Here is a 113,563-nt window from a genome sequence, read left to right on the forward strand (position 1 = left end):
CCCCCCCCCCCCCCCCCCCCCCCCCCCCCCCCCCCCCCCCCCCCCCCCCCCCCCCCCCCCCCCCCCCCCCCCCCCCCCCCCCCCCCCCACCGTCGGCTACGGGGAGGGCGTCACGGCCTCAGGCCGTGCTCCCGGGTCGTGTCCTCGTCGACCGCCGAGTCGAGGCGGCTGTCGAAGCGGGCGAGGGGCTGGGCGGCCGCGACGGCGGGCGCCGGGACACCGGCCCAGGCGAGGATGCGGGCGGTGGCGTTCTCGCGCTCGGCGTCGACGAGCCCGGCGACGTTCGCGCCGTGGTTCCCGCCCGGCGCGACGTACACGTAGCTGTCGCGGGCGCCCTTGCCGAGGCGGAACTGCTCGGCGCCCCACGGGTCGTTCTGGCCGTACACGAACAGCATCTGGTTCGCGTTCTTGCGGACCCAGTCGTCGACGTCCCGCATGACCTGCGGCTTGAACTTCATGGGGATCGAGCGGGGCACGAAGCTGCTGGCCGGCTGGTAGCCGTAGCGGCTCAGGCCGTTCAGGTGCGGCTGCTTGATGGTGGGCGAGCCCAGCTCGGTGGCGGCCTGGTAGTAGTACGGCGTGTAGTACTCGAGGCCCTGGTCGGTGTACGCGGACCAGCCGGAGTACGCGTCGATCGTCTCGTACACGGTGTCGTCGGAGGCGGTGGCCGCGTCGGGGATCTGGTCGCAGACGTCCTGGCCGTAGTACTGCCAGAAGCCCCAGACGAAGTCGAGGACGACGGCCTCGTAGGCCTTGTCGAGCGAGCCGACCGTGTTGAAGGTGGCGCCCTCGGACTCGGCCCAGGCCTGGTACTTCTTCTCCAGCGGCGCGCGCCGGACGAGCGCCTCGCGCTGCATGTTGTTGAGGCGGTCGCGGCAGTCCTTGGTGCCGACGTTCTCGAAGAACCGGTCGTAGGCCGAGTCCTCCTTGTTGACGACGTCGTTGGGGGCGACGTACGCGACGACGCCGTCCATGTCACGCGGGTAGAAGCGCTCGTAGTAGGTGGCGGTCATGCCGCCCTTGGAGCCGCCGGTGGAGAGCCAGTTCTTGCCGTAGATCTTCTTCAGCGCCGTGTAGATCCGGTGCTGGTCGCTGGCCGCCTGCCAGATGTCGAGCTTGGACCAGTCCGCGGGCTGCGGGCGGGACGGCGTGAAGAAGCGGTACTCCATGGAGACCTGGTTGCCGTCGATGATGCGGGTCGGCTCGGTCCTGCTGGGGGTGGTGCTGAGGCCGTATCCGCTGGTGCGGAAGACGGTGGGGCGGCTCGTGTCCTTGTGCAGGAGCGAGAGCCGCTGCTTGAAGGTGCCCGCCCACGGGCGGTGGTGATCGATCGGCTGGACGTACTCGAGAACGAAGTAGCGGTAGCCGGCGTACGGCTTCTCCTCGATGAGGCTCATCCCGGGGATAGCCAGGATGCGGTCCTTGATGTCCGTGCTCTGCGAGTCGGCGACGGCCGTGGTGTCGGTCTCCGTGTCCGCGGCGGTAGCCACGCCCGTCGAACCGACGGTGCCTATGAGCACCGACAGCGACACCAGCCATCCAAGCGACTTGCGCATTCGTCCTCCCCTTGGTTCACAACGGTGTCGCGAACCTAGCGGGGGCAACGTGTGGACCGCCAGACCCAGTTGGTCCTTACCCTTGGACTTTCCTGCGCATCAGCACAGGATCCAGCTCGTCGCCGTGCCCCGCCCGGCCACCGAAGCGGTCGCGCGGACGCAGCGGTTGAGGGCGTGGACCGTCAGCGGGCCCGTCGTCCGCTCGAACCGGCCCGAGCGCGCCACGGTCCGGCCGCCGCGCGGCTGGAGCGACACCGTCATCGGCCGGCGCGGGCCCGGCCGCTTCGCCACGGTCACCGCGCAGACGTACTGCCGGGTGCGGTAGAGCCGCAGCTCCCCGGTGGCGAAGGCGATCGTCTTGGTGGGCCGCCCGTGGCAGACGGAAGCGGCGTCGGCGGTCCCGCCGCCGGGGCCGGGTCCGGGCAGCAGGAGCAGCGCGAGGGCGGCCAGGAGGGGGGTGAGCACGCGGGCGAGCAGCCGGCGGCCGCCTCTGCGGCGCGCGGTCGTCGGGTCCGTGGCCATGGGTTCCCCTCCCGAGTGAATCGCCGTACGGGCATACGGCCGTACGACGCACCCGAGGCCGGAATGGTTGCCTCCGGTAGTGCGGGCGGGGGACGCGGGCCCCCGCCCGTACGTACCTCTCAGCCTCCGGGGACCCTCAGACCCGCTCCGGCTCCGCCTCCCCGATGAAGGTGCTCCACAGCGTGGCGTAACGGCCGCCGCGGGCGAGGAGCTCGTCGTGGGTGCCGTCCTCGGCGACGCGGCCGTGGTCCATGACGATGACCCGGTCGGCGCGGGCCGCGGTGGTCAGGCGGTGGGCGACGACCAGGGTCGTGCGGCGCCCGGCGAGGCGGTCGGTGGCCTGGTTGACCTGGGCCTCGGTGGCCAGGTCGAGGGCGGCGGTGGCCTCGTCGAGGAGCAGGATGTCGGGGTCGACGAGCTCGGCGCGGGCCAGGGCGATGAGCTGGCGCTGGCCCGCGGAGAGGTTGCGGCCGCGTTCGGCGACGGCGTGGAGGTAGCCGCCGTCGAGCGTGGCGATCATGTCGTGGGCGCCGACCGCGCGGGCGGCGGCCTCCACCTCGGCGTCGGTGGCGTCGGGGCGGCCGTAGGCGATGGCGTCCCGTACGGTCCCGGCGAAGAGGTAGGACTCCTGCGGCACGACGCCGAGCCGGTGGCGGTACGCGGTGAGGTCCAGGTCCCGCAGGTCGGTGCCGTCGGCGGTGACCCGGCCGGCCGTCGGGTCGTAGAACCGGGCGACCAGCTTCACCAGGGTGGACTTTCCGGCGCCGGTCTCGCCGACGAAGGCGACGGTCTGTCCGGCCGGGATGCGCAGGTCGATGCCGGTGAGGGCCGTCTCGTCGCCGCTGCCGGCCTCGCCGCCGTACCCGAAGGAGACGTTCTCGAAGGCGATCTCGCCGCGCAGCGAGCGCACGTCGAGCGGCGTCGCCGCGGGGGCGGTGGAGGTGGGCTCCTGGAGCAGGTCCTGCATGCGCTTCAGCGAGACGGAGGCCTGCTGGTAGCCGTCGAAGACCTGGGAGAGCTGCTGGACGGGGGCGAAGAAGAGGTCGATGTAGAGGAGGTAGGCGACGAGGGCGCCGGTGGTGAGGGTGCCCGCCTCGATGCGGTTCGCGCCGACGATCATGACGGCGGCGGCCGCGGCCGAGGAGAGCAGCGTGACGAACGGGAAGTAGATCGAGATCAGCCACTGGCCGCGGACGCGCGCCGAGCGGTACTCCTCGCTGCGGGCGCCGAACCGGTCGGCGACGGACTGCTCGCGGCGGAAGGCCTGCACGATCCGGAGGCCGGAGACGGACTCCTGGAGGTCGGCGTTGACGACGCTGATGCGGTCGCGGGCCAGCTCGTACGCCCGCACGCTCGACCGGCGGAAGAAGTACGTGGCGACGGCGAGGACCGGCAGGGTCGCGAAGACGACCAGGGCGAGCTGGAGGTCGAGCACGAGCAGCGCGACCATGATCCCGAAGAAGGTCACGACCGACACGAAGGCGGTGACCAGGCCCGTCTGGAGGAACGAGGACAGGGCGTCCACGTCGGTGGTCATCCGGGTCATGATCCGGCCGGTGAGCTCGCGCTCGTAGTAGTCGAGGCCGAGCCGCTGGAGCTGGGCGAAGATCTTGAGGCGCAGCGCGTAGAGGACCCGCTCGCCGGTGCGGCCGGTCATGCGGGTCTCGGCGGTCTGCGCGACCCACTGCACGAGCACGGTGACCAGGGCGAGCGCGGAGGCGGCCCAGACGGCGCCGATCGCGAGCCGGTTCACGCCCTCGTCGATGCCGTGCCGGATCAGGACCGGCAGCAGCAGGCCGGCGCCGGCGTCGAGGGCGACCAGGCCGAGGCTGATGAGCAGCGGGAGGCCGAAGCCGCGGAGCAGCCGGCGAAGGCCGTACGCGTCCTCGGGCGAGACGGCCCGCTCCTCGTCGATGCCGGGGGTGTCGGAGGCGGGCGGCAGGGCGGCGACGGCGGCGAGCAGCTCGGGGGTGGCCCCGGGCGCCGGGCTCTCCCGGTCGGCGGCCCCGTCCCGTACCCACAGGGTGGGGGTGATGCCCCGCTCGGCGTCGAACTCGGCGTCCAGCTCGGCCCGCAGCGTGCGGTCCTCGGGCAGTTCGGCCCGCGGGGCCGCGTGGCCGGGCGAGACGGCGCCCAGTTCGTCGGGATCGGTGAGGAGGCGCCGGTAGAGCTCCGAGCGCTCCTCCAGTTCCTCGTGGGTGCCGATGTCGGAGAGCCGGCCGCCGTCGAGGACGGCGATCCGGTCGGCGAGGCCGAGGGTGGAGCGGCGGTGGGCGATGAGCAGGGTCGTACGGCCCGCCATGACCGACTTCAGTGCCTCGTGGATCTCGTGCTCGACCTTGGCGTCGACGGCGGAGGTGGCGTCGTCGAGGAGGAGCAGCCGGGGGTCGGTGAGGATCGCGCGGGCCAGCGCGAGGCGCTGGCGCTGGCCTCCGGAGAGGGTGAGGCCGTGCTCGCCGACCTTGGTGTCGTAGCCGTCGGGCAGCTCGGCGATGAACCGGTCGGCCTGGGCGGCGCGGGCGGCCGTCTCGATCTGTTCCCGCGTGGCGTCGGGGGTGCCGTACGCGATGTTGGCGCGGACCGTGTCCGAGAAGAGGAACGAGTCCTCGGGGACGAGCCCGATCGCGGCCCGCAGCGAGTCGAGGGTGAGCTCGCGGACGTCGTGGCCGCCGACGAGGACGGCGCCGTGGGTGACGTCGTAGAAGCGGGGCAGCAGCAGCGAGACGGTCGACTTGCCGGAGCCGGAGGCGCCGACGACGGCGACGGTCTCACCGGGCCGGATCTCCAGGGAGAAGCCGTCCAGGACCGGGCGGCCGTCCTCGTAGGCGAAGGACACGTCGTCGAACTCGACGGTGGCGGGAGCGCCGGCCGGGAGTTCCTTCGTGCCGTCCTCGATGTACGGCTCGGTGTCGATGAGCTCGGCGACCCGCTCGACGCCGGCGCGGGCCTGCTGGGCGACGGTGAGGACCATGGCGAGCATCCGGACCGGGCCGACGAGCGAGGCGAGGTAGGAGGAGAAGGCGACGAAGGTGCCGAGGGTGATCTGGCCCTTGTAGGCGAGCCAGCCGCCGAGCGCGAGGACGGCGACCTGGCCGAGGGCGGGGACGGCCTGGAGCGCGGGGGTGTACCGGGCGTTCAGCCGGATCGTCCGCAGCCGGCCGGCGAACAGCTTCCGCCCGGCCTCCCGGATCTTCCCGGTCTCCTGCTCCTCCTGCCCGAAGCCCTTCACGACCCGGACGCCCGTCACGGCCCCGTCGACGACCCCGGCGACCGCCGCGGCCTGCTGCTGCGCGTGCCAGGTGGCCGGGTGCAGGCGGGTACGGCTCCGCTTGGAGATGAACCACAGGGCGGGGGCGACGGCGAGCGCGACCAGCGTGAGCGGGAACGACAGCCAGGCCATCACGGCCAGCGAGATGAAGAACAGCAGGAAGTTCCCGATGGTCATCGGGAGCATGAACAGCAGGCCCTGGATCAGCTGGAGGTCGCTGGTGGCCCGTCCCACGACCTGCCCGGTGGACAGCTCGTCCTGCCGCCGCCCGTCGAGCCGTGTGATCGTCCGGTACATGTCCGTACGCAGGTCGTGCTGGATGTCGAGGGCGAGCCGCCCTCCGTAGTACCGGCGGATGTACGTCAGCGCGTACACGAGCAGCGCGGCGCCTATCAGCAGCCCGGTCCAGGTGCCGAGGTCCCGGGTCTTCGTCCCGATGACGTCGTCGATGATCACCTTGGTCACGAGCGGGACGAGCGCGAGCACGGCCATACCGGCCAGCGACGACCCCAACGCGAGCAGCGTGTTCGCCTTGTACCGCCACGCGTACCCGGCCAGCCTCCGCGCCCACCCCTGCTGTTTCCGCCCGACCGCCGCCACCAGTGGCCTCCCGTTCGTCCTGCTCTACCGGAAGGCCCAACACGCCCGACGTGCCATTTCATCCCGCGTTCACAAATCTCGGACCGTGGTCCTAGGACCACGGTCCGCCGCTCAGACCGACCCGGGCGGCGCCACCCACCGCGTGGGCTGGCCGGTGACGCCGGCGATGGTCTCGATGGGAGGCTCGGAACGGCTCCGCAAACGCCGTTCGCTCACAGGTGGGTCGGCTCGAACATCCTCAGGAGGGCGGGGAGGACGACCACCGACGGGCCGGGGGTGGCGAGGGCCTTCGCCAGGTCCGTGGACAGCGTCTCCGGGGTCGTGCGGACGGCGGGGACGGCGAAGGAGTCGGCGAGGGCGACGAAGTCGGGGCGGGTGAGTTCGGTGCCGGTGGTGGCGCCGAAGGCGTCGGTCATGTACTCGCGGAGGATGCCGTAGCCGCCGTCGTCGACGATCAGCCAGGTGACGTCGAGGCCGTACTGCTTCGCGGTCGCGAGCTCGGCGATCGAGTACATCGCGCCGCCGTCGCCGGAGACCGCGAGGACCGGCTGGGAGGGGTCGGCGACGGCCGCGCCGAGGGCGGCGGGGAAGGCGTAGCCGAGGCCGCCGGCGCCCTGGGCCGAGTGCATGGTGTTGGGGTGCCGGGCGTCGAAGGCGGACCAGGCCCAGTACGACAGGATCGTCATGTCCCAGAAGCTCGGCGCCCGCGCCGGCAGCGCCTCGCGGACGGCGGCGACGACCCGCTGCTCCAGGTCGAGGCCCTGGGCGGCGATCCGGTCCCTGACCTTGCCGAGGACGGCCGCGACCCGCTCGGGGGCGGTCGGGTCCTCGCGAGTCCCCACGGTCTCCAGGAGCGCCTGGAGGGCGAGGCGGGCGTCGGCGTGGATGCCGAGCGCCGGGTAGTTGGACTCCAGCTTCCCCGGGTCCGCCTCGATCTGGATCACCCGGCCGCGCGGCGCGAACGTCCGGTAGTTCGAGGACAGCTCCCCGAGGCCGGAGCCGATGACGAGGAGGACGTCGGCGTCCTCCAGGAAGTCGGTGGTGTGCCGGTCCTCAAGCCACGACTGGAGGGACAGCGGGTGCTTCCAGGGGAACGCGCCCTTGCCGCCGAAGGTCGTGACGACCGGGATGTCCAGCCGCTCGGCGAGCTGCCGCAGCTTGCCGGAAGCGTCGGAGCGTACGACTCCGCCGCCCGCGATGATCGCGGGCCGCTCGGCGTTCGCCAGCAGGTGCGCCGCGAGCGCCGTCAGCTCCGGCCGCGGCGCGGTCTCCTCGGGCGTCGCGTCCATCGCCGTGACCACCGGCAGGATCGTCTCCGCGAGCAGCACGTCCTGCGGGATCTCCACCCACACCGGCCCGTGCGGGGCGGTCAGCGCCGACTCCCACGCCGCCGCGATCGCGGACGGGATCTGGGAGGCCGTCCGCACGAGGTGCACGGACTTCACGACGTCCCGGAAGGACGCCTGCTGGTCCCGCAGCTCGTGCAGGTACCCGTGCCGCCCGCCCCCGAGCCCGGCCTCCGGGATCTGGCTGCCGATCGCGAGGACCGGAGCCGAGGCCGCCGCCGCCTCCTGCAGCGCGGCGAGCGACATCAGCGCGCCGGGCCCGGTGGAGAGCAGCAGCGGGGCGGCCTCGCCGGTGATCCGGCCGTACGCGTCGGCGGCGAAGCCCGCGTTGTTCTCGACCCTGAGCCCCACGTACCGCAGGGAGGAGCGGCGGAGGGCGTCGAACATGCCCAGGGCGTGCTGACCCGGCAGACCGAAGACGGTGGTGGCGCCGAGCCCGGCGAGAGTCTCGACGACGAGGTCACCGCCGATGCGGCCGGACGGCGGGTTCAGGGCCGCCTCGGTCTGCGCGGCGGTGGGCCGGAGCACCAGGTCGTGGTCGTGGGTCATGAGGTCCCTCGGGGCGTGGCTCGGCAGGCGGGCGAACCGGACGAACGGGCGGGCCGGGGTCCCTGTGCGGTGGCCCCCGGCCCTCCCGAGGCTACTTCGCGTCGGCCGCGCGGCTCGCGGCGATCTGACGGCTCATGATCGTCGTCAGCTCGTACGCGGTGTGCGAGGCGGCGACGGCGGTGATCTCGGCGTGGTCGTAGGCCGGGGCGACCTCGACGACGTCGGCGGAGACCAGGTTGCAGGACGAGAGGCCGCGGAGGATCTCCAGGAGCTCGCGGGAGGTCATGCCGCCGGCCTCGGGGGTGCCGGTGCCGGGCGCGTGGGCCGGGTCGAGGCAGTCGATGTCGATGGAGATGTACAGCGGGCGGTCGCCGATGCGCTGGCGCAGCTGGTCGGCGACCTCGTCGGCGCCGCGACGGTAGATGTCGGCGGAGGTGACGATGCCGAAGCCCATCTTCTCGTCGTCGGTCAGGTCCTGCTTGCCGTACAGCGGGCCGCGCGTACCGACGTGGGAGAGCGCCTCGGTGTCGAGGATGCCCTCCTCGACGGCCCGGCGGAACGGGGTGCCGTGGGTGTACTCGGCACCGAAGTACGTGTCCCAGGTGTCGAGGTGCGCGTCGAAGTGGAGCAGCGCGACCGGGCCGTGCTTCTTGGCGACCGAGCGGAGCAGCGGCAGCGCGATGGTGTGGTCGCCGCCGAGGGTCATCATGCGGGCGCCGGTGCCGAGGATCTCGTCGGCGGCGGCCTCGACCGTCTCGACGGCCTCGTTGATGTTGAACGGGTTGGCGGCGATGTCACCGGCGTCCGCGACCTGGGCGAGGGCGAACGGGGAGGCGTCCTGCGCCGGGTTGTACGGGCGGAGCAGGCGGGAGGCCTCGCGGATGGCGTTGCCGCCGAAGCGGGCGCCGGGGCGGTAGGAGACGCCGCTGTCGAAGGGGACGCCGACCACGGCGATGTCGGCGGTGCCGACCTCGTCGAGTCGCGGCAGCCGGGCGAACGTCGCGGGACCGGCGTACCGCGGGATGCGGGACGAGTCGATCGGGCCGCGCGGGGTGTTCTGGTCGCTGCTGCTCATGGCCGAGGCCTCCTGGGGGGTGTCGGTGTGCCAACGGGTCGGTGGGTCGCGCTCGACAGTAAGTGCCACGAAAGGGGCAGTGAAGTGGACACTTCCTCCACTGTACGGGCGGAGGGTGTACGAATTGACCCATGCCACCGTCTGCCCTCCCCGACGCCGCCCCCACTCCCCCGGCGCCGCCCGTCCCGCTCTCCGCGCTGCTCGCCCGCCCCGACCTGGGCCTCCGGCTGCTCGCCGGGCCCGGGGACGTCCCGCTGCACTGGGTGCACACCTCGGAGATGGCCGACCCGTACCCGTACCTCCTCGGCGGCGAGCTCCTCCTGACCGCCGGCGTGCAGCTGACGGATCCGGCGCGGTTCGTGGAGCGGGTGGTGGAGGCGGGGGCGGCGGCGCTCGGCTTCGGCGTCACACCGGTCTACGACACCGTCCCGGCGGAGCTGGTCGAGGCATGCGCCCGGCACGGCCTGCCGCTCGTCGAGGTGCCGCCCCGCACCCCGTTCACGGCGGTGGCCCGCGCGCTGTGGCGCCTGATGGCCGAGGCCCGGCTGCACGAACTCCGCCGGGTGACCGAGGCCCAGCAGTCCCTCGCGACCGCCGCCGCCCGCCCCGCCCCCGTCCCCGCCGTCCTCGGCGCCCTCGCCTCCCGCCTCGGCGGCCGCGCGGTCCTCTTCGCCCCGGACGGCACCGAATCCCTCACGTCCGGCCGCGACATCCCCGCCGAGGCCGCCGGGGCCCTGCGCGAGCTCGCGACCGTCGTCCGTCCGCGCCCGGCGCGTGACCTCGCCGGCCGGTCGGGCCCGGCGGGCCGCGAGGCCGGCAAGGCGGGTTCGGGGGGCCGCGAGGCCGGTCCGGTCGGGGAGGCGGCGGTGCGGGGGCCCGCGTCGGCGAGCGGCGACAGTGGGGGGCTGCGGCTGGCGGCGTACGCGCTGGGCGGCGGCGACGGGCTGACGCTCGGGGTCGCGACGGAGCGGCGCGGCCCGGGCGACCACACGATCGCGGGCGTCGCCGTGGTGCTGCTGTCCCTGCTGACCGCCCCCCACCGGGCCACGGACGCGACCGTCCGCGACGGCGCCCTGGTGCGGCTCCTGCTCGGCGCCGCCCCGGCGGAGGTCGCCGGCTCGCTGGGCGCGGGCGCCTGGACGGTGGTCCACGCGCGGGGCGGAGACGGCACCCCGTTCGCGGCGGCGGCGCTCGCGGCGGCGCTGGGGACCGCCCTGGTGGATGCCGGGACGGACCCGGCCGACGACGCTCCCGGCGCGCGCCCCGACCCGGACCGCCGCCCCGAGCCGGCCGGCGGCCGGCCCCACCTCGTACGGCTGCTCCTGCCCGCCTCCGCCGAGGTGACCGCCCAGCCGGGCTGGAGCCTCGGGGCGAGCGCCCCCGTGCCGGCGGCGGAGCTGCCCGCCGCCGACGCGCAGGCGGCGCGGGCGCTGCGCCGGGCGGAGGCCACCCGGGCGCCCCTGGTCCGGCACCGCCCGGGCGGCCTCGGCGCCCTGGTGGACCCCGACGAGGCCACCGCCTACGCCCACGCCCTCCTCGCTCCGCTCGCCGCGCCCCTCACCGAGACCCTCCGGGTCTGGCTCTCCCTGCACGGCAGCTGGGACCGGACGGCCGTGGCGACGGGCCTGCACCGCAACACGATCCGCCAGCGGATCGCCCGCTGCGCCACGCTCCTCGACCGGGACCTGGACGATCCGGACGTGCGGATGGAGCTGTGGTTCGCGCTGAGCGCTCCCCGTCAGTAGAGCTTGTTGACCGCGGTCTTCGTCGTGGTGCGGAAGGCGGTCAGCGGGGCGTCCTTCAGGTCGCCCATCTGGCCCCAGCGGACGAAGGTGACGGTCTTGCCGTCGCGGCCGACGGAGAAGAGGTGGATGTCGGTGTTGCCGACCTGCGGGTCGGCGGTGTCCAGGCTGTAGACCCAGGCGCCCTCCTCGACGGCGAGCTTGCCGTGGTAGGCGCTGACGGCGTGCAGGCCGGGGTTCTGCCGCTCCAGGAGGGGGCCGCAGCCGGCGAGGGACGTGCGGAGGGTGTCGACCAGCTTCACCGCGTCGGCCTCGGTGCGGGCGACGGTGGTGATCTGGACGGCGTTGGTGTCGAGCTCGGTGCTGAACTCTCGGTAGCGGGTGTTCTGCGCCGGGATCTTGTACGGGGCACAGAGGGCGCCGCCGTTCTCGGGGACGCCGTTGAAGATCTGGGTGGCGGTCCACGGCGTCGCCGACGGCGGCAGCTGGGAGGCGGCGAGGAAGGCGGGCAGGGCGGCGGCCTGCGCCGGGGCCGCGGCGAGGGCCGCGAGGCCCAGGGCGGCCGCGGCGGCGGTGGCGAGTGCGGTGCGGAGCTTGTTCATCGTGGTGGATCCCCCGTCGGGTGGTTCGGTCAGTGCTCGACCAGCGTCGGGCCGGCGCCCGCCGCCCGCAACGGTGACGCGCCGACCCTCCGTCCCGGAACCATTCCACCCCTGCTGACGTGCAAGGACGTGAAGGGTGGGACGCAGGGTCGAGGGGGATGGAATGCCGAAGGACGCCGCCGTCGAGGAGTTCGCGCGGCTCGTGCGCACGCTGAAGGCGCGGGACGGGAGGAGTTACGAGGCACTCGGCCGGCGCCTGAGCGTCAGCGCCTCCACTCTCCACCGCTACTGCTCCGGCGCGACCGTCCCCGAGGACTTCGCCGTGGTCGACCGCCTCGCCCTGCTGTGCGGGGCCGACGAGGAGCAGCGGCAGGCCCTCAAGGAGGCCTGGACCCGCGCGGACGGCGCCCGCCGTCCCCCTGCACCGGTAGGGGCACTGGTGCCCACCACGAAGCCCGCGCCCGAGCCCGGGCCGGAACTCGCGCCCGAGCCCGCGCCGGAACCCGTGCACCAGCCCCGGCCGGGACCCGTGCACGCGCGCGTGCCGGGCCTCCCGTCCGGGGGGCGGGGGCGGCGGTGGGGGTGGGTGGGCCTGGTGGGTGGGGCGCTGGCGGTGGTGGGGGCGGTGACGCTCGGAGCCGTACCTCTGCCGGGGAAGGCTAGGGAGGGGGCCGCCGAGCCACCGCTGCCGCTGACGTGGACGGTCGCCTCGCACCTGTGGAAGAACGGGTGCGGGCACACCTACCTCGTGGAGCGGACGCCGCCGCCCCCGCCGGAGCCGGCAGACGCGCGGAGTTGGGCGGTGGCGCAGGGGGCCGTGGACGGCGGGGAGACGCTGGTGCGGGTGTCGGTGCAGGGGAAGAGCGCGGCGGCGGTGGTACTCCAGGCGCTGCACGTGCGGGTGGTGGAGCGGAACGCGCCGCTGCCGTGGGCGGCGTACCGGACGGACGACGGGTGCGGCGGGGCGGTGACGCCGCGCCGCTTCGAGGTGGACCTGGACCGGCCGCGGCCGGTGCCGCGAGCCCTTGACGGGTACGACGCCACCGGGCAGGAGGGCCGGACGCTCCCGGCGGTCTCCTTCCCGTACAAGGTGAGCGCCGCCGACCCGGAGGAGCTGCTGGTCTTCGCGGGGGCGGCGGGGTGCGACTGCCGCTGGTACCTGGAGCTGGAGTGGAGCTCGGAGGGGCGCCGGGGGACGGTCCGGATCGGGGACGAGGACGGCGCACCCTTTCGGACGAGCGGGGCGAAGGGGCGGCCCGTGCACGGGTACGACTCCGTGGGGCGGGCCTGGATCACAGGCGAGGAGTCTGGACAGAGGGGTTGACCGGTCGGTAACTTCGTATCCACAACCCTGAGCAAGCGCTTAGACAATGGGCCCGCCCCGCACACCGGAGGAGTCGTACCGTGCGCCGTACCGTATTCAACGAGGACCACGAGGCGTTCCGGGAGACCATCCGCGCCTTCATCGAGGCCGAGGTCGTCCCCGTCTACGACGAGTGGTTCGCGGCGGGCCAGGCGCCCCGCGAGTTCTACGACAAGCTCGGCGAGCTGGGCATCTTCGGCATCAACGTGCCCGAGGAGTTCGGCGGCGCGGGCCTGGACACCCACAAGTTCGAGGCCGTCCTCTACGAGGAGACCTCGCGCGCGGGCGTCCAGTTCGGCGGCTCCGGCGTGCACGTGCTGCTCGCCCTCCCGTACATCAAGATGCTCGCCACCGACGAGCAGAAGAAGCGCTTCCTGCCGAAGTTCGTCACCGGCGAGGAGATGTGGGCCCTCGCGATGACCGAGCCGGGCACCGGCTCCGACGTCGCGGGCATGAAGACCACCGCCAAGCTCTCCGAGGACGGCACGCACTACGTCCTCAACGGCGCCAAGACCTTCATCACCGGTGGCGTCCACGCCGACCGCGTGATCGTCTGCGCCCGCACCTCCGCCCCGTCCGAGGACGACCGCCGCTTCGGCATCTCCCTCTTCGCGGTCGACACCAAGTCCGAGGGCTACTCCATCGGCCGCAAGCTCGACAAGCTCGGCCTGCGCACCTCCGACACGGCCGAGCTGGCCTTCGTCGACGTCAAGGTGCCCGCCGAGGACCTGCTCGGCGAGGAGGGCAAGGGCTTCTACTACCTGGGCCACAACCTCGCCTCCGAGCGCTGGGGCATCGCCTTCGGCGCCTACGCCCAGGCCAAGGCCGCCGTCCGCTTCGCCCAGCAGTACGTCACGGACCGCACGGTCTTCGGCAAGCCGGTCGCCTCCTTCCAGAACACCAAGTTCGAGCTGGCCGCCTGCCAGGCCGAGGTCGACGCCGCCGAGGCCGTCGCCGACCGCGCCCTGGAGGCCCTGGACGCCGGCGAGCTGTCCCCGGCCGAGGCCGCGAGCGCCAAGCTCTTCTGCACCGAGGTCGCGCACCGCGTCATCGACCGCTGCCTCCAGCTGCACGGCGGCTACGGCTACATGAACGAGTACCCGATCGCCCGCCTGTACGCCGACAACCGCGTCAACCGCATCTACGGCGGCACCAGCGAGATCATGAAGTCGATCATCGCGAAGAGCATGGGCCTGTAAGTGCCCGAAGCACCTTCCGCACTGGATGACCTGCTCGCCCTGCTCGACCTGGAGCGGATCGAGCAGGACATCTTCCGGGGGCATTCCCGCCCCTCGATCGTCCCCCGCGTCTTCGGCGGCCAGGTGGCCGCCCAGGCGCTGGTGGCGGCGGGGCGGACGGTCCCCGGGGACCGGCTCGCGCACTCGCTCCACGCGTACTTCCTGCGGGCCGGCGACCCGGGCGCGCCGATCGTCTACACGGTCGACCGCATCCGCGACGGCCGCTCCTTCACCACCCGCCGGGTCGTCGCCGTCCAGCACGGCCACCCGATCTTCCACCTCTCCGCCTCCTTCCAGGCGTACGAGGAGGGGCTCGACCACCAGGCGGAGATGCCGGCCGCGCCGGACCCGGAGACGCTGCCGACGGCCGCCGAGATGCTCCCCCGGCACTTGCCGAAGGAGGTCGCCGACCGGCTCGTCGAGTCCCGGTCCGCCGTCGACCTGCGGTACGCCGACACCCCGCCCTGGGGCTCGGTCGGCGAGCGGCGCGATCCCCGGTCGCAGGTGTGGTTCCGCACCAACGGCAAACTCGCCGACGACCCTCTGCTGCACGTCTGCCTGGCGACGTACGTCTCCGACATGACGCTGCTCGACTCCGTCCTGCTCGCGCACGGGCGGGGCGGCTGGGCCGTCGGGGACGTGGTCGGGGCCTCCCTCGACCACGCCATGTGGTTCCACCGGCCCTTCAGGGCCGACGAGTGGCTCCTCTACGACCAGGAGTCGCCGACCTCTGCCGCCGGGCGCGGCCTCGGCCAGGCCCGGATCTGGACCCGGGACGGCAAGCTGGCGATCTCCGTCATCCAGGAGGGTGTCGTTCGCGTGCCGCGCTGATGATCGGACATACCGTCCGGTCATGGCGGAGAACGACGGAAACAACGGCGAAAGCACCACCACGGTGATCGTGGCGGCGGCGGCGAACCTCGGGATCGCCGTCGCCAAGGCCGTCGCCGGTGTCATCAGCGGATCCAGCGCGATGCTCTCCGAGGCCGCGCACTCGGTCGCCGACACCGTCACCGAGGTCATGCTGCTCACCGCGCTCAAGCGGAGCGAGAAGCCCGCCGACGAGGACCACCCCGTCGGATACGCGGGCGAGCGGTACGTGTGGGCGATGCTCGCGGCCGTCGCCACCTTCGTCGGCGGCGCGGTCTTCTCGGTCTACGACGGCATCCACACCCTCGTCCACGGCGAGGAGCCCGGCGACCCGCTGATCTCCTACATCGTCCTCGGCGTCTCGTTCCTCCTGGAGGGGTACTCCCTCCGGACCGGCATCAAGCAGGTCAAGGCCGAGGCGGAGCGGATGAAGGCCCCCTTCGCCGCCTATCTGCGCCTCACCCCCGACACCACCGTCAAGGCGGTCGTCATGGAGGACTCCGCCGCACTCGCAGGCCTCATGCTCGCCGCGGGCGGCCTCCTCGGCGGCCAGCTCACCGGCTCCGGCGTCTGGGACGGCGTCGCCTCCATCCTCATCGGCGTCCTGCTCGTCTACGTCGCCTGGGTGCTCGGCCGCTCCAACGCCGAACTCCTCATCGGCCGCCCGCTCCCCCGCCCCATGCGCGAGGCCGTCCGCGAGGAGCTGCTCTCCGTCCCCCACGTCATCGGCGTCCTCGACCTCATCACCCTCATCCAGGGCCCCGGCGAGGTCCTCGTCGCCGCCAAGATCGACTTCCGTGACGTCGCCTCCGCCGACCAGGTCGAATGGGCCTGCGAGGACGCCGAAGCCCAGCTCCGCGAACGCTTCCCCGCCATCCGCCGCGTCTACCTGGACCCGACGCCGGGCGTGGAGCAGCGCCGGGCCCGGCCGCCCGAGCGGCCCTGAGGACTTCCCGAGCGGCCCTGAGGTCTTCCCGAGCGGCCCCGAGGACTTCCCGAGCGGCCCTGAGGTCTTACAGCAGGCCCGCCGCGTCCAGGGTGTACGCCGTCATCGGCTCGTAGTAGCGCGGGTCGACGACGTGGTCGTCCAGCGGGATCGTGACCTGCATCGTGCCCTCCGCCTCGCCGATGAACAGCGCCGGGTCGTTGCAGTCCGCGTACCCGACCGAGTCGATCCCGCGCTGACCCGCGCGCCCCGCCCAGCCGTGGTCCGCGATGACGAGGTCCGGCCGGCCGTCCTCGCCCAGCGCGTCGAGGATCGCGTTCATCGGCTCCGGCGAGTGCGTGTGCCACAGGCTCGCCCCCCGCTCGAACACGGCGACGTCCGCGAACTGCACGACGTACCCCTCGTCGGCGATCAGCCCGCCGGGGATGCGCACGATGTCGCAGCCCTGCGCCCGCAGCGCCGCCGCCACCCTGCTGTGCACGTCGATCAGCGCCCCGGGATGCCCGGTCGCGAAGAGCACCCGCTCCCGCCCCGCCGCCGCCTTCCGCAGCCGCGCCGCCATCCGGTCCAGGCCGTCCACCGTCAGCTCGGGATCGATCGTGTCCTGCCCCGCCCGGTGCGCCGGATCGTCGATCACCCCGCACCGCTCCGCCATCACGGCCAGCACGTCCTGCTCGTCCACCCACCGCTCACCGAGCTCGAGCCCGAACCAGTAGTGCCGGTCGCCATTGGCCAGCTTCCGGTAGTGCGACAGGTTGTTCTCCCGCGGCGTCGCCACCTCCCCCGCGATCCGGCTACGCACGAGGTGCTCGACAAGGGCTGCACGGCTGAGTATCGGCATGCCGCCCATTCTCTCCGAGCCCGCCCCCGGCGAGACAACCGGTTCCGACCCGTGGACCTCCTCGGGGGTGTTGTGCCGGTCAGGCCGGACACCCTCTCGGCCCCTCCGGGGAAATCCTGGCTGCCCCCGTTCCTGCCCTTCGGTTCCTGGTGCCGCCCGCCGCCGCCCCCGTATCCAGGGGAAGCCTGTATCCCTGTGCCGAAAGAGGCTCCCCTTGCGCAGCGACGAGAACCCCGTGCCGGTCAGGACCGCCCCCGACCGCACCCCGGACCACGCCCCCGCCGACGAGCCCGACGCCCGGCTCCAGGGCCTCCTCGCGCTCCAGCGGACCGCCGGCAACGCCGCCGTCGCCGGGCTCCTCCGAAGTGCCGGGCACTCCTGGGCCGCGCAGACGCCCGTCCAACGCCTCTGGAACGGCCAGGGCAGTCTCGACGACGACGGCGACCTCCACATGGGGACCCAGCAGTCCGACTTCGGCACCCAGTCGAGCCAGGCCAGCCAGTCGTCCCAGCAGAGCGCGTCCTTTCCGTCCCTCGACCTGTACAACCTGGGCTGGACGCAGCACCAGTTGGGGCGGCCGCGGGCCGACAGGGACGTACGCGAGGCGCAGGCGCGGGCGATGGAGGAACTCGACACCCTGGTCATCCCCGCCCAGTGCGAGGGCGCCCACCCGACCCGGCCCGAGGGCGCGGCCCACCCGGGAGCCGTCCCCGCCGGCACCGAGACGATCACCGTCTACCGGGACTCGGGCTGGCGGCCCCCGAACACGTCCACGCGCGGCGGCGCCCTGCAGACCAGCTTCGTCGCCGACTTCCACTCCGTCTACTTCAACTACAAAATCGAGCTCGCCAACGACTCGTCGGCCCCGACCCACGTCAACCCGCTCCGGACCTTCCGGGTCCTCAGCCAGACCCCCCGGTCGAACGGCCGCGGTTCACAGGGACGGACGTACCTGTTCGAGCACCGGTGGGCCCCCAACCCGATGTTCGACTGGGAACCCGGCGAGGACATCGAGGAGACCGCCCGGCACTTCGGCCTTGACCCGGCGGAGCAACTCGACGCGCGGGACACCGGTTTCGTCGAGCTGCCCACGGACCCCGGGCAGCGCTTCGTCTTCTTCGTCGAGGAGGACCGGGAGGACAACCGGTTCCTCCACGACGACCGGCGGTTCAGCACCGAGGGCGCCTTCGACGGCGCGTACCTCCTGGCCCACTTGACCGGGAACGCGCGGGAACAGACGGACCTGTCGAGTCCGCCGCTCCTCGACCGGCGCACGGCGGGGCGGAGCACCTCCCAGGCGATGGCGGGGACCCAGGCCCACCAGTGGATGGACGCCGCGGGCAGGGCGGGCGGGTCTCCGGGTGTCCTGGCCAAGTACGAGTGGTGCCATCTGATCGGCGACGGCGACGGCGGGCAGAGCGTCCCGGAGAACCTCGTGATCGGCACCAACGCCGTGAACACCGAGCAGCTGGCGATGGAGATCGGCCTGCGCCGCTATGTGCGCCAGCTGTTCACGAGGGGCTACCGGATCCAGCTGCGGGTGCGGGCGACCATGCGAAACGCTCCCGAGCAGGCGAACCCCGCCGCGCCGGTGATCATGGGTGGCGCACCGCTGATGGCGGACTGGATCAGCTACGAGATCAGCATCCTCGGTCCGGGCACGGACCATCTCGTCCACCGGCAGATCATGGACGCGCAGCGCGGCACGATCACCGAGTCCGAGTTCGTCTTCCTCCAGAACACCGTCGAGAACGAGATCCGGGCCTTCATCGAGGAGGAGCTCAACGCGACCCCCGTCGGTGTCGACGAGGCCGACGTCGCCGACGACGTCGACCTCTGACCCGCTACTCCCCCAGCGCCCCGAAGGCCCCGTGCGCCAGGCGGCGGAGGAGGTCCTCCATGGGGACGCGGCCGAGGGCGGCGAGGTGGGGGGTGGAGTTGAGGAGGCCGAAGACGGCGTGGACGGCGGTGCGGGACTCGGATTCGGCGGCGGAGGGGTGGAGCTCGCGGACGGCCGTGACCCAGAGCTCGACGTACTGGCGCTGGAGCTGGCGGACGCGCTTGCGGTCCTCGTCCTTGAGGCGGTCGAGCTCGCGGTCGTGGAGGGTGATGAGGGGGCGGTCGTCGAGGGCGAAGTCGATGTGGCCGTCGATGAGGGAGCCGAGGAGGACGCGGGGGTCGCCGCCGGATTCGGCGACGCGGAGGCGTCCGCCGGCGAGGAGCCGCTCGCTGATGCCGACGAGGAGCTCGGCGAGCATCGCGTCCTTGCCGGGGAAGTGGCGGTAGAGGCCGGGGCCGCTGATGCCGACGGCGGCTCCTATCTCGTCCACGCCCACGCCGTGGAAGCCACGGGCCGCGAAGAGGCGGGCGGCCTCTTTGAGGATCTGCTCGCGCCGCGTCGGGGCATCGGTCCTGCCGGTGACGGTCGAGGTCGAGGCGGGGGTCGTGGTCATGGATTCGATTCTAGACAACCCCGTTAGCGGTCGTTAACCTGAGCGCATACGTTAACGCTCATTAACCGAGCAAGGGAGCTCGAGGGATGCAGCAGGCACCTGTGCTGACGAGCGCGGCGGACCCCGCGTCCGCGGCCTGGCAGGCCAATGAGGCGGCCCATCACGAGCTGGCGGCGACCCTGCGCGCCAAGCTCGCGGCGGTCGCCCTGGGCGGCGGTGAGAAGTCCCGGGCCCGGCACACCGCGCGCGGGAAGCTGCTGCCGCGGGACCGGGTGGACACCCTCCTCGACCCGGGCTCGCCGTTCCTGGAGCTGGCGCCGCTCGCGGCGGACGGCATGTACGGCGGCCAGGCCCCGGCGGCCGGTGTCATCGCGGGCATCGGCCGGGTGTCGGGCCGGGAGTGCGTGATCGTCGCGAACGACGCGACCGTCAAGGGCGGCACGTACTACCCGATGACGGTGAAGAAGCACCTCAGGGCGCAGGAGGTGGCGCTGGAGAATCGTCTCCCCTGCCTCTACCTGGTCGACTCGGGCGGCGCCTTCCTGCCGATGCAGGACGAGGTGTTCCCCGACCGGGAGCACTTCGGCCGGATCTTCTTCAACCAGGCCCGGATGTCGGGCGCGGGCATCCCGCAGATCGCGGCGGTCATGGGCTCCTGCACGGCCGGCGGCGCGTACGTGCCGGCGATGAGCGACGAGGCCGTGATCGTACGGAACCAGGGCACGATCTTCCTGGGCGGTCCGCCGCTGGTGAAGGCGGCGACCGGTGAGGTCGTGACGGCGGAGGAGCTCGGCGGCGGCGAGGTCCACTCGCGGATCTCCGGCGTGACCGACCACCTCGCCGAGGACGACGCGCACGCGCTGCGGATCGTCCGGAACATCGTGGCCACCCTCCCCGAGCGCGGCCCGCTCCCGTGGCGGGTCGAGCCGGCCGAGGAGCCGAAGGTCGACCCGTACGGCCTGTACGGCGCGGTGCCGGTGGACTCCCGCACCCCGTACGACGTGCGCGAGGTCATCGCCCGGGTGGTGGACGGCTCGCGTTTCCAGGAGTTCAAGTCGGAGTACGGGCAGACGCTGATCACCGGCTTCGCCCGCATCCACGGCCACCCGGTCGGCATCGTCGCCAACAACGGCATCCTGTTCGCCGAGTCCGCCCAGAAGGGCGCGCACTTCATCGAGCTGTGCGACCAGCGCGGTATCCCGCTGGTGTTCCTGCAGAACATCACCGGCTTCATGGTCGGCAAGGCGTACGAGCACGGCGGCATCGCCAAGCACGGCGCCAAGATGGTCACGGCCGTGGCGACCACGCGGGTGCCGAAGCTGACGGTGGTCGTCGGCGGTTCGTACGGCGCGGGCAACTACTCGATGTGCGGCCGGGCGTACTCCCCCCGCTTCCTGTGGATGTGGCCCAACGCCAAGATCTCGGTCATGGGCGGCGAGCAGGCCGCCTCCGTCCTCGCGACCGTCAAGCGCGACCAGCTCGGCGACGACTGGAGCGCGGAGGACGAGGAGGCCTTCAAGGCCCCGATCCGCGAGCAGTACGAGAGCCAGGGCAACGCCTACTACGCGAGCGCCCGGCTGTGGGACGACGGGGTCATCGACCCGCTGGAGACCCGGCAGGTCCTCGGCCTCGCCCTGACCGCCTGTGCCAACGCGCCCCTGGGTGACCCCCAGTTCGGCGTCTTCCGGATGTGAAGGGCCCCCAGGAGATGCAGAACATGTTCGACACCGTCCTCGTGGCCAACCGGGGCGAGATCGCCGTCCGCGTCATCCGCACCCTGCGGGAGATGGGCGTGCGCTCGGTGGCCGTCTACAGCGACGCAGACGCCGACGCCCGGCACGTCCGGGAGGCGGACACGGCGGTGCGGATCGGCCCGCCGTCCGCCGCCGAGTCGTATCTGTCCGTTCCGGCGCTGCTCGACGCGGCCCGCCGCACGGGCGCGCAGGCCGTCCATCCCGGCTACGGCTTCCTCGCCGAGAACGCCGGCTTCGCGCAGGCCTGCGCCGACGCCGGCCTGGTCTTCATCGGCCCCCCGGCCGCCGCGATCTCCCTCATGGGCGACAAGATCCGCGCCAAGGAGACCGTGAAGGCGGCGGGCGTCCCGGTCGTGCCGGGCGCCGCCGACCCCGAGCTCGAGGCGGCGGCCCGCGAGCTGGGCGCGCCGGTGCTGCTCAAGCCGAGCGCGGGCGGCGGCGGCAAGGGCATGCGGCTGGTGCGGGACCTGGCGGTCCTGGGCGAGGAGATCGCGGCGGCCCGCCGCGAGGCCCGGGCGTCCTTCGGCGACGACACGCTGCTCGTGGAGCGGTGGATCGACCGGCCCCGGCACATCGAGATCCAGGTCCTCGCCGACGCCCACGGGAACGTGGTGCACCTGGGCGAGCGCGAGTGCTCCCTGCAGCGCCGCCACCAGAAGATCATCGAGGAGGCGCCGAGCGTCCTCCTCGACGAGAAGACCCGGGCGGCGATGGGCGCGGCGGCCGTGGAGGCCGCCCGGTCCTGCGGCTATGTCGGCGCGGGCACGGTCGAGTTCATCGTCCCGGGCGGTGACCCGTCCGCGTACTACTTCATGGAGATGAACACCCGTCTCCAGGTCGAGCACCCCGTGACCGAGCTGATCACCGGGCTCGACCTGGTGGAGTGGCAGCTGCGGGTCGCCGCCGGCGAGCCGCTCGGCTTCGGCCAGGACGACGTCCGGCTGGACGGCTGGGCGGTCGAGGCCCGTATCTGCGCCGAGACTGTGTCTTTTAAAGCGGGCTCGCGCGGCTTCCTGCCCTCGGGCGGCACGGTCCTCGCCCTGAACGAGCCGCGCGGGAACGGCGTGCGGACGGACTCCGGTCTGGTCGAGGGCAGCGAGGTGTCCTCCCTCTACGACCCGATGCTGTCGAAGGTCATCGTCCACGCGGCCGACCGGCCGACGGCCCTGCGGAAGCTCCGCGCGGCCCTCGCCGACCTGGTCACCCTGGGCGTCCCCACCAACGCCGGCTTCCTCCGCCGCCTCCTCGCCCACCCGGACGTCGTGTCCGGGGCCATGGACACGGGTCTGGTGGAGCGGGACGCGGAGAGCCTGATCCCGGAGGGCGTGCCGGACGAGGTGTACGCGGCGGCGGCCGCCGTGCGGCTCGCGGAGCTGGCGCCGGCGCCCCGGGAGGGCTGGACGGACCCGTTCGACGTGCCGAACGGCTTCCGTCTCGGCGGCACCCCGAAGCCGCTCGCCTTCCCGTTCCGGGTGGCGGGCCTGGAACCCGTCTCGGCCGGCGCCCCCGCGGGCGCGCGGGTCACGGACACCGGGGTGACCGTCGTCGTGGACGGCGTCACCCACGCCTTCCACCGGGCCGGCGCCTGGCTCGGCCGGGACGGCGACTCCTGGCACGTGCTGGACCACGACCCCGTCGAGGCCGCGCTCTCCGGCGCCCGGCACGGCGGCGCGGACACGCTCGCCGCGCCCATGCCGGGCACGGTCACCGTCGTGAAGGTGGCCGTCGGCGACGAGGTGGAGGCCGGGCAGAGCCTGCTGGTCGTGGAGGCGATGAAGATGGAGCACGTCATCTCCGCCCCGCACGCCGGGACCGTGACCGAGCTGGACGTCACGCCCGGGACCACCGTCGCCATGGACCAGATCCTGGCCGTGGTGGCGCCCCGCGAGACCGCCGGGGAGGAAGCGTGACCACCGGCCTGCCCATGACCGTGCGGGATCCCGCGCTGCCCGCCCGGGTGCGGATCCACGAGGTCGGCGCCCGTGACGGGCTGCAGAACGAGAAGACGGCCGTCCCGACCGGGGTGAAGGCCGAGTTCGTGCGGCGGCTGGCCGCGGCGGGTCTGACGACCATCGAGGCGACGAGCTTCGTGCACCCGAAGTGGGTGCCGCAGCTGGCGGACGCCGAGGAGCTGTTCCCGCTCGTCCGCGACCTGCCCGTCCGTCTCCCGGTGCTGGTGCCGAACGAGCGCGGCCTCGACCGCGCGCTCGCGCTCGGCGCCCGTGAGGTGGCCGTCTTCGCCTCGGCGACCGAGGCCTTCGCGAAGGCCAACCTGAACAGGACCGTGGACGAGGCGCTCGCGATGTTCGCGCCGACCGTCACGCGGGCCATAGAGGCCGGGCTGAAGGTCCGCGGCTACCTCTCGATGTGCTTCGGCGACCCCTGGGAGGGGGCCGTCCCGGTCGAGCAGGTCGTCCGGGTCACCAAGGCCCTGGCCGACATGGGCTGTGACGAGCTGAGCCTCGGCGACACCATCGGCGTCGCGACCCCGGGCCACGTCCAGGCCCTGCTCGCCGGTCTGAACGAGGCCGGCGTCCCCACCTCCCGTATCGCCGTGCACTTCCACGACACCTACGGGCAGGCCCTGTCCAACACCCTGGCCGCGCTGCGGCACGGGGTCACCACGGTCGACGCCTCCGCGGGCGGCCTCGGCGGCTGCCCGTACGCGAAGAGCGCGACCGGCAATCTCGCCACCGAGGACCTCGTGTGGATGCTCGACGGTCTCGGCATCGAGACCGGTGTCGATCTGGCCGCCCTCACCGCCACGAGCGCGTGGATGGCCGAGCAACTGGGCCGACCGAGCCCGTCCCGTACCGTCCGCGCCCTCTCCCACAAGGAGTGACGAAACCCATGTCCCTCGACCACCGGCTCACCGAAGAGCACGAGGAACTCCGCCGTACCGTCGAGGCCTTCGCGCACGACGTCGTCGCCCCGAAGATCGGCGACTACTACGAGCGGCACGAGTTCCCGTACGAGATCGTCCGCGAGATGGGCCGGATGGGCCTGTTCGGGCTCCCGTTCCCCGAGGAGTACGGCGGCATGGGCGGCGACTACCTCGCCCTCGGCATCGCCCTTGAGGAGCTGGCCCGGGTCGACTCCTCGGTGGCCATCACCCTGGAGGCGGGCGTCTCGCTCGGCGCGATGCCGGTCTACCGCTTCGGCACCGAGGAGCAGAAGCGGGAGTGGCTGCCGAAGCTGTGCTCCGGCGAGGTCCTCGGCGCCTTCGGCCTCACCGAGCCGGGCGCGGGCTCGGACGCGGGCGGCACCCGCACCACCGCCGTGCGGGACGGTGACCAGTGGGTCATCAACGGCTCGAAGTGCTTCATCACCAACTCCGGTACGGACATCACGGGTCTGGTCACGGTCACCGCGGTCACCGGCCGCAAGCCCGACGGCCGCCCGCTGATCTCCTCGATCATCGTCCCGTCCGGCACTCCCGGTTTCACCGTGGCCGCCCCCTACTCCAAGGTCGGCTGGAACGCCTCCGACACCCGCGAGCTGTCCTTCGACGACGTCCGCGTCCCGGTGGAGAACCTGCTGGGCGAGGAGGGCCGCGGCTACGCGCAGTTCCTGCGGATCCTGGACGAGGGCCGGGTCGCCATCGCCGCGCTCGCCACGGGCCTGGCCCAGGGCTGTGTCGACGAGTCGGTGAAGTACGCGCACGAGCGGCACGCGTTCGGCCGTCCGATCGCCGACAACCAGGCGATCCAGTTCAAGATCGCCGACATGGAGACCAAGGCGCACATGGCCCGGATCGGCTGGCGTGACGCGGCCTCCCGCCTGGTCCTGGGCGAGTCCTTCAAGAAGGAGGCCGCCATCGCCAAGCTCTACTCCTCCACGGTCGCCGTCGACAACGCCCGGGACGCCACCCAGATCCACGGCGGCTACGGCTTCATGAACGAGTACCCGGTGGCCCGCATGTGGCGCGACTCCAAGATCCTGGAGATCGGCGAGGGCACCAGCGAGGTCCAGCGGATGCTCATCGCCCGCGAGTTGGGCCTTCCGGCCTGACGTACCGGCATCCGAGCCCGTCGTCCCCACCAGGGGGCGGCGGGCTTCGACGTGACAGGGTCGGGCCCCGCCCCTACTGGCCGAAAGAAGGTTAGGCTAACCTACCTTTCATCCCGTCCGGAGCGATCCTGCCCGAACCGAGAAGGTGCCCTGCCCTCATGACGAACACCGAGACCGCCCCCTTCCAGTTCTTCGCCCTCCAGGTCGACCGGACGCGACGGCTCGGCCCGTCCCTGGTCCGCGTCACCTTCACCGGGGACGACCTGAAGGGCTTCGCGGCCGGCGGCCGCGACCAGTCGCTCTCCCTGTTCCTGCCGCACCCCGGCCAGGAGGCGCCCGTCCTCCCGCCGCTGGACGACCCGGACATGTACGCGATCCTCGGCGCGTGGCGGGCCATGCCCGACGACGAGCGGGCCGTGATGCGCTCGTACACCGTCCGGGAGCAGCGCACCGAGCCGGTGCACGAGGTCGACATCGACTTCGCGATCCACGAGGACGGCGGACCCGCCTGCCGCTGGGCGGGGCGCGCCAAGCCCGGTGACCGGGTGGTCGTGCTCGGCCCCGCGGTCGCCGACAACACGGGCGTCCGCTTCCGGCTGCCGGAGGACGCCGACTCCGTACTGATCTGGGCGGACGAGACGGCGCTGCCCGCCGCCTCCGCGATCCTGGAGTGGCTGCCGGCCGAGACCCGCGCCCAGGTGTTCCTCGAAGTGCCGTTCTCCGGAGACCGGATGGAGCTCGCCACCCAGGCGGACGCGACCGTCACCTGGCTCGTACGGGAGGAGGGGGCGCCCTCCGCCGTGGACGCGGTGCGCGGGGTGGAGCTGCCGGGCGAGTCGCCGTACGTGTGGATCGCGGGCGAGTCCGGTTCCGTGAAGGCGCTGCGCCGTCACTTCGTGCGCGAGCGCGAACTCGACCGCCGTCGCGTGACGTTCGTCGGCTACTGGCGCAAGGGCCTGTCCGAGGACGCCCTGCGCGAGGTCCCGGACGAGACGCAGGAAGAGGCGTAGGCGGGTCCGCGGCCTCCCGCGCCACCGACCACCCCCGCAGCCGCAGCCGCAGCCGCACATCACCGACCACCCCCCACACCCGCGCGTCCGGCCCGTCCCGTCGGCGCGCGACCGGCCTCCCCGCCGGGTCAATGGCCCCCCAGCCTTTCGAGGTTGGGGGGCCATTGCGTCGGTAAATTAGGTTAGGCTAACCTAAGTCCTGTTGGTCGCCCGTCGATCCAGGCCGTCCCGGCGTTCCCTCCCGAAAGGGCCCCCACATGCGCTCCCACCTGCTCAACGACGCCACAGCGGAGAGCTACCGGCGCTCCGTCACCGAAGGAGTCGAGCGCGTGGCGGGCAAACTCGCCTCGACGCGCGGCCCGTTCACCGGCGTGACGCCGGCCGAACTCGCGCCCGTCGTCGACGCCGTCGACCTCGACCGGCCGCTCGGCGACGCCTCGGCCGCGCTCGACGAGCTGGAGGACGTCTACCTGCGGGACGCCGTCTACTTCCACCACCCGCGCTACCTGGGCCACCTCAACTGCCCGGTCGTCATCCCCGCCGTCCTCGGCGAGGCCGTCCTCTCGGCCGTCAACTCCTCGATGGACACCTGGGACCAGAGCGCCGGCGGCACGCTCATCGAGCGGAAACTGATCGACTGGACCACCGGCCGGATCGGCCTCGGCCCCGCCGCCGACGGCGTGTTCACCAGCGGCGGCACGCAGTCCAACCTCCAGGCCCTGCTGCTCGCCCGCGAGGAGGCCAAGACCAAGGACCTCGCCAGGCTCAGGATCTTCTCGTCCGAGTGCAGCCACTTCAGCGTCCAGAAGTCGGCCCAGCTCCTCGGCCTCGGCCGGGACGCCGTCATCGCCATCCCGGTCGACCGCGAGAAGCGCATGCAGTCCGTCGTCCTCGCCGCCGAGCTGGAGGCCTGCCGCGCCGAGGGCCTCGTCCCGATGGCGATCGTCGCCACCGCCGGCACCACCGACTTCGGCTCCATCGACCCGCTGCCCGAGATCGCCGCCCTCGCCGAGGAGTACGGCGCCTGGATGCACGTCGACGCGGCCTACGGCTGCGGCCTGCTCGCCTCCCGCACCCGCCGCCACCTGCTCGACGGCATCGAGCACGCCGACTCGGTCACCGTCGACTTCCACAAGTCCTTCTTCCAGCCGGTGAGTTCCTCAGCGATCCTGGTCCGCGACGGCGCCACGCTGCGCCACGCCACGTACCACGCGGACTACCTGAACCCCCGGCGGACGGTCGCCGAGAGGATTCCGAACCAGGTCGACAAGTCCCTCCAGACCACCCGCCGCTTCGACGCGCTCAAGCTGTGGATGACGCTGCGCGTGATGGGCGCCGACGGCATCGGCGAACTCTTCGACGAGGTGTGCGACCTGGCACAGGAGGGCTTCGCCCTGCTCGCCGCCGACCCGCGCTACGACGTGGTCGTCGAGCCGCAGCTCTCCACCCTCGTCTACCGCTACATCCCGGCCGAGGTCACCTCGCCGGAGGCCGTCGACCGGGCCAACCTGCACGCCCGCAAGGCCCTGTTCGCCTCGGGCGAGGCCGTCGTCGCCGGCACGAAGGTGGACGGCCGCCAGTACCTCAAGTTCACCCTGCTCAACCCCGAGACCACCGCGGCCGACATCGCCGCCGTCCTCGATCTGATCGCCGGCCACGCCGAGCAGTACCTGGGAGAGAACCTTGTCCACGCCTGAGACGGCTGAGATCCACGACTTCATCGGCATCGGGCTCGGTCCGTTCAACCTCGGACTCGCCTGCCTGACCGAGCCGATCGACGAGCTGAACGGCGTCTTCCTGGAGTCCAAGCCGGACTTCGAGTGGCACTCGGGGATGTTCCTCGAAGGCGCCCACCTCCAGACGCCGTTCATGTCGGACCTGGTCACGATGGCCGACCCCACCTCGCCGTACTCCTTCCTCAACTACCTGAAGGAGAAGGGCCGGCTGTACTCGTTCTACATCCGCGAGAACTTCTACCCGCTGCGGACCGAGTACAACGACTACTGCCGCTGGGCCGCCGGGAAGCTCTCCTCCATCCGCTTCTCCACCACCGTCGCGACCGTCGTCTTCGACGAGACCGACGAGGTGTACGTGGTCACCACCGAGTCCGGCGAAACGTTCCGCTCACCCCGGCTCGTCCTCGGCACCGGCACCCCCGCGTACGTCCCCGAGACCTGCCGGGACCTCGGCGGCGACCTCATCCACAACTCGCGCTACCTCCCGCACAAGGAGGAGCTCCAGAAGAAGAAGTCGATCACCCTGGTCGGCAGCGGCCAGAGCGCCGCCGAGATCTACTACGACCTCCTCAGCGAGATCGACGTCCACGGCTACCAGCTCAACTGGGTGACCCGCTCCCCCCGCTTCTTCCCCCTCGAATACACCAAGCTCACCCTGGAGATGACCTCCCCGGAGTACGTGGACTACTTCCACGCGCTCCCCGAGCAGACCCGCTACCGCCTGGAGACCCAGCAGAAGGGCCTCTTCAAGGGCATCGACGGCGAGCTCATCGACGCCATCTTCGACCTGCTCTACCAGAAGAACCTGAACGGCCCCGTCCCCACCCGGCTGCTCACCAACTCCGCGCTGCACACCGCCTCGTACGACGAGACCGCCGGCACGTACACGCTGGGCTTCCGCCAGGAGGAGCAGGAGAAGGACTTCCGCGTCGAGACCGAGGGCCTGATCCTCGCCACCGGCTACAGGTACGCCGTCCCCGCCTTCCTCGATCCGGTCCGCGACCGGCTCCGGTGGGACGGCCAGGGCCGCTTCGACGTGGCCCGCAACTACGCGATCGACACCACGGGCCGCGGCGTCTTCCTCCAGAACGCCGGCGTGCACACCCACTCGATCACCTCGCCCGACCTCGGCATGGGGGCGTACCGCAACGCGTACATCATCGGCGCGATGCTGGGATACGAGCACTACCCCGTCGAGAAGACCATCGCTTTCCAGGAGTTCGCGGCATGACCGTATCGATACGTCCCTTCGACCCGTCGAAGGACGCCTCGCTGATCCACCCGTGGGTCACCGACCCCAAAGCCGCCTTCTGGATGATGCAGGGAGCCACGCTCCAGGATGTCGAACGGGAGTACGCGGCGATCACCGCCCACCCGCACCACGACGCCTTCATCGGCCTGGTCGACGGCGAGCCCGCCTTCCTCATGGAGCGGTACGACCCCTCGAAGCTGGAGCTGGTCGGCCTGTACGAGCCGCTGCCCGGCGACGTCGGCATGCACTTCCTCGTCGCGCCCACCGACACCCCCGTGCACGGCTTCACCCGCCGGGTGATCACCGCCGTGATGACGGAGCTGTTCGCCGACCCGGCGACCGCGCGGGTCGTCGTCGAGCCCGACGTCGGCAACAAGGCCGTGCACGCGCTCAACGAGGCCGTCGGCTTCGTGCCCGAGCGCGAGATCCAGAAGCCGGAGAAGAAGGCCCTGCTGAGCTTCTGCACCCGCGCCCAGTTCGAGGCGGCCCTGGCGGTGGCGGCATGACCCTCACCGCGCCCGTCCCCGGCCCCCTCGCCGGCCTCGTCACCGCGCCCGTCGCCGCCGACCCGGTCGCCCACCTCACCCCCGAGCGCTGGGCCGACGCCAACCGCGCCCTGATCCGCAAGGGCCTCGCCGAGTTCGCCCACGAGCGGCTGCTGAACCCGCAGGAGCTGGGCGACAGCCGCTACCAGGTGCTCAGCGACGACGGCACGACCGAGTACCGCTTCACCGCCGACCGGTTCGCCCTGGACCACTGGCAGGTCTACCCCGAGTCGATCAGCCGCCACCGCGGCGACGAGCAGCTGCCGCTGGACGCGCTGCTGTTCATCACCGAACTCCGCGGCGCCCTCGGCCTCAGCGACGAGATCCTCCCGGTCTACCTGGAGGAGATCTCCTCCACCCTCGCCGGCACCGCCTTCAAGGCCGGCAAGCCGCCCGTCACCTCCGCCGAACTGGCCCGCGCCGGCTTCCAGGCGATCGAGACCGGCATGACCGAGGGCCACCCCTGCTTCGTCGCCAACAACGGCCGGCTCGGCTTCGGCGTCGACGAGTTCCGGGCGTACGCCCCCGAGGCCGCGAGCCCCCTCCACCTGATCTGGCTCGCCGCCCGCCGCGACCGCGCCACCTTCACCGCCGGCGCCGACATCGAGTACGAGGCCTTCATCCGCGCCGAGCTGGGCGAGGCGGCGGTGGACGGCTTCGCCGCGACCCTGGCCGCCCGCGGCCTGGACCTCGCCGACTACCTCCTCATGCCGGCCCACCCGTGGCAGTGGTGGAACAAGCTCTCCGTCACCTTCGCCGCCGAGGTCGCGCAGCAGCGCCTGGTCTACCTGGGCGAGGGCGACGACAGCTATCTGGCCCAGCAGTCCATCCGTACCTTCTTCAACACCACGGACCCGGCCAAGCACTACGTGAAGACGGCACTGTCCGTCCTCAACATGGGCTTCATGCGCGGCCTCTCCGCCGCCTACATGGAGGCCACCCCGGCCATCAACGACTGGCTCCACCAGCTCATCGAGTCGGACTCCGTCTTCGCCGCCGCCCGCTTCTCGATCATCCGCGAGCGCGCCGCCGTCGGCTACCGGCACCTGGAGTACGAGGCCGCCACCGACCGCTACTCGCCCTACCGCAAGATGCTGGCGGCCCTCTGGCGCGAGTCCCCCGTCCCCACCCTCGCCGAGGGCGAGCGCCTGGCGACGATGGCCTCCCTGCTCCACGTCGACCACACCGGCGCGTCCTTCACCGGCGCCCTGATCAAGGAATCGGGTCTGGAGCCCGCGGTCTGGCTGCGCCGCTACCTCGACGCCTACCTGCTGCCGGTCCTCCACAGCTTCTACGCCTACGACCTGGCCTTCATGCCGCACGGCGAGAACGTCATCCTGGTCCTCGACGAGCGGGGCGCGGTCTCCCGGGCGATCTTCAAGGACATCGCCGAGGAGATCGTCGTCATGGACCCGGCCGCGGTCCTGCCGCCGGCCGTCGAGCGCGTCCGCGCCGAGGTCCCCGAGGACATGAAGCTGCTGTCCGTCTTCACCGACGTCTTCGACTGCTTCTTCCGCTTCCTCGCCGCCACCCTCGCCGCCGAGGGCGTCCTCGACGAGGACACCTTCTGGCGCACCGTCGCCGACTGCGGCCGCGCCTACCAGGCCTCGAAGCCCGAGCTCTCCGACCGCTTCGCCCAGTACGACCTCTTCGCCCCCACCTTCGCCCTCTCCGCCCTCAACCGCCTCCAGCTGCGCAACAACAAGCAGATGGTCGACCTGGCGGACCCGTCGGCGGCCCTCCAGCTGGTCGGCGACCTGTCCAACCCGCTGGCCCGTTTCGCTTAGCGGGCCGGCCCCGAACCGATGCGAGCCCCACCGGAGTACGGTCCTCCGGCGGGGCTCGCGTCTTCGCTCCACCCCCCGGGTCCCGTCCCTCAGGCGTCCAGCAGCTCGGTGACCAGCCGTACGGCCTCCGGCACCTCGACGTGGTCGTCCGGGGTCGCGCCGAAGTGGGCGCCGGTCGGCGTGACGACGGCCGTCGCGCCGAGGCCCTGGACCAGCAGGCGGACGTGCGCGGTGGGGTCGGGCTGGTTGACCGGGTCGTCCATGGCCTGGAGGACCCGGAAGTTCCGGGCGGCCCGGCGGATGCGCTCCCAGTCGAACCCGCCCTCGAAGAACTCGGCGAGTGCGTCGTAACCGACTTCGTGCGCCGAGGCGGCCACCAGGAGGACGCCCGCGAACACCCCGTCGGCGGCGGGGTCGTGGCTCTCCAGGAAGCGCAGCACGTTGACCGCGCCGATGCTGTGTCCGACGAGCACGGTGGACTCGGCCGATCCGGCCGCCCTGACCGCCTCGCCGTACGCCGTGCGCCACGGCTCCCGTCGCGGCGCGGCGGTGTCCGGCAGCCGGGGCACGGTGACCCGGTGCCCGGCCGCCCCCAGCTCCTTGGCCAGGTACGGGAACCAGACGCTGTCGTCGCTCGCGCCGTAACCGTGTGACACCACGATCTCGCTCATGATCGATCCACTCCCCTAAATCAAAACGATCCGTTGCGTTTCGATTGAAGGTAGCACACTGCTAGCGTGAGTTCGTGCCCACCGGAGAAACCCCCACCCGCCGCACCGGCGGACGGACCCGCAGCGAGGACGCCCACCACGCCGTCCTCGCCGCCGCCATCGAGCTCGTCGAGGAACTCGGCTACCAGGCCGTCACCATCGAGCGCATCGCCGCCCGCGCCGACGTCGCCAAGAGCACCGTCTACCGCTGGTGGAAGTCGAAGCCCGTCCTCGTCATGGACGCCTACCGCGCGACCGTCGAGCAGCGGATGCCCGAACCCGACACCGGCTCCCTCGCGGACGACCTGACCGCCTTCACCGCCGCCCTCTACGGCGTGTCCGAGCACGAGCTGCGGATGCGGGCCCTGCGCGGCCTCATGGCCGAGGCTCAGCTCGACCCCGCCTTCGCCGTGCCTTTCCGGGAGTGGGTCGAGAGCCGGCGCGCCGCCGTCCTCGCCCTGCTGGCCCGCGGGGTGGACCGCGGGGAACTCCCGCCCACCGCCGACCTGGAGGCGGCCACCGACCGGATCTTCGGCCTCTTCTGGTACCGCCTGCTCGTCGGCCACCAGCCCCTCGACCCCGGCCAGGCCGCCGCCCATGTCGACCAGCTGCTGGACGGACTCCGCGGAATCGGCACCGCCTGACCAGGCCCACCCGGCACCGGCGAAGGTGGGCGAGGTGTCGTTCGTACAATCTTTCGGCGGGTCGGCGGACCGACCCGCCGGAAAGGGAACACGTGCGCACCATGATCAAGCGCGGCCTGGCGTCACTGCTGAGCCTCGCGACCTTGGGCGGCCTCGCCGTCGCGACGGCCTCGCCCGCCCAGGCGGCCGTCTCCGACTGCCCGGCGGGCTACTTCTGCGCCTGGACGCAGGAGAACGCGCAGGGGTCGATGCTCAAGACGAAGACGAACCTGGCCACGATGGGTTCGTCGGGCACCCAGGTCCGTTCGTACATCAACCGGACGTCGGTGTACGCGTGCCTGTACGAGTCCCCTGAGTACAAGTGGTACGACGGCTACTACCCGGTGGCCCCGTCGGTCAACGGCTCCTGGACCTCCGGAACCGACGACAAGGTCTCCTCGGTGAAGTTCGTCCGGACCCAGCGCGAATGCTCCCGGGGCGCCTACCCCTCGTGGCGCGCGACGGCATCGCCCACGGCGGCCGGCTTCGGCGACCTGAACCGTGACGGCAGGGCCGACGTGCTGGTACGGGACCTGGTGGGGCGGCTGTGGTTCCTGCCCGGCGACGGTTCGGGCCGGCTGGTCGGCACCGGCGGTTGGAACGCCATGAACGCCTTCGTGCGCCACGGTGACCTCACCGGCGACGGCCGCGAGGACGTCATCGCCCGCGAGGGCGCGACCGGCAGGCTGTGGCTGTACACCGGCGCGGGGACGGGCGGGCTCGGCGCGCGCAAGCTCATCGGCTCGGGCGGCTGGAACGCCATGGGCCTGATCGCGGGCGTCGGCGACCTGAACCGGGACGGCCGGCCCGACCTGCTGACCGTCGAGAAGGCCACGGGCAGGCTGTGGCTCTACCCCGGCACCGCCTCCGGCGCCCTCGGGTCCCGCAAGCTCCTCGGGGCCGGCGGCTGGAACGCCATGAACGCCCTGGTCGGCCCCGGCGACACGAACGGCGACGGCCGGGTCGACGTGATCGCCCGGGAGAGGTCCACGGGCCGGCTCTGGTCCTACCCGGGGACCGCTTCTGGCGGCCTCGGCGCCCGGAAGCTGATCGGGACCGGCGGCTGGAACGCGATGGACGGCTTCCTCGCGGTCGGCGACACCACCGGCGACGGCCGCGCCGACCTCGCGACCGTCACCAACAGCTCCTACGTCCTGCGCGGTTTCCCGGGGAACCCGGGATGGCTGGTCTCCTACCGCGGCCTGGGCACCGGCGCCTTCGCTGCCGGCGAGGCGACCGACGGCGAGTGGTGGGGGCTCAACGGCGCCTTCTGACCCGCGGGCGCGAACCCCTCTCTACCGCTCCCCCCAGGGCACCTGCGGGGAGCGGTAGTAGGGGATGCCGAGGGCGTCGAGACGGGGGGCCTGTTCGGCGAGGCGCACCTTGTAGGTGTCCCAGTCGTGGGTGGCGGCCGGTGACCAGGCGAGTTCGGCGATGCCGGGCAGCCGCGGGAAGGCCATGACGTCGAGGTCGGCGGGGGTGGCGAGGGTCTCGGTCCAGAGGGGCGCCTCGATGCCGCGGACGGCGGCATCGGGGACGCCGGGGAGGTAACCGGCGGGGTCCCAGTCGTACGAGCGCCGGACCTCCACCGTCCCGGCCCAGGTGAGGCCGAGCGGGGTGTCCTTCGTGTACTTCATGTCGAGGTAGGTGCGGTCGGCCGGGGACAGGACGAGGCCGGTGCCGGCCCGGGCGGCCGCGGCGACGCGCTCCTTCTCGGCGGCGGGGGTGCGGTCGATGCCCCAGTACTGGACGAGGGCGCCGGGCGCGGGGCTCGCGCCGGTGAGCTGGTGCCAGCCGATGACGGTCTTGCCGTACTTGGCGACGACGGGCTGGACCCGGTCCATGAAGGCGACGTAGTCCTCGTGGCTGGTGGAGCGGGCCTCGTCGCCGCCGATGTGGAGGTAGCGGCCGGGGGTGAGGGCGGCGAGCTCGCGGATCACGTCGTCGACGAAGTCGTACGTGACGGGCTTGGGCGCGCAGAGGGAGCTGAAGCCGACCTTGGTGCCGGTGTAGAGGGGCGGGGCGACGCCATCGCAGTTGAGCTCGGCGTAGGAGGAGAGGGCGGCGTTGGTGTGCCCCGGCATGTCGATCTCGGGGACGACCTCCTGGTAGCGGGAGGCGGCGTACCGGACGATCTCCCTGTACTGGTCCTTGGTGTAGAAGCCGCCGGGGCCGCCGCCGACCTGGGTGGAGCCGCCGTGGGCGGTCAGGTGGGGCCAGGAGTCGACGGCGATGCGCCAGCCCTGGTCGTCGGAGAGGTGCAGGTGCAGGGTGTTGATCTTGTAGAGGGCGAGCTGGTCGATGAACCGCTTGACCTCGTCGACGGTGAAGAAGTGGCGGGACACGTCGAGCATCGCGCCCCGGTAGGCGTAGCGCGGGGTGTCGGTGACGGTGCCGCCGGCGATCCTCCAGGGCCCGGCCTGGACGGTGCGGTGCTCGACGGCGGAGGGCAGCTGCTGGCGCACGGTCTGGACGCCGCGGAAGAGGCCGGCGGGCGCGTGGGCGGTGAGGGTGAGGCCGTCGGGTGCCGAGTCGAGCCGGTAGCCCTCCTCGCCGAGCGCGGTGTCCTCGGGGTCGATCCGGAGCCGGATGCCGCCCCGGGCGGCCGACTCGTCGACGACGGGGAGCGGGAAGCCGGTGGCGGGGCGGAGCAGGCCGGCGAGGTAGCGGCCGACGGCCCGGGACTCGCGTGAGGCGCCGTCGACGCCGATGCGGGTGGCGCGGGTCAGGGTGTACGGCTCTCCGCCGGGCGTGACGGAGGCGGGCACGGGCACGATCCGGCCGAGCGGGCGTACCTCGGGTTCGGCGGCGGCGGTCCGGGTGCCCGCGGAGGCCTCGCCGCAGGCGACGCCGGCGGTGGCGAAGAGGAGCAGGGACCCGATGAGTCGGGGGATCCTTCGGCGCTGTGTCACGGGCTGCTCCCCTTCGGGCGTTGGACGCGTCTTCCGGTTCTATATCCGCGTCGTGACCATGCGTACCGCCCTGACTCCGATGGGTCAAGGTCTGGACCAATCACCCCCCTCAAGCCCCGGATCATGGCCCGCCTGCCCGATTTCGGGCAGGATTCTTGCGGAAACGAGGCGGGGCCCTCAGTATTCATGGGTGCTCGAACGCCGAACGTCGCACGACGACCTCATCGACCACCTGGTCCGCAGCACCGCGCTCCAGCGCGGTGAGGCCGCCCGGGTGGTGCTCGACGTCCTGGCGTACTTCGACGAGACGACCGAGGAGTTCGTCCGCCGCCGGCACCGCGAACTGCAGTCCGGCGGGGCGGTGAACGCCGAGATCTTCGAACGGATCTCCGGCGAACTGCCCCACCGGGCCGTCGCGCCGCAGGAGCTCTCGCTCCGGCAGCTGCGCCGCATCGTCTACGGCTGAGACCGGCCGGGACACACGGCCGGGCACACTCACCAACCTGGAGGGGTAACACCTATATGTGCGGAATTGTCGGTTACATCGGTAAGCGTGACGTCGCCCCGCTGCTGCTGGAAGGCCTCCAGCGGCTCGAGTACCGGGGTTACGACTCCGCCGGCATGGTCATCACCAGCCCGAAGGCCTCCGGCCTGAAGATGGTGAAGGCCAAGGGCCGGGTCCGTGACCTCGAAGCCCGCGTCCCCAAGCGCTTCACCGGCACCACCGGCATCGCCCACACCCGCTGGGCCACCCACGGCGCGCCGAGCGACATCAACTCGCACCCGCACCTGGACCCCGAGAACAAGGTCGCCGTCGTCCACAACGGCATCGTCGACAACGCCCAGGAGCTCCGCGCCAAGCTGGAGGCCGACGGCGTCGTCTTCGCCTCCGAGACGGACACCGAGGTCATCACCCACCTCATCGCCCGCTCCCAGGCCGAGACCCTCGAGGACAAGGTCCGCGAGGCGCTCAAGGTCATCGAGGGCACCTACGGCATCGCCGTCATGCACGCCGACTTCAACGACCGCATCGTGGTGGCCCGCAACGGCTCCCCGGTCATCCTCGGCATCGGCGAGAAGGAGATGCTCGTCGCCTCCGACGTCGCCGCACTGATCGCCCACACCCGCCAGGTCGTCACCCTCGACGACGGCGAGATGGCCACCCTCAAGGCCGACGACTTCCGCACCTACACCGTCGCGGGCGCCTCCACCACCGCGACCCCGGAGACCGTCGAGTGGGAGGCCGCCTCCTACGACATGGGCGGCCACGACACGTACATGCACAAGGAGATCTCCGAGCAGCCCGACGCGGTCGACCGCGTGCTGCGCGGCCGGATCGACGACCGCTTCTCCACCGTGCACCTCGGCGGCCTGAACCTGGACGCCCGCGAGGCCCGCTCCATCCGCCGCATCAAGATCCTCGGCTGCGGCACCTCGTACCACGCCGGCCTCATCGGCGCCGGGCTCATCGAGTCGCTGGCCCGCATCCCCGCCGACGCCGAGCCGGCCTCGGAGTTCCGCTACCGCAACCCGGTCGTGGACCCCGACACCCTGTACATCGCCGTCTCCCAGTCCGGTGAGACCTACGACGTCCTCGCCGCCGTCCAGGAGCTCAAGCGGAAGGGCGCCCGCGTCCTCGGCGTCGTCAACGTCGTCGGCTCCGCCATCGCCCGCGAGGCCGACGGCGGCGTGTACGTCCACGCCGGCCCCGAGGTCTGCGTCGTCTCCACCAAGTGCTTCACCAACACGGTGACCGCCTTCGCGCTGCTCGCCCTCCACCTGGGCCGCATCCGCGACCTGTCCGTCACCGACGGCAAGCGGATCATCGAGGGCCTGCGCAAGCTGCCCGCGCAGATCCAGGAGATCCTCGAGACCGAGGACGAGATCAAGAAGATCGCCGCGGAGTACGCGGGCGCCCAGTCGATGATGTTCATCGGCCGCGTCCGGGGCTACCCCGTCGCCCTCGAGGCCTCCCTCAAGCTGAAGGAGATCTCCTACATCCACGCCGAGGCCTACCCGGCCTCCGAGCTGAAGCACGGCCCGCTCGCCCTCATCGAGCCGGCCCTGCCGACGGTCGCGATCGTCCCCGACGACGACCTGCTCGAGAAGAACCGCGCCGCCCTGGAGGAGATCAAGGCCCGCTCCGGCCGCATCCTCGCGGTCGCGCACCAGCCGCAGGCGAAGGCCGACCACACCATCGTCGTGCCGAAGAACGAGGACGAGCTGGACCCGATCCTCATGGGCATCCCGCTCCAGCTCCTCGCCTACCACACGGCGCTCGCCATGGGCCGCGACATCGACAAGCCGCGCAACCTGGCCAAGTCCGTCACGGTCGAGTAGCAGCGCCTCGGGGCCTGTCCCCCCGAGACCGCCCCGCCGGGCCTGTCCCCCGGCGGGTCGACCGGACACGAGAGAGGTCCCTGTCGCACACCCAGGTGCGACAGGGACCTCTCGCTTTCCCGTTGCTACCCCGCGGCCGGCGCGCTCGCCGCGCGGCGGAGCGAGGTGGGCCAGCCGGCCACCGCCGCCGTGGCGCCGTACCAGGCGACGAGGCCCGCGAGGGCGGCGACCCAGCCGCCCGCCTTGCCGAGGCCGCCGTTGTCGACGAGGGCGCCGATGCCGAGCAGCAGCAGGGCGACGAACAGCAGCCCGTACACGCCCTGTCCGAAGAGTCCGCTGCCCGAGGAGGCCACGGTCAGCGTGAGCGCGAGGAGCGCCCACAGGAGGAGGAAGAGGCCCGCGGCGTCGGCCGAGCCGCTGCCGCCGACCCCGGTCCCCCAGGTGAACCAGAAGGCGCCGAGCGCCGCGTACGCCGTGCCCCCTCCCTTGTCGCCCGCCTTCAGGGCGAGCATGCCGACGAGGAAGAGCGTGACCCCGCCGACCCAGGTGGCGAGGCCCGCGGCATCCGCTGCCGCGACGTGGTCGATGACCCCGGTGCCGCCCAGGCCGAAGGCCAGCAGGGTCAGTCCGAGGGCGAGGTGTCCGAGAGTGGAGGCGGTGTTTCCCGCGGCGACTTCGTTGTCCACGGCGGGCTCCCTTCAGGTGCGCAGTCGTGCTGCGTGAGCGCTGTGATCCGGTGACCTTTATGTACCCTTCACAAGCGCACAATTCACCTGAGGAAGGCCGAATTTATGGCCGGATGACGGCAGTTGAAGCAGAGACCTGACGGGCCGTACGGGACGGAAGGGGTCCGTCCGCGCGTTACGGGATGACGATGACGGGCCGCTGGGCGCGGCGCGCGAGACGGCCGGCGACCGAGCCGAAGATCCGCCCGACGATGCCGTGCGTGGAGCCGACCACGATCGCGTCGGCCGAGTACTCGCGGCCGACCTCCTCCAGCTCGTGGCAGATGTCGCCGCCGCGCTCGACGAGGATCCAGGGCACCTCGGAGAGGTGCTCGGCGCAGGCCAGCTCAAGGCCGAGGACCTCGGTGCGGTGGTCGGGCACGTCGACGAAGACGGGCGGCTCGCAGCCGGCCCACACGGTGGTGGGCAGCCGGTTGGCCACGTGCACGATGATCAGGCCCGATCCGGAGCGCCTGGCCATGCCGATGGCGTACGCGAGGGCTCGCTCACTGGACGTGGAACCGTCGAAACCGACGACGACCCCGTGCCGGAAGGCCGGGTCGCAGGCGTGACGTGGCTGTTCTACCGCGAGGGGGTCGACCGTGGAGTCGGCGACGCGCTTGCGGTCCGCGGGTTCGGGAAATTCGTGACCGGCCATCGGTGTCTCGGCGAAGAGGGTCCTCGTGGGAAGGGACGGGGAAAAGAGGGGACGAACGACGGGTGGCGGCGGAGCTGTGTCCGGGAATCATCTTCCCAACCCCATACCCCCAAGGGTACGGCGACACTCCTCTCCTGCCCAGAGCCCGCCGTGCCACTCCCGGCGTGCCCGCCGCTTCACGCGCGGCGTTCCAGGGAGCATGCACGAGCCGCTCGCGATCTGGCAATGCCGGTTGTGCCCTACAGGCGTCCGTACGGGGGCCAAACGGACGTCGCCCAGAGTGACCGGAACGTTCCGTTCCTCGTTGCCACAGGTCCAGCCCACCGTCGCAGGGAGACCGCCCGTGCCCGCACCATCGACCGCCGCCGGCCACACCCCCGCCGCCTCCTCCCCCACCCTCGGCGCGCCCCGCGGCCGCCGTCGGGCCCCCGCCTCCGCGCCGACCGCCGGCACCGCCGTCGCCGTCGCGGAGCCGGACCCGGCGACCGTCCCGGCCCCGGCCGGGGGTCCGGGGGCGGGGTCGGCGGGACCGGCCGACGACGTCGTCCGCTGGGCGGTCTTCTGCTGTGTCCTGGTGCCGGTGGTGCTCCTCGTCTACGGCACCTCGCTCGGCGGGGCCGCCGGCACCGCGTTCGGGCTCGTCTCGGTGACGGCGGCCTGCCGGCTGCTGCTGCGGCGCTCGGAGCGCGGACTGCGGGCCGAGACCCTGCGCGGCGGGCGCCGCGATCCGGCCTGAACGGGCCCGTCCGGCACCCCCGCACCCCTTCGAGTTGACAGGTTCGTACACCCGAACCCATATGATTTCAGCCAAGTTCCATGCCCCGGCGAGTCCTTGGCGGAACGATTGGCCAACCCCGCTATGGGCGCCGGGAAAAGCCCCGCCCCCAGCCCCCGCACCCCCCATGTACGGGGCCGTTCGCCGTCGCGCCGGCCTCTCGGCACCCCTCGGGGGGCGGAGCTCACGATCGATCGCTTCACGCCAAGTTGCCTTGTCGACAATCCACCGGATGGAGAACTTGTCACGCCGGCGCCACGGGACACAGTAGATTCGATCATGGGTACCGAAGACTGGGGTCTCGTGCAAAACCGAGGGGAAACGTGCAGCAGCGACACGACCAGGGAGACGCGAACACCGAGGGGGGCTTAGCGTCATGAGCCAGGACTCCGCCGCACCGGAGGCCGCACGGAAGCTGACCGGGCGCCGCCGTCGCGAAGTCGTCGCGGTGCTGCTGTTCAGCGGCGGCCCCATCTTCGAGAGCTCCATCCCGCTCTCCGTGTTCGGCATCGACCGGCAGGACGCCGGCGTGCCCCGTTACCGGCTGCTCGTCTGCGCCGGTGAGGACGGCCCGCTCCGCACCACCGGTGGACTCGAACTCACCGCGCCGTACGGCCTGGAGGCGATCAGCCGCGCGGGGACCGTCGTCGTCCCCGCCTGGCGCTCGATCACCTCGCCGCCGCCGCCGGAGGCGCTCGAAGCGCTGCGCCGCGCGCACGAGGAGGGGGCCAGGATCGTCGGCCTCTGCACCGGTGCGTTCGTGCTCGCCGCGGCCGGGCTGCTCGACGGCCGCCCGGCGACCACGCACTGGATGTACGCGCCGACGCTCGCCAAGCGCTACCCGTCGGTCCACGTGGACCCGCGGGAGCTCTTCGTCGACGACGGGGACGTGCTCACCTCCGCCGGCACCGCGGCCGGAATCGATCTGTGTCTGCACATCGTGCGGACCGACCACGGCACCGAGGCCGCGGGCGCGCTGGCGCGCCGGCTGGTCGTCCCGCCGCGGCGCAGCGGCGGTCAGGAGCGCTACCTCGACAGGTCTTTACCTGAGGAGATCGGCGCCGACCCGCTGGCCGAGGTCGTCGCCTGGGCGCTGGAGCACCTCCACGAGCAGTTCGACGTGGAGACCCTGGCCGCTCGCGCGTACATGTCACGGCGGACCTTCGACCGCCGGTTCCGCTCGCTGACGGGCTCGGCCCCCCTCCAGTGGCTGATCACCCAGCGGGTGCTCCAGGCGCAGCGGCTGCTCGAGACCTCCGACTACTCGGTCGACGAGGTCGCGGGCAGGTGCGGCTTCCGCTCCCCGGTGGCCCTGCGCGGTCACTTCCGGCGGCAGCTCGGCTCCTCGCCGGCCGCCTACCGGGCGGCGTACCGCGCCAGGCGGCCGCAGAGCGAGGTCGGCACGGCCGTGCTCGACCCGGTCGTGGCCGGCCAGGTCCCGGCGGGCGTCCGGCGCCCGTCGCTCGACCCGGGCAAGCCGCCGTCCGACGTCTACGCCCCCGGCCGGGCCTCCCTGCCGGGCCAGCGCAGCGCCACATAACCAGACCCGCACGGCCACAAGCCGCGCACCGCAGGAACGACGGGCGCCCTGGGACACCTCCCCCGGGCGCCCGTCGGCCTGCTCGGCCCGGGTCCGTAGCCCCTAAGGTGGACACATGAACGATCGCATGGTGTGGATCGACTGCGAGATGACCGGGCTCTCGCTGACGGACGACGCACTCATCGAGGTGGCCGCGCTGGTCACCGACTCGGAACTGAACGTGCTCGGCGAAGGCGTGGACATCGTCATCCGACCGCCGGACGCGGCGCTGGAGACGATGCCCGAGGTGGTGCGCCGGATGCACACGAGCTCCGGGCTGCTCGACGCGCTCGCCGAGGGCACGACGCTCGCCGACGCGGAGGCCCAGGTCCTCGCGTACATCCGCGAGCACGTGAAGGAGCCGGGCAAGGCGCCCCTGTGCGGGAACTCGGTCTCCACGGACCGCGGCTTCCTCGCGCGGGACATGCCGGCCCTCGAGGGCCACCTGCACTACCGGATCGTCGATGTGTCCTCGGTCAAGGAGCTGGCCCGCCGCTGGTACCCGAGGGCGTACTTCAACAGTCCGGAGAAGAACGGCAACCACCGGGCGCTCGCCGACATCCGCGAGTCCATCGCCGAGCTGCGGTACTACCGCGAGGCGGTCTTCGTCCCGCAGCCCGGACCCGACTCGGAGACCGCGAAGCAGATCGCGGCCCGCCACGTCCTGCCCGCCGAATAACCCCCGCTCGCGCCCCCGGAAACCCGCTCGGGAAAACGCGGGCGCGAGCACCCCCCAGAACCCTGTAGACTTCTTCTCGGCCGGTCAGGGAAACCTTCGGGGAAACCGCCGGTCATGGTGGGTATAGCTCAGCTGGTAGAGCACCTGGTTGTGGTCCAGGATGTCGCGGGTTCGAGTCCCGTTACTCACCCTGATGGATTCAGGCCCCGGTTCGGAAGAATCGGGGCCTGAGTCATTTCCGCATGCCCGGGCCCGCCACCGGCGTACGTGACGGAGCACACATCGGCGCCCGAACGGGTGAGCGCCCGAGCCCAGTTCCCGCGCCCCGGAGAGGCCTCGCACTACGGTCGGGCGCCATGGGGTGGAGACACAGCCGGGACGGCACGGGGCCGGGAGGGCGCCGGGCGCGGGAAGCGCGGCCGGCTCGCGCCGCGCACCGGCTCCTCCTCGCCGTGCTCCTCGGCCTGGCGCTCTGCGCCGGCTGCGCGAGCGACCCCGTCGAGCCGCGTCCGGCGGACGGGGGACGGGAGGCGGTGGACGGGCGGGGGCGGCCGGTCACGCTCACCGTCGGGGTGTTCGGCACGTTCGGGTACCAGGAGGCCGGGCTGTACGACGCGTACATGCGGCTGCGTCCCGACGTCGCCGTCCGGCAGACCTCGCTGACCCGCAACGACGTCTACTACCCGCAGCTGCTCACCCACCTCACGGCCGGTTCCGGCCTCGCCGACGTACAGGCCGTCGAGGTCGGGAACATCGCGGAGGTGCTCGGCACCCAGGCCGGCCGGCTCGACCCGCTCGGCGCGGCCCCGGGGGTCGACCCGGGCGCGTTCCTGCCGTGGAAGTGGGCGCAGGGCACCGCCTCCGACGGCCGGACGCTCGCCCTCGGCACCGACATCGGGCCGCAGGCGATCTGCTACCGCAAGGACCTGTTCGCGCGGGCCGGGCTGCCGACCGAGCGCGGTGCGGTGGGGCGGCTGTGGGCCGGGGACTGGGGGAAGTACCTGGCGGCGGGCGTCCGTTACCGCGAGCGGGCCCCGGAGGGGACCGCGTTCACCGACTCCGCCTCGGGGGTCCTGGCGGCCGTCACGGGAAGCGCGGCCCTGCGCTACTACGACGAGCGGGGCGACCTGATCGTGGCGGAGAACCCCGCCGTGCGGGAGGCCTGGGACCTGGCGGCGGCGTTCGCCGGGCGCGGCCTCACGGCCCGGCTGCAGCAGTTCACGCCCGGCTGGGACCAGGCCTTCGCGAACGGGGCGTTCGCGACGGTGGCCTGTCCCGCCTGGATGCTCGGCTACATCGAGGACAAGGCGGGTCCGGCGGGGCGGGGCCGCTGGGACGTGGCCGCGGCGCCCCGGCCGGGCAGCTGGGGCGGCTCCTTCCTCGTCGTGCCGTCGGCGGGCCGGCAGCGCGCCGAGGCGGCCAGGCTCGCGGCCTGGCTGACGGCGCCCGCCCAGCAGGCCACGCTCTTCGCCCGGCGCGGCAGCTTTCCCAGCGCCTCCGCCGCCTACGCCCTCCCGGAGGTCGCGGAGGCCCGTCCCCCGTACTTCGGTGACGCCCCGGTCGGCGCGATCTTCGCCCGTGCGGCGCTCGGTGTCCCCCGCGCCCCGATCGGCCCCAAGGACGCCCTGGTCTCGCAGACCCTGGCCGACGTCGGCATGCTCCAGGTCGACCAGACGGGCCGCTCTCCGGAGTCGGCCTGGCGGGCGGCGATGAAGGCCATCGACAACGCCCTCGACCGGTGACCGGCGACCTGATGACGGAGACGAGGACCACGCCGGAGCCCGCGCGCCGGCCCGTCGCGCCCCCGCGCACCCGGACGGGCTCGCGCTGGGCTCCGTACGCGCTCGTGGCGCCGTTCTTCGTGCTGTTCGGCGCGTTCGGGGTGTTCCCGCTGGTCGCCACCGCCTGGGCGTCGTTCTACCGGATGGAGCTGACGGCGCCGGAGGCGCGGGAGTGGGTGGGTCTGCACAACTACGCGCGCCTCGTGGACGACGGGTTCTTCTGGAACGCGCTGGCGAACACGTGCGTCATCGGGGTCCTGGCCACCGTCCCGCAGCTGCTGCTCGCGCTCGGCGTGGCGCATCTGCTGGACGTGCGGCTGCGGGCCCGGGGCGTGTTCCGGGTCGTGGCGCTCGCCCCGTACGCGACGTCGGTGGCGGCGGCGACGCTGGTGTTCGCGCTGTTCTTCGGGCGGGACCACGGGATGGCCAACTGGGCGCTGGGGCTTGCCGGGATCGGTCCGGTGGACTGGCAGAACGGTCCGTGGGCGTCGAAGTTCGCGGTGGCGTCGATCGTGATCTGGCGCTGGACCGGCTACAACGCGCTGATCTACCTGGCGGCGATGCAGACGGTCCCGCACGAGCTGTACGAGGCGGCGGCCTTGGACGGGGCCTCACGGTGGCGGCAGTTCCTGCACGTGACGCTGCCGGGGCTGCGGCCCGCGATCGCGTTCACGGTGCTCGTGTCGACGATCGGCGCGATGCAGCTGTTCGGCGAGCCGCTGCTGTTCGGCAGCGGGGCGGGGGCGACGGGCGGCGCGGACCACCAGTTCCAGACGCTGGGTCTGTATCTGTACGAGCAGGGGTGGGTGAACCTCCATCTGGGGCGGGCCGCGGCGATCGCCTGGACGATGCTCCTGATCCTGGTCGTCCTGTTCGGCGCGGTCCGGCCCGCGCGGGCGGCCCTGGCGCGCCTGGAGGTCGTACGCGAGAGGCGGCGGCGATGAGGACGGTGCGGGCCGGCTGGGGGACGTACACCCTGCTCGGGCTGTTCGCGGCCGTCTCGCTGTTCCCGCTGGTGTGGACGGCGGTCGCGGCCTCGCGGACCAACACGCGCCTGGCGGCGACCCCGCCGCCCTTCCGGTTCGGGCGGAACCTGCCGCGGAACGTGGAGATCGCGTGGACGGACGCCCGGCTCGGCGAGGCGCTCGCGAACACCGCCGTGGTGGCCGGCGCGGTCGCGGCCGGCACGGTGCTGTTCTCGACGCTGGCCGGGTTCGCCTTCGCCAAGCTGCGGTTCCGCCTCCGGGGCACGCTGCTCCTCCTTGTGGGCGCGACGATGCTGATCCCGCCGCAGCTGGGCGTGGTGCCGCTCTATCTGCTGATCGCGCGGCTGCGCTGGACGGACGAGCTCCAGGCGGTGATCCTGCCCTCGCTCGTCTCCGCCTTCGGCGTCTTCTTCATGCGCCAGCACCTGAGGCGGGCGCTGCCGACCGAGCTCCTTGAGGCGGCGCGGATGGACGGGGCGGGGACGGCGCGGACGGTCTGGCACGTGGTGCTTCCGGCGGCCCGGCCGGCGATGGCGGTGCTCGGGATGCTGTCGTTCGTGGCCGCCTGGAACGACTTCTTCTGGCCGGTGCTCGCCCTGACGCAGACCGGCAACCCGACGGTGCAGGTGGCGCTGACGGGGCTCGGCCGGGGCACGGTGCCCGACCAGTCGGTGGTGATGGCGGGGGCCCTGCTCGGCACCCTCCCGCTGCTCGTCGTGCTCGCGCTGTTCGGGCGGCACATCGTGGGCGGGGTGATGCGGGGCGCGGTGAAGGGCTGAGGCCCGGGCGTTTCTCCCTCACCCGTACAGGCGAGGTGTTTCTTCCTCACCCGTACGGGCGAGGCGGTGATCCACTTCTCCCGACACCCTGTTAACTTCCCTTTATGTCCATTATCCTCACAATTCGTCCGTCTTGGGCTAGGTGAGGCCGGATGGGAGTCCTGCGCGACCACCCCGAACTGGCTCTCTTCCTCTGCCTCGCGGCCGGCTACCTCGTCGGCAAGCTCCGCGTCGGCCCCATCACGCTCGGCGGCATCTGCGGCACGCTGATCGTCTCGCTGCTCCTCGGCGCCTGGGCGAAGGTCACCGTCTCCGACGACGTGAAGACGATCTTCTTCGCGCTCTTCATCTTCTCGCTCGGCTACCTGGCCGGCCCGCAGTTCTTCGCCAACCTCAACAAGAAGAGCCTGCGCTTCTTCGCCCTCTGCCTCATCGAGGTCGTCTGCGTCGTCGGCATCGCCCTCGGTCTCGCCGAGGCCTTCGACCTCGACGTCGGCACCGCCGCCGGCATCCTGGCCGGCGCCGCCACCGAGTCCGCGGTCGTCGGCACGGCCACCGAGGCCATCGGCAACCTCTCCGACCTGACGCAGCAGCAGATCACCGAGTACCAGGGCCATGTGGCCACCGCGTACACCGTCTGCTACCTCTTCGGCCTCGTCACCATCGTCATCTACACCAGCCAGATCATGCCGATGATCATGCGGATCAACCTCCGCGACGCCTCCCGCGAGCTGTGGGAGAAGATGCGCGGCAGCGGCGGCGGGCTTGAGGCCGACGAGCGGGAGGCCCTCCCGAACATGGTCGGGCGCACGTTCCTGGTCACACAGGCGGACGGCGCCACGGTCGGCGACCTGGAGCGCCGGCTCGGCGGAAGGGTCACCGTCGAGGCGGTGAAGCGGGGCAGCAAGGTCCTCACCCCTCCCCCGCCGGACTTCGAGCTGACCCTCTCCGACCTGGTCCTCACGGTCGGCCGGCGGGCCAACATCATCGAGGCGGGCCGGGTCATCGGCCCCGAGACCCCGGCGATCCCCGGCCTCGACACCCCGCTCGCCACCACCCAGGTCTCGCTGACCGACAAGGCGGCGGTCGGCAAGTCCCTCAACACCCTGACCAGCGAGCACCCGGAGTTCTCCTCCGGCGGGGTGTACGTGACGGACGTGCTGCGCAACGACCAGCACCTGCCGGCCACCCCCGAGACGGTCGTCGAGCGCGGTGACGTGCTCACCCTGGTGGGCGCCCGCTCGGGCCTCGGCAAGCTGGCGGCCAAGGTCGGCGCGACCGTGAAGAACGACGCCACCGACTTCATCTACCTGGGCCTCGGCATCGTCTGCGGTTCGCTGCTCGGCCAGGTCGTGGTCGAGTTCGGCGACGTACCGATGTCACTGGGCACCGGCGGCGGCTGTCTGATCTCCGGTCTGCTCTTCGGCTGGTTCCGCTCCCGGACGCAGACCTTCGGCGCCTTCCCCCCGCAGGCCGCGACGACCCTGAAGGACATGGGCCTGGCGATCTTCATCGCCTGCACGGGCCTGGTGTCGGGCCCGCAGGCCTGGCCGCTGCTCAAGGAGTACGGGGCGCTGCTGCCGTTCGCCGGGATCGCGATGGTCCTGGTCCCGGCGACGCTCTCGCTCGTCGTCGGCCGCAAGCTGCTGAAGATCGAGAAGCCCCTGCTCATCGGCGCCATCGCGGGCCAGCAGTGCTCGACCCCGGCGATCACCTCGGTGACGCAGGTGGCCCAGAGCTCGGTCCCGATGCTCGGCTACACGATCACCTACACGCTCTCCAACTTCCTGCTCCCCCTGACCGGCCCGCTGCTCGTCGGCATCCTCGGAGCGTGAGAGGACGTATGACCCGATGATCGACTTCCTCAACCGGAACATCTTCGATCCCCATCCCGAGCTGCTGGTCTTCATCACCGTCGCGCTCGGCTTCCTCTTCGGCAAGCTCCGCTACAAGGCGATCGCGCTCGGCGCCGTCACCGGCTGTCTGGTGGCCGGTCTGCTGCTCGGCGCGCAGTTCAAGGTCACGATCGACGGCACCGTGAAGAACCTGTTCTTCACGATGTTCCTCTTCGCCCTCGGCTACAAGGTCGGCCCCCAGTTCTTCCGCGGCCTGAAGAAGGACGGCCTGCCGCAGGTCCTCAACGCCGTCATCGTCTGTGTGACCGGTCTCCTCGTCTCCTGGGGCTTCGCCGTGATGCTGGGGTACGGCCCCGGTCTCTCGGCCGGTCTCCTCGGCGGCGCGCTCACCCAGTCCGCGGTCATCGGTGTCGCGCAGGACGCCATCGGCAACCTGCCGGGGCTCACCGCCGACCAGATGAAGAACGAGGAGAACCTCGTCGCGATCGGCTACGCGGTCACCTACCCGCTCGGCACGATCCTCTGCGCCATGCTCCTCGCCAACGTCCTGCCCAAGCTCTACAAGCGGGACCTGGCCGCCGAGTCGGCCCAGCTCGCCAAGGAGCTCGACGCCCCGGGCGACAACCCCGACCTGGCCGAGGGCTACTACGAGGTCGTCCTGCGCGCCTACGAGATGGACCACTCGCCGCTCGTCGGCCGGACCATCGACGACTTCGAGAACCAGCAGAAGGAACTCGGCCACCGCATCTACATCACCCGGGTGCGGCGCGAGGGCCGGATCCTCGAACACGACCAGCAGACCGTCCTGCGGTCCGGCGACGTGGTCGCCGTCAGCGCCCTGCGCGGCTCGCTCATCGAGTTCGACGCCCGGACGCACATCGGCCCGGAGACCGACGACGTCGAACTGCTCGGCTACCAGACCGAGAGCCTGCACGTGGTCGCCTCGAACAAGGACCAGCTCGGCAAGACCGTCGCCGAGCTGCGCCGCGAACCGTTCATGGTCGGCGTGTACATCGACAAGATCTACCGCTCGGGCGCCGAGTTCCCGTACCGCCTCACCACCAAGCTCGAACGCGGCGACACGGTGATCCTGACCGGCCCGAAGCGGCTGGTCGACCCGGCGGGCAAGGCGCTCGGCAAGCCCGTGCCGACCTCCTTCGCCACCGACATGCTCTGGGTGGGCCTCGGCATCTTCCTGGGCGGCTGCATCGGCATCCCGGCCCTGACGGTGTCGGGCGTGCCGATCTCGCTCTCCACCTCCGGCGGCGCGCTCATCATGGGTCTCGTCTTCGGCTGGATCCGCGGCAAGTACCCGACGTACGGCAACGTGCCGCCGGGCGCCCAGTGGTTCATGGACACCCTCGGCCTCTGCCTCTTCGTCGCGGTCGTCGGCATCAACGCCGGCCCGAGCTTCACCAGCGGCCTGTCGACGGCCGGCTGGGGCCTGCTGATCTGGGGCGCGGTCGCGACGGTGATCCCGCTGATCGTGGGCTTCCTCGTCGGCCACTACGTGCAGAAGATCCGCTTCCCGATCCTGATGGGCGTGCTGGCCGGCGGCCAGACGACGACCGCGGCGATCGGCGCCATCAACGAGCAGTCGAAATCGCAGATCCCGACGCTCGGCTACACGATCCCCTACGCGGTGGGCAACGTCCTGCTGACGATCTGGGGCGCCGTCATCGTCATCCTCAACCACTAAGGACAAGGACACCCCGTGCCCAAGACCACGTTCACCCGTCAGGAGATCCAGTCCTTCGCCCAGCTCTCGCCGTTCGAGCTGAAGGACAAGTTCATCCAGATCGCGCAGGCCGCGCAGGCCGACAAGCCCGGCCAGAAGGAGAAGTCGCAGACGCAGATGCTCAACGCGGGCCGCGGCAACCCGAACTGGGTCGCCACCGGCCCCCGCGAGGCCTTCTACGCCCTCGGCTACTTCTCGCTCTCCGAGTCGCGCCGGGTGTGGACCGCCGACAACCTCGGCGGCATGCCGGAACGCGCCGGCTCCGCCGCCCGCTTCGACACCTTCGTGCGGCAGCACCCGGACCTGCCCGGCATCGAGCTGCTCCAGAACTGCGTCGAGTACGCGGTCGAGCGCTTCGGCTTCGACAAGGACGCCTTCGTCCACGAGCTGACCGACAGCACGATCGGCGACAACTACCCCGTCCCGGACCGCATCCTGGCCCACACCGAGCAGATCGTCCGCGGCTACATCGCCGACGAGATGTTCGACAAGCGCCCGCCGGCCGGGAACATCTCGTACTTCGCGACCGAGGGCGGCACCGCCGCCATGTGCTACATCTTCGACTCCCTCATGAAGAACGGGATCCTGAAGAAGGGCGACAAGATCGCCCTCATGGTCCCCGTCTTCACCCCGTACATCGAGATCCCCGAGCTCGACACGTACGAGTTCGACGTCGTCACCGTCAACGCGAGCCTCTTCACGGAGACCGGCGTGCGCGAGTGGCGCTACCCGACCGAGGAGGTCGAGAAGCTCGCCGACCCGTCGGTGAAGCTGGTCTGCGTCGTCAACCCGTCCAACCCGCCGTCGCTCGCCATGAGCCAGCGCGTCGCCGACCAGATCAAGGACATCGTCGCGACGCGGAACCCGAACCTGCTGGTCGTCACCGACGACGTGTACGGCACGTTCGTCGAGGGCTTCCGCTCGCTCGCGGCCGACCTCCCGCGCAACACGCTGCTCGTGTACTCGTACTCGAAGCACTACGGCTGCACCGGCCACCGGCTCGGCGTCATCGGCCTCCACGACGACAACGTCATCGACGAGATGATCGCGAACCTGCCGCAGTCGGAGAAGGACCGCCTGAACAAGCGGTACGGGACCCTCACCCTGGAGCCCGAGAAGATCCGGTTCATCGACCGGCTCGTCGCCGACTCCCGGCAGGTCGCCCTCAACCACACCGCCGGGCTCTCGCTCCCCCAGCAGGTGCAGATGAGCCTGTTCTCCCTCTTCGACATGCTGGAGGAGGGCCAGGCGTACAAGCACAAGATCCGCGCGATCGTCCGCCAGCGCCTCGACCTGCTCCTCGAAGGCGCCCAGATGAAGATCGCCGACGACCCGAAGCGGGCCGGCTACTACATCGAGCTCGACCTGCTCGCCGAGGCCGAGCGCGTCCACGGCAAGGACTTCGCCGACTTCCTGGAGAAGAACTACGAGCCCGTCGACCCGCTGTTCCGGCTCGCCGAGCAGACCAGCGTCGTCCTCCTCAACGGCGGCGGCTTCGACGGCCCCGAGTGGTCCGTCCGCGTCTCGCTCGCCAACCTCGACGACCTCGACTACCTGAAGATCGGCCACCACCTGCGGGCGATCTTCAACGACTACGCCGAGGAGTGGAAGACCTCCCGCGCCTCGTAGCCGGCAGGAGTGCGCGCCCCGGTCGGCGGGTGGGGTGGTACCGACCGGGGCGCGCGGTGTGGGGGGACGGGGAGGTCCGTTCCTCGCGGGCAGCTTACTTGTAGGCGGCGAAGGCCTTCGTGAAGGCCAGCGGCTGCTGGAGGATCGAGGAGCAGGTGGCGTCGGCGTAGTTCACCGCGCCGGCCGCGCACTGCTTGTCCCGGGTCGAGGACCACATCGAGAGCCAGCCGATCCCCTTGGACCTGGCGAAGCCGACCAGCTGCGTGGCGTCCTCCACCGTGAAGATCTCGCTCGCCACGTCGTTCACGCCGATCATCGGGGTGACGGCGACGGCCTTCCAGGCGTCCGCGTCGGAGAGCCCGAGGACGCCCTTGATCTGCGCCTGGGTCGCGGTCGCGGCCTGGATCGCGTACGTGCCCATGTCGGCGCTGTACGCCGGGCCGTAGTCCATCGCCATGATGTTGACCGCGTCGACCCGTACCCCGTTCCGCTTCGCGTCGGCGAGCAGGTCCACGCCCGGCTGGGTCAGGCCCTCGGGCATGACGGGCAGCGTGAAGGAGACGTTCAGGCCCGGGTGGGACTTCTGGAGCTGGGCGATGGCCTGGGAGCGGCGGGTGTTGGCGGCGGTGTCCGGCAGGGCCGCGCCCTCGATGTCGAAGTCGACCTTGGTGAGCTTGTACTGGTCGACGACCTTGCCGTAGGCGGCGGCGAGCGCCGAGGAGGTCGAGCAGTTCAGCGCCAGTTCGTGCCCGGCGGCGCCGCCGAAGGAGACCCGGACGTCACCGCCCTTGGCGCGCAGGGCGCCGATCTGGGCCGCGACCTTGTCGTTCGCCAGGTCGGTGACCCCGCCCCACAGCGGGGCGCAGGAGCCGCCGGAGGTGATGAAGGCGAGGTTGAACTCCTTCACGCCGGTGGCGTCGGCGGTCGCGAGCAGGTCGTACGCCGGGTAGAGCGAGGTGTCGACGTACGGGGCGTACGTGGCGGCGCCGGCGGCGGGGGCCGTGGGGGTGGAGGTGGGGGTCGGGCTCGCGGTCGCCGTGGGGGTCGCGGTGGCGGTGGCGGTCGGCTTCGGGGAGGCCGTGGCGGTCGCGGTGGCGGTGGCCGTCGGCTTCGGGGAGGCGGTCGCGGTGGGCTGCTCGGTGGGGCGGCCGCTGGGGGTGGGGGCGGGGCCGCCGGCCGCGCAGGCGGCCTTGTTGATGAGGCAGTTCGAGGGGTCGCCGGCCTCGCCCGCGGCCGCCGTGACGAAGCCGACGGTGACGGACTGTCCGGGCGCCAGCTGCCGGTTCCAGCTCGCGGGCCGCACGGTGACGTGCCGGCCGGAGACGGTGTGCTCGCCGTTCCAGAGTGAGCCGATGGTGGTGCCGGCCGGGAGGTCGAACTCCAGGGTCCAGTCCTGCTGGACGGCGGAGGTCTCGTTGGTGACCACGTACTGGCCGGTGTAGCCGCCGGACCAGGAGCTGGTACGGGTGTAGGCGGCGCCGACCGCGGCCGCCTGGGCGGTGCCGGTGAGGGCGAGGACGGCGCCGCCTATGACGGCCGCCGCGACGACCGCGCCGACGACCTTGTTCCGGGTGGTCGCCTTGCGCCGGTGCGAACTCGTGCCCATCGCGTGCCTGCCTCTGCGTGCCGGGGGTAGTGGGGTGCGGCAGCACGCTAGCGAGCGGAGAACGGACAAAAGGGCTTCCGGGGACGCCGGTCGGGATTCTTAGGCTCCGCTTAAGGGAGGCATCGGATCCGGCAAAGGTTGGACGTCACGCCCTGCGGCGGCGGCCCCGGCGGCCCGCTCCCCCGCCCGCACCGGCGGCGCGTCCGTCGAGGCTGATCCAGATCCTGACCTCCGTACCGCCCAGGACCGAGTGGCCGATGCGGACGTCGCCGCCGGTCGACTCGGCCATGCGGCGCACGATGTCGAGGCCGAGACCGGTGGAGCCGTCGCGTCCGCTGCCCGCGCCCCGGGCGAGCGCGGCGGCCGGGTCGGGGATGCCGGGGCCGGCGTCGGAGACCAGGACGATGACGGCGTCCTCGCCGTTGTGGACGTCGAGGGAAAAAGCGGTGCCTTCGGCGGTGTGCCGGAAGACGTTGCCGAGCAGGGCGTCGAGCGCGGCGACGAGTTCGGGGCGGGCGACCGGGATGCGGACCGGGCGCTCGACGCCCGCGACCCGCACCCGGCGGCCCTCGTCCTCGGCGAGCGCCGACCAGAAGTCCATCCGCTCGCGGACCACCTCGGCGGCGTCGCAGCCGGCGCCCGGTCCGGTGGCCTGGGTCTGCGGCTTCGCCTCCCGGGCCGTGCGGATGATGATGTCGACCTCGCGCTCCAGCTGTTCGACGGCGGCGCGGGTCTGGTCGGCGGCCGGGCCTGAGCCGAGCGAGGCCGCGTTGAGCCGGAGCACGGTCAGCGGCGTGCGGAGCCGGTGGGAGAGGTCGGCGGCGAGTTCGCGTTCGTTGGCGAGGAGCTGGACGACCTGGTCGGCCATCGAGTTGAAGGCGACGGCGGCCGACTTGAGCTCCGGCGGCCCCTCCTCGGGCACCCGCGCGCCGAGCCTGCCCTCGCCCAGTTCGTGGGCGGCGCCCGCGAGCCGCTGGGCGGGGCGGACCATCCGGATGCCGAGGCGGTCGGCGACGGCGACGGAGCCGACGATCAGGGCGACGCCGACGCCGGCCAGGACGAGCCAGGCGGTGGCGACGCCGTTGGTGACCTCGCCCTCGGGGACGAAGAGTTCGACGACGGCGACCTGGCCGCTGCTGAGCGCGGTGGGCTGGAGCAGGGCGAAGCCGCCCGGCACCTCGGCGATCGAGGCGCGGCCGAGGGTGCGGGTCGCGGCGAGTTCGTCCGCGCCTGCCCGGCGGGTGCCGATCTCCACGGGCGGCTCGCCGGGTCCGGCGGCGGGCACGTGGACGGCGAGCCGTCCGGCGGCCCCGTCCTCGGTGGTGGCGACGGCCTTGTCGAGCTCGTCGCGGTCGGTGGTGATGGCGAGGACCGGCGCGAGCCCGGCGGCCCGGCGTTCGGCGTTGGAGAACGCCCGGTCGCGGGCCATCTCCTTGACGACGAGTCCGAGTGGTACGGCGAAGGCGATGACGACCATGGCGGTGACGGCCAGGGACACCTTGACGAGCGCCCATCTCACGGCTGCGGCTCCCGGGGCGGCTCCAGCTTCACGCCCACCCCGCGCAGGGTGTGCAGATAGCGCGGCCGGGCCGCCGTTTCACCCAATTTCCGCCGCAGCCATGACAAATGTACGTCGATGGTCTGGTCGTCCCCGTACGACTGCTGCCACACCTCGGCGAGCAGCTCCTTGCGCGGGACCACCACCCCGGGCCGCCCCGCGAGGAAGGCGAGCAGGTCGAACTCGCGCCGCGTCAGGTCCAACGGCGCCCCGTCCAGCTCCGCCTGACGGCGCAGCGGATCGACGGTGAGCCCGCCGACCCTGATCACCCGGGAGGGCGGGAGCTCCCCGGCCGAGGAGCGCGCGCGGCGCAGCACGGCCGCCATCCGGGCCGACAGGTGGTCGACCGAGAAGGGCTTCACCAGGTAGTCGTCCGCGCCCGCGTGGAGGAGCCGTACGATCTCCGCCTCGTCGTCCCGGGCGGTCGCGATGATCACCGGCACGTCGGTGATCCCGCGCAGCATCTTGAGCGCCTCCGACCCGTCGAGATCGGGCAGACCGAGGTCCAGGATCACGACGTCGAAGCGGAAATGGGCGACCTCGCGCAGCGCCTCAAGGGCCGTGCCGACGCTCCGTACGGTGTGGGAGGCCTCGGTCAGCTGCCGAATGAGGGCGGAGCGCACGAACTGGTCGTCCTCGACCACGAGCACACTTGCCATGGGGCGCACCGTACGCCATTCGGGGGAACCCGAGAGCAATCTCCACCCTCCGGTACGGCCTCGCACCCGGTGGTGCACTATGTCCCGGTGCGAAGAGGACTCGTTCACGCCCTGGCCTGGTCGCTCGCCACCGGCGCGGCGGTCACCCTGTCCTGGTGGGGAGTGCACACCGTGCTGTCCGGCACCGTCTACGACCCGCCGCGCGCGCTGCCCCTGCCGGCCGGCTCCTCCATCGGAACGGCCGCCTCCGGCAGCGATCCGCACACCTCGTCGACCCGCCCGCCCGAGCTGCCGGACTCCTCGGCCCCGGCGACCGCCACGGCCACCCCGAGCGCGGACCCCACGACCGCCGCCACCCCCTCGAAGCGCCCGTCCCGCACCCCGAGCCCGACCACCCCGGCCCCCACCACGGCCGCCCCGGGCTCCGACTCCGGGTCCGGCGTGAAGACGTACCCGGTCGACGGCGGCCGGGTCACCTTCGACCTGGGCGAGACCTCCGCCGAACTGGTCTCGGCGACCCCCGCCTCCGGCTGGCAGATGCAGGTGTGGAAGCAGCCGACCTGGATCCGCGTCACCTTCACCAAGGACGGCCGCGAGCTCTCCGTCTTCTGCCTCTGGCACGACAGCGCGCCCCGCGTCGAGATCGAGGACCGACAGGCGTAGGGCCCGTCCTGCCCCGGCGTCAGCGGAAGACGGACGCGGGCGGTACGGGCGAGGGCTTGGCGCTCGCGTCGGTGACCGGCGCCGCTCCGCCGGCGAAGTCGGCCAGCGCCCGGCCGTGCTCCACCCGGCCGGGGTGCGGGTCGGTGGCCACCCGGCGGGTCAGCTCGGCCACCGGGAGCTCCACGTCGGAGGCGAGCAGCACCGCGTTGCCGAAGCGGCGGCCGCGCAGGACGGTCGGGTCGGCGGTCAGCGCCAGCTCGGGGAAGACGGCGGCGGCCGTGGCGATCTGGCCGCGCAGATGGGTCAGCGGCGGGCCGTCGGCGAGGTTCGCCGCGTAGAAACCGCCGGGCCGCAGCACCCGCCGCACCTCGGCGAGGAACTCCGTGCTGGTCAGATGGGCCGGGGTGCGGGCCCCGCTGAACACGTCGGCGATGACGAGATCGGCCCAGCCGTCCTGCACCTTCGCGAGCCCGGCACGGGCGTCGGTGGAGCGGACGCGGATACGGGCTCCCGCGTCGAGCGGCAGTTCCCGGCGCACGAGCTGCACGAGGGGCCCGTCGAGCTCCACGATCTGCTGGGTGGAGCGGGGCCGGGTCGCGGCGACGTACCGGGCGAGGGTGAAGGCGCCGCCTCCGAGGTGCACGACCTGGAGCGGCCGGTTCGGCGGGGCGGCGAGGTCGGCGATGTGCCCGAGGCGCCGCTGGTACTCGAAGGAGAGGTGGGCCGGATCGTCGAGGTCGACGTGCGACTGCGGGGCGCCGTCGATGAGCAGCGTCCAGCCGCGCGGACGTTCCCGGTCGGGTATGAGTTCCGCGAGACCGCCGTCGACGGTCTCGACGACGGAGACGGCCGCCGCCGCCCGGTCACGCTGCTTGTTCCTGGCCACGGCCCCATTATCGGGGCACTCGGGATAGACCCGCCCGAGATGACCCGGGCCTTGGCAGCCTCAGCGGCAGCCGTCGGCCGCCTCGATCAGCCGGGCCGCCTCGCCGAGCGCCTCGCGCAGGACGACCGGGTCGGTGACCGGGTCGGTGTCGCCCGGGGGCAGCAGCCAGCCGGCCGGGCGGGGCGTGTCACCGGCCGGTTCCGGCAGTTCCGGCAGCTCGGGCAGGCGCAGGCCACGTCCCGAGGTCCGCGTACAGGCGCTGCCGGGCATGTCCCAGGCGGCGGCCGTGCCGGGCGGCACCAGGAAGCCCAGGGTGTCGCAGGTGCCGTCGTGCACCACGGGCCCGACGGCGGGGGCGCCGCCGCGGCGCAGGATGTCGACGGCCTCCAGGCCCTGCCTGACCGGCACGGTCACCAGGTCCCAGGGCTCGGCGGCCTGGGGGGCGTCGCCGTCCGGGGCGGACGCGTGCCGCGTGGCCGCCTGCGAACCGATCTCCGTCATGGGACCCCTCCTCGCTCCAGAGGAGACACGAGCCGTCTCTCCTTTACGGTTCAACGCCCGTGCGCGTCAACGGCTACGGCGCCATGCCGCCGCAAAGGATGGCAGTTCATGGCAGATCGCAGGCGAGATATCCGATTTGTAGCCAAACTCAGCGTACGCATCCGGTCACAGCAGGTACGTTCATGCCCGCCGGAAACCCGGCAGCACCAGGAGAGGGCTCGCCATGGCGACGTCACGGGCAGTTCCCAATCTCGCCTTCCGCCGGCTCCGCGGACAGCACTCGCCGGCGGAGTTCGCGGCGGCGGTCCGCCGGGCGGCGCGGGAGATCGGCGAACAGGTCGCGTGCGACGCCCGCTACATCGGGCGCGTGGAAGCGGGCGAGATCCGCTGCCCCAACTACGCGTACGAGCGGGTCTTCCTGCACATGTTCCCCGGACTCGGCCTGGCCGACCTGGGGTTCTCCGCGCGGGAGACGGTGCGCGGCCGGCGACAGGCCGTCCCGGCCGGGACAGCGCCTCCCGCCACCATCACCACCCGGAACGATGAGGAGAGCGACGTGCTGCGTCGCGCATTCATGACGAGCGGCTCCGCCACCCTGGCGGCCGCCTCGCTGGGACTCGGCGGCCCCGCCGTCGCGATCCCCGCCCCCCGCGGCACCCACCGCATCGGCGAGACCGAGGTGCGGGCCGTCGAGGACGCCGTACGACGGATCCGCCTGCTCGACGACCGGCACGGCGCCGACGGGCTCTACAAGGTCGCCGCCCAGCCACTGCGCACCGCGTACGCGCTGCTCGACACCGGCACCATGACCCGCCGCTCCACCGAGGACCGGCTGCACGCGGGCGCGGGCGAGCTCTCCCTCTCCGTCGGCTGGCTGGCCCACGACTCGGGCCGGCACGAGGACGCGCGCTCCCACTACGCCGAGGCCCTCGCCACCGCGCGCGTGGCGGGGAACGCGGCCCTTGAGGCGCACGCCTTCTGCAACACCTCGTTCCTGGCCAGGGACACCGGCCGCTACCGCGAGGCCGTACGGGCGGCGCAGGCCGGACTGCGGGCGGCGCAGCCGCTCGACTCCGCCCGGCTGCTCTCGCTGCTCTCGCTGCGGGAGGCGGGCGCGTGGGCGGGGCTCGGCGACCGCTCCGCCTGCGAGCAGGCCCTCGGCCGCGCCCACGACCACTTCGACCGCGGCCCCGCCGACGGCGACCCCGAATGGATGTCCTTCTTCGGCGAGCCGGAGCGGGAGGCCCTTGAGGCGCAGTGCTGGTCGGCGCTGGGCGACTGGGGCCGGGCCGCCCGCCACGCCCACCGGGCCACCGTCCTGCAGAACCCGCACTTCGCCCGGAACCTCGCGCTCTACCGGGCCCACCTCGCCAAGGACCTGGCGCACGCGGGCCGCCCCGACGAGGCGGCCGTGGAGGCGCGGCGCGTCACGGACTCCCTGGAGGGCATCGCCTCGGCCCGCATCCGCGGCCTGCTCGCCGAGACGAGCCGGATCCTCGCCTCGTACTGACTCCTGACCCCAGGGCCGCTCCGGCGGCCGGTGCCGGCTACTCCAGGTGGCCGGTGTCGTTCCAGCGCTCGAGCGCCGGGGCGCCGTACGCCCAGCCGAGGACCGAGAGGCTCGTCGGGTCGAGGCGGATCCGGGACGCGAACGACACGTCCTCGCCCAGCCAGCGGGCGCCGATCGAGCGCAGGATGTGGCCGTGCGCGAAGACGAGGACGTCACGGTCGGCCGAACGGGCCCAGTTCACGACCTGGTCGGCACGGTCCGAGAGCTGCGCGAGGGTCTCCCCGTCGGGCACGCCGTCGCGCCAGATGAACCAGCCGGGGCGGATCGCCTGGATCTCGGGCGGGGTCATCCCCTCGTACGCGCCGTAGTCCCACTCCATCAGCGCGTCCCACGGCTCGGCCCGCTCGCCGAAGCCGGCCAGCTCGCAGGTCTCGGCGGCCCGCACGAGCGGGCTGGTGCGGACCTCCACGCCCGGCAGCCCCTGCCAGGGCCCGCGGTGCAGGCGCTCGCCGAGCAGCTTCGCGCCGCGCCGCCCCTCGTCGAGCAGCGGGATGTCGGTCCTGCCGGTGTGCCGGCCGAGAAGTGACCACTCGGTCTGGCCGTGCCGGGCGAGCAGGATGCGCGGTGCCATGGGAAGGACTCTCCAGGGGTTCACGGTGCGGACGTGCCTCTCCCATCATCGCCCACCCGAATTCCGGGTGACGTCCGGGCAACCCCCCGGCGGCGTGCGGCGTCCCCTCCCCCGGGGCGGAACCAGCTGGGGGGACTCGAAGCATGCACAAGCCACGGTGGTGGGCCGAGCTGTCGCTGATCGCGGTCGTGTACGCGGCGTACACCGGCGGCCGGCTGCTGGTGCGCGGCGACGAGGCGACGGCCGTGGAGCACGGGCTCGCGATCCTGCGCTTCGAGGAACGGCTCGGGATCGACGCCGAGCACCCGCTGAACCTGCTGTTCACCGACGTCCCGGCGCTGGGCGTCCCGGCCGACTTCGCGTACGCCTCGCTGCACTACCTGGTGACCCCGGCGATCCTCGTCTGGCTGTTCCGGCGCCGCCCCGCGGACTACCGGGCCGCCCGCACCTGGCTGATGGCCTCCACCCTGCTCGGCCTCGTCGGCTTCACGCTGCTGCCGACCTGCCCGCCCCGGCTGCTCGACCCGGCCCACGGCTTCACCGACACGATGGCGCACTTCAGCGCGTACGGCTGGTGGGGCGGCGAGGCCAGCGCGCCGCGCGGGCTCGGCGGGATGACGAACCAGTTCGCGGCGATGCCCAGCCTGCACGTGGGCTGGGCGCTGTGGTGCGGCGTGATGCTGTGGCGGCACGGGCGCGGCCCGCTGACGAAGGCACTCGGCCTCGCGTATCCGCTGGTCACCGCGCTGGTCGTGATGGGGACGGCCAACCACTACCTCCTCGACGCGGTCGCGGGCGTGGCCGTCATGGGCGTGGGCCTGCTGCTCACCCCGCGGCTGCTGCGGGCCGCCTCCCGGCGTGGCCGGGCGGCGGAAGCTCCCCCGGTTGTCAGTGCCGGATGCGAGACTTCCACGGGTGAGCGCATCCCTGGACAGCGGTCCGTCCGTACCGCCGCAGACGACACGTCGACACCTGCTCGCTGAGCTGCGCGGACCGGCCAACGCGCCGCGTCCGCTGGACGCGCGGGCCCTCGCGGCGCTCGCCGCCAACCCGGGCTGCCGGCGGCGGGCCCTGCTCGACGGCGCCGGGGTCGACAAGTCCGCGCTGGCCGCCAAGCTCGGTTCGCCGGCGCCCTTCGGCCAGTCGCAGTTCGCGATCGTGCGGGGCAACTCCTTCGAGGCGAAGGTCAAGGCGGACGGCGGCCGCGAACTGCTGCGCCTGATCGGCGCCGAGGAGCCCGCCGAGGTCTCCGTGCCCGATCTCGCGGCCGCCGGGCCCCAGGGCCGGACGGCCCGCACGGCCCTCGCGCTGCGGGAGGCGACCGGGTCCGGCGGCTGGACGCTGCTCGACCACCCGCTGCTCGCCCTTGAGGTGGCCGGAGCGCCGGTCTATCTGGAGCCGGACGCCGTGGTCGTCGGCCCCGACGGCGGGTGGACGGTCGTCGAGATCAAGTCGTTCCCGATGATCGACGGCTCGGCGGACGCGGCGAAGGTGGGCGCGGCCGCCCGCCAGGCCGCGGTGTACGTGCTCGCGCTCGAACGGGTCGCGGCGGTCACCGACGGCGCCCGGGTGGCGCACTCGGTGGTCCTCGTCTGCCCCAAGGACTTCTCGAACGTGCCGACGGCCTCCCTCGTCGACGTGCGCAAGCAGCGCTCGGTGACCCGGCGCCAGCTGGACCGCCTGACCCGCGTCGACGAGATCGCCGCCGCCCTGCCCGAGGGCGTCAGCTTCGACGTCGAGGAGCGCACCCCGGAGGAGCTCGCCGCGTCCGTCGCATCCGTCCCCCACCAGTACGCGCCCGAGTGCCTGGCCGCCTGCGAGCTGGCCTTCCACTGCCGCTCGCGGTCCCGCGAGGCCGGCGCGGTCGAGACCCTCGGCCGTTCGGTACGGGCCGAGCTCGGCGGCCTGACCACGATCGACGCCGTCCTGGCCGCCGCCCGCGGCGAGTCCGGCGACCCCGACGACCCGGCGGTCGCGGCCCTGCGCCGGGCGCGGGCACTGCGCGCGGAGGCCCTGGCATGTCGCTGATCTCGATGCTGGCCCGGATGGAGGCCGTCGAGTCCGGGCGGGCGCAGCCGCTCGCGACCGTGCGGCACCGGCGGGTGTCGGAGCGGCCGCTGGTGTTCGTGCCGCTGACGACCGCCGGTGAGGCGGGCGCCCCGCTGGGCGCGCTCGTCGGCACCGACCCGGAGGAGCCGAGGCTCTTGGTGGTGCCCCAGCCGAGGGACCGCGACCTGCGGTTCGGGTTCCTCGCCGACCTGGCGGAGGAGATCCTGCCGTACGTGGACTCGTTCACGGACACCGTCGAGGCGGTGGAGCGGAACGAGACCGACCCGGAGACCGGCAAGAAGGTGAAGGTCGAGGTCGAGCTGTGCGCGGACGCGCCGCAGCTGATCGTCCCGAGCCGGGCCGGCATCGAGTACGTCCGGCTGCTCGGGCGCTCCACGCGCTTCCGGCGGACGGCCGAGCAGGACCCGGAGACGCCGTTCCCTGCGCCGCCGCGGGTGCCGCTGCTCGGCCGCTGGCTGACGCACTTCGGCGAGCGGGCCCGGGTGCCCGGCTCCTCGCTGCTGCTCGCGGCGACGGACCTCCTCAACCGGCACTGGGCGACCGGCCAGTCGTCTCTGGAGGACCAGCACCTGGGCGCGCTCCTGGCCTGGATCGACCCGTACGACAGCGAGCCGGGCGCCGAGGCCGCGCTGCGGGCCGAGGTGGGCCGGGACGCCCAGGGGCAGCTGCTGTGCCCGCCCGCCGGGCCCGCCACCGACCCCGCCTTCGACAACCGGCTCCTCGCGCCCGCGATCGAGCGGTACGACCGGGCCCGGCAGGCGCTCGGCGCGGCCGAGGACGGCGAGGCCGCCGACCGGGGCCTCGGCGAACTGCACGCGGCCGAGCGGGAGCTGCGCCGGCTCGTCGTCTCGCAGCTGAAGCCGACCTGGTACGCGGTGTGGCGGGCGATCGACCTGCTGCGGGAGCTGCCGGAGGGGGCCAGGGTCGAGGACCGCTGGACCCGCGACCGCTGGTCGTTCACCGGCCACCGCGACCGGGTCACCGCCGGCGAGCCGCCGCAGCCCCGCCGGGACGACGCCGTGACGGCCGCCTCCAAGCTGGCCGCCCGCGAGCAGGCCCAGGGGCAGCTGGAAGCGCAGGAGGCGCTCGACGACCCCCTGGTCCTCGCCGGGCGGCGCCTCGCCGGCGAGGCGTTCACCGCCGAGGTCGTCGAGGTCACCATGGCCTGGACCGAGTCGAAGCGCCCCGCGCCGCGCCCGCTCCTCACGGTCCGCACGGACGACCGCCCGCACCTGGGCGAGCGCACGAAGGTGTTCCGCTCCCTCGACGGCAAGCCGCAGGCGGCGGAGTTCGTCCGGCACGAGGAGGACGGCTCGCTCCTCCTCCGCGTCCTCGACCGGATGGGCCGGTCGAAGGAGCCCGCGGAGGGTTCCGTGCCGCAGAAGGGCGAGCGGATCTCCTGGACCCTCTTCGAGCACGAACAGCGCGTCGGCCCGAAGCTCCCCGACCCCGAGGAGACCCCCTGGACCCACGGCGGCCCTCCCCGTACGGACGCCGTGGAACTGCCCGACGCCGTGACCCCCGAGGACGTGATGTGACCGTGTTCGATCCTTCCGCCGAGGCGGGCCGTGCGACCGCCGGGATTCTGGCGGACACGCTGCACGGCTCGTCGCGTGGTGTGGTGGTCGACTCGCCGCCGGGGGCGGGGAAGTCGACGCTGGTGGTGCGGGCGGCGCTCGAACTGGCGGCGGCGGGGCGGCCGCTGATGGTGGTGGCGCAGACGAACGCGCAGGTGGACGACCTGGTGCTGCGGCTGGCGGAGAAGGAGCCGGGGCTTGAGGTGGGGCGGCTGCACTCCAGTGACAGCGACGCGTACGACAAGGCGCTCGACGACCTGGAACACGTACGGAAGTCGGCGAAGGCGGGGGAGCTGGCCGGGCTGCCGGTGGTGTTGTCGACCTCGGCCAAGTGGGCGCATGTGAAGAACGTCGAGCCGTGGGCGCACGCGATCGTCGACGAGGCGTACCAGATGCGCTCGGACGCGCTGCTCGCGGTGGCGGGGCTGTTCGAGCGGGCGCTGTTCGTCGGCGACCCCGGGCAGCTCGACCCGTTCTCGGTGGTGGGGGCGGAGCAGTGGGCGGGGCTGTCGTACGACCCGTCGGCGAGCGCGGTGTCCACGCTGCTCGCGCACAATCCGGAGCTGCCGCAGCACCGGCTGCCGGTGTCGTGGCGGCTGCCGGCCTCGGCGGCGCCGCTGGTCTCGGACGCCTTCTACCCGTTCACGCCGTTCCGCAGCGGCACCGGGCCGGAGGACCGGAAGCTGTCGTTCTCGGTGGCCTCGGACGGCTCGGGCCCCGACCGGGTCCTCGACGAGGCCGCGGAGTCCGGCTGGGGCCTGCTCGAACTCCCCGCCCGGCACACCCCCCGGACCGACCCGGAGGCGGTCGGCGCGGTCGCCCTGGTCGTCCGTCGGCTGCTCGACCGGGGCGGCGCCGCGGTCTCCGAGCAGTCTGAGCGGGCCGTTCCGCTGACGGCGGACCGGGTCGCGGTCGGCACCGCCCACCGCGACCAGGCGGCGGCGGTCCGTGCCGCGCTCGCCGAGCTCGGCGTGACCGGGGTGACGGTGGACACCGCGAACCGGCTCCAGGGCCGCGAGTACGACGTGACGGTCGTCCTCCACCCGCTCTCCGGCCGCCCGGACGCCACCGCCTTCCACCTGGAGACCGGCCGGCTCTGCGTCCTCGCCTCCCGCCACCGGCACGCCTGCGTGGTGGTCTGCCGGGCGGGCGTCGCCGAGCTCCTGGACGAGCACCCGTCGACGGAGCCGGTCCAGCTGGGCGCGGCCGTGTCGTTCCCCGACGGCTGGGAGGCCAACCACGCGGTCCTCTCCCACCTGGCGGAGCACCGGATCAGCTGGACTCCCTGAGCCGGGCGGCCAGACCGAGCAGTTCGTCGACCGACCACTGGTCGTAGACGTGCTCGCCGTACTTCACGGCGGCGACCCGCCCGTCCGGGGCGATCAGGAAGTCGGCGGGAAGGCCGAGGCGACCGCCGGGCTGGGAAGCGGCGGGCAGCCGCTCCCTCCCCCGGAGCAGCTCCCACACGCCGCTGAGCAGGGACCGCAGGACCGCCGGCCAGGCGCGCGGGTCGAGCAGCGCTTTGCGGTGAGCCTCCACCCCGAACTCGGCGTACAGCGCCTTGGCCGGGTCCGCGACGACGGCGAACGGCAGATGGGCGACGTGCTCGCGGAGCTCGTCGGCGGGGGAATGGAAGAGGACCACCTCACGGATCCCGGCCCGCTCGATCTCCTCGTGCCGCCGGACCACCGACCGCAGGTGGAGGTTGCACACCGGGCAGCCCGCGAAACGGCGGAACTGCACGTGGGTCAGGCGCGCGGGGTCCGGCAGCGACAGCGGGGAGCCGAGGACCGGGGTGAGCGTCCGGGCGGGCACGGAACTCCCGGGCTCCCAGCGGCCGCCGCGGAGCGGCCGGCCGGAGGGCTGGGACGTGCGGGGCTCGGACGTGCGGGGCTGGGGCGTGCTGGGCTGGGGCGTGCGGGGCTGGGGCGTGTGCATGGGGCACCTTCCTCGTGGGACACGGGGGCACGGGGGCACGGAGGCGTACTGGGACACGGCGGCACGTAGGTGTACGGCGTACCCCTAACAGCGTAGGCGTATGGCGTACGCTGTCAACCGCCATGCCACGACCCCGCTCCCTCACCCTGGACCGACTGGCCGCCGCCGCCCTCGCCGTCATCGACCGCGACGGGCTCGCCGCCCTCTCCATGCGCACCGTCGCCAAGGAACTCGGCATGAGCCCCATGGGGCTCTACCGCTACGTGAGCGACCGCGAGGAGCTGGAAGGGCTCGTGGTCGATCGCGTCCTGGGCTCCGTCGACACCACCCCGCCCGCCCCCGAGGCCCCCTGGCGGGAGCGGGTCGAGACGATGGCCGGGCGGTTGCGTGACGCCGTGGCGGGCCATCCGGAGGCCGTCCCGCTGACCCTCGCCCACCGGCACCACGCGGCCGCGGGCCTGCGCTGGTCGGAGACCGTGCTCGGCATCCTGACCGAGGCGGGGATCGACGGCCGGCAGCGGGTCGTCGCCCTGCGCGCGCTCCACGGGTACGTCACCGGGGCGATCCAGCTCGAACACCTCGGCCCCCTCACCGGCGAGGGCACGGCGGTCATCGCCGGGCTGCCCGATGACCGGTTCCCCCACCTGACGGAGACGGCGCGGACCGCCGGCGAGGTGGACCCCGACCAGGAGTTCTTCGGCGGACTGCGCCTGCTGCTGCGCGGTCTCGACGGCTGACACCCCGGCCCGGGCGGGGATCGGGAGCGTTCCGGGGGCGCGGGGGACGGGGTTCGCGCTCTTGCGGGACACGGGAGAATGGAAGACGGCCCGGGATTCCGGGCCGTGCCTGTGCGAGGAGGAGAAGGACGATGGCGGAATCCGCGGAGCGGAGCGGGCAGCGGCGGCTTCGGCCGGCACAGCTGGTCTTCGAGCCTGCCGAGGCGACCGCCGACCCGGAGCACTTCTTCGACCTGGAGTCGATGGAGGACCCGCGGGAGCTGCTCGCCCGCGCGACCGAGCTGACGCTCGCGTTCCGCGCGGCCACGGACCGGGCCATCGAGTTCCAGGCCATCGCCGCCGCCCAGCTCGCCGACCCCCGCCGCTTCGACCGGCTCACCCCGGCCGCCGTCGCCGAGCGCGCCCAGTGGACCGAGGACTACGCGGTCAAGATGATCGAGTTCGGCCGGGGCCTCATCCGCACCGAGGGCCGCCCGGCGGAGGACCAGGCCTGAGAGCCGGCGCGCCGGGGCGCGTGGGGAACTTCTGCCCGGAGCATCTGCGCCCCGCGTGCGCCCCCTGGCATATGCGGAGTGCACGATACTCCTCGCGGGGGCGCCCTGTCCGGGATTCCGGGAACCCTCGGAAACCGGTCGGTCACAGCCGGTAGACCTGGACGCATGACGACCTGGCTGCGCGACGAGACCCCGCACGACATCTTCCGGTTCCTTCGGGAGGGTGACGAGGGACGGCACCAGACGGCCCGGGTGACGGCTGACGGGGCCGCGTGGCTCGCCTCGGCCGTCGGGGGGCACGGAGCCGCCCTCACCCGCTGGGAGACCCGCCCGGCCTCACCGGCCGCGCTGCCCTGCGGGACGGTCTTCGACGTCGTCAACGTCGACCCGGTCTTCGGCCGCCGGATGCTGGACCGGCTGTGGGAGGAGGGCCCGGGCTCGGGGCCCGTCGCGATGCACCGGGGCCGGATGATGCTGTTCGCCGCGCCGGGCACGGCCCAGCGGCTGCCGGCGCTCCTCGAATGGGAGGAGTGGGGAGAGGACGTTCCCCGCCCGCTCTGTCACGGCGTCGGGGACGCGGTGACCGTTCCGCCGCTCGTGCCCTCGCCCGATGCCACCGGCCCGCGCTGGCTGGTCGCCCCCGACACCAGGAACCCGTGGCTGCCGGGTCCCGAGGTCGTGCTGTGGGCCTGCGTGCGGGCCGTCCGGGCGGCCTCCGCCGCCGACGTGCGGGTATCGATTTTTCCTCCCGCCGATCCGGATGCTAATGTCTACGACGTCAGCAGGCGCCGCTAGCTCAGTTGGTTAGAGCAGCTGACTCTTAATCAGCGGGTCCGGGGTTCGAGTCCCTGGCGGCGCACAGACGGAAGAAGCCCCTCGCGGAAGCGGGGGGCTTCTTCGTGTTCCGGTTCGGCCGACGACGGGATTCCGCCCGGCCGACGACCGGCCTCCGTTCAGCCGACCGTCGGCGGGGTGATCCGTACCGTCCAGCCGCCCGTCTCGGTCCGTTCCGTGACCTCGACGCGGACGTCGGTGCCGGGCACGGTGAGCGTCTCGCCCTCCGCGAGCGGGGCGTCCGCGAGCGGCGGGTAGACCGAGCGGTCCCAGCAGGCCTCGGTGCGCGGGTGGGCGTCGACGACCTCGACCGGGCCGTCGCCGGAGGCCGCGCCGGCCCGCACCCGGTAGACGAGCACGCCCTCGGTGCAGGTCTCGGCGTCGTTGCCCGAGGCGCTGCGGGCCTCGACGGCCAGGACGCTGTCCGGGCCGGTGCGGACGACGGCGAGCCGGGTGCCGAGGGTGCCGCCGGGCGGCGGCGGGGCGTCGCTGGGTTCCAGGCTGACCAGCCGGCTGCCGGCGCCCTGGACGCAGCTCACCTGGGCCCGGGAGAGCCAGCCGAGCTTCCACTTGTGCCAGCCGAACAGGTCGGGGGCGAGCCCGAACTGGCTGCCCATGACGTCCCAGTCCCCCACATGGGTGTCCCAGTCGCCCTTGCCGTCGACCGGCCGGTGGTAGAGGTCGGGCAGGTCGAAGACGTGTCCGGTCTCGTGGGCGAGGACGTTGCGGTCGGGCGGGTGGCGCTCGAAGACCGTGACGACCCGCTTGATCTCGGCGCCGTCGGCCTCCAGCGGCCGTTCGAGGTTGACGACCTTGGTGGCGTCCGAGTCCACGCCGGGCGCGTCCGGGTCCGCGACGAGATAGACGACGTCGTACGCGGAGAAGTCCACGCCCGGGTCGGCGGCGGCGATGGCGTCGCGGAGGTACGCGGCCCGCTTGGCGGCGTCCCAGTCCCGCCGTATGTCGTACGCCCCCGACTCCTTCGGCATCCGGGTCCAGGTGCTCTGGGGGTGCGGGCGCAGGGTGAAGCGGCCGTAGGAGGCGCGGTCGAAGTACTCGCTGGTGGCGGGGAAGTGGTCGGCGGCGAGTTCGTCGGGTGTGGTGAGCGGTTCCGAGTCGGGGAACGACAGGAAGATCATGACCGCGTCGAGGGTCCGGGACGGGCGCGGATAGGAGCCGTTCCAGGTGTCGAGGCCGAGCGAGTGGTGGGCGGCGGTACGGGGCAGGGCGCAGGGACTCGCCGACGGCGCGCCGACGGCGGGGCCGGCGACGAGGCCGGTGGCGGCCAGGGCGGCGAGCGAGGTGAAGGCCGCCGCGCCGGCACGCAGCCGTGGGCGTTCCACTCCCCCGGGTGGCTGCTGACCCCTCACGTGGACCTCCGGTTCGGGAATGCGGGACACCTCACCCACCTTGTGATGGTTTGCGAGGTTTCGCACGTTTCCGCTGCCCCGGTCGGGTGAGGGGGCATCACCGGGTCGACGCGACACGGACGCGCTTCAGCTCACGGAAAGTCACATTCGGTCAGCCCGCCGTCGACCCGTGTCAGACCCGCGCAGAAACGATCGGGCGGCGCACGGGGGTGGGCCTCGCCACACGGGTGGGCGCCCCTCGCGCGCGCCCCGGAGCTGGAACGCTCCCCCACACGGGCTCTATGATCGGCTCACTCTTCCTTGGCCGACCGTCCCGACCACATGTGACCGGCCCGACTGCACACGGGAGCGAGCGGTGAGCGGAACCCCCGAAGGACCGGTGCACCCAGAGCCGCCGGAGAAGCACACGGCAGACCCCGCGCTCACGGAGCGTCACGCCGGGCATCCGCACCCCGCGGGCCGGGGCGTGGAGCGCTCCGACGCCGAACTCCGCGACTACCGGGCGGCCTTCGGGGTCGCCCGGCTCGCCATGGCCGTCGTCGACCAGGACGGCACCGTCCTCACCGCCAACGACTCCTTCGGCGCCCTCCTCGGCACCGACGCCGGGGCGCTGCGCGAACAGGCCGCCGCCGACCTCGTCGACCTCGCCTCCGACGGCCGCACCTGGCACGCGTACCGCGAGGTGCTCAGCGGGCGGCGCTCCCGCTTCCGCTGCACCCGGCGCCTCAAGCACGCCGACGGGCGCTCCCTGTGGGCGGAGATCACCGTCGCCCCCGTGCCCGACAGCCGGCGCGTGCTGCTGTCCATCGCCGACATCAGCGACCGGCGCGAGCTCCAGGCCCGGCTGCGCCACCTGCAGATGCACGACCCGGTGACCCGGCTGCCCAACCGGGCGCTGTTCTTCGAGCGCCTGTCGGCGGCCCTTGAGGCCGCCCTCCCGGACGCCGGCGCCGACAGCGCGGCGGACGACCCCTCGGACGGCCGCTCGGATGCCGCGCCGGTCGGTTCGTCGTACCGATCCGACCGTTCATACGAGTCGTACGGGTATGGCAGAACAGGGCGGATCGGTCTCTGTTACCTCGACCTCGACGGCTTCAAGGCGGTCAACGACACCCTCGGCCACCGCGTCGGCGACCGGCTGCTCGCCGCCGTCGCCGCCCGCCTCACCGAGTGCGCGGACAGCGACGGCTACACCCGCAGCGGCGGCCATCTGGTGGCGCGGCTGGGCGGCGACGAGTTCGCGATCCTGGTCGAGGACTCCACCGGCACCGAGCAACTCGCCGACCTGGCGCGCTCGGTGCTGTGCGCGCTCCAGCACCCCTTCGACCTGGCGGGCCAGCGGCTCTCGGTCTCGGCGTCGATCGGCGTGGTCGAGCGGTCCGCGCGCGGCACGACGGCGACCGCCCTGATGCAGGCCGCGGACACCACGCTGTACTGGGCCAAGGCCGACGGCAAGGCCCGCTGGACCCTCTTCGACCCGGAGCGCAACGCGCACCGGATGACCCGGCAGGCGCTCTCCTCCACCCTGCGCCCGGCCGTGGAGCAGGGCGAGTTCGCGCTGGAGTACCAGCCGCTGGTGGATCTGGCGGACGGGGCGGTGCGCGGGGTGGAGGCGCTGGTGCGCTGGAACCACCCGCAGTTCGGCTCCCTCGCGCCGAATCGGTTCATCGGGATCGCCGAGGAGGACGGCTCCATCGTGGAGCTGGGCCGGTGGGTCCTGAACACGGCCTGCCGCCAGGCCCGGCAGTGGCAGAAGGACCATCCGCACGAGCGCCCGCTCTTCGTGAGCGTCAATGTGGCGGTCCGTCAGGTGTGGGACTCCGACCTGGTCGCGGACGTGGCCGGCATCCTCGCCGAGACCGGCCTCGCCCCGCATCTGCTCCAGCTTGAGCTGACCGAGTCCGCCGTGATGGGCTCGGCCGGCCGGCCGTTGCAGGCGCTCCAGGCGCTGAGCGACATGGGGGTGCGGATCGCCATCGACGACTTCGGCACCGGTTATTCGAACCTGGCCTATCTCAGCCGGCTTCCGGTCTCCGTGCTCAAGCTCGACGGTTCCTTCGTCCGGGGCTTCCAGGACGAGGAGCACGCCAACCCGGCGGACGAGCTGATCGTCGAGGCGCTCGTGCAGCTCGCGCACCGGCTCGGCCTCACCGTCACCGCCGAGTGCGTCGAGACCGCCGGGCAGGCCGACCGGCTGCGGCGGATCGGCTGCGACACCGGCCAGGGCTGGCTGTACTCGCGGGCCGTCACCCCGGACCGCATCGCCGAACTGATCGGCTCGGAACCGCTGCCGGTCTGACCGGCCGCGCGGGGCGTCAGGGCATGGAACTGCCCCCGGCCGGAGGGACATTCCGGGCGGGGGCAGTGGTCATGAGGGGTGCGGCGGATCAGGCGTCAGCAGGCGCCGAGGTCCTGCCAGACGCCCCACTCGCCGGTGGTGCCGGGGGTCTCGTTCTGGGTCCACCACTTGGCCTTGTACTTGCGGCCGTTGTGGGAGACCTCGTTGCCCGCGTTGTAGATCGTGCCCGCGACGTACGCCGGGACCGAGCCGCAGCCCGTGGTGGGCGGGGTCGTGGGCGGCGTGGTGGGCGGGGTGGTGGGGGGCGTCGTCGGCGGGGTGGTCGGCGGCGTCGTGGTGGGCGGGGTGGTCGGCGGGGTGGTGGGGGAGCCGAGCGCGGTGTTGATCTGCGTCAGCAGGGTGGCCTTGTCGTCCAGGCCGAGGAGCGAGTACATCATCGCGCCGCCGAGGCCGCGCTGCTTGGCGTAGTCGACGCGGGCCTGGATGGACTTCTGGTTGAGGCCGGTGAAGAACTCGCCGTCCTTGTAGAAGTACGAGGACTTCGCCTGGTCGTCCCAGAAGGTCGTCGCCGGGTTGTCGACGATGCCGCCGAGCTCCTTGTAGTGCGCGATGCCGGCCTGCTGGCTGAGCGGGCGGACGTTGGAGCCGCCGGTGGCGGTCTGCGCGAGGCCGTTGGTGGTCCCGGCGGGGACGCCCTTCCAGCCGCGGTAGTAGAACTCGTAGCCCAGCGTCAGCTTGTTGGCGGGGAAGCCGCCGGTGATGCCGTAGGTCGCGTTGCCGTCGATCCAGGAGTCGATGGCGGCGTCGATGCTGTACTTCTCGGTGCCCGGCGCGATGACGTCGGTCGGGTCGTTCGAGCCGGAGTACAGCGGGGACTGGTGGTACGTCGGCCCGTCGCCGTCCCAGGCGCCGTGCATGTCGTACGTCATGATGTTCGCGTAGTCGAGGTACGCGCCGATCTTGTTCGTCTCGATGTACTTGATCTTGTCCTGGCCGGCCGGGAGGGCCGCGGTCAGCATGTACTTCTTGCCGCCGTTGGCCGTGCCGTACTCGTCGAGCTGCTTGCGGAACTCGGCGAGGAGCAGGGTGAAGTTCTGCTTGTCCTCGGGGGCGTAGTGGTTGCCCAGGTGGCCGCCGGAGGAGCCGGGGTACTCCCAGTCGATGTCGATGCCGTCGAAGATGCCGGCCGCGGTGCCGGGGCCGCCGTAGCCGCCCTCGACCGGCAGGTTGCCCTTGATGTACTGGTCGATGCAGGAGGCCACGAACTTCTTGCGGCTCGCGTCCGTCTTGGCCGCGTCGCTGAAGTACTTGGAGTAGGTCCAGCCGCCGAGCGAGATGTTGATCTTCAGGTGGGGGTACTTCGCCTTCAGTTCCTTGAACTGGTTGAAGACGCCCACGATCGGCTGGTCCCACTTGTCGGCGACGCCGTCGACGGAGTCGGCCGCGGAGAAGGACTTCTGGTAGTCCGCGTACGAGTCGCCCGCACCGTCACCCGCGTTGGGGTTGTTGTCGTCACCCGCGGCCTTGTTGGCCTCGAAACAGGTGAGGTTGGTGGGGTGGATGTTGCCGAACGAGTAGTTGATGACGTCCAGCTGGCCCGCGATGCCCCGGGTGTCGAGGTGCTTGGGGTAGAACGCGTTGCCGTAGACGCTCCACTGGTCGTAGTACGCGATGCGCACGTTGCCCGCAGAGGCGGTGGTCGACGCGTCGGCCGCCTGGGCGGAGCCGAGGCCGACGGTCGCGGCGAGAGCGCCGGCGGCGAGTGCCGAGCTGAGCAGCGCGGCGATCAAGGGCTTACGGGGGTGCACGTGCGGCCTCCGATGGGGGAGTACTGGGTGGTGCCGTACAGGAGCTGAGGAAGTGATAGCCGCCGTGTGAACGGCGCGTCAATGGTCTGAACCAGATTGAGGACTAGACCAATTTGACGATGAAAGCCCTTGTCAGGGACGTGCAGCACAAAACGGAACCGCCCGCCACCATCGGTGACGAGCGGTTTAAGGTTCACTTAGGCCAGGATCCGGGGTTCGTTCGAGGGTGAACCAAGCGGCCTTCGGAACTCCGGTTTCACCCGGCCGCACCCTCCTCGGGGTCCGGCAGCACGGGCAGCTCGTACGCGTCGGCGATCAGCTCGTAGCTGCGCACCCGGGCGTCGCCGCCGTGGCCGTTGGCCGTGATCATCAGCTCGTCGGCACCGGTCCGCTTGCGCAGGTCGTCGAGGCCGGTACGGACCTCGTCCGGGGTGCCGTACACGACGTTCGCCAGCCAGCTGTCGACGAACTCCCGCTCCGCGGGGCTGAATCCGTACGCCTCCGCCTCCTCGGGCGTCGGCACCAGACCCGGCCGGCCGGTGCGCAGCCGCAGCATCGCGAGCGCGCCGGCGAGGACCTCGCGGCGGGCGGCGGGCGCCTCGTCGGCGGCGAGCGCCGAGACGCCGATCATCGCGTACGGGGAGTCGAGGACCGCCGAGGGCCGGAAGGAGTCCCGGTAGAGGTCGAGCGCCGGGATGGTGTTCCGCGCCGAGAAGTGGTGGGCGAAGGCGAAGGGCAGGCCGAGCAGGCCGGCGAGGCGCGCGCTGAAGCCGGAGGAGCCGAGCAGCCAGATCGGCGGGCGCCCCTTCGGGCCCTGCACCGGTCCGGGGACGGCGTGGATCCGGGCGTACCGGTGTCCGTCGGGGAAGTCGTCGTCCAGGAACCGGGTCAGCTCCGCGAGCTGCTCCGGGAAGTCGTCGGCCCCTTCGTTGAGGGTGTCCGTGCGCCGCAGGGCCGCCGCGGTGGCGCCGTCGGTGCCGGGCGCGCGGCCGAGGCCGAGGTCGATCCGGCCGGGGGCGAGGGCCTCCAGGGTGCCGAACTGCTCGGCGATGACGAGCGGCGCGTGGTTGGGGAGCATGACGCCGCCGGAGCCGAGCCGGATGCGCCGGGTGTGGGCGGCGAGGTGGGCGAGGATCACCGCCGGGGAGGAGGAGGCGACCCCGGGCATGGAGTGGTGTTCGGCCACCCAGTGGCGGTGGAAGCCGCGCCGCTCGGCGAGCCGGCTCAGCTCGACGCTGGTGGCGAGCGCCTGGGTCGCGGTCCGCCCGCTGCCGACGGTCACCAGGTCCAGCACGGACAGCGGTACGGGGGCGGTACCCCGCGCCTCTCCTCGAATAGCGTCGGTCACCGTCGAGACCCTCCTCGGCACACGTGCGGATCCTGCTCCGGATGCTCCTCCGGAGGGGCGGCCGGAGGGGTCTCCGGTCGCATCAGGGCTACAACAGGAGGGTGTCTCCGCTTATTCCTGGCGCCACCGAGGGTTCTCGGCCACCCGGAACGCCCCTTCCGGGTCCGCTTCCGCATAAAAAATCTCTCGTTCGCCGGCGGCCGAAAGCGCTCGCTGGCGCGTTCGCGCACCGCCCTGACCTCAGACTCTCCGCACCACTCATGACATGGGCATATGCCAGAGTGGCGCGCCCCAGCGTACGGCCCGGATCGTCCGCATCATTCTCGCCAACAGCCGCCCCGTAAACGGTCCTTGGCGGCTATCGTGGTACGAAAGCTTGCGGTCACAACCTGGTAGGGGGAAACCGTGGCGCTGAAGCCCGAGCCCACCGCGCCGTTCCACTCGGTGCAATACGCCCTGCGCGTCCTCGAGACGGTGTCACGGCACGGTGGCGGAGTGACGGACGTCCAGATCGCGCGCGAGACCGGCCTGCCCGTGGCCCACCTGTCCTCACTGCTCCTCATGCTGCGGCGCGAGGGGTACGTCGAGCAGGTGGCCGACGGCGCGTACGTGATCGGGGACTCCCTCGTCCTCCTCGGCTCCGGCCTGACCCGCCGCGAGGCCCTGGAGGCCAAGCTCCAGGAGACCCTGACCGAGCTGCGCGACTCCGTCGGCGCCGCGGTCTACATCAGCAGGTACATCGACGGCGAAGTGAAGATCACCCAGTTCGCCGACGGCCCGCGCACACCCAAGGTCAACGAGTGGGTCGACTTCCGCTCGGCGGCGCACGCCAGCGCGGTCGGCAAGTGCCTGCTCACCCAGCTCGACCAGAACGGCAGGCGGGACCACCTCTCCCGGCACAAGATCGCCCGGCTGACCTCCCGGACGATCACCAGCGAGCGCATCCTCTTCTCGAAGCTCGACAGCCAGCCGGCGACCGTGCCCGTGCTCGACCTCCAGGAGTACGCGGTCGGCACCGTCTGCGCCGCCGTCCCGCTCACAGCGGGCTCGGCCGTGGGCTGCCTGGCGCTCTCGCTGCCCATCGAGCACGCCCACCGGCTGCGCGCCGCGGCCGACACGCTCAACCGCCGAGCGGCTCCGGTGGTGCTCTCGCTCGCCATCTGAGGCGTCCCCAAGGCCTTTCCGGGGCGTTCGCGAGGCTTTTCCGAGGCGCTCCCGAGGCCTTTCCGAGGCTTTCCGTGGACGCGGAGGAACCCGGTCCCGCGGGGTGGTCCGAAGCACCCCGCGGGACCAGGTAGTATTTTCTCTGTCAGCAGGCGCCGCTAGCTCAGTTGGTTAGAGCAGCTGACTCTTAATCAGCGGGTCCGGGGTTCGAGTCCCTGGCGGCGCACCGACAGAGAAGGCCCCCTCACGCGAGTGAGGGGGCCTTCTTGTCATGCCCGGAGGTAGGTCAGGACCGCGAGGACGCGGCGGTGGGTGTCCTCGGCGGGCGGCAGGTCCAGCTTGGCCAGGATGTTGCCGATGTGCTTGCCGACGGCGGCCTCGGTGACGACCAGCCGGCGGGCGATGGCCCCGTTGGAATGGCCCTCCGCGACCAGGCCGAGGACCTCCCGCTCGCGCGGGGTGAGCGCTTCGAGGGGGTCCCGGTGCCGGCGCAGCAGTTGCCGTACGACCTCCGGGTCGACGACCGTGCCGCCGTCCGCGACCCGGGCCAGGGCGTCGAGGAACTCCTCGACCTGCCCCACCCGGTCCTTGAGCAGATAGCCGACGCCGGTGCCGTCGCCCGCGTCGAGGAGGTCGGCGGCATAGCTGCGCTGCACGTACTGGCTGAGGACGAGCACCGGGAGCGGGGGGGGGGGGGGGGGGGGGGGGGAGGGGGGCCGCCCCCCCCCCCCCCCCCCAGCCCCTCGTCCTGGAAGCCGGGCGGCATCCGCACGTCGGTGACCACGATGTCCGGCTCCTGCTCGGCGACCGCCTCGCGCAGGGCGTCCGCGTCGCCGACGGCGGCGACGACCTCGTGGCCGAAACGGGCCAGGAGCCCGATCAGTCCCTCCCGGAGGAGGACGCTGTCCTCGGCGAGGACGACACGGAGCTTGCGGGCAGTGCGGGACACGGGATCTCCACTCGCAGGACGGTCGGCCCGCCCGGCGGGCTCATGATCGTCAGTGTGCCATCGAGGACGGCGATCCGGTCGGCGAGTCCGGTGAGTCCGCTCCCCCGGGCCGGGTCCGCCGCGCCCCGCCCGTCGTCCTCGACGGCCAGCCGCAGCACCCCGCCGGAATGCCGGGCGGTGAGCGCGGCCCGGCTCGCCCCGCTGTGCTTGCCGATGTTCGCGAGCGCCTCGCAGACGGCGAAGTAGCCGGCGCTCTCCACGCTCACCGGCAGCCTCGGCAGCTCCACGTCGGTGTCCACCGGGACGGCGGAGCGGTCGGCCGCGTCGGCCAGCGCCGGGCCGAGGCCGTAGTCGGCGAGGACCTGCGGATGGATGCCGTGGATCAGCTCCCGCAGCTCGGTCAGCACCTGCCCGGCCTCCCCGTGGGCCTTCGCCAGCTGCTCGGCCAGCGGGCCGCCCGGCGGGGCGTCGAGCCGGGCGAGCCCGAGCGTCATGGTCAGGGCGACGAGCCGCTGCTGGGCCCCGTCGTGCAGGTCCCGCTCGATCCGGCGCCGCTCCGCCTCGAACGCGTCCACGAGCCGCGCCCGGGAGGCGATGACCTCGCCGATAGCCCCCCGCTGATCGGCCTCGCGCGGGGTCAGCAGCGCGCGGGCGAGAGCCGCGCGCGCCCCGGCGACGGCGGCGAGCGGATAGGCGAGGGCCACCAGGAGGACCGCGCCGAGGAGGGCGGCGGCGAAGGCCTCCGGATAGGAGGTCACCAGATACGCCTTCACGACCTTCGTCTCGTCCCCGTCCAGGGCCAGCCGGACCGGCGCGGCGAGCAGCGCCACCGGCAGGCCGACGCCGACGGCGAGCGCGAGCGCGTCGAGCGGCCACAGCGCGGTCGCGAGCAGCAGCCCGTACGCCAGCTCCCGCCAGGTGGCCTGCTCCCCCACCCGCAGTCGCAGCCACGCCCCGAATCCCGGCCGCGCGGGCACCCGGTGCGGGTCGGGCGCCGGGTCGCGGTCCACGAGCCGCAGCCGCCACCGTTCGATCCCGCCGATCGCCGGTCCGGAAAGCAGCAGCAACGGAAGCCCCACCAGGAACACCGAGAACACCCCGAGCACCAGGAACACCAGGCACACCGCGGCCCCCACCGCCCCGCCGCTCGCCAGATACCCCACGGCCCGCCAGGGCCACGAGGTCAGCGGAAAGCGCGTCCGGGTGAGTGCCTGCCAGCACGTACGGGGTTCCATGGGCGCCCACGCTAGGCGGCGGGCCCGGGGCGGTGCCATGGGTCTGGGGGGCGTGGCGGGGGTGGGCCCTGCCCTACCTCCGTACCTCCGGTCCGCTCAGGCGAGGTCGCGGCCGTGGCGTTCGTACTCCTCGCGGAGGGCGGCGGTCGCCTCGGGGGTGAGGGGTTCGTAGGGGGCGGCCGGGGTGGGGCGCCACCAGACGGGGTCCGGGGTGAGGAAGGAGGCGCGGCGGAGGGCGACCCGGTGGATCTTGTTGGTGGCGGTGAGGGGCAGCTCGGGCATGACGCGGACGAAGCGCGGCGGCATCTTGGTGCCGAGGTCCCGCTGGGCGGCGAGGAAGGCCGCGAACTCCGCCGGGTCGAAGGCCGCGCCTTCGCGCAGGGCGAGCGCGGCCATGACCTGGTCCCCCGCCACCGGGTCCGGTATCGCGTAGACGGCGACGCCGGCGGCCCGGTCCCAGCGGGCGAGGATGTGCTCGATCATGGCCGCCGCCAGGTTCTCGCTGTCGACCCGCAGCCGGTCGTCGGTGCGGCCCGCGAAGTAGAGGAAGCCGTCGGCGTCCCGGTAGAACAGGTCGCCCGTCCAGTACCAGCCTTCGCGCAGCCGGGCCGCCTCCGCCTCGGGGTTGCGCCAGTAGCCCTCGAAGGGCGAGCGGCCCCGGTTGACGAGCTCGCCGACGGCCTCGGAGGCGTTGAGGAGCCGGCCGGTGGGCGAGAAGCGGGCCGGCGGGCACTCGCGGCCGGTCTCCGCGTCGATGACGGCGAGGTCGTCGGAGGGGGCCGCCCGGCCGATCGCCCCCGTCGGGGTGTCCGGGGTCCGCTGGATCGCCGCGCCCCCCTCGGAGGATCCGTACCCCTCCACGAGCGGGACCCCGAAGCGCTCCCGGAAGCGGGCCGCGTCCACCGCCCCGGCCTCGGTGCCGAAGCCGAGGCGGAGCGGGTGCGCCCGGTCGTCGGGTCCCGGCGGGGTGGCGAGGAGGTACTGGACGGCCCGGCCGACATAGGTGAAGTAGGTGGCGCCGAAGCGGCGCACATCGGGCAGGAAGCGCGAGGCCGAGAAGCGGGCCCGCAGCGCGACCCCGGCGCCGGCGACGAGCGCGGGAGCCCAGTCGGCGATCACCGCGTTGCCGTGGAACATCGGCATGCACACGTAGTGGACGTCGTCCCGGCGGACCCCGAAGTGGTCGACGAGCGAGGCTCCCGCCGCCACGAGCCGCCCCTGGCTGCACAGCGCCGCCTTGGGCGCCCCCGTCGAACCGGAGGTGAACGAGAGCAGGAACCTGCTGTCGGGGCGTACGGGTCCCAGGGTCGCGTCCCCCGGACGGGCACCGGCGTAGGGCGCGAGGAGCTCCCGGTAGGCGTCGGTGTCGGTGACCAGGATGCGCACCCCGGGCAGCGGCAGCCCGTCGAGCAGCGGCAGATGGGCGCGCTGGGTGACCAGGACCCGGCAGGCGGTGTGCCGGATGTCCCGGGCGAGTTCGGCGCCGCGCCGGGTCGGGTTGATCCCCGCGACGGCGGCCCCCGCGAGGGCCGCCGCGCTGAGCCAGAGCGGATACTCCGGCGTGTTGTCCAGCAGGACGCCGAGGTGCGGCTCGCCCCCCGGCACCGGTGGCATCAGGTCCACGAGCAGTGCGGCCCGCGCGGCGGCGCCCGCGGCGACCTCGTGATGGGTGAGGGCGTGGTGCTCGTCCCTCAGGCCGATCCGCTGGTCGCCCCACTGGCGCCGTACGAGCTCCGCGACGGTGTCCGCACCCCTCATGGACCGGACTGTAACTGACGTACCGTCAGAACTGAACGGTGGTGACGGCCGATCAGAACTTGACGTCCGAGCAGGCGTAGAACGCGTTCGCCGTGTCCGCGATCGTCCACACCGCCAGGATCAGGTGGCGGCCCGTCTTGCCCGCCGGGATGGTCCCGGAGTGCGAGAGGGTCGCCGGCGGCTGCTGGTTGTTGTAGGGGACGGTCAGGAACGGCTGGGGGTCGAGCGCGGCCCGGGTCAGCTTCTGACTCGGGTCCCAGCCGTTCCTGGTGATGTAGTACTTGAAGTCGGTGGTGCGGTGCCGGGCCGTGAACTGCCAGCGGAAGCTGTAGCTCTGCCCCGCCGTGAGACTCGTCGCCGGCCAGGCGCCGCCCCGGGGGTCGTCGAGCTGGGCGAACTGCGAGAGGCCCGCCGAACAGATCCTGCCGTCGGCGGGACCGGCGGCGGGGAATCCCTTCGGGCCCTCGACCGACTGCGGCTCCCACTGGATGGGGCCGCAGTTGGTCACGGTGCCGTTGGCGCAGAGCTTCTGGCGGCTGATCGGCGAGTCGGTGTAGCCGTGGCTTCCGGCACTGCCGGTACCGAGGAGGGTGACACCGGCGACGCCGAGCGCCACCACCGCCGCCCCGACTGACTTGTTGCGCATGCTGTCGCTCCAGGAGAACGTGGGGAGTTCCGTTGGGCCGTGCTGCACGCGTGCGGTCTTGCGGGCCGACGGGTCGGCCTTACTGCGGGTGACTCATTTTGGTCTGGACCAAGTACCAAGGTATGGACGGAAGTTGAACATGTCCATCCCCTCACGCACCCTCGACCGGAGCCGTCCGGCCCGTGTAGAACGCCACCGTCAGGTCCTTCACCAGCGCCTTGCGCTCGTAGTCGTCCAGCTCCACCAGACCACGACTGGTCAGCCGGTGGACCACGTCGTCCACCGCGTCCACCACCGAGGTCAGCACGCTGTCCCGGTGCTTCGCGTCGATCGCCGCGATCCGGCGCCGCTGCATCGCCGCCGCGACCTCGGGGGCGTACTCGATCCTCGTCGGCTGCGCCGAGAACACGTCCACGCCCACCGGCGCGCACTCCACCGACAGCATCCGCGTCAGCGCCTCGCCGACCGCCTCCGCGTCCCGCAGCGTCGGCGCGTCCTCGTGGAACGCGTCCGCCGGAAGCTGCGACAGCACCCGCGCCATCGCCGCCTCCACCTGCTCCCGCAGGTACTCCTCGTGCCCGTCGACCCCCAGCGCCGCCCGCACGGTGTCCCGCACCCGCCACACCACCAGGACCACCACGTCGAGCGCCGTCCCCTTGGCGTCCACCGCCGACAGCGGCTCACTCCGCCAGTGCCGCAGCCGGACGTCCACCCGCCGCCGCAGCAGCAACGGGCTCACCCACACGAGCCCCGTCCGCCGCACCGTCCCCCGGTAGTCCCCGAACAACGTCAGCACCCACGCGTACCCGACCCTCCCCCGGCCCAGGCCCCCCAGCGCGAACAGCGTCGCCACCACCCCGAGCGCCAGCAGCGCCCACTGCCCCAGGTGGATCCCGTTGTACGGCCGCACCGGCAGCCGCAGCATCCGCGCCGCCTCCTCCGGCACCGCCCCCGCCCACCACACGACCGCCGCCGACCCCGCGATCGCCAGCGCCCCCGCCGCCACCCCGACCCAGCCCGGCAACACCGGCCCCGGCCTCTCCACCAACCCCGGATCCGCCGTCGGCCCCGGCCGCGTCCCCACCGGCCGCACCTCCTTCGCCTCCTTCCCGCGCCTCCCCCGCACGTCCGCCACCGGCACCTTCGCCGGCGCCGGAATCGCCGCCCTCGCCTTGCTCGTCACCCGATCCGCCCGGTCCGCGCGCGTCACCTTCTCCCCGTCCTTCTCCGCCACCGGCACCGCCATCGCGACCGTGTCCGGCCCCCCGTCCACCGGGGCAGCCGGGCGCGCGGCCCCCTCCGGCTCCTCCCTGAACAACAGATGCACCGGAATCGCCCCCGTCGTCTCCGCCCCGATCACGTTCCTCCGCCGCACCACCCGCACGACCCCCGCCGTCGGCACCGCCACCGCCCCGATCCCCGCCCCGGTGATCCGCCCGAAGTCGGGCAGCCGGTGGTTGACCACGCCGGCGTCCTTCACGACGGGCGCACGGGTGGCCGCGTCGGCCCCGGCCCCGGCCCGGGCCCCGGTCACGACCTCGGCCCCGGCCTCCGTGGCGGTGACCGCCACCGGCACCGCCGGCGTCCCGCCCGTCCGCACGGCCGCCGCCGCGAACGCCTCCGCCGACTTCCGCGTGAGAGCCGCCCCCTTCGGCCCCGCCGTCAGCACGTCGGAGAGGGACTCGACCACGGCGGCCGCGGGAGTCCCGACCCGGGCGGTGCCCGGGGACACCTGGGCCGCGGTCGCGGGCGACGCGGGGATCACGTTCGCGGAGGGTGCGCCGGGAGGCACCGCAGGGCCCTCACCTGCGACGTCGCCGGACGGCGCCGGGGGGCCCGCGTTGACGGGCCTCTCGGGGCCGACGGGCACCGGGGCCTCGGTCCCGGTCCCGGACTCGGTCCCGGTCCCGGCCTCGGGACGGGTGCCGGGACCCGCCTCGGTGCCTGCTTCGGGTCGGGCTTCGGGTCGGGCGGGGGCGTCGGCCTCGACGGTGGCACCCGCACCGGCGGGGGCAACAGCACCGGCACCGGCACCCGCACCGGCGCTGGTCTCAGCGCCGGCGCCCACACCCGTACCGGCACCGGTCACGGTCTCGGTGCCGGTGCCGGTGGGCGGCTCGGGAGGGGTCGTATCCGGATGGGGGGTGGTGCGGGGGAGGGTGCCGTTGGTGAGGCGGCGGGCCGTGCGGGCCGCGTCGCGGGAGGCGGCGGCGCCGGAGTCCGCGGGGGTCGGGGTCGATGCGGTCATTCGGGGTCCACCTCATGCTCTCGGGGTCATCGGAACAAACGCCGCCAGGTCTCGGGGCCCGGGTAGCCGTCGGCGGCACCGCCGCGCCAGCCCTGCGCCCGCTGGAACGCCTCGACGTTGCGGCGGTCCGCCTCCGACCAGCGCGGACCGGGTCCCGACAGGTAGTGCTTGCCGAAGCCCAGCTTCACCAGTTGTTTGCCCAGCTTCTCCACATATGCGTTGGATTGGCCTGGACGGAAGGAGCCACGCCCGGGATACCCCGGGACATTCGCGCTCGGGCCGCTCGAACCACCCGATCCGCCGATGCTCTTGCCTCCGCCGGTCACGAGGAGCTTCCACGTCTCGGGGCCGGGGAGACCGTCCGCTTCCTTGCCCTTCCAGCCCTGCGCGAGCTGGAAGGCCTGGGTCGCGCGCCGGTCGGCCTCGCCCCACTTGGGGCCGGGGCCCTTGGCGTAGAACTTCTTGCCGCCGCGGTCGACGAGGAGCTTGCCGAGCTGGGTGACGTACGCGTTGTTGGCGCCGGGGCCGAACTTGGCCGCGCCGGGGTAGGGGGCGGGGGTGGCGGTCGGGCCGCCGCCGGTGGTGCCGCCGCCGGTGCCGCCGCTGACGACGCCCTTGTAGCGGTAGGCGAGGTAGCGGTCGGAGTTCTCCCAGTACGCCATGGGCGTCGCCTGCTTGCGGGTGCGCGGCTTGGTCTGCTCGTAGGCGATGTAGGAGGTGTGGGTGTAGTCGGTCCAGCCGCCGAAGATCGTGACGTGGGAGCCGCGGGTCGGGTTGGCGGGGTTGTGGAAGAGGAGGATGTCGCCGGGCTGGAGCTCGGTGCGGTCGATGCGGTCGGCGAAGCGGTCGAGGCTGCCGGTCCACTCGTTGCTGCGGAGGTTCCAGGCCATGGAGATGTAGCCGGAGCAGTCCTGGCGGTAGCCGTCCGACCAGTACTTCTCCATGGAGTACGGGACCTGCGCGTTCACCCACAGCTTGGCGCGGTTGATGATGTCGGCGCGGGTCGTCTGCCGGAGCGTGTCGGTGGAGATCTGGGTGGTGGTCGGGGTCGCGTTGGGGTTGGGGTTCTGGTTGGCGTTCTGGCCGGGCGGGGGGTTCGGGGCGTTCTGGGAGCCGGGGCCGGGCGCGCCGTGCAGGGGTTCCCTCCCGCCCTGCGGGGTCTCGGGGCCCGGCCAGGGCGTGGTGGCCGTCCCCGTCTCCGTACCGGCTCCCGCCGCGGGGGCGAGTGGCTCGGCCGGGTGGGGCAGGGCGGTGGCGATGCCGGCGCCGCCCCCGCCGAGGACGACTCCGGCGGTGGTCACGAGGACCAGGGCGCGGCGGGCGCCGTGCGCGGCCGGGTGGCCGCCGGACCGGACGGGCAGGCCCAGCGCGAGGTCGCGGCGGTGCTGGGCGCAGCCCGGGCAGCCACAGTCGGCTGCGGGTTCGATTTCCTCGAAGACCGGCACACTCATGCGATTCCCCTCCACACTCGTCAAGATCTTTTGACCCTTGGTTTCGGGCGCCAGTGTCTCAACTGTCTGGACAAATCGCATTTTGACGGATCGAAGGCCTGATACGACCATCCGACAGGCCGGTGGCGACCGGTATTGGTCAAGAGCACGGCTTCCGGTCAGGTAGAGTTCTCTCTGTCAGCAGGCGCCGCTAGCTCAGTTGGTTAGAGCAGCTGACTCTTAATCAGCGGGTCCGGGGTTCGAGTCCCTGGCGGCGCACGCGAGACCGAAGCCCCTCACCGGATGGTGAGGGGCTTCGGTGTTCTGCCGTGTCGCGCGAACTGCCCCGCGCCGAGGGCGGGTTCCGGCGGGTGTGTCGTCACGGACCCGTGAGGTACGCGGAGAGGATGACGTTCGCGGTGTAGGTGCGGGTGGCGGCGTCGAAGGTCCCGCCGCAGGTGATCAGGCGGAGCTCGGAGCGCCGCGGGTCGCGGGGGCCGTAGGCCCGCGTGGGGTCGAAGCCGTCGCGGGGAAAGACCCGCACGTCGTCGATGGTGAATTCGGCGACCGAGCCGTCCGCACGGGTGACGAGGACCTTCGCCCCGGGGCGCGCCGCGCTCAGCCCGTAGAAGACGGCCGGTCGCGTCTCGGTGTCCACGTGGCCGACGAGCAGCGCGGCCCCCGCGGCGCCGGGGCGCGTCCCCGCGCCGAACCAGCCCACCGTGTGAGGCATCTCGAAAGGCGGCGGGTCGATGGCTCCGGCGCTGTCGAGGCCGCGCGCGACGACGGGGGCGGCGATGCCGAGGGAGGGGATCTCGACCCTGCGCGGCTCGACCGCGGGGAGCGGGTCGCGGGCCGGCGGCAGGGCGCCCCCCAGCGGCCGCCCGACAGCGGCGATGTCGCCCGTGGTGGGCGCGGAGAGCCCGCCCGGCCCATCCGTGACCTCCCGCCCCCAGAGCCAGAGACCGAGGAGCAGCAGCGCCCAGGCCACCCCGGTGACCAGCCGCCCGGTGCCCGCCGCCCGGCCCCCAGCCGGCCCGCTCACGGCCTGCCGCCGACGCGCCGGCAACCGCGTCGACCGGCCACGCCCGACCCCGTCACGGCCCGTCGCCACGCGCGGCGCGCGGCCCGGTCACGGCTCGTCGGCGCGCTCGGACTCGTCACGGCCCGTCGCCACGCGCGGCACGCGGCCCAGTCACCGCTCGCCGGTGTGCCCGGCCCCGTCACAGCCCGTCGCCACCCGCGGCGCGCGGCCCGGCCACGGCTCGTCGGCGCGCCCGGACCCGTCACGGCCCGTCGGCGTCCGCGGCGCGCGGCGCGGTCACGGCTTGGCGGTGTGCTCGACCCCGTCACGGCCCGTCGGCGCCCGCGGCGCGCGGCCCGGTCACCGCTCGTCGGCGCGCCCGGTCCCGTCACGGCCCGTCGGCGCCCGCGGCGCGCGGCCCGGTCATGGCTTGTCGGTGTGCTTGGTCCGGTCATGGCTGGTCGCCGCGCGTGGGGGCGCGGCGGCCGGTGGGGACGGGCGCGGTCACGGCTGGTCGCCGCCGGTGGCCGTGCGGCGGGTGCTGCGGAAGGCGACCGCGATGGCGGCGAGGGCGGCGAGGGTGAGGCCGAGGAGGGTGTAGGGGGTGCCGAGGCCGTTGTCACCGGCGGTCTGGGCGACGCCGGGGGCCGCGGGGGCGGCGAAGGCGGCGGTGCCGCCGCCACCGGCGCGGACGGGCGCGACGGGGGTGGCGTGGTGGGTGGGCCGGTGGGTGGGCTGGTCACGGCGGACGTGGACGGTGCCGACGTCCGGGTGGTCGTGGCCGTCGCAGGTCACGCTGACCTTGTAGGTGCCGTCTTCGAGGCCGGACCGGATGGTGGTGTCGCCGAAGAGCGGGTTCTTGCCGCCGTCGCGGCCGGTGAGCTCCGCGTCGGCGACGAAGGCCTGGGACTTCGCGGCACCGGTGGTGCCCTTGCAGCCCTCGACGCGGACGTCGACGTCGGCGCCCTGCGAGGCGGTGGACGGGGTGACGGTGACCTTCACTCCGTCGTGGGCGTACGCGCCGCCGGCCGTGGGTGCCAGCACGAGTACCAGCGCCGCCCCTGCGGCACGGAGAGCAATGGGACCTGAACGCATCGTGACCTCCTGATACTGGCAGGGTCACCCGGATCGGCGCTCTTCGCATCCGCAGGGGGCGGAGCGGGGGCGGTGCAGGGGCTGTCAGACGCGGTCGACGATGTCGGCGATCGAGTCGACGATCTTCGAGGGGCGGAACGGGAAGCGGTCGATCTCGGCCTGGGTCGTGAGGCCGGTGAGGACGAGGAAGGTCTGCATGCCCGCTTCGAGGCCGGCCAGGATGTCGGTGTCCATCCGGTCGCCGATCATGGCGCTGGACTCGGAGTGGGCGCCGATCGCGTTGAGCCCGGTGCGCATCATGAGCGGGTTGGGCTTGCCGGCGAAGTACGGCTCCTTGCCGGTGGCCTTGGTGATGAGGGCGGCGACGGAGCCCGTGGCGGGGAGGGGGCCTTCGAGGGAGGGGCCGGTCTCGTCGGGGTTGGTGCAGATGAAGCGGGCGCCGGCGTTGATGAGCCGTACGGCCTTGGTCATCGCCTCGAAGGAGTACGTACGGGTCTCGCCGAGGACCACGTAGTCGGGGGCGTGGTCGGTGAGGACGTAGCCGATGTCGTGCAGCGCGGTGGTGAGGCCGGCCTCGCCGATGACGTACGCGGTGCCGCCGGGGCGCTGGTCGTCGAGGAACTTGGCGGTGGCGAGGGCCGAGGTCCAGATGTTCTCGACGGGGACTTCGAGGCCCATCCGCATGAGGCGGGCGTGCAGGTCGCGGGCCGTGTACATCGAGTTGTTGGTGAGGACCAGGAAGGGCTTCCCGGTCTCCCGCAGCTTCTTGATGAACGCGTCGGCGCCGGGGATCGGCACGCCCTCGTGGATGAGGACGCCGTCCATGTCGGTCAGCCAGGATTCGATCGGCTTGCGCTCTGCCATGGGTGCGGGACTCCTGCCGTACAAATGTGCGGTGTGCTGGGGGCGCCGCGACAGCGCTGTGGCGACGCCCCCAGGGTAATCAGGAAGCGCTGATCTTGACCCCGTCGATCGTCCAGTACCAGTTGTTGGACCCGGTGTAGCGGAAGCGGAAGCTGACGCTTGAGGCGCCGGCGGGCACGGCGACGGTGAGGGACTGCGGCTGGGAGACGACGTCGGAGGTGTAGCTCCGGACGAGCGTGGGGGTGCCGCCGTTGAAGACGGCCAGGACCTGGGCGGTCTGGGCGCCTTCCTGGCGGTAGAAGGTGGTGAAGTCGAGGGTCACGGCCGTCGTGCCGGAGACGTTGTACGCCGGGGTGACCAGGGTCGAGTCGTAGGTGCCGGAGAAGGACTTGTCGGCCCACTCGTCGGAGTCGGCGACGGCGAAGACGCCGCGGGCGCGGACGTTGAGCTCGCGGGACTGGTCGCGCTGGGTGCGGGACCAGAACTCGTCGGTCGCGAAGGACCAGCCGCGCCACTCGGTCATGCCGCCGGTGCCCATGGCGTTGTTGATGACGGACCAGCCGCTGGGCGCGGTGTGGGTGAAGCCGAGGATCCCGGCCGGGATGCCGGTCTCGTCGACCCGGCCGGAGAGGGAGCCGTAGAGGGCGTCGAAGGGGTCGGTGGAGCGGAGCTGGATCGGCTTTCCGTCGAGGCCCCAGGCCGGGTCGGGGGTGATGCCGAGCTGGTGGAAGACGGTGGCGGCGACGTCGACGAGGCGGGTGTCGATCGGGCGGGCGCCGGCGGTGATGCCGGGGCCCTGGGCGAGGACGAAGGTGCGCCGCTCCTCGATGCTGGAGCCGCCGTGGCCGCCGGCGTCGGTGTGGCCGTGGTCGGTGGCGACGATGACCGTCCACCGCTCGCCGGCGTACGTGGGGCGGGCCTGGATCGCGGCGAGCAGCCGGCCGAGGTAGCCGTCCTGGACGTCGATGGCGTCGAGGTACTTGGGGCTGGCGGCGCCGTAGCCGTGGCCTATCTCGTCGGTCTCGCCGAAGTAGACGAAGAGGACGTCGGGGTTCTGGTTGCGCAGGACGTCCTCGGTGATGTCGGTGATGACGAGGTCGTTGACGGCGTAGTCGTTGTTGTAGACGAGCTTGGCGTCGGCGCCGGGGGTGACAGTGCCGTGGGTGTCGAGTTCGGGCCAGTCGACGGCGGCGAAGAGGGAGAGCTCGGGCCTGATCTGGTTCAGGCGGGCGAGGAAGCCGGGGTAGCGGCCGTAGTTCTTGCCGGTGAAGGTGTTGTCCTTGACGCCGTGCTTGTCGGGCCAGACGCCGGTGGAGATGGTGGACCAGCCGGGGCCGGAGGAGGTGGCGGCCATCGGGTTGGCGTAGAGCAGGGAGCGGCCGTAGGTGCCGTTCGCCATCAGGGACTTGAGGTGCGGCGCCTTGGCCGCGTCGATGCGGTCGTGCCGCAGGCCGTCCATGCCGACGAACAGGACCTTGTCCTTGCTGGTGCCGTTCGGGAGCGTCGGGGCGGCGACGGCGGCCTGGGCGGCGGGCGCGGTGGCGAGTCCGGTCGCGGCGACGGCCGCGGTGGCGCCGGCGGCGGCGAGCACGGTGCGGCGGGAGATGCCGTTGATCGGCATGTCGGAGTCCTCCGTAAAGGGGGTGACGGGGTGCGAACACACGTCAACGCCCCTGATTTCTCAGGGGCGTTGGTCCGTACCCGTTATCTTTCCGCAATACGGGGAGGTGTTCCAGGGGGCGTTCGGTGAACTCTTGGCAGCCGAAGAGCTGCCGGTCAGCTGCCGGTCGCGGACTTCCACGCGTCGACGTACGTGGTGAGGTTCTTGTCGATGTCGGCCCAGTCGGGCTCGAAGATCTCGACGCCCTCCATCAGCTGGGCGAGCTCGATGGCGTTGGCGTCGGTCGGCTTGACGTCCTTGCGGGCCGGGAAGCCGCCGCCGATGGCGCTGACCTCGCGCTGGGCCTGCTCGCTCAGCATGAAGTCGAGGAGCTTCCTGCCGTTCTCGGTGTGCGGGGCCTTGTTCACCAGGCCGGCCGCGTAGGGCAGGGCGAAGGTGGTGGGCTTGCCGCCGTCCTTGGCGGGGAACCAGATGCCGAGGTTCGGCATGGACCTGGCCTGGGCGAAGTTCATCTGGACGTCGCCGTTGGCGACGAGGAGTTCGCCCTTGTCGGTCTTGGGGGCGAGCTTCGACGTCGAGGAGGACGGGCCGACGTTGTTGGCCTGGAGCTTCTTCAGATAGGCCATGGCCGGCTCCTGGCCGCCGAAGTCGTGCATCGCCTTGATGAGGACGGCGGTGCCGTCGCCGGCGACACCGGGCGTCGAGTACTGGAGCTTGTCCTTGAACTTGGCGTCGAGCAGCTCCTCCCAGGTCCTGGGCGGGGCCGGCAGCTCCTTCTTGTTGTGGACGAAGCCGAAGTAGTTGTTGACGACGGAGATCCACTTGCCGTCGTCGGCCTTGTCGCCGCCGTCGACCTGGTCGGCGCCCTTCGGGGCGTACGCCTGGAGCAGGCCCTTGGAGTCGGCCTGCTGGATGAAGGGCGGCAGGGTCACGATGACGTCGGCCTGGGTGTTGCTCTTCTCGCGGACGGCGCGCTGCACCATCTCGCCGGAGCCGCCCTCGACGTACTTGACCTTGATGCCGGTCTGCTTCTCGAAGTCGGCGAACACCTTGTCGTACCAGCCGTCGCCCGCCTCGCCCTTGAGGCCGTCGGCGCTGTAGACGGTGACGACCTTCTCGTCGGAGGCGGCGGAGGAGCCGCCGCAGGCGGTGAGGGTGCAGGCGAGGGCGAGGGCTCCGGTGACGGCGGCGACCGGCTTGGCGTACGTAAGCATGACGTTGTCTTCTCCTGAGGACTCAGCGGTACGAGGCTTTGGTACGGATACGGGAGACGGCGAGCAGGGCCAGCAGGGTCGCGGCCATGAGGACCACGGCGAGCGCCGAGCCGGTGAACAGGGAGCCCCGGTCGGTGGCGGTGAAGATGAGGACCGGCAGCGGCGTCCAGTCCGGCGGGTAGAGCATCATCGTGGCGCTCAACTCGCCCATGGACAGGGCGAAGCAGAGCCCGGCCGCCGCGTTCAGCGAGGGCAGCAGGAGCGGCAGCTTCACCCGGAGCAGTACGTACGAGGGCCGGGCGCCCAGGCTGGCCGCCGCCTGCTCGTACATCGGGTCGAGCCGCCGGATCGCGGCCGACACCGACTGGTGCGCGAACGCCGTGACGAGCACGGTGTGCGCCAGGATCACGATCCACCGGGTGCCGTTCAGGAGCACCGGCGGCTGCGAGAACGCCACGAGCACGGCGAGGCCGACGACCACCGAGGGCACCGCGACCGGCAGCATGAACAGGGCGTCGAGCACCCGCCTGCCCCGCTTCCCCAGCGCGGCGGCGGCGAGCGCCGCCCAGGTGCCGACGGCCAGCGCCACCACGCTCGCGGTGACGGCCGTGACGAGGCTCGTCGTCAGCGCCTGGAGAGACTCCCCGCGTACGGCCGCCGTGTAGTGCGCGGCGGTCGGTCCGGACGGGAAGGCACCGGACCAGTGCGTGGAGAAGGAGGCCGTGACGATCACGAGCAGCGGCAGGGCGAACAGCGGGACGAAGAGGACCGCGAACACGGCCCAGGCGGTCCACCTCCCCGTACGGCTATGCACCAGCACGGCGGCTCACCCCCCGGTAGAGGACGTAGAGACCCACGGAAAGGGCGACGTTCACGACGGCGACCACACAGGCGGCGGCGTAGTCCGATTCGAGGATCGCCTTGCCGTAGACCAGCATCGGCAGCGTCGTGACGCCCTTGGCGCCGGTGAACAGGACGATGCCGAACTCGTTCAGGCACATCACCAGGACGAGGCTCCCGCCCGCCGCGAGCGCCGGCAGCGCCTCGGGCAGGATCACCTGCCGCACGATCCGCGGCGGCCGCGCGCCCAGGGAGGACGCCACCTCCAGCTGCGCCGTCTCCAGCTGCGAGAAGGCGGCGAGCAGCGGCCGCATCACGAACGGCGTGAAGTACGTGATCTCCGCGAGCAGCACCCCCCACGGCGTGGTCAGGAACCGGAAGGGCCCGCTCGCGTCCCCCGTGACGTCCGTCCAGATCCCGTTCGCCATCCCCACCGTCCCGTACAGGAACAGCAGCGCCAGCGTGATCAGGAACGAAGGGAACGACAGGAACACGTCGATGAACTTCGACACCGCCTTCGCCCCCGGGAACGGCACGAACGCGATCACCAGCGCCAGCGCGAACCCCAGCACCAGGCACCCCGCCGTCGACGCCACCGCCAGCCACACCGTGGTGACCAGCGCCTCGCGGAAGGACTCGGACGCGAGGACCTCGGCGTACGCGCCGGGCGCGAGGGATTCCCGTACGACCAGGGCGAGGGGGTAGAGGAAGACGAGGGCGAGCACGGCGACGGGCGGCAGGGCCCAGACCCAGGTGGGCAAGGACATCGCGCGCGCGGGCGCGGGTTCGTCAGCGGCCGGAGCGGCCGGTCGGCCGGGCGCGGCCCCGGTCGCGGGCCGCCGTTCCATGAGTCCCGCGCGCTCAGCCATCGCCGACCCCCGCGGCCAGCAGTACCGCGTCGTCGGGCGCGAAGTGCACCGTCACCTCGGCCCCCAGCGGGGGCGTCTCCCGCAGCTCGCGGACGTCCGCCTTGACGCGGTGGCCGCCGATCTCGACGTACAGCCGGTGGGTGGAGCCGCGCCACTGGACTTCGGTGACGCGGCCGGCGAGGGCGTTGGGGCCGGGGCCGAGGCCGACGAGGTGGGGGCGGACGCAGAGGGTGGCGGCGGAGCCGGGCGCGGCCTCGGAGGCCGGCACGTCGAGGCCGACGCCCTCGAAGGTGACGCCGTCGCCGGCCACGGTGACCGGCAGCAGGTTGGCGTTGCCGACGAACGAGGCCGTGAACTCCGTACGGGGCCGGCGGTAGAGGTCCTGCGGGGTGCCGCAGTCCTGGAGGCGGGCCTTGTCCATGACGGCGATGCGGTCGGCGAGGGTGAGCGCCTCGACCTGGTCGTGGGTGACGTAGAGGATCGACACCTCGGGCAACTCGCGGTGCAGCCGGGCGAGTTCGGCGAGCATGCCGGAGCGCAGCTGGGCGTCGAGCGCCGAGAGGGGTTCGTCGAGGAGGAGGACCCGGGGGCGGATGGCGAGGGCGCGGGCGATGGCGACGCGCTGCTGCTGGCCGCCGGAGAGTTCGCGCGGGTAGCGCTGGGCGTAGGCCGCCATGCCGGTCATGTCGAGGGCTTCGGCGACCCGGCCGGGGATCTCGCCCTTGGGCACCTTCCGCGCCTTCAGGCCGAAGGCGACGTTGGCGTCCACCCTCAGGTGGGGGAAGAGGGCGTACTGCTGGACGACCATGCCGATGCCCCGCTTGTACGGCGGGAGGGCGGTGACGTCGCGGTCGCCGATGAGGACCCGTCCGGAGGCCGGGCGGACGAAGCCGGCGACGGCCCGGAGCGCGGTGGTCTTGCCGGAGCCGGAGGGCCCGAGGAGGGCCATGACCTCGCCGGGCTCGACGGTGAGGTCGAGGGAGTCGAGGACGGTGTTGCTGCCGTACGTGACGGTGACGCCGTCGAAGCGGATGCCGCTGGTCATGCTCCCGGCTCCTCGTGGTCCCGTATCAGCCCGGGGAGTTCGGCGATCGAGGCGAGGACGTGCGTGGCGCCGTGGCCGCTGAGCGCGGTCATGTCGTGGGCGCCGGTGAGGACGCCGGCGACGATCCCGGCGCCGGAGCGGACGCCGCTGAGCATGTCGTACGAGGTGTCGCCGGCGACGACGGTCCGGCGGACGTCCTCGACGGCGCCGGTGCGGAGGAAGGCGGCGAGGACCATGTCCGGGTACGGGCGGCCGCGGCCGCCGGCGTCGGCCGGGCAGAGGGTCAGGTCGACGAGGTCGCGCCAGCCGAGGGCGTCGAGGATGGCGTCCTGGGTGACGCGGGCGAAGCCGGTGGTGAGGACGACGGTCCTGCCCTGCTCGCGGAGGGTGGCGATGGCTTCGGCGGCGCCGGGGACCGGGGCGATGCGGCCGCCGCCGACCAGTTCTCCGTAGGCGGCCTCGAAGGCGAGGTTGGCTTCCTGGGCGCGGGTCTCGTCGCCGCCGAAGAGGTGGCGGAAGACGGAGATCTTGGACTCGCCCATGGTGGCGCGGACGTAGTCGATCATCGTGGCGGGGTCTTCGCCGAGGCGTTCGGCGGCGGCCGTGAAGGCCTGCTCGACGAGGCCGCCGTCGGCGACGGTGGTTCCGGCCATGTCGAGGACGACGAGGTTCAGCTTCCGCATGTCGTTCACCAGCCCAGTTCGTTCGCGGTCGTCTCGGCGATGGCGGGCGAGCAGGTCATGCCCCGGCCGCCGGGCCCGGTCACCAGCCACACGTGGTCGCCGACCTTCTGGCGGTGCACGACCCGGCTGGTGTCGACGCACTGCGCGTACACCCCGGCCCAGCGGCGCCGGACCTTCGGCAGCGGGCGGCCGAGGAAGGACTCGACGACGCGGGTGAGGTGCTCGTAGGGGTCTTCGAGGGTGTCGAAGGCGAAGGGGTGCTCGTATTCGTGGGTGTCGCCGATGGTCAGTCCGCCGTCGAGCCGCTGCACCATGAGGAGCTGCATCTTGTGGGCGGCGGCCGTCGGGTCCTGCGGCTGCCCCGCGGCGAGGGCGTCGAGTGCCCCGGAGGCGTACGCCGGGTAGTAGCGGAAGGAGTCGGCGTCGGCGACGGAGGTGGTCAGCGGCTCGCCGAGGGGTTCGGTCTGCATCATCTGGAGGCGGACCCGGCGGACGGGTACCGGTCCGGCGATCTCGCGGACGAGGCCGGAGAGCCAGGCGCCGGTGCACAGGACGACGGCGTCGCCGGTGTGGGTGTCTCCGTGGTCGTCGCGGACCGCGTTCCCGCCCACGACGTCCCGGACCTCACGACCGGGCAGGAACGTGTACTTCCCGGTGGCCAGGAGCGCCTCACGGAGGGCGAGTTGGGCGAGGCGGGGCTCGACGGCGGCGTCGCGCTCGCACCACAGGGCGGCCTGGAACGCCCCGCGGAGGGCCGGGTTGACCGCGCGGGCCTCGTCGGCCGTGAGCAGCTTGTAGCCGCGGGCGGCCGCGTCGGGGCGGGCCACGGCGGCCTCGGCGACGGCGAGTTCGAGCGCGTTCCGCACGGGGGTGAGGGAGCCGATGGCCCGGAAGCCGAGCCCGGGGACGCGGGCGCCGATGCCCTCCCACAGTTCGCGGGCGCGCAGGGCGGTGTCGAGTTCCTCCCCGCCGGCGCGGCCGCTCACCCAGATCTGGCCGAAGTTGCGGAGGGACGCCCCCCGCGCCTCCGCCTCGCGCTCGATGTGTACGACCTCGTGGCCGCGTTCCACTGCGTGCCAGGCGTGCATGGTTCCCACCACGCCGGCTCCTACGACGATCACCTTCATGCCGATGACGGTCGCGGTGGCGGGTGGACCGGACGGATCCGGCGGGCGACTGGACGGTGAACGAACCGACAAGCTTGGACCAGACCCGTTACCGTTCCGTGATCCGCCGTTCCGTCACCTCTGCCGCCCCAGATGCGCAGTGAAGCTGAAGCGGTCACCCCGGTAGAGCGTCCGCACCCGCTCCAGGGGCCGGCCCTCGGTGTCCCGGGAGACGCGGTGGAGCAGCAGCATCGGCAGCGCCGGCGGGGTGCCGATGAGCAGGGCCTCGCGGGGGGTCGCCAGGACGGTCTCGATGCGCTCGTCGGCGTCGCCGAACGAGATGCCGAGGCGGTCGTGGAGGTACGCGTAGAAGGACGAGTCCGGGTCGAACTCCTCGTCCAGGCGCGGGGCGCGGGCCTCGGAGACGTACGTGCTCTCCAGGCCGACCCGCTCGTCGTCGGCGAGCAGCACCCGCTCCATGTGCCAGACGGGCGCGCCGCGTTCGGCGCCGACCTCGGGGGCCAGCGCCTCCGGGCAGGGGAAGCGGTCGAGCGAGATCAGGCTGCGGCCGGGGCGGCGGCCCTGGCGGCGTACGCCCTCCGTGTAGCTGGCGAGCGACAGGGGCTGTTCGAGCTTCGGGCCCGCGACGACCGTGCCCCGGCCCTGGCGGCGCAGCCGTCCCTCCAGGAGCAGTTCGCGCAGCGCCTGCCGGACGGTCTCGCGGGAGACCTCGTACCGGACCGCGAGGTCACGCTCGGTGGGCAGCGGCCCGCCCTCGCCCAACTCGTCGACGAGCAGCGTCAGTTTCGCCTTGACCGCGTAGTACTTGGGGACGCGTCCGTGCTCGGGGACACCGGAACGGACGGGGGCGCCTGGGGTGTTCTGGTAGTTCACGGACGGATGGTCGCAGACGGGAGTGAACGGGAAGGTGTACGGAGCGTGGCTCAGCGGTGCCGGGCCCGCCGGCCGGCCCGGACGAGCACCGCGCCGAGCAGGACGAGCCCCGCCGCGAACCCGCCGAGGGCCGGCGCGTCGCGGTCGGAGCCCCGGCCCGTGCGGGCGAGTTCGGGGCGCGGGAGGCCCGCGCCGGGGTCCGTCCCGCCGGGGACGGTGACCGGTCCGCCGCGCTCCTTCCCCGGCACCTCGGCCGGGTCGGATGTGTCAGGTCCGGCGGGCTCGGCCGGTCCGACGGTGAGCCGGTAGTCGCCGGACTCGCCGATCCAGTCGCCGTCCGCGCCCCTGCGCTGCACGATCGCCGCGTTCACGACCACCTCGTCGGGGACCGCGTCCGCCGTGAACGCCAGCCGTACGGGAACGGTGAGCGTCCCGCCCGCCGGCACCACGAAGCCGCCGAAGTCCGCGAACGCCCCCACGCTCTCGGCCTCCTCCGTCCCCTCGAAGGCCACCCGCCGCCAGCGCGCGGACCCGGCGTCGTAGAACTCGAAGCGGATCTGCGCCGGCCGCAGGGCCCGCTCGCCGTCCGTGAACACCAGCACGGGATGGACCCCCGAGCAGGGCGCCTCCGTCGTGTTGGTCAGATCGAGCCGCCACTCCCGCAGCGGCCCGCCCGCCGGATACTCGGCCGGCCCCCCGTGGATCCGCGTGTCGATCGGGAACCCGGTGTCCGGTACGGCCCCGCAGGCGGGCGCGGCGGGCGGGTCGGGCGCGGGCGCGCCGACCGCCGGGTGGGGCGGGCCCGCCAGGGCGAAGAGGGTCGCCGTGGCGGCCGCCACGGTCGCGGCGGTGGCGGTGCGCTGTCGCCGGCTCTGGGGGGCTGCTGCCATGGCGGGGCCTTCGCTGTTCGCGGGCGTACGGGTCGGCCGCGACGCTGCCATGCCGGGACGGGGGCGACGGGGAGCGACACCGGGCTCACCCCTGGACGGCCAGCATGTTCCGCCCGATCAGCCTATTGACCGAAGATCGGACCGAGGGCGAGCCAGACGGCGCCCTCGGCGACGGTGGTGTACGTCTCCGGCCTCTCGGTGTCACCCGTCTCCGGCTCCGCCACGACCGCCACCGGGGCCGTCAGACCCAGCCCGGCCAGGACCTCGCGCACCCCGTCCGCGAAGACGTCCGGCGCGCCGAGCACCACGCGCCCGCCGAGGAGGATCTGGTCGATGTCGAGGAGCCGTACGAGGTTGGCGGCGCCGGCGCCGAGGATCCGCGCCGCCTCGGCGCGTTCGCCGCGCGCCACCGCCGCCAGGCACAGCACCTCAAGGCAGCCGCGTCCGCCGCAGTCGCACGGGGGCCCGTCGAGCTGCACGGTCTGGTGGCCGAGCTCGCCGGCACCGGTCCTGTCCCCGCGCAGGGGGGCGCCGCCGAGGACGAGACCCGCGCCGAGCCCCGTACCGAGGTGGACGTAGGCGAAGGAGGCGGGGGCGGCGGGGCGCAGGGCGAGTCCGAGGGCGGCGGCGTTGGTGTCCTTGTCGAGGACGACGGGCAGGCCGAGGCGCCGGGCCAGCTCGTCCCGCACGGGAACGCCGTCCCACTCGGGGAAGCCGGTCACGCGGCCGGGCGTCCCGGCCCGGTGGTCCAGGGGGCCCGGCATGGCGACCCCGGCGCCGAGCACGGTCCCGCCGGCCGGGACGGCGCCGAGCAGGGCCCGTACCTCCTCGGTCACCGTGTCGAGGACCCGGCCCGTCCCCGCGCCCAGGTCCACGGGGCGGCGGCGCAGGGAGACGGCGGCGCCCGCGAGGTCGGCGAGGACGGTGGTGAGTTCGTCGCGGTCGAGGTGGACGCCGACGGCGTACCCGGCGGTGGGGACCAGGCGCAGGACCGTGCGGGGCTTGCCGCCGGTGGAGGCGCGGTGGCCTGCCTCGGTGGCCAGACCGTCGGCGCGGAGCCGGGCGGTGATCTTGCTGACGGCCTGGGGGGTGAGGCCGGTCCGCTCGGCCAGTTCGAGGCGGCTGATGCCCGCTTCCCCCGCCGTGCGCAGCAGATCGAGCACGAGGGCGGCGTTGTGGCTGCGCGGGGCCGGCGCGTCCACGCCCATCAGGTCTCTTCTCACTCCCCCATTGTGGCCGTCGCTTGCACTTTGGCAACGGCGTTGCTTAAGTGAGAGGCATGACCCGCACCGCCCCCCGTAACCCGCTCCGCGTCGGACTCGTCGGCTACGGCCTCGCGGGCTCCGTCTTCCACGCCCCGCTGATCGCCGCCTCCGACGGCCTCTTCCTCGCGGCCGTCACCACCGGCAACCCCGAGCGCGCCGCCGAGGCCCGCGCCGCCCACCCCGGCGTCCGGGTCGCCGCCCGCCCCGAGGAGCTGTGGGAGCGGGGGACGGACGACCTCGACCTGATCGTCGTCGCCTCGCCGAACAAGACGCACGTCCCCGTCGCCACCGCCGCCCTCGAAGCCGGCCTCCCCGTCGTCGTCGACAAGCCGCTCGCCGGCACGGCCGCCGAGGCGCGCGAGCTCGCCGCCCTCGCCGAGCGGCGGGGCCTGCTGCTCTCCGTCTTCCAGAACCGCCGCTGGGACAACGACTTCCTCACCCTCCGCCGCCTCCTCGACGAGGACGCGCTCGGCGAGGTCCAGCGCTTCGAGTCCCGCTTCGAGCGGTGGCGCCCGCGCCTCAAGGGCGGCTGGCGCGAGTCCGGCGCGCCCGAGGAGATCGGCGGCCTCCTCTACGACCTGGGCAGCCACGTCGTCGACCAGGCCCTCGTCCTCTTCGGCCCGATCGTCTCCGTCTACGCCGAGTCCGACGTCCGCCGCCCCGGCGCCGAGGCCGACGACGACACCTTCCTCGCCCTCACCCACGCGAGCGGCGTCCGCTCCCACCTGTACGTCAGCGCCACCACCGCCCAGCTCGGCCCCCGCTTCCGGGTGCTCGGGCAGCGCGCCGGCTTCGTGAAGTACGGCCTCGACCCCCAGGAAGCCGCCCTCCGCGAGGGCCTGCGCCCCACCCCCGGCGCGGCCTGGGGCGTGGAGCCGCCGGAGCTGTGGGGCCGCATCGGCTCCGGGGAGTCCCCGCTCACCGGCGGCGGCACCCCGGTCGAGTCCCTGCCCGGCGACTACCCGGCCTACTACGCGGCCGTCGCCGCCGCCGTGCGCGGCACCGGCCCCAACCCGGTCACCGCGCACGAGGCCGCCGCCGCCCTCGATGTCCTGGAGGCGGCGGCGCGGTCGGCGCGCGAGGGCGTGACCGTGCGGCTGTGAGGCCGCCTCCTCGCCGTTCAGCTCGTACGACGACGCCGGCGGGTGACGAACACCAGGGCTCCGCCGCCGAGCGCGAGGCCCGCCGCGGTGGCGCCCATGACGATCTTCCCGGTGCCCGCGCCGGTGTCGGGCAAGTGGGGGTCCGGGCCGTGGTTCCCCCCGGTGTCGCCACCACCGCCGCCGTCGGTGGAGCCGCCGTCACTTGAGCCCCCGTCACTCGAACCACCGTCCGCGGTGCCGCCGCTGGAGTCGTCCGTCGGCGTGGGCGTCGGCTCCGTCGGGGTCGGCGTGGGCTCCGTCGGGGTCGGTGTCGGCTCCGTCGGCGTGGGTGTCGGCTCCGTCGGGGTGGGCGTGGGGTCGGTCGGGGTCGGCGTCGGGTCCGTCGGCGTGGGCGTCGGGCTCGGGTCCGTACAGGACGGCAGGTCGCCGTTGAACGGGTAGGCGTGGATCTCCTGGCCGCCGCCACCGCCCGGCTCCGAGGAGTGGGTGAGGTTGCCGGTGGTGAAGAAGCGGCCGTTCATGCCGGGCATCGTCACCGTCGTCGTGCTGGTCTGGTTGCCGATCAGCACGCTGCCCGAGAACTGGGCCGTGCCCTCGAACTTGACCGCCGTCGCGTCGGGGAAGTTCCACAGGAGCCGCTCGCGCAGGCCGTCCGGCAGGTGGTCGGCGTACGAGTCGACGGTGCGGTTCGCGCCGAGGACGTTGACCAGGACCGTGGCGTTCGCCGGGATGCCGTCGAAGACGATGCCCTGCTGGCCCTTGCTCGCCGACTCCAGGTCGAAGTCGACGTTGAAGACCTGGAGCGGCGAGGCGCCGTCGCCCGTGAAGACGGTCTCGCTGCCGTTGTTGACGGCGGTACCGGTGGGGGTGCGGGGAGCCCCGTTCACGTAGGCGTAGCACTGGCTGGCCTCGGTGAGCTGGTCACGGAGCGCGGTGTACGGGCCGGCGGCCGCGTCGTCCTGGACGGGGGTGGGGCTCACCGTGCCGGAGAGGTCTCCCGCGTACCGCACGAGGCCGTGGATCGTGCCCTCCTCGGCGAGCAGCCGCTGGCCGGCGGCGACCGTCAGGTCCTTGCCGACGGTGAGGAAGTCGGTGTCGTTCTCGGGCGGGACGCGGGAGCCGACGCCCGCGACGCCGACGTTGTAGACGGCGGAAACGCCCGCCTTCTTGTTCTGGTCGAAGCCGCCGAGCACCACGACCTTGCCCTCGGCCTCGGCCGCCGCCTCGCGGACGAGCATGTCGCCGCCGACGAACACGTTGATGTTGTTGTCCCGGAACGTGACGGTGCCGCTGCCGGGGTCCGGGTACGGATCGGTCGGGCACTTGCCGGGCTTGCAGGGGCCGAGACCGCCCGGCAGTGGATCGGCGTGACCCGTGACGGCCAGCGCGCCGACGAGGGCGGTGGCCCCGACCGTGGACGCCGCGATGAGGGCGAGACGGCGCCGGTCGCGCCGCCGCTCGTACGAGATTCGTTCCATATCCGGCAATATGCAAAAATGGTACGAAAATGGCGACGCCCCACGCGGGGCGCCGCCGATTTCACCTCAAGTGCCCTTCAGGGCCCTCAGGCGCTCTTGAGTTCCTGGCGCTGCCTGCCGAGGCCGTCGACCTCCAGCTCGACGACGTCGCCGGGGCGCAGGTACGGCTTGGGTTCCGGCTGGCCCATGGCGACACCGGCGGGCGTGCCGGTGTTGATGATGTCGCCGGGGTAGAGGGTCATGAACCGGCTGACGTACCGGACGACCTCCGCGACCGGGAAGATCTGGTCGGAGGTGTGGCCGTCCTGCTTGAGCTCGCCGTTGACCCAGAGCCGCAGGCCGAGCGCCTGCGGGTCCGGCACCTCGTCGGCGGTGACGAGCCAGGGGCCGAGCGGGTTGAAGGTCTCGCAGTTCTTGCCCTTGTCCCAGGTGCCGCCGCGCTCGATCTGCCACTCGCGCTCGGAGACGTCGTGGGCGAGGGCGTAGCCGGCGACGTGCGCGAGGGCCTCCTCGTCGGTCTCCAGGTAGCGGGCGGTGCGGCCGATGACGATCGCGAGCTCCACCTCCCAGTCGGTCTTCACCGAGCCGCGCGGCACGAGCACGGTGTCGTCGGGGCCGACGACGGTGTCGGCGGCCTTGAGGAAGACGACGGGCTCGGCGGGGGTCGCCTGGCCGGTCTCGGCGGCGTGGCCGTGGTAGTTCAGCCCGATGCACACGACCTTGCCGATCCGGCCGACCGGCGGGCCGACGCGCAGCCCGGTGGCGTCGAGCGCGGGCAGCACGCCGGCGCCCGCCGCGGCCCGTACGCGGTCGAGCGCGGAGGCGTCGGCGAGCAGGCCGCCGTCGATGTCGTCGACGAGGGCGGACAGGTCACGGAGGGTTCCGTCCTGGTCGAGCAGGGCGGGACGCTCGGCTCCCGCCGGCCCGACGCGCAGCAGCTTCATGGTCTTCTCCCTGTGGTCGAGGTGGGCCCGGGAAGGGCCCTGCAGTGCCCCGGCCGATGGAGTGCGGCCATCGGAGGATTGGTCGATCCTCCAAGAGAAAGGGTCACTCTGCAAGACCCCGTTCACACACTGGACCCTTACGCGCGAGTAGCAACCGCGCCCGCGACCCCTTCCCCGTCCGCCGTGCGGAACAGCAGGGCCCTCTCGACGGCCGTCCACGCCGTGCTGGTGACGATGTAGAGGGCGGCCGCCAGCGGCACCACGGCCACCGAGATCAGCGTGGCGAAGGACAGCAGCGGCATCACCTTGGCGATAGCGCCCGCCCCCGGCGTCGGCTGCCCCAGGTCGAGCGGCTGGGCGGCCAGCTGCGCCTTGGTGCGCCGGTACGTGAACGTGGCCACGGCGGCGACGAGCGCGAACAGGACCAGATAGACCTGCCCGGCCGGCCCGAACACCCCGCCGTGCGCGAGGGCGTCCGCCCAGTGGTCGCCGAGCGGCGCGGCGAACAGGGTGTGCCCGGCCATCCGGTCACCCGAGAACAGGTGGTACATCAGCAGGAACGCGGGCGCCTGGAGCAGGCTCGGCAGGATCCCGGCGAACGGCGAGACCTTCTCCCGCGCGTGCAGCTCCATCATCGCCTTCCGCAGCCGCTCCGGGTCCTTCGCGTGCTTCTTGCGGAGCGCCGCGAGCTCCGGCGCGATCCGGGTGCGGGCCTTCTGACCGCGGGCCGACGCCCGGGACAGCGGATGGATCGCGAGCCGTACGAGCATCGTGAAGAGGACGATCGCGGCGGCCGTGGCGGTGGTGGCGAAGAGCGGCTGGAGCAGGTCGGCGAGCCGCTCGACCAGGGAAGCGAAGACGGACAAGGGGAGCCCTCCATGGGGTCTCGTCGTGCCGGGGAGATGTCGTTTCTCGGCATGACGGATCCGCGTGCGGGCCTGTCCGTGGTGTGTGCGGTGGCTCCCTTACGCGGCCGTCGGAAGGCGACGGCCGGGAGCTCGGGGTCTTCTGCGCCCGGCCGCGTCCGGATCGCGCTGCGGCAGGAAGGCGGTACGCCGCTCGCGGTCGCGAATGGCCGTCCGCACGGCGGTGGGCGGCACCGCCGGAGCCGTACGCGCCCCGATCAGGGCGCAGACGACGGTGGTCGCGGCGAGGACGACGGCCGCGGAGACGCTCGCCCCGTCCGAGAGGAGCAGGTCGGCGAGGGCGAGCAGGAAGAACAGCGGCGCGAGGACGCGCAGGACCAGGTCCCTCGCCGTCATCACCACCACCCCCTGTCCGTGCCCTCCGGCGCGCTGGTCGCGCCGCGTCTCACCGTGAGGACGCACGAGCCCCCGCCGGAGTTCCCGTTCCGGAGATCTCCAGCGGTACGAGGAGCCTGCGGGGTCCGAGCAGGGCCCGGCTCACCGGGTCCTGCGGGTCCGGATCGAGCGCGGCGCCCGGCCGCATCTCGACCTCGCCGGGCGGCACGGGGACCCGGCACGCCGGGCACTCGCCGTACGCGCCGAGCTCCGTGCCGCACCCGGCGTGGTGGAAGTGCCGCACCGGCAGCGCCCCCGCGACCTCCGCCCTCCCCCAGGCCCCCAGCGACCGCAGGACGGGCCACAGGGCGAGCCCGCGCTCGGTCAGCACGTACTCGTCGCGCGGCGGCGACTCCTGGTAGCGCCGCCGGTCAAGCACACCGGCCTCGACGAGGGCCTGGAGGCGGGCGGCGAGGACGGCCCGGGGGGCGCCGAGGTGAACGAGGAAGTCGTTGTAGCGGCGGACGCCGTAGAAGGCGTCCCGGACGACGAGCAGGGTCCAGCGCTCCCCGACGACTTCGAGGGCGCGGGCGATGGAGCACTGCTGGTGGGCGTAGTCCTTGCCGAGAGCCATGGGACCCATCGTACGCAATCAGGGTTCATTGAACGAACCTTGCTGGTACGGTGAGCTCTCCCCCTTCATGAGTTCATTCACCGAACCCACCCGGTGGAGGTCCCGCCCGTGAACGTCCCCACCACACCCCGCCCCACCACGGCCGACGCCGCCACCCCGGCCCGCACCCCCCGCCCGGCCGCCACCCTCGCCGTCACCGCCGCGGCCACCGCCGTCGCGCTGATGAACTACACCGCGCCGATGCTCACCCTCCCCGCCATGGCCACCGCCTTCCACACCCCGGCCTCCGCACAGGCCTGGCTGCTCAACGGCACCCCGCTCGGCCTCGCGGTCCTCCTCCTCGTGGCCGGCAGCCTCGCCGACGCGCACGGGCGGCGCCGCGTCTTCCTCCTCGGCACCCTCGCCCTCGGCGTCACCACCGCCCTCGGCGCCCTCGCCGGCTCCACCCTCGCCTTCACCCTGGCCAGGACCGCCCAGGGCGCGGCGAGCGCGGCCGTCCTCGCGGGCAGTCTGGGCCTGCTCGCCCAGGCCCACCCGGCCGGCCGCGACCGCATCCGGGCGACCGGCGTCTGGGGCGCGGCGGTGAGCGGCGGCATCGCCCTCGGCCCGCTCCTCGCGGGCGCCCTGAGCCTCGTCGACTGGCGCCTCGCGTACGGGGCACTGGGCGCGGCCGCCCTCGTGATCGCGGCCGTCGGCAGCCGCGCCCTCGCCCACGACACCCGGCCACAGGGCCCGCGCCCCCGGCCCGACATCCCCGGCGCGTTCACCCTCGGCCTCGCCCTCGCGGCGCTGCTCACCGCCCTCACCCTCGGCCGCGACGGCTGGCTGCGCCCCTCCGTCGGCCTGCTCCTCCTCGCCTCCGCCGCACTCGCCGCCGCGTTCGTCGCGGTCGAGCACCGGAGCCGTACGCCCATGGTCGAGCTCGCCCTGCTCCGCCGGCCCGCCTTCCTGGCGTCCACCCTCGGCGCGCTGTTCACCGGCCTGGCCGTCATCGGACTCTTCAGCGTCGTACCGGCGCTGCTCCAGGGCGGGGCCGGCATGTCACCGCTGGGCGCCGCCTGGCTGTTCGTGCTCTGGTCGGGCACGGCCTTCGTGGTCGCGCTCCAGGCCCGCCGCCTCGCGGGACGCCTGTCCGCCCCGTACCAACTCGCCCTCGGCTTCGCCCTGTCCGCCGCCGGCGTGCTCGCCCTCCTCGGCGGCCTCGACGGCCCCTGGCCCCGCCTCCTCCCCGGCCTCCTCACCGCCGGCGCCGGCAGCGGCCTCCTCAACGCAGCCCTCCCCCGCCTCGCCGTCGACTCCGTCCCCCCGGACCGCGCCGCCATGGGCTCCGGCGCCAACAACACCGCCCGCTACATCGGCTCCTCCGCCGGCGTCGCCCTCACCCTCGCCCTCGCCCCCGCCAACCCGGACACCGCCCTCCTCACCTCGGCGGCCCTCGCCCTCACGGGCGCGGCCCTCACCCTCGTACTGGGCCGGCGCCACGCGTGAAAACCGCGCCCGCTCACCCCCGTACGGGGGCCCGTACGGGGGCCCGTACGGGTACGGCCGCCTCGGTGTACTCCTCCAGCGCGAGGACGTCCGCGTCGGGCCGCTCGTCGGACCGCTCCCGAGGCCCGAGCAGACTGACCACCACGGCGACGGCGAGGTTGGCGACGAGAGCGAGCAGCCCGGCGTTCACGCCCCACAGCGGGTCGTTCCCGGAGAACACGAGCCCACAGACGATCACCACGCCCACCACGAGCCCGCTCACCCCGCCCACCAGGGTCATCCGGCGCCACACCAGCCCCAGCAGCACCAACGGCAGCAGCTGCGCCATCCCCTCGTACGAGATGAGCGAGAGCCGTACGAGGGTGTTCGGCGCGGTGTACGTCATGACGAGCGCCAGCGCCCCGGCCACGACCACCACCCCCTGCGAGAGACCCTTCTCCCGCGCCCGCAGCCGTGGCACGAGACTCAGCACGCTCCGCCCCCACATCGTCCCGATGACCAGCATGAACACCGCCATCGGCACGATCGACGACAGCGCGGCCGCCACCCCCACGACCCCCACCGCCCACGCCGGCAGCGAGTCCGTCACCAGCTGGAACAGCGCCAGGTTCGACTCAGCCCCCACAAGCCCCGGCACCACGAACAGGGCCGCCGTCCCGAGCAGCATCGGCACGAACAGCAGAACGTTGTACGCCGGCAGCCACACGGCGTTGCGCCGCAGCGTGTCGGCGTCCCGGGCCCCCAGGTACCCCGCGACGGTGGTCGGGAAGATGACGACGGTCAGCGAGTTGAGGACCGTCGTCGACGCGAACCAGCCCACCCCGTACCCACTCGTCCCACCCCCGTGCCCCGGCAGGCTCAGCCACTCCCTCTTCTCGTCCGCGAGCCGCCCGAAGAACTCCCCGAACCCGCCGAAGTAGTGCACCGGCACATACACGAACAGAAACCCCAGGGTCAGCACCACAAGGGCGTCCTTCAGCACCGACACCCACGCACTCCCCCTCAGCCCGCTCACCACCACGAACCCCGTGGTCACCGCGAACGCCAGGAAATACGCGAACTCAAGCCCGATCGTCCCGTACGAGATCGTCGACACGACCACACCCATGCCCGTGATCTGCAGCTGGATGTACGGCAGCAGGAACACCGTCGCCAACACGGCGACCGCCGCCCCCAACCACGGCCTCCGATACCGGTGCGCCGCCATGTCGCTCAACGCCACAAGCCCATGCTTGCGCGCATACCCCCACAACATCGGCCCGACGACGTACCCCACCGCATAGCCGCACGACATATAGGCGACGACGTACAACACGGGCGCGCCGTAGTTGTATCCCCACCCCGCCGCACCCAGATAGCTGAAGCTCGTGTACCCCTCCCCCGCCATCAGCACCCAGATGAAGACCGGCCCCAGCGACCTCCCACCCACCGACCACCCGTCGAGCCCGCCCCCCTCCTGCCGCCGCACCGCGAGCAGCCCAAGGACCACCGTCCCCACCATGAACACCGCGAACACGGACACCGCGACGGCCCCGGCGCTCACCGCGCCCCACCCGTCCCGCGCCGCCCGCGCCGGTCACTCCGCCTGGCCAGGGCCACCGAGAACGGCGTCAACACCGTCGCCCCCAACATCCAGAACACGAACGCCGAACCACCGCCCACCAGCGGCAACGCCACCACGAACAGCACGTACGGAACAACCAGCCACCACAACCCCGGCCTGCCTCTGATCACCCCGCCGACACTAGCCGCGCCCACACCACCAGCCGGTAGGCGCTGCTGAACTCCGGCGTACACGTCGTCAGCGTCAGATACGCCCCCGCCTCCCCGTACCCGTACGACGGCTTCACGATCGACCTCGGCACCGCCCTGATCACCCCCACGTCCCGCGGCGACGTGGCCCGCAGCACCTGGTCCACCCGGTACACATACGTACGCGCCCGCGTACGCACGGATATCTCGTCCCCCACCCCCAGCCGGTTGATGTACCGGAACGGCTCCCCATGCGTGTTCCGATGCCCCGCCAACGCGAAGTTCCCCACCGCCCCCGGCTCCGCCGTCCCCGCGTACTGCCCCACATACCCCTTGTCGAGCACCCCCCTCTTCGACACCCCGTGCGCCACCGGAGCCGTCAACCCGATCCGCGGAATCCGAAGCACCGCGAACGCGGCGGAAGGCGCCCGCCCGGGCGTCTCCCGCGAGGGCCGACGCCCCTCCCCGACGGCGGACTCCCCGGGCTCCTCGGCAGCCCCCGCACCCACCCCGGCCGATCCATCCCGCCCGTCCTCCGTCTCCTCCCCGGGCGGAGGAGACATACCCCACTCCCCCGCCCACTCCCGCTCCAGCACGCCCACCTGCTCGCGGGCCTCGGCGCGGGCCTCCTGGTTGGTCCACCACAGCTGATGGACGACGAGAAGGAGGACGACGACCCCGCAGGTGACGACGGTCTCGGCGCAGACCCACAGGACGCGCGCGCCCGCGCGCCGCCGCCCACGGCCCTGGACGACGACCGGCACCCGCTCCCGTACCCGCTCCCGCACGCCGGGCACCCTAAGCGCTGGGGCGCCAACTCTCCAGGCCCGTACAGCAGTACGGTGGACGGCATGCGCCCCGACACTCCTGCCGCCCACACCACCGAAGCCGAGCGCCTCCTGCGCACGGCCGCGCAGTACCCGGGAGACCGGGAACCCCTCTACCTCCAGGCCGCGGCCCACCTGGAACTGGCGGGAGACCGCCCGGGCGCGACGGCCCTCTACGACGAGCTCCTGTCCGGCGAGCCGGCCAACCCCCACCTTATCAGGTCACTCAAGGCCGCCAACCTCTGGGAGTACGGCCACGAGGCCGAGGCCCGCGCCATCATCGACGGCATCCGGCGCGCCCGGCCCACGGACGCGGCGGCCTGGGAGATCACGGCGGAAACCCTCGAAGCGCACGACGAACTGGAAGCGGCGGAGTCCACCCTCACGGAAGCCGCGACCCTCCTCGCGACCCCCACGGACCTCCCCCACCCCACCCTGTCGCTCATCACCACCCGCCACCGCATCCGCCGCATGCTGGCCCTCGCCCACGACGACTGGGACCACCAGGCCGACCGCCTCCACACCGGCACGGTCGCCCTCGACGAACTCCACGACCCGAAACGCCTCTGGTCCCTCGGCTCCTCCGACCCCGCCGAACTCCAAGCGGAGATCACCCGCCTCCGCTCCGAACTCGGCACCTACCGCACCGCCCTCTCCCGCCCCTTCCCGGTAGCCGTCCTCCACTGGCCCGAGCACGAACTCGACGAGCTCCTCGCCTCGTACCCCGAGCTCGAAGCCGAATACCCCACCTACCGCGCCCACCTCACCGACATCGAAGCCTCCCTCCGCGAACTCTCCGAAGCCGGCACCCCCAACCTCGGCATCGTCCGCGCCACCGTCCCCTCCTACGAAGCCTTCGCCGCCTCCGAATCCACCCCACCCTCCAACGCCGACCTCCTCCCCCAATACGCGACCACCCTGGCCGCCAGGGCCCGCGCCACGGCGTGGCCCCCGGCGCAGGGGGCGGCCTGCTGGTGCGGCTCGGGGGAGACGTACGGGGAGTGCCACGGGGGTCCGCAGGAGTAATTTGGACGTGCTGAGAGGAGCGAGCACTTGAACCAGGACGGGCCCTGGGTCCCGCCTGCGGGCTCCTGGGCATCCTCAGCAGCACGGCGCCGCAACATGCAGGCGATTCGGAGCCGGGACACCAAACCGGAGCGGCTTCTGCGCCGCCTGCTACATGCCCAAGGGCTCCGGTACCGGGTAGCAGCTAAGCCCATTCCCAACCTGCGCCGCACCGCTGACATCGTCTTCCGCCCGACGAAGGTGGCCGTCTTCGTCGACGGGTGCTACTGGCATGGATGCCCTGAGCACTATGTGTCGCCGAAAACGAATCCCGGTTACTGGTCGGAGAAGGTCGCGGGCAACATGGCCCGCGACCGGGACACCGACAGCCGCCTCAGCGACGCGGGCTGGACTGTTCTGCGCTTCTGGGAGCATCAGTCGCCCGAGGAATGTGCCAGCACTGTTCTCCGGGTTGTCCTCGCCCGCCGGCAAGAACTACTAGAGAGGAAGCTCGGCCGCCACGAGTGACGGATCATCCTCCGGCTCAAAATCCGGGGTGGGATCCTCGCACAGCGGACCGCTCCGGGTCAGTGCCTCCCGGATGCTTGCACCGACCGCTGCGGCAACACCCGCCGGGAAGGCGTTGCCGACCTGCCGGTAGCGTGCGGTCTTCCCGCCCCCCTTGAACTCCCATTCCTCCGGGAATCCCTGAATAATCGCCGCCTGCGCAACGGTGAGCTTGGGTCCTCGCTCCAGGGTTCCGAGGTCCCGGTCAGGATCAACCATCTTGTCCTCGTCGTTAGCTACACCCATCGCGTCTACGCCGAGCGCGGCCCATGCCTTCTTCGCTCTCGTCGGGCCGAGGTCCGCGCCCCCATGCTTTTTGGATCCACCGACCAGCGTAGGAGCGACCGTACCCGTGCTCGCGTTCTTCAGCCATTCCTTGTAACGAGGAGAATCCTCGCCACCCAGCCGCCTGGCCATCGAAGGCGCCAGCTTCTCCGCGACGGTCGCGATTTCCTTTTGCGGCTCAGGCCAGGAGAACCCCCGGTACTCATCCTCCCGAATAGCGACCAGAATGGCACGAGGCCGCAGTTGCGGCACTCCGAAATTCTGCGCCTCGAGCACACGCCAACCACAGATAACGTAACCGGACTTACGGAGCCGGTTCTTGATGTGATTGCGGTAATAGCGGAATTTCCGCTCAGGCTCAAGCAGGCCTCGTACGTTTTCAATCATGACCGCTCGAGGCTGGAGCTCGTCAACAAGGTCCAGCATCGTGGGGAAGAGATCCCTCTCATCTTCACGGCCAAGCTGCTTCCCCGCGGCAGAGAACGGAGGACAGGGAACGCCGCCAGCCAGAAGGTCGAGCTGGCGCGGCTTGAGCAGGACGCTCTCGTCCGTCCCCCCAGTCCCGCCCTCCTCCACCGGCAGAGGTACCCGCACCTCCTCGAGCGGGCGGAACTCTTTGACGTCCACCTCCCGGATGAGGCAGTGCTCCTTCTCCCAGCGCCAGTCTGGACGGTTCTCGATGTTGTGCCTCAGCGTCTCGACAGCATGCTTGTCGATCTCGACCAGTGCGAGGTGCCGGAAGCCAGCCTGGTGAAGCCCAACAGCTTGGCCACCGGCACCCGCGCAGATCTCGATCGAGGTCAGCTTGTGGTCGGTGGTACCCATGGACCCCTCCAGGTGCGGTGCTTGCAGACATGCAAGTGTCGCATCCCGCACCGACAACAACGACGGAACCAACCACGAGACGCCCCGCGCTCAGCTCTTCATGAGAGTCTCAAGGTCGCTTTCCAGCTCTTCACGCACGGCGGCGGGCAGCTGCCGGTACATCCCCCACGTCTTCTCAGCCGGACTCAGCGGACGGAAGTCCGCCTTCATCCACGCCAGCAGGTGGCGCTTGCCCTGCACGGGAAGCTCCTTCATCCGGTCCCAGACCTGCCCCTTGGTCATCTGCACACCAGTAAGGTGCTTCACCGTCTCGTTACACCGGGCGCATTCCGTGATCAAGTCCTCCGCATTCGCGCCCGCCCCAGACTGGTGCGGATTCACATGCCCGAGAGTAAGCCGGGCGAAGGCACCCGGATCGTCCGCATACCGCTCACCCGCGGCAGCCCCGCAGCGACGGCACATGTGGCCGTCCCTCTCGTACACATAGCGCCTGGTCTTCGCGCTGATCTGCCGCAAGCCGGCAGCGCGGTACTCCGGCTCCCAGACCGGCAAACCAATCTTGCCCAAGTACAGCTGATCCGGCTGAAGGCTCGGCTTGTCACGATAGGTGAGAATCTCCCACCCTGCGGGGCGCAGATCACGCATGCGGCGATCCACCTGCTCCGCACCCTTGATCGCCTCGCGCATCAACGCCTTCGAGAAGACCGCCCCCTCGCCAACCTCGTCCCGCAGCCACAGCGCGACACGGACGCGCGCACCCAGCGATTCGTCCCGCCAGCTCAGGCCAGCCTCCACCACAGCACCCCTCTAAATCGCGCACTAGTCCTACGCTTCACTGTTCGACCAACGACGCTAGCTTGCCGTCACTTGCCGCGACAAGGGTCGGCGAGTTTGCAGTTGCAGACACCCGGGAGGTCCCAGGCAGTGAAACTCTCGCCAGCGAGGGCTGGCTCAACGCTCCGGGTTCGCCCTCAGATGCCCCAGCAAGGCCTCCATGTCGGTCGGCGCCAGCCCCGCCGCGACGGATGGCTCCTCCTCCAGATCCGCCAGCTGCTGGACGGAAGGATCATCGAGGATCTTGCTCATGAACTCAAGCTTTCGCTCAAGCCTGGTCATCACCACTTCGTCGACAGTATTGCGCGCCACGAGAACCGTGGCATTCGTGTCCGTTTCAGGCGCCAGCCCAAGGCGGTGGATTCTGTCCATGCTCTGCAGAAAGCGTCCAGCCATAAAATCCCGATCCACATATACGGCATCATGGCACACCTGATGCAGGCTAATTCCCTCACCCAGGGTCGCCGGGTTAGAAATCAGCACCATACAGTCCGGGTCCTCGCGGAATTTCCGCAACTGATCCTCACGATCAGCAGTCCCTCCGAACACAACCGCAGGACTGAATCGCGCGAGCAGCCTTTCCAGGGTTGCGAGACTCCTTACAAAAGTTGTCCAGACGAGAGTCTTTCTACCTCTTCTCGCATTTTCAGCAACAATGAAGGCCGCTTCCTGATACTTCGGAGACATCTCATGATCCGGCAGGTTCTGCATCAGCGAGTAGAGCGAACTTCCCTTCGGCACCTCCAGCGGAGGCAGCTGGTAAGCAAGCGGGTCATAGCGGTTCCCCCCTTCTACCAGCAGAGCCGGGCACACAGCAGCCATCAGCAGACGCAGAGCTGTCTTGCCCAGGGCGCTGAGGTCGTCCCGTGCGGCCGCGCTGCCCTCTCCGCCAACCAGGGACGCATAGATCTCCTCATGCAGCTGCGGCAGGTCGACGTACCGCATATGCAGAGACATCGGCGGCAGCCCCAGCTCCTGCTTGGTCGTGCGGGTGAAGAGAGGGCGCAGCACAGAGCTCGCATGCGCAAGGTCGCCGCCAGCCACTGCCTGTGTCACTGTCCGCTGCCCATGCCCTGGCCAGACGAACCCTAGGAGATTTTCCAAGTCCTTGGCGCCATTCGGTGCCGGGGTACCGGTGAGGATGAGCCGCCTCCTGGCGAGCGGACCAAGCGCCATGCAGGCCGCGCCGTACGTCCCACGGGCACCGAGCTTCATACGGTGCGCTTCATCGAGGATGATCATCGAGGGAGACGCTTTGAGCCATGCTGCCAGCATGGCGAGAGAGCGATCCAGCCGCTCATAGTTGACGATCAGCACTTCCGCCCACTGGTCGTACGCCTTGTCCAGGATGTCCGTACGCAACGAATGCCTGAAACACACAGCACTTTCATACTGCCATGACTCGTAGGCCGACTTCGGGCAGACGATAAGCAGCCTGTTGACCTTGCCCTGCGCCTTCTGCGTCGCGTACACCGCTAGTCCTACACGAGTCTTACCAGCCCCGGGAACACTGAAGTTAGCCCCGTGCCGGAGCGAGAGGAGCTTTGCGATATCCCGCCGCTGAAAGTCACTGAGGTCAGCCTTCCATTCGTCCCCGAGCAGAAAGGGGACTTCGTCCGGGAGCACTTCCTCTGCGCTGTCGGGTTGCTCCAGGCGCTGTTGAGCCGCCCTGGCATCCTCAAGTACCCCGACGACGAGTTCCTGCAGTTCCGGAGCCCACTCGACGCCAGCAGCGTCGGGCCAGAAAGAGAGTGCGTTCAGCCCGCCAAGCAGATCGTTGAGCTCTACGACCGCCGCGAGGGGGCCAGTCTGACCACCTGACCGGAATCGGGCAGCCAGCCGGACGAGATCGTCACGGTAGTCGTCGGTCGTCCGGAGCACGACCTTGGTACGCGTCTCATCGAAGTCAAGACGGAGCGAAACCGGTTCAGCGGCCTCGAGCATCAGGACGCCTCCAGCGAGACAGCCTCAAGCAGCCAGGCAACACCGTTACCTGGCGTCGCGGTCCCCCTGCCGGCCTGGTGCGCGAGCTTACGAAGGCTTTCCCGCAGCTTCAGCACAGCCTCGTCGAACGCCTCCTCGTCCAGGCTGCGTGAGGCACGCGCCTGCACCAGCTCAACGACGGTCTGCTCGATGTCGGCACAGGCATCAGCCAGCCGGGCTGGCGCCATCTGCTTGCGCTTCTTCAGCCGGGCATCGCGGCCGGCTGCATCAATTGCCTTGTCAAAGGCCTCCTTTACCCCTTCATAGACTTCCCTGGCCTCCCGCCTGTCCTGTTCCGGAACGACGGAACCGCCTGTACCAACAGTCGCCTTGGCCCGAAGCACTTTGTCGCTGATCGCGCGAGCAGCAGACACGGCAGATGATGGACCAGGAAGCGAAACGCCAAGGCCAGGAACGGTGACCGACTCCTGCTCAGCGGGTACGCCGACCATCGACGCTGGAATCGTGCGCGACAGGTACCGATCGCGGAAGCTCTCGTCGATGTGCCGCACATCCGTCTTCGCGAAGCCCAGGATGATGGCAGTCATGCGGAGTTCCCGCAGGACATCTGCACGATCAGGCTCGACTACAGCCAGCTTCTCGTAGGCCCTGTGCAGTTCCTTGAGCTTCTCCTGATGATCCTCGAAATCCACGAGACGCAACCCTGTGCCGCCCCCGCTCCTACTGCGCTCGATCTGCTCCCTGATCGTGCTGAGAATCCACCGCTCCTGCTGATACGTGGACACCCGGATACGGAAGTCCTTGGCGATGGCTTCCGGTGTCCTCCCCAGTGAGGCCTGCTCCTCCATCGCAAGCAGTCGGTTGATGTACGAGTAGTCACGCCGGTGGTCACGGCGGAGCTGGAGTGCCAACTCCACGGAGTTGACATCAGCCCAGGTAAATGACTCGGGGAGCACACCAACACGCATCGTCTGCTGCCCGAGCTCACGAAGGGCTGCCGTTCGGGTGTTGCCGTTGACCAGAACGCCGTGGTGCGTAATCAGGCCAGGGTCGTTCTGCCCGAACTGCTGAAGGCTCTCCTTCAGCTTCTCGAAGTCCGGATCCCGCCGATCGGGGTTGGCCGGATCTGCTGCGAGGAGAAACTGCAGGTACGCCTGGCTCTCACCGTCCCACGGGTCCCTGTCGAGAGCCTCGTCTTTCGCCGGCACGTGGCTCCGCTGCGCCCTGATGCGATGGGTTCCGGGATTGTAGTAGAGGGCTTCAATCGGGTACTCGATCACCTCGCAGTGGAGCGGCTGACCGTTCCAGTCGACTGTCACCGTCTCCCTGGTGCCCCCGGAACTCCTCACATCGTCCAGCCTCTTCCTGACCAGCTCGCTGAACTCGTCGGCGCGTGGCGGCCGCGAAAATTCCTGTGTCATCTGCTTCTGCTTCCCCTCGTCAGCTACTGATCCATGCTGCGCAGCGCATCGCGCACCGCGTTTCTCGACTCCTCAGGAAGAGTGCGGCACTCACCCCACAGCCGCTCCATCGGGCTCGGGTTCCGGCGGCCAGCATCCATCCAGCCCGCGAACACCGCACGCTCCAGGGGCGACAAGCGACCCAGGGTGCCGATGACATCCCGGAGGTCCACCAGTCGCTCGCGGCCACCGACCCGACATCTGTTGCACTCAGTCACAAGCTGGGTCTGAGTCATCCCATCCGGTCCCAGAACCTGCCGTCGCGCCACATCAAGCTGCGCGTCCTGCCCGCCATCGCCGAACGGCTCACCCGCACCAATACCGCAGGACCGGCAGAGGAAGCTGTCCGCCAGCAGCACTTTCGTCCGCTGAGCCGCAGTCAGCCCGGATTTCTCCTTGGGTGACTTAGCCTGGCCGGGAAGCCATACCTCCGCGCCTTGCCTGACGAACCGCTGCTCATCCAGGTTGAGCGATTCGTCTTCCCGTCGGGTATCGATCTGCCAGCCGTGATCACGGAGATCCCTCACGCGGCGGTCGATCTGGGCCACTTCAGGGAACGCAGCCCGGAGTTCCGCTTTCGTGAACACATTGCCCTCGCCCACGACGGACGCCAGCCAGAGGCCCGCCCGCACCTTGCTACCGAACGTCTTATCGAGCCACGACGGCATCATCACGACGGCCTCCGCTCTCCCATAGCACGTGCCAAGCCGCGCTTCAGAGGCACGGGCCTCGACCGCACGGCACCCCGGAACATCCGGCTGGCCCGCCCATTGAGCCCGGCCCCGCCTGACAGCGTCCACCCCCTAGCCACTTTGCGCCTGAGGTAGTCAAAGACGCTTGGTGCAGAATGGATTGACCACTCCCACAGGGACCAGTGATGCCGCAGATGGGACCGAGATTCAAGATCAGAGCCGACTTACCTCCTGGGAGGCGGGCTCTTGCCAGCACCAT

96 protein-coding genes, 4 tRNA genes and 1 pseudogene (1 of these 101 cut by a window edge) are annotated in these 113,563 nt (G+C 72.3%); 48 read left to right on the forward strand and 53 right to left on the reverse strand.

The window, feature by feature from the left end:
• Nucleotides 1-110: 110 nt before the first annotated feature.
• The 5 genes from ACZ7G1_RS32645 to speB all read right to left on the reverse strand — a co-directional run bounded on the left by ACZ7G1_RS32645 (nt 111) and on the right by speB (nt 8,916).
• Nucleotides 111-1,556: an aminopeptidase gene (locus tag ACZ7G1_RS32645; protein ID WP_470876380.1), complete on the reverse strand. Its 1,446-nt coding sequence runs from the start codon at nt 1,554-1,556 to the stop codon at nt 111-113.
• A 99-nt stretch (nt 1,557-1,655) separates the two neighbouring features.
• On the reverse strand, nt 1,656-2,078 hold the full coding sequence (locus tag ACZ7G1_RS32650; protein ID WP_470876381.1) for a hypothetical protein: 423 nt from the start codon (nt 2,076-2,078) through the stop codon (nt 1,656-1,658).
• Between the two features lie 136 nt (nt 2,079-2,214).
• Complete coding sequence (locus ACZ7G1_RS32655) at nt 2,215-5,946, reverse strand: ABC transporter ATP-binding protein (protein ID WP_470876383.1); 3,732 nt, start codon at nt 5,944-5,946, stop codon at nt 2,215-2,217.
• A gap of 212 nt (nt 5,947-6,158) precedes the next feature.
• Nucleotides 6,159-7,841: a thiamine pyrophosphate-binding protein gene (locus ACZ7G1_RS32660; RefSeq protein WP_470876384.1), complete on the reverse strand. Its 1,683-nt coding sequence runs from the start codon at nt 7,839-7,841 to the stop codon at nt 6,159-6,161.
• 91 nt (nt 7,842-7,932) lie between these two features.
• Nucleotides 7,933-8,916: an agmatinase gene (gene speB / locus ACZ7G1_RS32665; RefSeq protein ID WP_470876385.1), complete on the reverse strand. Its 984-nt coding sequence runs from the start codon at nt 8,914-8,916 to the stop codon at nt 7,933-7,935.
• 131 nt (nt 8,917-9,047) lie between these two features.
• Here speB and ACZ7G1_RS32670 point away from each other — a divergent pair, with 131 nt between their 5' ends.
• Nucleotides 9,048-10,661, forward strand: a complete 1,614-nt coding sequence (locus ACZ7G1_RS32670; protein ID WP_470876386.1) for a PucR family transcriptional regulator ligand-binding domain-containing protein — start codon at nt 9,048-9,050, stop codon at nt 10,659-10,661.
• On the opposite strand, the gene ACZ7G1_RS32675 is transcribed toward ACZ7G1_RS32670, so the two are convergent.
• On the reverse strand, nt 10,655-11,260 hold the full coding sequence (locus ACZ7G1_RS32675) for a hypothetical protein (protein WP_470876387.1): 606 nt from the start codon (nt 11,258-11,260) through the stop codon (nt 10,655-10,657). The two genes, ACZ7G1_RS32670 and ACZ7G1_RS32675, sit on opposite strands and share 7 nt — an antisense overlap.
• Nucleotides 11,261-11,423: 163 nt before the next feature.
• Here ACZ7G1_RS32675 and ACZ7G1_RS32680 point away from each other — a divergent pair, with 163 nt between their 5' ends.
• The 4 genes from ACZ7G1_RS32680 (at nt 11,424) to ACZ7G1_RS32695 (ending at nt 15,677) form a co-directional block, all read left to right on the forward strand.
• On the forward strand, nt 11,424-12,584 hold the full coding sequence (locus ACZ7G1_RS32680) for a helix-turn-helix domain-containing protein (RefSeq protein ID WP_470876388.1): 1,161 nt from the start codon (nt 11,424-11,426) through the stop codon (nt 12,582-12,584).
• 80 nt (nt 12,585-12,664) lie between these two features.
• The gene (locus tag ACZ7G1_RS32685) at nt 12,665-13,822 is read left to right on the forward strand and encodes an acyl-CoA dehydrogenase family protein (RefSeq protein ID WP_041129344.1); all 1,158 of its coding nucleotides are present in this window, start codon (nt 12,665-12,667) and stop codon (nt 13,820-13,822) included.
• Nucleotides 13,823-14,692 carry an acyl-CoA thioesterase gene (locus ACZ7G1_RS32690; RefSeq protein ID WP_470876389.1) on the forward strand — a complete coding sequence of 290 codons (870 nt, stop codon included), beginning with the start codon at nt 13,823-13,825 and terminating at the stop codon, nt 14,690-14,692.
• A gap of 22 nt (nt 14,693-14,714) precedes the next feature.
• Nucleotides 14,715-15,677, forward strand: coding sequence for a cation diffusion facilitator family transporter (locus ACZ7G1_RS32695; RefSeq protein ID WP_470876390.1), 963 nt, complete (start codon nt 14,715-14,717; stop codon nt 15,675-15,677).
• Between the two features lie 67 nt (nt 15,678-15,744).
• Here ACZ7G1_RS32695 and ACZ7G1_RS32700 read toward each other — a convergent pair whose 3' ends face one another.
• Nucleotides 15,745-16,518, reverse strand: a complete 774-nt coding sequence (locus tag ACZ7G1_RS32700) for a phosphatase (protein ID WP_470876391.1) — start codon at nt 16,516-16,518, stop codon at nt 15,745-15,747.
• Between the two features lie 214 nt (nt 16,519-16,732).
• On the opposite strand from ACZ7G1_RS32700, the gene ACZ7G1_RS32705 reads away from it, so the two are divergent.
• Nucleotides 16,733-18,358, forward strand: coding sequence for a hypothetical protein (locus tag ACZ7G1_RS32705; protein WP_470876392.1), 1,626 nt, complete (start codon nt 16,733-16,735; stop codon nt 18,356-18,358).
• Nucleotides 18,359-18,362: 4 nt separating this feature from the next.
• Here the strand turns inward: ACZ7G1_RS32705 and ACZ7G1_RS32710 are convergent, their stop codons facing one another.
• Nucleotides 18,363-18,971: an SACE_7040 family transcriptional regulator gene (locus ACZ7G1_RS32710; RefSeq protein WP_470876393.1), complete on the reverse strand. Its 609-nt coding sequence runs from the start codon at nt 18,969-18,971 to the stop codon at nt 18,363-18,365.
• Nucleotides 18,972-19,057: 86 nt separating this feature from the next.
• Between ACZ7G1_RS32710 and ACZ7G1_RS32715 the strand changes: the two genes are divergently transcribed.
• From ACZ7G1_RS32715 to ACZ7G1_RS32755, 9 genes are all read left to right on the forward strand, one after another.
• Nucleotides 19,058-20,665, forward strand: a complete 1,608-nt coding sequence (locus ACZ7G1_RS32715; RefSeq protein WP_470876394.1) for a carboxyl transferase domain-containing protein — start codon at nt 19,058-19,060, stop codon at nt 20,663-20,665.
• A gap of 14 nt (nt 20,666-20,679) precedes the next feature.
• On the forward strand, nt 20,680-22,635 hold the full coding sequence (locus ACZ7G1_RS32720; protein WP_470876395.1) for an acetyl/propionyl/methylcrotonyl-CoA carboxylase subunit alpha: 1,956 nt from the start codon (nt 20,680-20,682) through the stop codon (nt 22,633-22,635).
• A 14-nt stretch (nt 22,636-22,649) separates the two neighbouring features.
• Nucleotides 22,650-23,567: a hydroxymethylglutaryl-CoA lyase gene (locus ACZ7G1_RS32725; protein ID WP_470876698.1), complete on the forward strand. Its 918-nt coding sequence runs from the start codon at nt 22,650-22,652 to the stop codon at nt 23,565-23,567.
• Between the two features lie 8 nt (nt 23,568-23,575).
• Entirely contained in the window at nt 23,576-24,736 is a 1,161-nt protein-coding gene (locus tag ACZ7G1_RS32730; RefSeq protein WP_470876396.1) for an acyl-CoA dehydrogenase family protein, read from the forward strand.
• A 158-nt stretch (nt 24,737-24,894) separates the two neighbouring features.
• Nucleotides 24,895-25,746 carry a siderophore-interacting protein gene (locus ACZ7G1_RS32735; protein WP_470876397.1) on the forward strand — a complete coding sequence of 284 codons (852 nt, stop codon included), beginning with the start codon at nt 24,895-24,897 and terminating at the stop codon, nt 25,744-25,746.
• Between the two features lie 257 nt (nt 25,747-26,003).
• Nucleotides 26,004-27,443 (forward strand): pyridoxal phosphate-dependent decarboxylase family protein, encoded by a 1,440-nt coding sequence (locus ACZ7G1_RS32740; RefSeq protein WP_470876398.1) that lies wholly within the window; start codon nt 26,004-26,006, stop codon nt 27,441-27,443.
• A complete protein-coding gene (locus tag ACZ7G1_RS32745; RefSeq protein ID WP_470876399.1) occupies nt 27,430-28,713 on the forward strand; it encodes a lysine N(6)-hydroxylase/L-ornithine N(5)-oxygenase family protein in 1,284 nt (427 codons plus the stop codon). Before ACZ7G1_RS32740 ends, ACZ7G1_RS32745 begins: the two co-directional genes overlap by 14 nt.
• Nucleotides 28,710-29,240: a GNAT family N-acetyltransferase gene (locus tag ACZ7G1_RS32750; RefSeq protein WP_470876400.1), complete on the forward strand. Its 531-nt coding sequence runs from the start codon at nt 28,710-28,712 to the stop codon at nt 29,238-29,240. Before ACZ7G1_RS32745 ends, ACZ7G1_RS32750 begins: the two co-directional genes overlap by 4 nt.
• The gene (locus ACZ7G1_RS32755; RefSeq protein WP_470876401.1) at nt 29,237-31,066 is read left to right on the forward strand and encodes an IucA/IucC family protein; all 1,830 of its coding nucleotides are present in this window, start codon (nt 29,237-29,239) and stop codon (nt 31,064-31,066) included. Before ACZ7G1_RS32750 ends, ACZ7G1_RS32755 begins: the two co-directional genes overlap by 4 nt.
• A gap of 89 nt (nt 31,067-31,155) precedes the next feature.
• Here the strand turns inward: ACZ7G1_RS32755 and ACZ7G1_RS32760 are convergent, their stop codons facing one another.
• The gene (locus ACZ7G1_RS32760; RefSeq protein WP_470876402.1) at nt 31,156-31,737 is read right to left on the reverse strand and encodes an RBBP9/YdeN family alpha/beta hydrolase; all 582 of its coding nucleotides are present in this window, start codon (nt 31,735-31,737) and stop codon (nt 31,156-31,158) included.
• Between the two features lie 74 nt (nt 31,738-31,811).
• Here ACZ7G1_RS32760 and ACZ7G1_RS32765 point away from each other — a divergent pair, with 74 nt between their 5' ends.
• Together ACZ7G1_RS32765 and ACZ7G1_RS32770 are read left to right on the forward strand one after the other, a co-directional pair.
• A complete protein-coding gene (locus ACZ7G1_RS32765) occupies nt 31,812-32,420 on the forward strand; it encodes a TetR/AcrR family transcriptional regulator (RefSeq protein WP_470876403.1) in 609 nt (202 codons plus the stop codon).
• Nucleotides 32,421-32,512: 92 nt separating this feature from the next.
• Nucleotides 32,513-33,733 (forward strand): FG-GAP-like repeat-containing protein, encoded by a 1,221-nt coding sequence (locus tag ACZ7G1_RS32770; protein WP_470876404.1) that lies wholly within the window; start codon nt 32,513-32,515, stop codon nt 33,731-33,733.
• A gap of 21 nt (nt 33,734-33,754) precedes the next feature.
• On the opposite strand, the gene ACZ7G1_RS32775 is transcribed toward ACZ7G1_RS32770, so the two are convergent.
• Nucleotides 33,755-35,371 carry a beta-N-acetylhexosaminidase gene (locus ACZ7G1_RS32775; protein WP_470876405.1) on the reverse strand — a complete coding sequence of 539 codons (1,617 nt, stop codon included), beginning with the start codon at nt 35,369-35,371 and terminating at the stop codon, nt 33,755-33,757.
• 190 nt (nt 35,372-35,561) lie between these two features.
• On the opposite strand from ACZ7G1_RS32775, the gene ACZ7G1_RS32780 reads away from it, so the two are divergent.
• Nucleotides 35,562-35,837, forward strand: a complete 276-nt coding sequence (locus ACZ7G1_RS32780) for a hypothetical protein (RefSeq protein WP_470876406.1) — start codon at nt 35,562-35,564, stop codon at nt 35,835-35,837.
• A gap of 56 nt (nt 35,838-35,893) precedes the next feature.
• Entirely contained in the window at nt 35,894-37,711 is a 1,818-nt protein-coding gene (glmS, locus tag ACZ7G1_RS32785) for a glutamine--fructose-6-phosphate transaminase (isomerizing) (protein WP_470876408.1), read from the forward strand.
• Nucleotides 37,712-37,836: 125 nt separating this feature from the next.
• Here the strand turns inward: glmS and ACZ7G1_RS32790 are convergent, their stop codons facing one another.
• Together ACZ7G1_RS32790 and ACZ7G1_RS32795 are read right to left on the reverse strand one after the other, a co-directional pair.
• Nucleotides 37,837-38,397: a GPR1/FUN34/YaaH family transporter gene (locus ACZ7G1_RS32790; protein WP_470876410.1), complete on the reverse strand. Its 561-nt coding sequence runs from the start codon at nt 38,395-38,397 to the stop codon at nt 37,837-37,839.
• A gap of 175 nt (nt 38,398-38,572) precedes the next feature.
• Nucleotides 38,573-39,094: a universal stress protein gene (locus ACZ7G1_RS32795; RefSeq protein WP_015033782.1), complete on the reverse strand. Its 522-nt coding sequence runs from the start codon at nt 39,092-39,094 to the stop codon at nt 38,573-38,575.
• Nucleotides 39,095-39,437: 343 nt separating this feature from the next.
• Between ACZ7G1_RS32795 and ACZ7G1_RS32800 the strand changes: the two genes are divergently transcribed.
• The 10 genes from ACZ7G1_RS32800 (at nt 39,438) to ACZ7G1_RS32845 (ending at nt 50,896) form a co-directional block, all read left to right on the forward strand.
• Nucleotides 39,438-39,830: a hypothetical protein gene (locus tag ACZ7G1_RS32800; RefSeq protein WP_470876412.1), complete on the forward strand. Its 393-nt coding sequence runs from the start codon at nt 39,438-39,440 to the stop codon at nt 39,828-39,830.
• A 415-nt stretch (nt 39,831-40,245) separates the two neighbouring features.
• Nucleotides 40,246-41,409: a helix-turn-helix domain-containing protein gene (locus ACZ7G1_RS32805; RefSeq protein ID WP_470876414.1), complete on the forward strand. Its 1,164-nt coding sequence runs from the start codon at nt 40,246-40,248 to the stop codon at nt 41,407-41,409.
• Between the two features lie 115 nt (nt 41,410-41,524).
• Nucleotides 41,525-42,127 (forward strand): oligoribonuclease, encoded by a 603-nt coding sequence (gene orn, locus ACZ7G1_RS32810; protein ID WP_470876416.1) that lies wholly within the window; start codon nt 41,525-41,527, stop codon nt 42,125-42,127.
• A 117-nt stretch (nt 42,128-42,244) separates the two neighbouring features.
• Nucleotides 42,245-42,317, forward strand: a tRNA-His gene (locus tag ACZ7G1_RS32815).
• Nucleotides 42,318-42,483: 166 nt separating this feature from the next.
• Nucleotides 42,484-43,869, forward strand: a complete 1,386-nt coding sequence (locus ACZ7G1_RS32820) for an ABC transporter substrate-binding protein (RefSeq protein ID WP_470876418.1) — start codon at nt 42,484-42,486, stop codon at nt 43,867-43,869.
• Between the two features lie 11 nt (nt 43,870-43,880).
• A complete protein-coding gene (locus ACZ7G1_RS32825) occupies nt 43,881-44,852 on the forward strand; it encodes a carbohydrate ABC transporter permease (protein WP_470876420.1) in 972 nt (323 codons plus the stop codon).
• Nucleotides 44,849-45,673, forward strand: coding sequence for a carbohydrate ABC transporter permease (locus tag ACZ7G1_RS32830; RefSeq protein ID WP_470876422.1), 825 nt, complete (start codon nt 44,849-44,851; stop codon nt 45,671-45,673). The genes ACZ7G1_RS32825 and ACZ7G1_RS32830 overlap by 4 nt, the downstream gene beginning before the upstream one ends.
• Nucleotides 45,674-45,825: 152 nt before the next feature.
• A complete protein-coding gene (gene aspT, locus ACZ7G1_RS32835; protein ID WP_470876424.1) occupies nt 45,826-47,508 on the forward strand; it encodes an aspartate-alanine antiporter in 1,683 nt (560 codons plus the stop codon).
• A gap of 16 nt (nt 47,509-47,524) precedes the next feature.
• Nucleotides 47,525-49,228, forward strand: coding sequence for an aspartate-alanine antiporter (aspT, locus tag ACZ7G1_RS32840; RefSeq protein ID WP_470876426.1), 1,704 nt, complete (start codon nt 47,525-47,527; stop codon nt 49,226-49,228).
• Nucleotides 49,229-49,243: 15 nt separating this feature from the next.
• Nucleotides 49,244-50,896 carry a bifunctional aspartate transaminase/aspartate 4-decarboxylase gene (locus tag ACZ7G1_RS32845; RefSeq protein ID WP_470876428.1) on the forward strand — a complete coding sequence of 551 codons (1,653 nt, stop codon included), beginning with the start codon at nt 49,244-49,246 and terminating at the stop codon, nt 50,894-50,896.
• Nucleotides 50,897-50,990: 94 nt separating this feature from the next.
• Here ACZ7G1_RS32845 and ACZ7G1_RS32850 read toward each other — a convergent pair whose 3' ends face one another.
• The 3 genes from ACZ7G1_RS32850 to ACZ7G1_RS32860 form a co-directional block, all read right to left on the reverse strand.
• Complete coding sequence (locus ACZ7G1_RS32850; protein ID WP_470876430.1) at nt 50,991-52,502, reverse strand: glycoside hydrolase family 18 protein; 1,512 nt, start codon at nt 52,500-52,502, stop codon at nt 50,991-50,993.
• Between the two features lie 145 nt (nt 52,503-52,647).
• Nucleotides 52,648-54,021 (reverse strand): sensor histidine kinase, encoded by a 1,374-nt coding sequence (locus tag ACZ7G1_RS32855; protein WP_470876432.1) that lies wholly within the window; start codon nt 54,019-54,021, stop codon nt 52,648-52,650.
• On the reverse strand, nt 54,018-54,719 hold the full coding sequence (locus ACZ7G1_RS32860) for a response regulator transcription factor (RefSeq protein ID WP_470876434.1): 702 nt from the start codon (nt 54,717-54,719) through the stop codon (nt 54,018-54,020). Before ACZ7G1_RS32860 ends, ACZ7G1_RS32855 begins: the two co-directional genes overlap by 4 nt.
• 87 nt (nt 54,720-54,806) lie before the next feature.
• Between ACZ7G1_RS32860 and ACZ7G1_RS32865 the strand changes: the two genes are divergently transcribed.
• Complete coding sequence (locus ACZ7G1_RS32865) at nt 54,807-55,382, forward strand: hypothetical protein (RefSeq protein WP_470876436.1); 576 nt, start codon at nt 54,807-54,809, stop codon at nt 55,380-55,382.
• A gap of 19 nt (nt 55,383-55,401) precedes the next feature.
• Here ACZ7G1_RS32865 and ACZ7G1_RS32870 read toward each other — a convergent pair whose 3' ends face one another.
• Both ACZ7G1_RS32870 and ACZ7G1_RS32875 read right to left on the reverse strand, forming a co-directional pair.
• Nucleotides 55,402-56,268: a spermidine synthase gene (locus ACZ7G1_RS32870; protein ID WP_470876438.1), complete on the reverse strand. Its 867-nt coding sequence runs from the start codon at nt 56,266-56,268 to the stop codon at nt 55,402-55,404.
• 60 nt (nt 56,269-56,328) lie between these two features.
• A complete protein-coding gene (locus ACZ7G1_RS32875) occupies nt 56,329-56,769 on the reverse strand; it encodes a hypothetical protein (protein ID WP_470876440.1) in 441 nt (146 codons plus the stop codon).
• Nucleotides 56,770-56,992: 223 nt separating this feature from the next.
• On the opposite strand from ACZ7G1_RS32875, the gene ACZ7G1_RS32880 reads away from it, so the two are divergent.
• The gene (locus ACZ7G1_RS32880; RefSeq protein ID WP_470876442.1) at nt 56,993-58,279 is read left to right on the forward strand and encodes a tetratricopeptide repeat protein; all 1,287 of its coding nucleotides are present in this window, start codon (nt 56,993-56,995) and stop codon (nt 58,277-58,279) included.
• Nucleotides 58,280-58,316: 37 nt separating this feature from the next.
• Here ACZ7G1_RS32880 and ACZ7G1_RS32885 read toward each other — a convergent pair whose 3' ends face one another.
• Nucleotides 58,317-58,910 (reverse strand): histidine phosphatase family protein, encoded by a 594-nt coding sequence (locus ACZ7G1_RS32885; RefSeq protein ID WP_470876444.1) that lies wholly within the window; start codon nt 58,908-58,910, stop codon nt 58,317-58,319.
• 143 nt (nt 58,911-59,053) lie between these two features.
• On the opposite strand from ACZ7G1_RS32885, the gene ACZ7G1_RS32890 reads away from it, so the two are divergent.
• The 4 genes from ACZ7G1_RS32890 to ACZ7G1_RS32905 are packed head-to-tail and all read left to right on the forward strand — an operon-like array spanning nt 59,054 to nt 63,846.
• Complete coding sequence (locus ACZ7G1_RS32890) at nt 59,054-59,893, forward strand: phosphatase PAP2 family protein (protein ID WP_470876446.1); 840 nt, start codon at nt 59,054-59,056, stop codon at nt 59,891-59,893.
• The gene (locus ACZ7G1_RS32895; RefSeq protein WP_470876447.1) at nt 59,826-60,938 is read left to right on the forward strand and encodes a hypothetical protein; all 1,113 of its coding nucleotides are present in this window, start codon (nt 59,826-59,828) and stop codon (nt 60,936-60,938) included. Before ACZ7G1_RS32890 ends, ACZ7G1_RS32895 begins: the two co-directional genes overlap by 68 nt.
• Nucleotides 60,929-62,518, forward strand: coding sequence for a hypothetical protein (locus ACZ7G1_RS32900; RefSeq protein WP_470876449.1), 1,590 nt, complete (start codon nt 60,929-60,931; stop codon nt 62,516-62,518). The genes ACZ7G1_RS32895 and ACZ7G1_RS32900 overlap by 10 nt, the downstream gene beginning before the upstream one ends.
• Nucleotides 62,515-63,846 carry an AAA family ATPase gene (locus tag ACZ7G1_RS32905; protein ID WP_470876451.1) on the forward strand — a complete coding sequence of 444 codons (1,332 nt, stop codon included), beginning with the start codon at nt 62,515-62,517 and terminating at the stop codon, nt 63,844-63,846. The genes ACZ7G1_RS32900 and ACZ7G1_RS32905 overlap by 4 nt, the downstream gene beginning before the upstream one ends.
• On the opposite strand, the gene ACZ7G1_RS32910 is transcribed toward ACZ7G1_RS32905, so the two are convergent.
• Nucleotides 63,830-64,495 carry a peroxiredoxin-like family protein gene (locus ACZ7G1_RS32910; RefSeq protein WP_470876453.1) on the reverse strand — a complete coding sequence of 222 codons (666 nt, stop codon included), beginning with the start codon at nt 64,493-64,495 and terminating at the stop codon, nt 63,830-63,832. The two genes, ACZ7G1_RS32905 and ACZ7G1_RS32910, sit on opposite strands and share 17 nt — an antisense overlap.
• A 122-nt stretch (nt 64,496-64,617) precedes the next feature.
• Here ACZ7G1_RS32910 and ACZ7G1_RS32915 point away from each other — a divergent pair, with 122 nt between their 5' ends.
• The 4 genes from ACZ7G1_RS32915 (at nt 64,618) to ACZ7G1_RS32930 (ending at nt 66,585) form a co-directional block, all read left to right on the forward strand.
• Nucleotides 64,618-65,232 carry a TetR/AcrR family transcriptional regulator gene (locus ACZ7G1_RS32915; protein ID WP_470876455.1) on the forward strand — a complete coding sequence of 205 codons (615 nt, stop codon included), beginning with the start codon at nt 64,618-64,620 and terminating at the stop codon, nt 65,230-65,232.
• A gap of 131 nt (nt 65,233-65,363) precedes the next feature.
• On the forward strand, nt 65,364-65,726 hold the full coding sequence (locus ACZ7G1_RS32920; RefSeq protein ID WP_470876457.1) for a hypothetical protein: 363 nt from the start codon (nt 65,364-65,366) through the stop codon (nt 65,724-65,726).
• A 165-nt stretch (nt 65,727-65,891) separates the two neighbouring features.
• The gene (locus ACZ7G1_RS32925) at nt 65,892-66,521 is read left to right on the forward strand and encodes a hypothetical protein (RefSeq protein WP_470876459.1); all 630 of its coding nucleotides are present in this window, start codon (nt 65,892-65,894) and stop codon (nt 66,519-66,521) included.
• Nucleotides 66,512-66,585 (forward strand) — tRNA-Lys (locus tag ACZ7G1_RS32930). The genes ACZ7G1_RS32925 and ACZ7G1_RS32930 overlap by 10 nt, the downstream gene beginning before the upstream one ends.
• 94 nt (nt 66,586-66,679) lie before the next feature.
• Here the strand turns inward: ACZ7G1_RS32930 and ACZ7G1_RS32935 are convergent.
• The gene (locus ACZ7G1_RS32935) at nt 66,680-67,960 is read right to left on the reverse strand and encodes a M6 family metalloprotease domain-containing protein (RefSeq protein WP_470876461.1); all 1,281 of its coding nucleotides are present in this window, start codon (nt 67,958-67,960) and stop codon (nt 66,680-66,682) included.
• Between the two features lie 325 nt (nt 67,961-68,285).
• Here ACZ7G1_RS32935 and ACZ7G1_RS32940 point away from each other — a divergent pair, with 325 nt between their 5' ends.
• Complete coding sequence (locus ACZ7G1_RS32940; protein WP_470876463.1) at nt 68,286-70,229, forward strand: putative bifunctional diguanylate cyclase/phosphodiesterase; 1,944 nt, start codon at nt 68,286-68,288, stop codon at nt 70,227-70,229.
• A gap of 95 nt (nt 70,230-70,324) precedes the next feature.
• Here the strand turns inward: ACZ7G1_RS32940 and ACZ7G1_RS32945 are convergent, their stop codons facing one another.
• Nucleotides 70,325-72,037 carry a glycosyl hydrolase family 18 protein gene (locus tag ACZ7G1_RS32945; protein WP_470876465.1) on the reverse strand — a complete coding sequence of 571 codons (1,713 nt, stop codon included), beginning with the start codon at nt 72,035-72,037 and terminating at the stop codon, nt 70,325-70,327.
• Nucleotides 72,038-72,293: 256 nt separating this feature from the next.
• Nucleotides 72,294-73,385: an LLM class flavin-dependent oxidoreductase gene (locus tag ACZ7G1_RS32950; RefSeq protein ID WP_470876467.1), complete on the reverse strand. Its 1,092-nt coding sequence runs from the start codon at nt 73,383-73,385 to the stop codon at nt 72,294-72,296.
• Between the two features lie 405 nt (nt 73,386-73,790).
• On the opposite strand from ACZ7G1_RS32950, the gene ACZ7G1_RS32955 reads away from it, so the two are divergent.
• Together ACZ7G1_RS32955 and ACZ7G1_RS32960 are read left to right on the forward strand one after the other, a co-directional pair.
• A complete protein-coding gene (locus tag ACZ7G1_RS32955; RefSeq protein WP_017237127.1) occupies nt 73,791-74,549 on the forward strand; it encodes an IclR family transcriptional regulator in 759 nt (252 codons plus the stop codon).
• Between the two features lie 152 nt (nt 74,550-74,701).
• Nucleotides 74,702-74,775 (forward strand) — tRNA-Lys (locus ACZ7G1_RS32960).
• A gap of 43 nt (nt 74,776-74,818) precedes the next feature.
• On the opposite strand, the pseudogene ACZ7G1_RS32965 reads toward ACZ7G1_RS32960, so the two are convergent.
• The 6 genes and pseudogenes from ACZ7G1_RS32965 to ACZ7G1_RS32990 form a co-directional block, all read right to left on the reverse strand.
• A pseudogene (locus ACZ7G1_RS32965) lies at nt 74,819-75,498 on the reverse strand (response regulator transcription factor).
• Nucleotides 75,429-76,733, reverse strand: a complete 1,305-nt coding sequence (locus ACZ7G1_RS32970) for a sensor histidine kinase (protein ID WP_470876471.1) — start codon at nt 76,731-76,733, stop codon at nt 75,429-75,431. The pseudogene ACZ7G1_RS32965 and the gene ACZ7G1_RS32970 overlap by 70 nt, the downstream one beginning before the upstream one ends.
• A 96-nt stretch (nt 76,734-76,829) precedes the next feature.
• Nucleotides 76,830-78,491: an AMP-binding protein gene (locus ACZ7G1_RS32975; RefSeq protein WP_470876473.1), complete on the reverse strand. Its 1,662-nt coding sequence runs from the start codon at nt 78,489-78,491 to the stop codon at nt 76,830-76,832.
• A 52-nt stretch (nt 78,492-78,543) separates the two neighbouring features.
• Nucleotides 78,544-79,137 (reverse strand): lytic polysaccharide monooxygenase auxiliary activity family 9 protein, encoded by a 594-nt coding sequence (locus ACZ7G1_RS32980; protein ID WP_470876475.1) that lies wholly within the window; start codon nt 79,135-79,137, stop codon nt 78,544-78,546.
• Between the two features lie 151 nt (nt 79,138-79,288).
• Nucleotides 79,289-81,385: an SPFH domain-containing protein gene (locus ACZ7G1_RS32985; RefSeq protein ID WP_470876477.1), complete on the reverse strand. Its 2,097-nt coding sequence runs from the start codon at nt 81,383-81,385 to the stop codon at nt 79,289-79,291.
• A gap of 26 nt (nt 81,386-81,411) precedes the next feature.
• Nucleotides 81,412-82,836, reverse strand: coding sequence for a peptidoglycan-binding protein (locus ACZ7G1_RS32990; protein WP_470876479.1), 1,425 nt, complete (start codon nt 82,834-82,836; stop codon nt 81,412-81,414).
• Nucleotides 82,837-83,020: 184 nt separating this feature from the next.
• Here ACZ7G1_RS32990 and ACZ7G1_RS32995 point away from each other — a divergent pair.
• Nucleotides 83,021-83,094, forward strand: a tRNA-Lys gene (locus tag ACZ7G1_RS32995).
• Between the two features lie 100 nt (nt 83,095-83,194).
• Here ACZ7G1_RS32995 and ACZ7G1_RS33000 read toward each other — a convergent pair.
• From ACZ7G1_RS33000 to ACZ7G1_RS33060, 13 genes are all read right to left on the reverse strand, one after another.
• Nucleotides 83,195-83,860: a class F sortase gene (locus tag ACZ7G1_RS33000; RefSeq protein ID WP_470876480.1), complete on the reverse strand. Its 666-nt coding sequence runs from the start codon at nt 83,858-83,860 to the stop codon at nt 83,195-83,197.
• Nucleotides 83,861-84,343: 483 nt separating this feature from the next.
• Nucleotides 84,344-84,934, reverse strand: coding sequence for a hypothetical protein (locus tag ACZ7G1_RS33005; RefSeq protein WP_470876482.1), 591 nt, complete (start codon nt 84,932-84,934; stop codon nt 84,344-84,346).
• 84 nt (nt 84,935-85,018) lie between these two features.
• On the reverse strand, nt 85,019-85,798 hold the full coding sequence (locus ACZ7G1_RS33010; RefSeq protein ID WP_017237117.1) for an HAD-IIA family hydrolase: 780 nt from the start codon (nt 85,796-85,798) through the stop codon (nt 85,019-85,021).
• A 79-nt stretch (nt 85,799-85,877) separates the two neighbouring features.
• Nucleotides 85,878-87,419, reverse strand: a complete 1,542-nt coding sequence (locus tag ACZ7G1_RS33015) for an alkaline phosphatase family protein (protein ID WP_470876484.1) — start codon at nt 87,417-87,419, stop codon at nt 85,878-85,880.
• A 155-nt stretch (nt 87,420-87,574) separates the two neighbouring features.
• Entirely contained in the window at nt 87,575-88,633 is a 1,059-nt protein-coding gene (locus ACZ7G1_RS33020) for a 2-aminoethylphosphonate ABC transporter substrate-binding protein (RefSeq protein ID WP_470876485.1), read from the reverse strand.
• 22 nt (nt 88,634-88,655) lie between these two features.
• Nucleotides 88,656-89,453, reverse strand: a complete 798-nt coding sequence (locus ACZ7G1_RS33025; RefSeq protein WP_470876487.1) for an ABC transporter permease — start codon at nt 89,451-89,453, stop codon at nt 88,656-88,658.
• Nucleotides 89,440-90,321 carry a 2-aminoethylphosphonate ABC transporter permease subunit gene (locus tag ACZ7G1_RS33030; RefSeq protein ID WP_470876699.1) on the reverse strand — a complete coding sequence of 294 codons (882 nt, stop codon included), beginning with the start codon at nt 90,319-90,321 and terminating at the stop codon, nt 89,440-89,442. The genes ACZ7G1_RS33025 and ACZ7G1_RS33030 overlap by 14 nt, the downstream gene beginning before the upstream one ends.
• A gap of 13 nt (nt 90,322-90,334) precedes the next feature.
• Nucleotides 90,335-91,387, reverse strand: a complete 1,053-nt coding sequence (locus ACZ7G1_RS33035) for an ABC transporter ATP-binding protein (RefSeq protein WP_470876489.1) — start codon at nt 91,385-91,387, stop codon at nt 90,335-90,337.
• On the reverse strand, nt 91,384-92,070 hold the full coding sequence (locus ACZ7G1_RS33040; RefSeq protein ID WP_470876491.1) for a phosphonatase-like hydrolase: 687 nt from the start codon (nt 92,068-92,070) through the stop codon (nt 91,384-91,386). Before ACZ7G1_RS33040 ends, ACZ7G1_RS33035 begins: the two co-directional genes overlap by 4 nt.
• 5 nt (nt 92,071-92,075) lie before the next feature.
• Nucleotides 92,076-93,197 (reverse strand): TIGR03364 family FAD-dependent oxidoreductase, encoded by a 1,122-nt coding sequence (locus ACZ7G1_RS33045; protein WP_470876492.1) that lies wholly within the window; start codon nt 93,195-93,197, stop codon nt 92,076-92,078.
• Between the two features lie 114 nt (nt 93,198-93,311).
• The gene (locus ACZ7G1_RS33050; protein WP_470876494.1) at nt 93,312-94,070 is read right to left on the reverse strand and encodes a GntR family transcriptional regulator; all 759 of its coding nucleotides are present in this window, start codon (nt 94,068-94,070) and stop codon (nt 93,312-93,314) included.
• Nucleotides 94,071-94,120: 50 nt separating this feature from the next.
• Nucleotides 94,121-94,960 carry a hypothetical protein gene (locus ACZ7G1_RS33055; RefSeq protein ID WP_470876495.1) on the reverse strand — a complete coding sequence of 280 codons (840 nt, stop codon included), beginning with the start codon at nt 94,958-94,960 and terminating at the stop codon, nt 94,121-94,123.
• A 122-nt stretch (nt 94,961-95,082) separates the two neighbouring features.
• Nucleotides 95,083-96,168, reverse strand: a complete 1,086-nt coding sequence (locus tag ACZ7G1_RS33060; RefSeq protein ID WP_470876701.1) for an ROK family transcriptional regulator — start codon at nt 96,166-96,168, stop codon at nt 95,083-95,085.
• 71 nt (nt 96,169-96,239) lie between these two features.
• On the opposite strand from ACZ7G1_RS33060, the gene ACZ7G1_RS33065 reads away from it, so the two are divergent.
• Nucleotides 96,240-97,328, forward strand: coding sequence for a Gfo/Idh/MocA family oxidoreductase (locus ACZ7G1_RS33065; RefSeq protein ID WP_470876497.1), 1,089 nt, complete (start codon nt 96,240-96,242; stop codon nt 97,326-97,328).
• 17 nt (nt 97,329-97,345) lie between these two features.
• Here the strand turns inward: ACZ7G1_RS33065 and ACZ7G1_RS33070 are convergent, their stop codons facing one another.
• From ACZ7G1_RS33070 to ACZ7G1_RS33090, 5 genes are all read right to left on the reverse strand, one after another.
• Nucleotides 97,346-98,806 (reverse strand): choice-of-anchor A family protein, encoded by a 1,461-nt coding sequence (locus tag ACZ7G1_RS33070; RefSeq protein ID WP_470876499.1) that lies wholly within the window; start codon nt 98,804-98,806, stop codon nt 97,346-97,348.
• An 86-nt stretch (nt 98,807-98,892) separates the two neighbouring features.
• Complete coding sequence (locus ACZ7G1_RS33075; protein ID WP_470876500.1) at nt 98,893-99,750, reverse strand: fumarylacetoacetate hydrolase family protein; 858 nt, start codon at nt 99,748-99,750, stop codon at nt 98,893-98,895.
• A 137-nt stretch (nt 99,751-99,887) separates the two neighbouring features.
• Nucleotides 99,888-100,616: a YidC/Oxa1 family membrane protein insertase gene (locus ACZ7G1_RS33080; protein ID WP_470876502.1), complete on the reverse strand. Its 729-nt coding sequence runs from the start codon at nt 100,614-100,616 to the stop codon at nt 99,888-99,890.
• A gap of 99 nt (nt 100,617-100,715) precedes the next feature.
• Nucleotides 100,716-101,012, reverse strand: a complete 297-nt coding sequence (locus tag ACZ7G1_RS33085) for a DUF6412 domain-containing protein (protein WP_470876504.1) — start codon at nt 101,010-101,012, stop codon at nt 100,716-100,718.
• Between the two features lie 49 nt (nt 101,013-101,061).
• Nucleotides 101,062-101,625: a winged helix-turn-helix transcriptional regulator gene (locus ACZ7G1_RS33090; RefSeq protein WP_470876506.1), complete on the reverse strand. Its 564-nt coding sequence runs from the start codon at nt 101,623-101,625 to the stop codon at nt 101,062-101,064.
• A gap of 108 nt (nt 101,626-101,733) precedes the next feature.
• On the opposite strand from ACZ7G1_RS33090, the gene ACZ7G1_RS33095 reads away from it, so the two are divergent.
• Nucleotides 101,734-103,113, forward strand: coding sequence for an MFS transporter (locus ACZ7G1_RS33095; RefSeq protein WP_470876507.1), 1,380 nt, complete (start codon nt 101,734-101,736; stop codon nt 103,111-103,113).
• Nucleotides 103,114-103,126: 13 nt separating this feature from the next.
• Here ACZ7G1_RS33095 and ACZ7G1_RS33100 read toward each other — a convergent pair whose 3' ends face one another.
• A complete protein-coding gene (locus ACZ7G1_RS33100; RefSeq protein ID WP_470876703.1) occupies nt 103,127-104,614 on the reverse strand; it encodes a sodium:solute symporter family protein in 1,488 nt (495 codons plus the stop codon).
• Between the two features lie 229 nt (nt 104,615-104,843).
• On the reverse strand, nt 104,844-105,653 hold the full coding sequence (locus tag ACZ7G1_RS33105; RefSeq protein ID WP_470876509.1) for a class E sortase: 810 nt from the start codon (nt 105,651-105,653) through the stop codon (nt 104,844-104,846).
• 63 nt (nt 105,654-105,716) lie between these two features.
• Here ACZ7G1_RS33105 and ACZ7G1_RS33110 point away from each other — a divergent pair, with 63 nt between their 5' ends.
• Together ACZ7G1_RS33110 and ACZ7G1_RS33115 are read left to right on the forward strand one after the other, a co-directional pair.
• Nucleotides 105,717-106,718: an SEC-C metal-binding domain-containing protein gene (locus tag ACZ7G1_RS33110; RefSeq protein WP_470876511.1), complete on the forward strand. Its 1,002-nt coding sequence runs from the start codon at nt 105,717-105,719 to the stop codon at nt 106,716-106,718.
• Between the two features lie 27 nt (nt 106,719-106,745).
• Nucleotides 106,746-107,225 carry a very short patch repair endonuclease gene (locus ACZ7G1_RS33115; protein ID WP_470876513.1) on the forward strand — a complete coding sequence of 160 codons (480 nt, stop codon included), beginning with the start codon at nt 106,746-106,748 and terminating at the stop codon, nt 107,223-107,225.
• On the opposite strand, the gene ACZ7G1_RS33120 is transcribed toward ACZ7G1_RS33115, so the two are convergent.
• From ACZ7G1_RS33120 to ACZ7G1_RS33140, 5 genes are all read right to left on the reverse strand, one after another.
• On the reverse strand, nt 107,196-108,374 hold the full coding sequence (locus ACZ7G1_RS33120; RefSeq protein ID WP_470876515.1) for a DNA cytosine methyltransferase: 1,179 nt from the start codon (nt 108,372-108,374) through the stop codon (nt 107,196-107,198). The genes ACZ7G1_RS33115 and ACZ7G1_RS33120 overlap by 30 nt on opposite strands.
• Before the next feature lie 90 nt (nt 108,375-108,464).
• A complete protein-coding gene (locus ACZ7G1_RS33125) occupies nt 108,465-109,169 on the reverse strand; it encodes an HNH endonuclease (protein WP_470876517.1) in 705 nt (234 codons plus the stop codon).
• A gap of 156 nt (nt 109,170-109,325) precedes the next feature.
• Nucleotides 109,326-111,152: a DEAD/DEAH box helicase gene (locus ACZ7G1_RS33130; RefSeq protein ID WP_470876519.1), complete on the reverse strand. Its 1,827-nt coding sequence runs from the start codon at nt 111,150-111,152 to the stop codon at nt 109,326-109,328.
• Nucleotides 111,152-112,573 (reverse strand): hypothetical protein, encoded by a 1,422-nt coding sequence (locus ACZ7G1_RS33135; RefSeq protein WP_470876520.1) that lies wholly within the window; start codon nt 112,571-112,573, stop codon nt 111,152-111,154. Before ACZ7G1_RS33135 ends, ACZ7G1_RS33130 begins: the two co-directional genes overlap by 1 nt.
• Nucleotides 112,574-112,596: 23 nt before the next feature.
• On the reverse strand, nt 112,597-113,283 hold the full coding sequence (locus tag ACZ7G1_RS33140) for a hypothetical protein (RefSeq protein ID WP_470876704.1): 687 nt from the start codon (nt 113,281-113,283) through the stop codon (nt 112,597-112,599).
• 206 nt (nt 113,284-113,489) lie between these two features.
• On the opposite strand from ACZ7G1_RS33140, the gene ACZ7G1_RS33145 reads away from it, so the two are divergent.
• Nucleotides 113,490-113,563: the start of a hypothetical protein gene (locus ACZ7G1_RS33145; RefSeq protein WP_470876522.1), read on the forward strand. It continues 724 nt past the right edge of the window; 74 of the gene's 798 nt are visible here — the first part of the coding sequence; its start codon is at nt 113,490-113,492; the stop codon falls past the right edge of the window.

The sequence above is a fragment of the Streptomyces sp. NPDC037273 genome (genome assembly GCF_055603625.1).

Excerpts from the sequence above, each read along its gene's own strand:
- ACZ7G1_RS33030 (WP_470876699.1), bottom strand. The coding sequence starts at position 90,321 with ATGGAACGGCGGCCCGCGACCGGGGCCGCGCCCGGCCGACCGGCCGCT.
- ACZ7G1_RS32755 (WP_470876401.1), top strand. The coding sequence starts at position 29,237 with ATGACCCTCACCGCGCCCGTCCCCGGCCCCCTCGCCGGCCTCGTCACC.
- ACZ7G1_RS32660 (WP_470876384.1), bottom strand. The coding sequence starts at position 7,841 with ATGACCCACGACCACGACCTGGTGCTCCGGCCCACCGCCGCGCAGACC.
- speB (WP_470876385.1), bottom strand. The coding sequence starts at position 8,916 with ATGAGCAGCAGCGACCAGAACACCCCGCGCGGCCCGATCGACTCGTCC.
- ACZ7G1_RS33140 (WP_470876704.1), bottom strand. The coding sequence starts at position 113,283 with ATGATGCCGTCGTGGCTCGATAAGACGTTCGGTAGCAAGGTGCGGGCG.
- ACZ7G1_RS32735 (WP_470876397.1), top strand. The coding sequence starts at position 24,895 with ATGACGAACACCGAGACCGCCCCCTTCCAGTTCTTCGCCCTCCAGGTC.
- ACZ7G1_RS33060 (WP_470876701.1), bottom strand. The coding sequence starts at position 96,168 with ATGGGCGTGGACGCGCCGGCCCCGCGCAGCCACAACGCCGCCCTCGTG.
- ACZ7G1_RS33110 (WP_470876511.1), top strand. The coding sequence starts at position 105,717 with ATGCGCCCCGACACTCCTGCCGCCCACACCACCGAAGCCGAGCGCCTC.
- ACZ7G1_RS32890 (WP_470876446.1), top strand. The coding sequence starts at position 59,054 with ATGCACAAGCCACGGTGGTGGGCCGAGCTGTCGCTGATCGCGGTCGTG.
- orn (WP_470876416.1), top strand. The coding sequence starts at position 41,525 with ATGAACGATCGCATGGTGTGGATCGACTGCGAGATGACCGGGCTCTCG.
- ACZ7G1_RS32700 (WP_470876391.1), bottom strand. The coding sequence starts at position 16,518 with ATGCCGATACTCAGCCGTGCAGCCCTTGTCGAGCACCTCGTGCGTAGC.
- ACZ7G1_RS32880 (WP_470876442.1), top strand. The coding sequence starts at position 56,993 with ATGGCGACGTCACGGGCAGTTCCCAATCTCGCCTTCCGCCGGCTCCGC.
- ACZ7G1_RS33055 (WP_470876495.1), bottom strand. The coding sequence starts at position 94,960 with ATGGCAGCAGCCCCCCAGAGCCGGCGACAGCGCACCGCCACCGCCGCG.
- ACZ7G1_RS32715 (WP_470876394.1), top strand. The coding sequence starts at position 19,058 with ATGCAGCAGGCACCTGTGCTGACGAGCGCGGCGGACCCCGCGTCCGCG.
- ACZ7G1_RS32975 (WP_470876473.1), bottom strand. The coding sequence starts at position 78,491 with ATGAGGGGTGCGGACACCGTCGCGGAGCTCGTACGGCGCCAGTGGGGC.
- ACZ7G1_RS32825 (WP_470876420.1), top strand. The coding sequence starts at position 43,881 with ATGACGGAGACGAGGACCACGCCGGAGCCCGCGCGCCGGCCCGTCGCG.
- ACZ7G1_RS32740 (WP_470876398.1), top strand. The coding sequence starts at position 26,004 with ATGCGCTCCCACCTGCTCAACGACGCCACAGCGGAGAGCTACCGGCGC.
- ACZ7G1_RS33045 (WP_470876492.1), bottom strand. The coding sequence starts at position 93,197 with ATGAAGGTGATCGTCGTAGGAGCCGGCGTGGTGGGAACCATGCACGCC.
- ACZ7G1_RS32910 (WP_470876453.1), bottom strand. The coding sequence starts at position 64,495 with ATGCACACGCCCCAGCCCCGCACGCCCCAGCCCAGCACGCCCCAGCCC.
- ACZ7G1_RS32925 (WP_470876459.1), top strand. The coding sequence starts at position 65,892 with ATGACGACCTGGCTGCGCGACGAGACCCCGCACGACATCTTCCGGTTC.
- ACZ7G1_RS32990 (WP_470876479.1), bottom strand. The coding sequence starts at position 82,836 with ATGAGTGTGCCGGTCTTCGAGGAAATCGAACCCGCAGCCGACTGTGGC.
- ACZ7G1_RS32680 (WP_470876388.1), top strand. The coding sequence starts at position 11,424 with ATGCCGAAGGACGCCGCCGTCGAGGAGTTCGCGCGGCTCGTGCGCACG.
- ACZ7G1_RS33040 (WP_470876491.1), bottom strand. The coding sequence starts at position 92,070 with ATGCGGAAGCTGAACCTCGTCGTCCTCGACATGGCCGGAACCACCGTC.
- ACZ7G1_RS33020 (WP_470876485.1), bottom strand. The coding sequence starts at position 88,633 with ATGCTTACGTACGCCAAGCCGGTCGCCGCCGTCACCGGAGCCCTCGCC.
- ACZ7G1_RS32900 (WP_470876449.1), top strand. The coding sequence starts at position 60,929 with ATGTCGCTGATCTCGATGCTGGCCCGGATGGAGGCCGTCGAGTCCGGG.
- ACZ7G1_RS33090 (WP_470876506.1), bottom strand. The coding sequence starts at position 101,625 with ATGGCTCTCGGCAAGGACTACGCCCACCAGCAGTGCTCCATCGCCCGC.
- ACZ7G1_RS33100 (WP_470876703.1), bottom strand. The coding sequence starts at position 104,614 with ATGGTGGGGACGGTGGTCCTTGGGCTGCTCGCGGTGCGGCGGCAGGAG.
- ACZ7G1_RS32730 (WP_470876396.1), top strand. The coding sequence starts at position 23,576 with ATGTCCCTCGACCACCGGCTCACCGAAGAGCACGAGGAACTCCGCCGT.
- ACZ7G1_RS33070 (WP_470876499.1), bottom strand. The coding sequence starts at position 98,806 with ATGGAACGAATCTCGTACGAGCGGCGGCGCGACCGGCGCCGTCTCGCC.
- ACZ7G1_RS33035 (WP_470876489.1), bottom strand. The coding sequence starts at position 91,387 with ATGACCAGCGGCATCCGCTTCGACGGCGTCACCGTCACGTACGGCAGC.
- ACZ7G1_RS33005 (WP_470876482.1), bottom strand. The coding sequence starts at position 84,934 with ATGCGTTCAGGTCCCATTGCTCTCCGTGCCGCAGGGGCGGCGCTGGTA.
- ACZ7G1_RS32650 (WP_470876381.1), bottom strand. The coding sequence starts at position 2,078 with ATGGCCACGGACCCGACGACCGCGCGCCGCAGAGGCGGCCGCCGGCTG.
- ACZ7G1_RS32830 (WP_470876422.1), top strand. The coding sequence starts at position 44,849 with ATGAGGACGGTGCGGGCCGGCTGGGGGACGTACACCCTGCTCGGGCTG.
- ACZ7G1_RS32760 (WP_470876402.1), bottom strand. The coding sequence starts at position 31,737 with ATGAGCGAGATCGTGGTGTCACACGGTTACGGCGCGAGCGACGACAGC.
- ACZ7G1_RS32645 (WP_470876380.1), bottom strand. The coding sequence starts at position 1,556 with ATGCGCAAGTCGCTTGGATGGCTGGTGTCGCTGTCGGTGCTCATAGGC.
- ACZ7G1_RS33085 (WP_470876504.1), bottom strand. The coding sequence starts at position 101,012 with ATGACGGCGAGGGACCTGGTCCTGCGCGTCCTCGCGCCGCTGTTCTTC.
- ACZ7G1_RS33010 (WP_017237117.1), bottom strand. The coding sequence starts at position 85,798 with ATGGCAGAGCGCAAGCCGATCGAATCCTGGCTGACCGACATGGACGGC.
- ACZ7G1_RS32710 (WP_470876393.1), bottom strand. The coding sequence starts at position 18,971 with ATGACCACGACCCCCGCCTCGACCTCGACCGTCACCGGCAGGACCGAT.
- aspT (WP_470876424.1), top strand. The coding sequence starts at position 45,826 with ATGGGAGTCCTGCGCGACCACCCCGAACTGGCTCTCTTCCTCTGCCTC.
- ACZ7G1_RS32695 (WP_470876390.1), top strand. The coding sequence starts at position 14,715 with ATGGCGGAGAACGACGGAAACAACGGCGAAAGCACCACCACGGTGATC.
- ACZ7G1_RS32970 (WP_470876471.1), bottom strand. The coding sequence starts at position 76,733 with ATGGAACCCCGTACGTGCTGGCAGGCACTCACCCGGACGCGCTTTCCG.
- ACZ7G1_RS33015 (WP_470876484.1), bottom strand. The coding sequence starts at position 87,419 with ATGCCGATCAACGGCATCTCCCGCCGCACCGTGCTCGCCGCCGCCGGC.
- glmS (WP_470876408.1), top strand. The coding sequence starts at position 35,894 with ATGTGCGGAATTGTCGGTTACATCGGTAAGCGTGACGTCGCCCCGCTG.
- ACZ7G1_RS32920 (WP_470876457.1), top strand. The coding sequence starts at position 65,364 with ATGGCGGAATCCGCGGAGCGGAGCGGGCAGCGGCGGCTTCGGCCGGCA.
- ACZ7G1_RS33120 (WP_470876515.1), bottom strand. The coding sequence starts at position 108,374 with ATGGGTACCACCGACCACAAGCTGACCTCGATCGAGATCTGCGCGGGT.
- ACZ7G1_RS32725 (WP_470876698.1), top strand. The coding sequence starts at position 22,650 with ATGACCGTGCGGGATCCCGCGCTGCCCGCCCGGGTGCGGATCCACGAG.
- ACZ7G1_RS32805 (WP_470876414.1), top strand. The coding sequence starts at position 40,246 with ATGAGCCAGGACTCCGCCGCACCGGAGGCCGCACGGAAGCTGACCGGG.
- ACZ7G1_RS32860 (WP_470876434.1), bottom strand. The coding sequence starts at position 54,719 with ATGGCAAGTGTGCTCGTGGTCGAGGACGACCAGTTCGTGCGCTCCGCC.
- ACZ7G1_RS33130 (WP_470876519.1), bottom strand. The coding sequence starts at position 111,152 with ATGCTCGAGGCCGCTGAACCGGTTTCGCTCCGTCTTGACTTCGATGAG.
- ACZ7G1_RS32750 (WP_470876400.1), top strand. The coding sequence starts at position 28,710 with ATGACCGTATCGATACGTCCCTTCGACCCGTCGAAGGACGCCTCGCTG.
- ACZ7G1_RS32885 (WP_470876444.1), bottom strand. The coding sequence starts at position 58,910 with ATGGCACCGCGCATCCTGCTCGCCCGGCACGGCCAGACCGAGTGGTCA.
- ACZ7G1_RS33075 (WP_470876500.1), bottom strand. The coding sequence starts at position 99,750 with ATGAAGCTGCTGCGCGTCGGGCCGGCGGGAGCCGAGCGTCCCGCCCTG.
- ACZ7G1_RS32820 (WP_470876418.1), top strand. The coding sequence starts at position 42,484 with ATGGGGTGGAGACACAGCCGGGACGGCACGGGGCCGGGAGGGCGCCGG.
- ACZ7G1_RS32850 (WP_470876430.1), bottom strand. The coding sequence starts at position 52,502 with ATGGGCACGAGTTCGCACCGGCGCAAGGCGACCACCCGGAACAAGGTC.
- ACZ7G1_RS32795 (WP_015033782.1), bottom strand. The coding sequence starts at position 39,094 with ATGGCCGGTCACGAATTTCCCGAACCCGCGGACCGCAAGCGCGTCGCC.
- ACZ7G1_RS32980 (WP_470876475.1), bottom strand. The coding sequence starts at position 79,137 with ATGCGCAACAAGTCAGTCGGGGCGGCGGTGGTGGCGCTCGGCGTCGCC.
- ACZ7G1_RS32670 (WP_470876386.1), top strand. The coding sequence starts at position 9,048 with ATGCCACCGTCTGCCCTCCCCGACGCCGCCCCCACTCCCCCGGCGCCG.
- ACZ7G1_RS32915 (WP_470876455.1), top strand. The coding sequence starts at position 64,618 with ATGCCACGACCCCGCTCCCTCACCCTGGACCGACTGGCCGCCGCCGCC.
- ACZ7G1_RS33065 (WP_470876497.1), top strand. The coding sequence starts at position 96,240 with ATGACCCGCACCGCCCCCCGTAACCCGCTCCGCGTCGGACTCGTCGGC.
- ACZ7G1_RS32675 (WP_470876387.1), bottom strand. The coding sequence starts at position 11,260 with ATGAACAAGCTCCGCACCGCACTCGCCACCGCCGCCGCGGCCGCCCTG.
- ACZ7G1_RS32720 (WP_470876395.1), top strand. The coding sequence starts at position 20,680 with ATGCAGAACATGTTCGACACCGTCCTCGTGGCCAACCGGGGCGAGATC.
- ACZ7G1_RS32985 (WP_470876477.1), bottom strand. The coding sequence starts at position 81,385 with ATGACCGCATCGACCCCGACCCCCGCGGACTCCGGCGCCGCCGCCTCC.
- aspT (WP_470876426.1), top strand. The coding sequence starts at position 47,525 with ATGATCGACTTCCTCAACCGGAACATCTTCGATCCCCATCCCGAGCTG.
- ACZ7G1_RS32875 (WP_470876440.1), bottom strand. The coding sequence starts at position 56,769 with ATGACGGAGATCGGTTCGCAGGCGGCCACGCGGCACGCGTCCGCCCCG.
- ACZ7G1_RS33135 (WP_470876520.1), bottom strand. The coding sequence starts at position 112,573 with ATGACACAGGAATTTTCGCGGCCGCCACGCGCCGACGAGTTCAGCGAG.